This window comes from Vibrio sp. 99K-1, from assembly GCF_013114585.1.
In the GTDB taxonomy this organism is placed as follows: domain Bacteria; phylum Pseudomonadota; class Gammaproteobacteria; order Enterobacterales; family Vibrionaceae; genus Vibrio; species Vibrio chagasii_B.
Genome location: NZ_VTXF01000027.1, coordinates 1 through 109,961, shown reverse-complemented (window position 1 = coordinate 109,961; position 109,961 = coordinate 1). Strand labels below are relative to the sequence as shown.

Sequence of the window (109,961 nt, the reverse complement as noted above, 5' to 3'; positions counted from 1 at the left end):
CTTCAAGCTCGATTCTTGCTCAAGCGAAGCAAGCGCCGAACTCGGCACTTAGCCTACTAGGTTAATCGATTAAAAAGCCACGTTGACTATAAGTGTTGTTGAGATAAAGTGTTAACGTAAGGCCTCCACAAATTAGCTCGTGGTGAGAGATGAGCGCTAAACAAACCCAGCTTCGGCTGGGTTTTTGCTTTTCTACGAATCGCAAAAATGTGTAGGGGAATTGCTAAGTAAGGTGTGGATGACAAGCGAGATTCCCTATCACGGTCGTCCCTCCCTGTAGGGAATGACGGGTTAGTCTATCAATCTTCAGCATCATTCCGTCATCCCAGAATCGAGTAGAACGAGATATCAGGGATCTTAGTTGTCTTTTTTATTCAACCCCATGCTTATTAATCTAAGCAAACGGGAAACTTTAGCGCATATCGGTCGATTAATTGAATGGCGATCACACTTTTCTTTGTTATTGAAAATAATGCGAAAAAAAACACATTTTTTATTAAAGCTTCTAATTAAGGGGCCGTTAAAGGGATTGAGAGAAATGATATGTACCAATGTAAGGTGAGAGAGACAGTGGTGCGTAAACAAATTGATATGTATTTGTGTGAGGTGAGAGTCACATGGGTGCATTAAAAAATGCCTAAAGGAGATCAACTATGGCGATTAATGTAAGCACTAACGTGTCTGCAATGACGGCTCAGCGTTACCTAAATAACGCGGCTGAAGGTACTCAAAAATCAATGGAGCGTTTGTCTTCTGGCTATAAAATCAATAGCGCAAAAGATGATGCTGCAGGCTTACAAATCTCTAACCGCTTAACGTCGCAAAGCCGTGGCCTAGATATGGCTGTGAAAAACGCGAATGACGGTATCTCTATTGCACAAACAGCTGAAGGTGCGATGAATGAGTCAACCAACATTCTGCAACGTATGCGTGACCTTTCTCTTCAATCTGCAAACGGTTCAAACAGCAAGTCTGAGCGTGTTGCTATCCAAGAAGAAGTATCTGCTCTAAACACAGAACTTAACCGTATCGCTGAAACAACCTCTTTTGGTGGTAACAAGCTTCTTAACGGTACTTACGGTAGCCAATCTTTCCAAATCGGTGCTGACTCAGGTGAAGCGGTAATGCTTTCTATGAGCAACATGCGTACTGACACTCAAGACATGGGTGGTAAGAGCTACGGTGTTACTGAAGGTAAAGATGCATCTTGGCGTGTAGGCGCTGGCGCTGACCTGACTATCAAATACAACGATAAGTTCGGTGAAGCTCAAGAGTTATCTATCTCTGCTAAAGAAGGCAACGATATCGAAGAGCTAGCAACTTACATCAACGGTCAAAGCCAAGACGTTAAAGCGTCGGTAGGTGAAGGCGGTAAACTACAACTTTTCGCTTCTAGCCAAAAAGTTGAAGGTGATGTTGAGTTTGGTGGCAGCCTTGCAAGTGAGCTAGGTATTGGCGCAGGCAAAGATGTAACCGTAAATGACATCGACGTAACATCAGTTGCGGGTGCAAACGAAGCGGTATCTATTATCGATGGCGCTCTAAAATCTGTAGATAGCCAACGCGCATCTCTTGGTGCTTTCCAAAACCGTTTTGACCACGCAATCAGCAACTTAGAAAACATCAACGAAAACGTTAATGCGTCTAAGAGCCGTATCAAAGATACCGATTACGCGAAAGAAACAACAGCAATGACGAAGTCTCAAATCCTACAACAGGCGAGTACTTCTATCCTAGCTCAAGCAAAACAATCACCATCAGCAGCTTTAAGCTTATTGGGCTAAACTTACCTCGGTAAGTAGCGGTAAACTCCGCTTTACGTGGAGTTTTACCGTTGGCTCATGAAGGATGGAGGGAGAGTGTTATGGAAATACCATCTAACGCATCGAACATCCAGCCTTATGGCTCACCTAATGGCATTAAAATTGCAAGCGATGAAGGTAGTAGTGCGTCGAGCATTTCACGGCTGAAAGAAGCAACCTCTTATGGCAAGGTAGAGAAATCGAAAGAAGAAGCTACCGAAGCAGCGATTCAATTAGCTCAAGAGAGAAAAGAGCTAAATGATGAAGAGCGAGTCAAGATGGTGGAGAAGGTAAACGAGTTTATCTCCTCTCTTAACAAGGGGGTTGCCTTTAAGGTCGATGAAGAATCGGGAAGGGATGTGGTGACTATTTATGAAACCACAACCGGCGATATTATTCGTCAGATACCCGATGAAGAAATGCTTGAAATTCTAAGACGCCTAGCAGCCCAAAACTCGAATAGTAGAATATTTGAGGTGAAGGTCTAAGTCGTATTATTGAGGTGGTTTAATGAGTTTTGGCCCAATGGGGATTTCGTCTGGCATGGATATCAATTCCATGGTCAGCAAAATTGTGGATTCGGAGCGTGTACCTAAACAGCAACGAATCGACAATGAAAGAGCGCGAATCGATACCAGCATTAGTGCCTATGGAAGACTCAGAGAATCTCTCGATTCGATGAAAAACCTGATGACAAACTTTCGTCAGGAAAAAGCTTTCGCTGTACGTACAGTGGAAAGTACTGATGAAGCGCTTGTTTCTGCAACCGCGACTACTGAAGCGATCGCTGGCAAATATGCCATCGATGTGTTGCAGCTTGCCCAGAGTCATAAAGTAGCGTCTGATGTTCTATCTGATGACATGAAATTTGGCCCAGGTAAGCTGCAGGTTTCGCTTGGTGATGATAGCTTTGATGTGCAAGTTGGCGATAGATCAAAGCTAATCGATGTTGTTCGCAGCATCAACGGTGCAGATAGAAACCCAGGCGTTCGCGCGTCTATTATCAATGATGTCGAAGGCCCACGACTTATTGTCGCCTCCAACCAATCTGGTGCCGATCAACAAATTAGTATCAGTGTCGACTCTGATGCGTCAAATCCTCTAAAAAAACTCGAATACAAAACCCTTGAAGAACGTGTCGAAGCGCTAGAGAAAGCTCGTATTGCCGCTCAAGACGTACTTGGTCTTACACCTGCTGGAAAAGCCGTTGATCTTATCGATGAGGCTATCTCTGACGATGTCCCGAAAGCCGATGAAGCTGTCGACGAAGACGGCAATATCATTCCAGGTTCTCAAGCGGACTCAACGTCTCCTGCAGAAGATGGCTCTCAAAGCCTTAGCTTCGGTGAACAAGCCGCTGCAGATGGCCAAGCTGCCCTAGATGCAGCTCAGGCGGCAAAATCTGTCATGCCTGAAGACAATATCCCAGGTTGGACGGAAACGGCTTCTGGCACGCTGTTAGATTCTTATTACACACCAGAACTTGAGCTTGACGAAAAAGCGATCGAGAAGGCGCCTGATGTTCCTGGTTGGTCAAACACGGCCTCAGGTACCTTGACTGATTCATATGTGACACCGAAAGAAGCCCAGCAAAAGCTAGAGGCAGAGCAAGCACGTATCGAAGAGAAGATCGCTCAAGAAAAAGCGGATCTGGCCAAGAAAGTAGAAAACGGTGAATTGACCGCAGAGCAAGCAAAAAATATCGAGCGTGCCAAATTAGAGCCTGAAGAGCGAGAGCGCTTAGAGAAAGTCGACAAGGCGCAAGCTGATTTGGCGCTTGCTCAACAATCTTTTGATAGTTACAGCGGCATGACCGAAGTCCAAGCTGGTCAAGATTCAATGGTGGTACTGGATGGTGTCGCTCAGCTCTCTAGTAATAACAATGTGATTGAAGATGCCGTTGAAGGCATTGATATTACGGTGAAAGGAAAGACGCCAAAAGATAAGCCGCCAGCAGAAATTGGAGTTGAGTACGACCGAAATAGTGTTCGTCAAGACATCGAAGCCTTTGTGAATTCTTACAACCAGTTTTACCAAGTGTCTAAAAACTTGGCGGGTGTCGATCCTGCGACTGGACAAAAAGGCCCACTTTCTGGTGACAGCACGGTCCGTAACGCAGACTCACGATTGAAAGGGGTATTCTCTTCAAGCATCGAAGGGGCGCCAGAGAACCTTAAGTCTTTAACAGAGTTTGGTATCACGACCACTAGGCAAGGCTCGTTAGAGATCAACTACGACATGCTCGACCGACAGCTAAACAATAACTTTGATAAGCTGGGCGAGTTTTTTGGCGGCAACAATGGCTTTGCTAAAAAAGTCGAAGATGCGATTCAGGGTATCACTGGTATTACTGGTTCAATTCGTACTCGAGAAAAGAGTCTGGTTGAGCAAAACTACCGCTTAGCAGACGACCAAAACGCCTTAGATCGCCGTATGGACAGTCTTGAGAGTCGTACTCACTCTAAGTTCACCGCCATGCAAGATGCAACCAGTAAGATGCAGTCTCAGCTTGGTAGCATGATGAATGCGTTGGGTTAATAGATGACCAGTCAGCTTCAAGAGCTTTGTGAACTAGATCAATTAATTATCTCTAAGCTCGAATTTAGTGAAATTAATGCTGAAGAAATAGCGACGCTTGTCGATAACAGAGAACAGTTATTGCAAAACGTGCTTCAATTCATCGATTCACACCCTGACGTTAAGCAAAGTTCGGAGTGGTTTGAAGCCATTTCGAGAACAAGAAAATTAGTCGAATTGATGCAGTCTGAAACTGGACGGGTAGGGAAAACCCTGCACAAGTACCGACATGGTGCCAAGTCAGTTCAACAATACAAAAAGTTTTTATAGAAGAGGTTTACTATGCGCGGTTCTTTACAGGCATATAAAAAGGTATCAGTGGATAGTCAGCTAACGGCTGCCTCACCGCATAAGATTGTGCAAATGCTAATGGCCGGCGCTATCGAGCGTTTAATCCAAGGTAAAGCGGCAATGCAAGCGGGCAATATCCCGGTGAAAGGTGAGCGGCTAGGTAAGGCTCTAGACATCATTATTAGCCTTCGTAGCTGCCTTTCTATGGACGATGGTGGTGATATTGCGAAAAACCTAGATCAACTTTATGAGTTCATGATCACGCAAATTTCTGCGGCAAATCACAAAAATGACCCACAGCCTATTGATGATGTTATCGATATTATCCGCGAAATTAAGAGCGCTTGGGACCAAATTCCGAATGAATATCACAACTTGACGTCTGCTGAAGTCGGTATTTAAAGAAAAATTGCAGTTTTAACTAACCTTAGATCCGCTAATTGGTTGGTTGCCTTATTTTTTTAATCAAATAAAATAGAAGCCATTAGATAGCCTAATGGCTTTTTTTCGTTGCTGATTTCATAAATTTGTCCTCGTAAACCATAATCATAGATAGAATTCTTAATTTTATGGAATACGTTGCTCACCGTTTTTCCGCATCGCACCAAAATAAAGGCAATAATTCCTACTTATGCAAGGTTTGGCAAAACTGCTTGTGGTCGACGATAACGCTCAAGATCGTCACAATTTAAGCACAATATTAGAGTTTGTAGGAGAGAGCTGCGAAGTAATCAGCTCTGAACAAGCGCGCAAAGTCGACTGGTCACTACAGTGGGCTGGTTGCATTATTGGCTCAATAAAAGGTAAAGGCTTCAACGCATTACTGAATGATAAGCTTGTTCACGCGAATCACATCCCTCTACTTGTGATTGGCAAAAACAACCACCCGGTTGACGAGCTCACCAATTTTGTTGGTGAACTCGAGCTGCCTCTTAACTATCCTCAATTAAGTGATGCATTAAGACACTGTAAAGATTTCTTAGGACGCAAAGGTGTTCAGGTTGTCTCTTCAGCCCGTAAGAACACACTGTTTCGCAGTCTAGTGGGTCAAAGTGCTGGCATTCAAGAAGTTCGTCACTTGATTGAACAAGTTTCCTCTACCGAAGCCAACGTACTGATTCTCGGTGAATCTGGTACCGGTAAAGAGGTGGTTGCTCGTAACATTCATTACCATTCAAAACGTCGCACTGGTCCTTTTGTTCCAGTGAACTGTGGTGCAATCCCACCAGATTTGCTGGAGAGTGAACTTTTCGGTCATGAGAAGGGCGCATTCACAGGTGCAATTACGGCACGTAAAGGGCGTTTTGAGCTAGCTGAAGGTGGCACACTATTTCTTGATGAAATTGGCGATATGCCAATGGCGATGCAGGTTAAGTTGCTACGCGTACTACAAGAGCGATGCTTTGAACGTGTAGGTGGCAATTGCACTATCCAGGCGAATGTTCGAGTAATTGCGGCTACACACCGTAACCTTGAAGATATGATCGACGATGATTCATTCCGTGAAGATCTTTATTACCGCTTGAATGTATTCCCGATTGAAATGCCGGCATTACAAGAGCGTAAAGAAGATATCCCTCTACTACTTCAAGAGCTTATGACGAGAATGGAAGCGGAAGGTAGCATGCCTATCTGCTTTACGCCTCGCGCGATTAACTCTTTGATGGAGCACGATTGGCCAGGTAACGTACGTGAATTGGCGAACTTAGTGGAGCGCATGGTTATTCTCTATCCGAATAGCTTAGTGGACGTAAACCATCTGCCAACTAAGTATCGGTACAGTGACATCCCTGAATTCCAACCAGAGTTTAATAGCTTTGTGTCTGAGGAAGAGCAAGAGCGTGACGCTTTAGCTGACCTGTTCTCGGAAGATTTCAGCTTCGATCAGCAAGATGATATGACTGATAATGCGAATGCACCTCAGGAATTACCACCGGAAGGTGTGAACCTGAAAGAGCTGCTCGCTGATATGGAAGTGAATATGATCAATCAAGCCTTGGAAGCTCAAGGCGGTATTGTTGCTCGAGCGGCAGACATGTTAGGCATGCGCAGAACCACTCTGGTTGAGAAAATGCGTAAATACAATCTGCAGCGTTAGTGTTCTGCTTTTCGAAAAACGGAAAAACACACACGAAATTTTTAGCTAATCGTTCACTTTAGCTAAGCGATAAGATAAACCATAGTCGAGTTGTTGCTTGCTTAACTATGTGATAAATATAGCAAATAGCCTGACTCGTTTTGTGCGTGTCAGGCTGTTTTAGTATTTGAGGCAAATTTTTGACATGCACGTATCTAACGAACCAGAAAATCAATCACACCTAGATTCTGTTGAACAACAGGTTGAGCGCTACAAGCAAGTGCTCGATGTTATGCCTGCTGGTGTCATCTTGTTAGATACCCATGGTGAAGTAAGAGAAGCAAACCCAGAAGCGCACCGCATTCTTGGCGTCGAGTTGGTTGGAGAGAAGTGGTTTTCTGTTATCCAAAGTGCTTTTGATCCCAAAGACGATGATGGTCATGAGATCTCATTAAAGAATGGTCGAAAGGTACGTTTGGCGATTTCTGCTTCGACTACGGGTCAGCTGATTTTGATTACCGATCTGACCGAGACGCGTTTGCTGCAATCACGAGTTAGTGATCTCCAGCGTCTGTCGTCATTAGGTAGAATGGTGGCGTCACTTGCTCATCAGGTTCGTACACCGCTCTCTAGTGCAATGTTGTATGCGTCAAACCTTGCCGCACCGAATCTACCACCGGCAACGAAGACACGTTTTCAATCTAAGCTTATGGATAGACTTCATGACTTAGAGAAGCAAGTTAATGACATGCTGCTGTTTGCTAAGGGCGGCGATAATAAGGTGGTGAAACCTTTTACTGTGGCTGAATTGATCACAGAATTTCAGCCAATGGTCGAAGCAGCGTTGAAATCGAACCAAATTGATTACTGCCAAGAAGTGGAAGGCGAACAGACTCAAATGTTCGGCAATGCCAACGCGATTGCTTCTGCTTTAAGTAATCTGGTTTTGAACGCGGTTCAAATTGCCGGCAAAGAATCACAGATAGATGTATTTTTTAGGCCGGTAAACGGCGAGCTTAAGATATCAGTACAAGACAGTGGTCCCGGCGTACCGAAAGAGCTTCAAGGTAAAATCATGGAACCATTCTTTACCACTCGCTCGCAAGGGACAGGCTTAGGCTTGGCGGTTGTACAAATGGTATGTCGAGCACATGAAGGTCGACTGGAATTGATATCAGAAGAAGGTGATGGCGCATGCTTTACCATGTGCTTGCCACTAGAAAGAAGCGCTTCTACTGAAGACTAATAAGTTTTAACTGAATTTACACTGGAGAATCCTATGGCTCAAAGCAAAGTGTTAATCGTCGAAGATGATGAAGGTCTACGCGAGGCCCTTGTCGATACACTCGCGCTTGCTGGCTATGAATGGCTAGAAGCAGATTGCGCAGAAGATGCTCTGGTCAAACTAAAATCGAACTCCGTTGATATCGTTGTCTCTGACGTTCAGATGGCAGGCATGGGCGGCTTAGCGCTGTTAAGAAACATCAAGCAGCACTGGCCAAATCTCCCTGTATTGTTGATGACAGCTTATGCCAACATCGAAGACGCCGTCGCTGCAATGAAAGAGGGCGCTATCGACTATATGGCAAAGCCATTTGCGCCAGAAGTACTGCTAAACATGGTGAGCCGTTATGCTCCCGTAAAATCGGACGACAATGGTGATGCCATCGTTGCTGATGAAAAAAGCATCAAGCTAATGATGCTGGCCGATAAAGTGGCAAAAACGGACGCCAATGTCATGGTTTTGGGCCCGAGCGGCTCTGGTAAAGAGGTGATGTCGCGTTACATCCATAACGCCTCAAACCGTAAAGATGGTCCGTTCGTCGCGATTAATTGTGCGGCAATTCCTGACAATATGTTGGAAGCGACTCTATTTGGATATGAGAAAGGTGCATTTACTGGCGCTATTCAGGCGTGTCCAGGTAAGTTTGAACAAGCTCAAGGCGGTACAATTTTACTCGATGAGATCAGTGAAATGGATCTTGGCCTGCAAGCTAAGTTGTTGCGTGTGCTGCAAGAGCGTGAAGTTGAGCGTTTAGGTAGCCGTAAGAGCATTAAACTTGATGTTCGTGTACTCGCGACCAGTAACCGAGATCTAAAACAGTATGTGTCTGAGGGTAATTTCCGTGAAGACTTGTACTACCGTTTGAATGTTTTCCCAATTTCTTGGCCTCCACTGTGTGAACGTAAAGGTGATATTGAGCCTTTGGCGAAGCACTTAGTTGAGCGCCACTGTACCAAACTGGGTATGCCAGTTCCGGTCATGTCACCTCAAGCGATCAGCAAACTCGTCAATTATCCGTGGCCGGGTAATGTACGTGAACTTGATAATGTCGTGCAGCGCGCGTTGATTCTGAGCGAAGAAGAAAAAATTTCTGGTGAGCATATCCTACTTGAAGGGGTGGATTGGCAAGACGCTAGTGGCCTACAGCAGATTGTGGAAGGTAGCGATGTGGCAACACCAGATATCAAGCCTATTGCGGAAGCAAACCCAATCAACAAAATCGCTTCAAGCAGTGAAGGACTGGGGAATGAGCTTAGAGATCAAGAGTATGCGATCATCCTTGAAACTTTGATCGCATGTAACGGCCGACGTAAAGATATGGCTGAGAAACTCGGTATTAGCCCTCGCACATTGCGCTATAAGTTAGCAAAAATGCGCGATGCTGGAATAGATATCCCAAACTAAGCACAGATTAGTAGTGTCAGCTTTCTGACTAGTGTAATACGATATCTAGTCGTTTTTAGGTATGGCACGCTAATTGCTCTGTCAATAATACAGCAAAATAGATAGTCATAAATTTGACTCCTTGAGGTAGTAAATGAGAATAGATGGTTTACAAGGCGAAATGCAGGCAATGATGGTTGAAGCTGCGAGCGCGCGTCCTGCTGCGACAGGGCAAGCGGTTGGTGCAGACTTCGGCAACATGCTGACGCAAGCCATCAACAATGTGAACTCATTGCAAAAGACCTCAGGGGATCTTCAAACTCGTTTTGATAGCGGTGACCAAAGTGTGTCGCTGTCTGATGTGATGATTGCTCGTAATAAATCTAGTGTGGCCTTTGAAGCGACAATCCAAATTAGAAATAAGTTGGTTGAGTCGTACAAAGAGCTGATGAATATGCCGGTATAAGTTGGGTAGTTAAGTAGTGGCAGATAATAGTCAAACAACAGATTTAACCGTGAGCGATGGTAACGACCACGCACTCATTGCGGGTGCTGAGCTGGACGGAGAAGGGCAAAACCCGGATCTAGGTGAACGTAGTTCATCTAAATTTGATATGGCCGTAGGTGACCTCGATTTACTTCGTCAGGTCGTCTTAGTGCTGTCTATCTCAATCTGTGTCGCGCTTATTGTGATGCTGTTTTTCTGGGTTAAAGAGCCAGAAATGCGTCCATTAGGGGCTTATGAAACCGAAGAGTTGATCCCAGTTCTGGATTACTTAGATCAGCAAAAGATCGAGTACTCGCTTGAGGGTAATACCATCTCGGTGCCAGCAAGTGAATATAACTCCCTGAAGCTTAATATGGTTCGCGCTGGTTTGAACCAAGAGCGAAACGCAGGTGATGACATCCTCATGCAAGACATGGGTTTTGGTGTATCACAACGTTTAGAGCAAGAACGCCTCAAATTAAGCCGCGAAAGACAGCTTGCGAAAGCCATTGAGCAGATGAAGCAGGTGCGTAAAGCGCAGGTTTTATTGGCGCTGCCGAAGCAAAGTGTTTTTGTTCGTCATAATCAAGAAGCCTCTGCCTCTGTATTCCTAACCCTCAAAACGGGTACTAACCTTAAGCAGCAAGAGGTTGACTCTGTTGTCGATATGGTGGCGAGTGCCGTTCCGGGAATGAAAACGTCGCGTATTACCGTGACTGATCAACATGGCCGACTGCTGAGCTCCGGCTCTCAAGACCCTATGTCAGCGGCGCGCCGCAAAGAGCACGAGCTAGAGCGTAATCAAGAGCAAGCACTGCGTGAGAAAATTGACTCTATCCTTATTCCTATTCTTGGATTTGGAAACTACACGGCTCAGGTTGATATTCAGCTCGACTTCAGCGCAGTAGAACAAACCAGAAAACGTTTTGATCCGAACACTCCGGCAACGCGAAGCGAATACACCTTAGAAGATTACAATAACGGCAACACTGTCGCGGGTATTCCGGGTGCGCTGAGTAACCAGCCTCCATCAGATGCGTCTATCCCTCAGGATGTCGCTCAGATGAAAGATGGCGCGATGACAGGCCAGGGCTCGGTTCATAAAGAAGCAACTCGAAACTTCGAATTAGACACCACCATCAGTCATGAGCGTAAGCAGACTGGCACGGTGAACCGTCAAACGGTATCGGTCGCGATTAAAGATCGTCAATCCATCAACCCAGATACCGGTGAAGTGGTGCACACGCCAATTCCAGCCAGTGAAATCAACGCGATCCGCCAAGTGCTGATTGGTACGGTCGGTTTTGATGAAAGCCGCGGTGACTTATTGAATGTATTAAGCATGCAGTTCGCACCACAAATCACAGATGTGGTTCCTGATGTGCCTATCTGGGAGCACCCTAACTTCAATGATTGGGTACGTTGGTTTGCGAGCGCATTGGTTATTATTGTTGTGGTATTAGTCCTTGTTCGCCCAGCAATGAAGAAACTGCTTAACCCAGCTGCAGACAACGATGAACAGATGTACGGCCCTGATGGCATGCCAATTGGTGCCGATGGGGAGACCAGCCTAATTGGTGGTGATATTGAAGGTGGCGAGCTGTTTGAATTTGGTTCAAGCATCGACTTACCAAACCTTCATAAAGATGAAGACGTGCTGAAAGCAGTACGTGCACTTGTAGCGAATGAACCAGAGCTAGCAGCTCAAGTAGTTAAGAATTGGATGGCAGATGGCTAACGAAATTGTTCCACAACAAGCTGAAGGCGGTGAAGTGCTTGATGTCGCGAGTGTGGATATCGCCTCTATTTCAGGTGATGAGCGCGCAGCGATCTTGTTGTTGAGTTTAAACGAAGAAGATGCGGCGGGTATTATTCGCCACCTAGAACCTAAGCAGGTTCAACGTGTGGGTAGTGCCATGGCGCGTGCAACGGATTTATCACAAGAGAAGGTAGGCGCAGTGCACCGTGCTTTCTTGGATGATATTCAGAAGTACACCAACATCGGTATGGGCAGTGAAGACTTCATGCGTAATGCGCTGGTGGCTGCTCTGGGTGAAGACAAGGCTAATAACCTTGTTGACCAAATCCTTTTAGGAACAGGTTCAAAAGGCTTGGATTCTCTTAAGTGGATGGACCCTCGTCAGGTGGCAAGTATCATCATCAACGAGCACCCGCAGATTCAAACCATCGTGTTGTCTTACCTAGAAGCCGATCAGTCTGCTGAGATTTTGTCCCAGTTCCCTGAGCGTGTACGTCTAGATTTGATGATGCGTATTGCTAACCTTGAAGAAGTTCAACCTTCGGCGCTTGCTGAGCTGAACGAAATCATGGAGAAACAGTTCGCGGGTCAAGCTGGTGCGCAAGCGGCCAAAATTGGCGGCCTGAAAGCAGCGGCAGAGATCATGAACTACATGGACAACAACGTAGAAGGTGTCTTGATGGATCAAATCCGCGATCAAGACGAAGACATGGCAACGCAGATTCAAGATCTTATGTTTGTCTTTGAAAACCTTATTGAAGTGGATGACCAAGGCGTTCAGAAACTGTTACGTGACGTACCACAAGACGTTCTACAGAAAGCACTTAAAGGTGCTGATGAAGGCCTGCGTGAGAAGATCTTCAAGAACATGTCTAAACGTGCTGCCGATATGATGAGAGACGATATTGAGGCGATGCCGCCAGTGAAAGTCTCTGACGTAGAAGCGGCTCAGAAAGAAATTTTGGGTATTGCGAGGAAGATGGCCGACAGTGGCGAGATTATGCTGTCTGGTGGCGCCGACGAGTTCCTTTAATACAGAAACCTCAAAAGCCCCACACCGTTGGGGCTTTTCTTTGTCCAACCTCGAACCACAGATTAATTACAGTTTAGCTGTTTGAATTTAAAACAGTTGGACTCACTCATAGATAGGTACTGATATGTCAGGTGATAGAAAACGCGGCTTCCTTCGCCCTGAAGAAGATAATACGGTTGCCCAACCTCAGAAATGGGGGCTGCCTGACTACACCTCTGATGTGAGTAAACAAGCTAAAGAAACGGCGTTTAACTACGACCCAGGTTGGATGCCGACAGTTGAAGAAGCTATTGAAGATGAAGAGCTTGTTCTGACCGAAGAGCAAATCGAGCTGATCAAGCAAGGCGCTTACCAAGAAGGTCTGCATCAAGGTCAGGAAGCTGGCTTCAAGCAAGGTTATGAAAAAGGCAAAGAAGAAGGTTTTGCCGCAGGCCACGCAGAAGGCAATGAAGCTGGTAAGCTCGAAGGTGTCACCGCAGGTCAAGAATATATTCAACAACAAGTGGCTATTTTCATGGGGCTCGCGAACCAGTTTGCTCAACCTTTGGAGCTGATGAATGCTCAGGTTGAAAAGCAGCTGGTGGACATGGTGCTGACCATGGTTAAAGAAGTGGTGCACGTTGAAGTTCAGACCAATCCACAAATCATCCTAGATACCGTGAAAGAGTCAGTAGAGTCGCTGCCGATCTCTGGTCACGCTATTACCTTGAAGCTTAACCCGGAAGACGTCACGATCATTCGCTCTGCGTATGGTGATACGGAACTGGACTGCCGCAATTGGACATTGGTTTCAGAGCCTGCGCTCAACCGTGGCGATGTACAAATTGAAGCGGGTGAATCGAGTGTGAATTATCGAATGGAAGAGCGTGTGAAGAACGTTATCCAGAGCTTCTGTGGTGCTAACCGCCATCAAGGTCATGCGTAATGCTTGAGTTAGCGAATCGTCTCAGCCAATACAAAGTCGAAGGGCTAAAATCACGTCCCGTTGCCTCTGGTAAGTTGGTACGGGTAGTCGGACTAACCCTTGAAGCAACTGGCTGTAAAGCCCCAATTGGTAGCTTGTGCTTAGTTGAAACCATGTCTGGTCAGATGGAAGCTGAAGTCGTTGGCTTCTCTGGTGATAACTTATTTCTGATGCCGAGTGAACAAATCACAGGGATCTTACCAGGTGCTCGTGTCACCCCTATGACTTCTGAAAGCGGCATTCCTGTTGGGATGGAACTGCTTGGCCGTGTTATCGACGGTGTGGGCAACCCATTGGATGGGCTTGGTCCTATCTATACTGAGCAACGCGCATCATTCAGTGCCGAACCGATTAACCCTTTAGCTCGTAAGCCGATCTCTGAGCCGCTTGATGTTGGCTTAAAGGCGATTAACGGCCTACTGACGGTAGGTAAAGGGCAACGTATCGGTCTGTTCGCAGGTTCTGGTGTTGGTAAATCCGTAACACTAGGCATGATGACTCGAGGTACCACAGCGCAAGTGGTTGTGGTGGGCCTGATTGGTGAGCGTGGACGTGAAGTAAAAGAATTTATTGAAGAGATTCTTGGTGAGGACGGCCGTAAGCGATCGGTTGTGGTTGCTGCGCCTGCCGATTCATCACCATTAATGCGATTAAAAGGCTGTCAAACGGCGTTAACGGTAGCTGAATACTTCCGCGACCAAGGTTTAGATGTTCTGCTCCTGATGGACTCACTGACCCGTTTTGCACAGGCTCAGCGTGAAATCGCACTATCTGTTGGCGAGCCGCCAGCAACCAAAGGTTATCCGCCATCGGTATTTGCTAAGTTGCCAGCACTGGTTGAGCGTGCGGGTAACGGCAATGATGAGCAAGGTTCAATCACCGCTTTCTTTACCGTACTAACCGAAGGTGATGATCTACAAGACCCAATCGCCGATGCCTCACGAGCGATTCTCGATGGCCACGTTGTATTGTCACGTGAAATGGCCGATGCGGGTCATTATCCTGCGATTGACGTTGAGAAGTCCGTCAGCCGTGTGATGCCTCAAATCACCACCGAAGAACATGTGTTGATGTCGAAAGCGGTAAGACAAGTGCTTTCTATCTGCCGTAAGAACCAAGACTTGGTGTCGATTGGTGCTTACAAGCCGGGTACCGACCCTGCGATTGATAGCGCCTTCACCTTGAAGCCGAAGTTGGATGAGTACTTACAGCAGAAGATGAAAGAAACGGTTCCTTACGATATGTGCGTCAACATGTTGAAGCATGTGTTGGGTGGCTAACGGGTGATTAAGGTTAGTCATGGATAACGCATTAGAGTTTCTTCTCGACCAAGCAAAAGACCAAGAAAACCAAGCAGTATTAGCGCTCAACAAAGCTAATGCGGAGCTGCAAGGTTATTACGAACAGGTCGCACAGATTGAAAAGTATCGACTGGATTATTGCCAGCAACTTGTCGATAGAGGCAAGGCTGGATTAACGGCCAGCCAATATGGGCATTTGAATCGCTTTTTAACTCAATTGGATGAAACGCTTTCTAAACAGCGAGAAGCGGAGCATCACTTTAAAAATCAGGTCGATAACTGTCAGAACTACTGGATGGAACTGCGTAAGAAACGTAAATCCTATGAGTGGTTGATGGAGAAGAAGCAGAAAGAAAAAGCCAAATTGCAGGATCAAAGAGAACAAAAGCAGATGGATGAGTTTTCGACTTTGCTCTATAGCCGAAAGAAGATGTGATCCTGAGCCACGAATCCTATTGGCGCTGTTCATATGGTGATTAGCCGAGATTTCTAGGCATGTTTCTTGCTCTGTTTTATATAAAATTGCGCCTTGTGCCTGCCAAAGGTATGAAAAGCATCCGACTTTCTTTTTGTTACCTGTTTATGGTGACAAAGCTAGTAGATAGAGCTTGTATATATGAACGTTAGTCCTTCTTCAAATTCAGCGACCAACACAACGTCTTCGTTGTTGGACACCGGTTCTGCCGCTTCAAAGGTGGAGGAAAACGGAGACTCAAAAGGTTTCTTTGAATCTTTTAAAGAAGCGCTCGGCTTTGAAGAAAGTGGTAGCAAAGCAACGGTAAAAGACGCAGACAGCACTACAAAATCTGATGCTAAACAAGCCTCTACGGAAAGTGAAGCTTCAGATGAAGCAAAGAAAACGAACTCAACAGCTGAGACTACGGATGAGTCAAGCCAAGCTCAAAGTAAGCAAGTAGCTTCAGAAGTTGAAGGTGAGCAAGCCACAGACAAAACTCCTGTAGAGGTTGTCTCTAGTTCAGAATCACAACTCAAAGCGAATTCAACCGATGATGCTGCTATCGCAAACAAGGCGGGTGAGAAAGATGAGTTGGCTAACAACAACGGCTCTAAGGAACAGACAGCTCAACCTCAAGGCCAAGCTTCATCAGCGGTAAACGAATCGACCCAAGCATCGCAAGCGGCGGCTGTGATGAATGAAGGAAACAAGTTATTAGGTCAGTTGGATGAGGCAAATAAAACGCTGAATCAGACACCAAACGGCAAAGCCTTGCCACAACAGTCTCAGTTAGAACAGGCTCAGGTCGACCAAGCTCAAGGTAATACTCCAGGAGCTTCTGTTGCAGGTTTCTCTGCTGCAGGTGAAGCGGGTAAGCAACTCCAGCAAACCCACTCAGCGAATCAAGGTAGTACGCTAGAAGTGGACTCTGAAATTGCTGTGCTTACTGGCGGGAAAGGCGTCTCGCAACTGACAGATGATGAAATTCGCCAGTTGATGGATAAAGGCGTTACTCCCGAGCAGATTGAAGCAAGTATGAGCCGAGAGATCAGCCAGAAAAATGCGGCACAAGCAGAAGTTGCAGGGCAAAGCCAAGCACTGTCTCCAGCGGATATTGAGCTGGCAAAACAGGTAGATGCGCACACCAAAGCGCTCAATCAACTAAGTGCTCAGATTGAGTCAAAACAGTCCGTTGTTGATGGTTTACTGCAGAAGCAGCAAAGTGGCACTAAGTTGACAACTGATGAGCAAGCGATGTTGGCTAAAACGACCGCTGAGTTAGACGTTTTGGATAAACAACTCGCAAACGTTCAGCAACAAGCAACGGCTTTACTGAGTCAAGCTCCGGGCGCAAACAGCGCCTTAGTTGAGCCTGTTACGATTGATTGGGATAATACAGATTCAAATGAAGCCAAAGCCTTAGCAGCTGCAGCTTCAACAGCAGCGGTTGCGACGGCTGCGCAGCAAACTACGGCGCAAGCGGCAGCGCAATCGACGAGTAACGCGGCTGCCACTCATGCAGCGACGGATAAAGCGGCAATGCTGCACGCTAATAATACGCATATAGCCCAACAGGTAGCGGCTCAACAAGCTAATGTCGCAGCACAACAGCCACAAGCTGCGTTGGATCCTGCGTTAACCGCGCAAGGTGTGGCGCTGAATGCAGCACCTGCCGCGACGAAAGCGGGTTCAACAGATATGTTACTTAAGGCTGGTGCTGGTGCGGCTACTCTTTCTGGCCTCGGTAAAGCGGGTGCTAAGGAAGACTCGAAAGACACCACGTTTGCTCAGCAGATCGCTTCTGCGGCTGGTGTACAAGGTGCAGCGAACGCAGGCTCGGCACCAACACGCGCCGAGATTCAAGCCGCTCAACAGGCACCGTTGCAGCTGACTAAAGAGCTAGCAAACGAACAGGTCGCTGAAAAGGTACAAATGATGATGTCTAAAAACCTTAAGAACTTAGACATTCGACTTGACCCACCAGAGTTAGGTCAAATGAAGATCCGTATGACAATGAATAATGACGTGGCGAACGTGCACTTTACGGTGAATAGTCAACAGGCGAGGGATGTGATTGAACAAACCTTACCTCGATTGAGAGAGATGCTTGCTCAACAGGGTATGCAGCTTGCCGATTCATCCGTTCAACAGCAAAGCTCAGGTCAGGGACAAGACAGATACAACAGTGGTGAGCAACAATCAGGCTCTAACCGCACAAATGATACGCAAGGTGATGAAAACCTTGATAGTGGCAGCAATCTTGAATTGAATGTCGCATCAAAGCGTGATGGAATTAGTTATTATGCCTAATATCAGGCTGAGCACACTTAATTGATAGATAGAACCAGCTGATAGACAGAACCGTCAGTTAATCGAAAGAACAGGAAGTTAGAGTAAAATATGGCAGAAGTACAAGATGCACCTAAAGGAAAGAGTAAGCTCCTTATTATCATTATAGCGGTTGTTGTTTTACTGCTTGGTATTGGTGGTGCGCTGTTCTTTTTCTTAGGCTCCGATGATAGTGCCTCAGAATCTCAGTCTCAGCCAGCCACTGCTGTGGTTGCAGCAGAGCCTGTTATGTATGTGAACATCCCTCAGCCCTTCTTGTTCAATGTAACAGGTGATAAAAAAGATCGCCTAGTTCAGATAAAAGCACAACTGATGGTGCGTGGTAGCAAAAATGAAGACCTGGCACGTTACCACTCTCCACTAGTAGAGAGCACATTGCTCGCAACGTTCGCTTCGGCAACGGTTGACCAACTTCGCTCACCAACAGGGCGAGTGGAACTGCGTGATAAAGCGACAGAAGATATTAAAGCAAGTCTGGCTCAAGCTGTTGGCCAGCCTGTGATTGAAAAAGTGTTATTCACTGACTTCGTAATTCAATAGGTAATTTGTGACCGATTTATTAAGCCAAGACGAAATTGATGCGCTGTTACACGGCGTTGACGATGTTGAAGAAGTTGAAGATGTCTTAGAGACCGACAATGACAGTGCGGTCAATTTTGACTTCTCCTCTCAAGATCGAATCGTCCGTGGTCGAATGCCGACCCTTGAACTTATTAACGAGCGTTTCGCACGTCATATGCGAATTAGTTTGTTTAATATGTTGCGTAAAACGGCTGAAGTGTCGATCAACGGTGTACAGATGATGAAATTTGGTGAATACCAAAACACCCTGTACGTGCCAACCAGTTTAAACATGGTGCGTTTCCGTCCGCTTAAGGGTACGGCGCTGATCACCATGGAAGCACGTCTTGTTTTCATTCTTGTAGAAAACTTCTTTGGTGGCGATGGACGATTCCACGCCAAGATTGAAGGCCGTGAATTTACGCCAACGGAAAGACGTATTATCCAGCTACTGCTGAAGATTGTATTTGAAGATTACAAAGAAGCTTGGTCACCAGTAATGGGGGTTGAGTTTGAATATTTGGATTCTGAAGTGAACCCGAGTATGGCGAACATTGTGAGCCCAACCGAAGTGATCGTAGTGAGCTCATTCCATATTGAAGTGGATGGCGGCGGTGGTGACTTCCACGTGGTCATGCCTTACTCCATGGTTGAGCCGATCCGTGAGCTGCTTGATGCGGGTGTTCAATCTGACAAAATGGAAACCGATGTTCGTTGGAGCACAGCACTGCGTGATGAAATCATGGACGTGCCGGTTAACTTCCGCGTTAACCTTCTAGAGCAAGATATCTCACTACGTGACTTAATGGAGCTGCGCCCTGGTGATGTCATTCCAATGAACATGCCTGAGCACGCGACCATGTTCGTAGAAGAGCTACCGACCTACCGTGTAAAGATGGGTCGCTCGGGTGAAAAACTCGCGGTACAGATTTCTGAAAAAATTCAAAGACCTCATGTGGTCAAAACTGATCTCGCCTTTCTGGGTAAAGACTTAATGTCCGAACTAGAAAATAGCGATGATAACGAATAGCAAAATAGATAAAAGTATAGGAATTGGTAATGGAACCTAGTGAAGATCAAAAGCTAGCAGACGAATGGGCTGCAGCACTTGGTGAAGACCCTTCTGCACCGTCAATTGATGTTGATGACGTGTTGGCGGCACCACTTGATGAGCTAACTGATTCATCGTCTCCGATTTCTGAAGACGAGCGCCGTAAGCTGGATACCATTATGGATATCCCAGTCACGATTTCTATGGAAGTGGGTCGCTCTCAGATCAGCATTCGCAACCTTCTGCAATTGAACCAAGGTTCGGTTGTTGAGCTAGACCGTATTGCTGGTGAGTCACTGGATGTGATGGTTAATGGTACTCTGATTGCTCATGGCGAAGTTGTTGTGGTGAACGATAAGTTTGGTATTCGTTTGACCGATGTAATTAGCCAAACAGAACGTATTAAGAAGCTACGTTAATGCGCTTATCGTCTCTAAGGTTGACGAACTTTCCTCAAGGGTTGAAGAGCTTATCTCGAGCAATAGTCGGAATGGGGCTACTCTCAATTCCTTCTGTTGCCTTTGCTGCGACGCCGCCTTCTCTTGATTTAGCGACCACTTTTGGGTCGCTAATTTTCGTTATAGCCTTCATTTTATTTATTGCTTGGTTGCTTAAGCGCATGCAAGTGCCAGCGATGTCCAATCAACAAGGTTTGGCGATTGTTAGGCAAATCCCTGTTGGCACAAAAGAGCGTATCGCTATTGTGCAAGCGGGCGATGAACAGTTCTTGGTGGGCATTACCACCCAATCTATTCAGCTGATCTCTAAGCTTGATAAACCTCTTACTCAGGAGATGCTGGAAAAAAGTACATTCTCAAGTCAGCTTTCCCAGCTCATGAAAAAAGATGCAAACAAATAACGGACTTTTGAACTCATCTTACTTTTGCCAAGCCGGAGCTTTCCGAGCGGTGAAGGTGCTGCTGGTTCAGCTAACTCTTCTCTGTACCCTTTTGTTTAGTGTGTCGGTATTTGCACAGGCTGAAGACGGCACTGTTATTCCTGCCAACACTGCGGGTTCAGAGTCGGTCACCATCAGCACGATGGAACAAGACCAAGCCAAATCGACCACCATGACCACCGGCAGTTTGACTGGGAATGGGGGCGGCATTCCCGCTTTCACCATGACGACCAATGCTAACGGTGGTGAAGACTACTCGATAAACCTGCAAATTCTTGCGTTGATGACCATGCTTGGCTTCTTGCCGGCAATGGTTATTTTGATGACTTCGTTCACCCGTATTGTGGTGGTGATGTCTATCCTGCGTCAGGCAATGGGTCTGCAGCAAACACCATCGAACCAAGTTATCATCGGTATCGCGATATTCTTGACCTTCTTCATCATGTCACCGGTGATCAATCAGGTGAATGAGCAAGCGGTTCAACCTTATCTGAATGAACAGATCACGGCACGACAAGCATTTGATGTTGCTCAAGGGCCGATCAAATCATTCATGCTAAAACAGACTCGAATCAAAGATTTAGAGACTTTTGTTGAGATCTCCGGTTCGGAAGTGACCAACCCTGAAGACGTTTCAATGGCGGTGCTGATTCCTGCATTTATCACCTCCGAGCTCAAAACCGCCTTCCAGATTGGTTTTATGCTGTTCTTGCCGTTTTTGATCATCGACTTAGTGGTGGCGTCGGTATTGATGGCGATGGGTATGATGATGTTGTCACCAATGATTGTATCTTTGCCGTTCAAGTTAATGCTGTTTGTTCTTGTTGATGGTTGGAACTTGATACTCTCCACACTCGCCGGCAGTTTTGCCTTGTAGCTGGGGGAAATCATGAATCCTGAAATATTCGTAGAGTTGTTCCGAGATGCGCTTTGGATGGTGCTAATCATGGTTTGTGCCATCATTATTCCCAGCTTGCTGATCGGTTTGGTGGTGGCTATCTTCCAAGCAGCGACCTCGATCAACGAACAAACATTGAGTTTCCTGCCGCGTTTGATTGTGACCTTATTGGCCTTGATGCTGTTTGCGCACTGGATGACTCAGATGATGATGGAGTTCTTCTTTGAGCTCATCGAACGTTTACCTCAAGTTCTGTATTAAACCGATATGGAATACCCAACGAGCCTTGTACTAGAGTGGTTAGCCAATTATTTTTGGCCTTACACTCGCATCTCAGCAATGCTGATGGTGATGACGGTCACCGGTGCACGTTTTGTGTCGCCGCGTATTCGTTTGTATTTAGGTTTAGCAATCACCTTCGCAGTGATGCCTGCGATTCCCGCGGTTCCAAAAGAGATTGAACTGCTCTCTTTCCAAGGCTTCCTAACTGTCTTTGAGCAAATTGTGATTGGTGTGGCGATGGGTTTTGTCACTCAGTTCATGATTCAAACTTTTGTAATGCTCGGTCAAATCCTTGGTATGCAATCGAGCTTGGGTTTCGCCTCTATGGTCGACCCGGCAAACGGCCAGAACACGCCTGTATTGGGGCAGCTCTTCATGCTACTTGCGACCATGTTCTTCTTGGCGACCGATGGTCATTTGAAGATGTTGCAGCTGGTGGTATTCAGTTTTAAAACTCTGCCGATTGGCAGTGGATCTCTGACTTCGGTCGATTTTCGCGAGCTAGCATTATGGCTCGGCATTATGTTCAAAGCGGCATTGGCGATGTCGCTGTCGGGAATTATCGCGCTGCTGACGATAAACCTATCATTCGGTGTAATGACACGTGCTGCGCCTCAGCTAAATATCTTTTCTTTGGGTTTTGCATTTGCGCTACTCGTGGGTCTGTTACTTTGTTGGTACATCCTTGGCGGCTTGTATAGTCATTATGAGCTATTTTGGATGCAAGGCGAGCAACAGATATGTCGTCTAATCCGGTTAGATTGCTAGGAGACTGAAATGGCAGAGTCAGACGGTCAAGAACGCACAGAAGACGCCACGCCCAGACGCTTGCAACAGGCCAAAGAGAAAGGGCAGGTTGCAAGGTCAAAAGAGCTGGCGTCAGCATCGGTATTAATTGTCGGTGCCGTTGCACTAATGTGGTTTGGTGAATCGATGGCGAAGGCGCTGTTCGAGGCCATGCAACGCCTGTTCTCTTTGAGCCGCGACGAAATCTTTGATACCAACAAGCTGCTGGAAATCGCTGGCGGCTCGTTGGTGAACTTGCTGTTTCCACTGTTCTTAATCCTGGTCACCTTGTTTGTTGCTGCTGTTATTGGCGCGGCAGGGGTTGGTGGTATTAACTTTTCGATGCAAGCTGCGATGCCAAAGGCGTCAAAGCTCAATCCACTCAGTGGAATCAAGCGAATGTTTGGCCTACAAAGCTGGGTCGAACTGATTAAATCGATTTTGAAAGTTGCGCTGGTATCGGGGATGGCGGTTTATCTGATTCAAGCCTCTCAACATGACTTAATGCAGCTGAGCATGGATGTCTATCCGCAGAATATCTTTCACGCCTTGGATATCTTGCTTAACTTTATTCTCTTGATCAGTTGTTCTCTACTGATTGTGGTGGCCATTGATATACCATTCCAGATCTGGCAACACGCCGATCAATTAAAGATGACTAAGCAAGAAGTGAAAGACGAATTCAAAGACACCGAAGGTAAGCCTGAAGTGAAAGGTCGAATTCGTATGTTGCAAAGAGAAGCGGCTCAGCGTCGTATGATGGCAGATGTGCCTCAAGCGGATGTGATTGTCACCAACCCAGAGCACTTCTCGGTGGCTTTGCGCTATAAGCAAAATCAAGATAAAGCACCCATTGTGGTCGCCAAGGGTGTAGATCACATGGCGATGAAGATCCGTGAAATTGCCCGTGAAAATGATATCTATATTGTTCCAGCACCACCGTTGGCGAGGGCGCTTTATCACACTACAGAGCTTGAACAACAAATTCCTGACGGTCTGTTTACCGCCGTAGCTCAAGTGCTTGCATATGTGTTCCAGCTAAAACAGTATCGAAAACGCGGTGGCGAGAGGCCAAAACTGCAAGATTCTAATATGCCGATCCCACCTGATTTACGTCATTAGATCAATTACTTGAGCTCAGCCCTATGAAGCTTGATAATAGGGAGATTAATTAGCTTCTGTTAACCAACAAAGCGCTGATAATTTGACGTTAGATATTGGTACAGTGTTTGCTATATCAATCCCGAACATCATAAGCCGATCATGGTAAACCTGATCACTATAAACCTTGTTGCTAAAACGTTGGCAACATAGCTTAGCCCTGAGCCCGATTTACTTGGCGAGAGGCGACAACATAGCGAAACTATCTAGATTTATGAAATTCTCCCTGCCTTTTGCGGACAAGCTACCAAAAATCCCTAACCGTGCCATGCCTGCAATTGGTGCGCCCGTTATGGTACTTGCCACGCTGGCGATGGTGGTGTTGCCAATTCCTGCATTTTTGCTGGATATGTTCTTCACCTTCAATATCGCACTCGCTATGGTTGTGTTACTGGTGTCGGTTTACACACGAAGACCTTTAGACTTCGCCGCTTTCCCAACTGTCCTTCTGATTGCAACTCTGCTTCGATTAGCCTTGAACGTTGCTTCTACTCGTGTGGTTCTACTGCATGGTCACGAAGGTGGTGATGCGGCGGGTAACGTGATTGAGGCCTTCGGTAACGTGGTTATCGGTGGTAACTACGCGGTTGGTTTAGTGGTGTTTTTGATCCTGATGATCATCAACTTCATGGTTGTTACCAAAGGTGCAGGGCGTATCTCGGAAGTAAGTGCGCGTTTTACCTTGGATGCGTTACCGGGCAAACAAATGGCAATCGATGCCGATTTGAATGCGGGTTTGATCGATCAAGATCAGGCGCGTCTGCGACGTTTTGAAGTAACCAAAGAGGCCGATTTCTACGGTTCGATGGATGGTGCTTCGAAGTTCGTTAAAGGTGATGCGATAGCGGGTATTTTGATCCTGTTCATCAACATCATTGGTGGCTTGAGTATCGGTATGGCTCAATTTGGTTTGGGTTTCGGTGAGGCTATCGAAATCTACACCCTACTGACTATCGGTGATGGTCTGGTTGCACAAATTCCATCTTTATTACTGTCGATCGCTGCAGCGATGATGGTAACGCGTCAAAATACCGATGAAGACATGGGCCAGCAGCTCATCTTCCAGATGTTCGACAATCCAAAAGCCTTGATGATCACTGCGGCGATTCTCGGTGTGATGGGTATTGTTCCGGGCATGCCACACTTCTCGTTCTTGAGCCTGGCTGCAATTGCTGGTGGTGCGGCTTATTACATCGATAAGAAACAGAAGAAGAAGGCATTGGAGCCGAACCTCCCTGCGGCTGTTGAAGCCAGTGGCGAGACGGGTTCACAAAAAGAGCTCTCTTGGGATGACGTTCAACCTGTTGATATTATTGGCCTAGAAGTAGGCTACCGCTTGATTCCTCTGGTAGATAGGGACCAAGGCGGCGAACTACTAGAGCGCGTAAAAGGCGTGCGTAAGAAGTTGTCTCAAGATTTCGGCTTCTTGATCCCTGCAGTACACATTCGCGACAACCTAGAGCTGACACCAAACAGCTACCGAATCACCTTAATGGGTGTTGCGGTAGGTGAGGCTGAGATAAAGCCTGATATGGAACTCGCGATTAACCCGGGCCAAGTGTACGGGATGATCGACGGTGAGCCGACTATCGATCCGGCATTTGGTCTCGAAGCGGTATGGATTCGTGAAGAGCAACGTGAACACGCTCAGGCTCTTGGTTACACCGTAGTTGACTCGTCGACCGTACTAGCAACCCACCTCAGCCAACTGCTTACTAACAATGCGTCGCAGCTTATTGGTCATGAAGAGGTTCAGAATCTACTTGAGATGCTTAGCCGCTCAACACCTAAGTTGGTTGAAGGGTTTGTACCGGATCAACTGCAGCTTGGTGTGGTAGTGAAAGTGCTACAAAATCTGCTTAATGAAGCCATTCCAATCCGTGATATCCGAACCATAGTCCAAACTTTGTCGGAGTACTCGAGCAAGAGTCAAGAACCTGACATATTAACGGCGGCAGTTCGCATCTCATTGAAACGACTAATTGTTCAGGAAATCAATGGGATAGAGCCGGAATTGCCTGTAATAACCCTAATTCCTGAGCTGGAACAAATCTTGCATCAAACCATGCAGGCATCCGGCGGAGAATCTGCTGGTATTGAACCTGGTTTAGCGGAACGTTTACAGACCTCTCTTAGCCAAGCGACTCAAGAGCAAGAGCTGAAAGGGGAGCCAGCAGTGTTACTGACTTCAGGCGTGTTGCGTTCGACTCTAGCTAAATTCGTGAAGAACACGATCCCAAGCTTAAGAGTACTGTCATACCAAGAAATACCGGATGAAAAGCAGATACGTATAGTACAAGCTGTTGGTAATTAAGCCGCCTAATTAGAACGGACGATCGAATTGAAAATTAAACGATTTTTTGCAAAAGACATGCGGACTGCTCTGCTCCAAGTTAAAGAAGAACTTGGTTCGGACGCAGTGATCATGTCTAACAAAAAGGTCGCAGGTGGCGTGGAAATTGTTGCCGCTATTGATGGCGAATCTAGCCCGTCAGCAGCGAGCCCAAGACTCAACAAACCTCAGCAGCCTGCGCATAGCCAATACACGCAAATGGCCGCTCCCTCAGCTCCGGCAGGGCGTCGCGAATTAGATGATGACAAGGTAAGCCTTCAGTCAAACTCTGAAGGTGGACGCTCGATGACTAAGCGCTTTGCAAACATGCTCAAGCAATACAGTCATGGCGCAGACGATGAGCCGCAGCACCGCGCTGAAAACGAAGACTCCCTGTCAGCGTTACTCAATCGTCAATCTAGCAACAGTCACCTGTCGCAAAATAACCAGCCATCGAGTGGTAGCCTAGATTCAGCATTTGCTCGCGAAACTGGCCTCTCTAAATTGATTGCTGAAGATCGCCGAGTTGAACGCCCTGCACCTCGTTTGGATCCGACTCGTTACGATCGCGGTCGCGACAGTGGTCAATCCAAAGGTTCTGATACCGAAATGGAAACGATGCGTGAAGAGATGACCTCAATTCGTCGTCTGTTAGAGCATCAAGTTTCTGGGTTGATGTGGCAAGAAGTTGAGCGCCGTGAACCGCTGAGAGCCATGCTTATTAAACGTCTTGAACGCATGGGTGTGTCGGCAGAACTTGCAGATCAGATGGCTTGTTACATTCCTGAAGATACCAAACCAGCTCGTGCATGGAAGGCGTTGTTAGCCTTGGTTGCTGACCAGATCTCCGTGACACAGAAAGATATTTTAAAACGCGGCGGAATTGTGGCTCTACTTGGCCCAACCGGCGTGGGTAAAACGACGACGGTTGCAAAGCTTGCGGCTCGTGCTGCCATGGAATATGGCGCAGATAACGTAGCACTAGTGACAACGGACACATATCGTATAGGTGCACATGAGCAGTTATCGATTTATGGTCGCATTATGGGTTGTCCTGTAAGAGTTGCTAAAGATTCTAGCGAACTGGCCGATGTAATATATCAGTTACGTAATCGTCGCCTGATTCTGGTTGATACTGCGGGTATGGGACAACGAGATGTTCGCCTATCTGAGCAGTTAGACACATTGATGCAAGAGAGTGGTTCCGTTATCAATAGCTACCTTGTTTTGCCGGCTACAGCGCAACGCAAAGTACTACAAGAAACAATTGAACACTTTAGAAGAATCCCGTTGTCGGGATGCATCATGACTAAATTGGATGAATCTCTCAGTCTTGGTGAATTCATCAGTGTCGTAATACAAAATGCATTACCAGTTGCTTACATAGCAAATGGTCAACGAGTTCCTGAAGATATCGTTATAGCTCAACCAAAGTACATGATTGCTAAGGCAAATGAGTTATTAGAGAAATCTACAGAGAATGAACCTCATTACTGGAACAGCGATTCTGAAGGGCTCTAGGCGGCGGATAAATATGAATGAAAATATGATACACGATCAAGCTAGCGGCCTCCGTCGCTTAACCAAGCCTTCAATCACCAAAGTTATTGCGGTAACCGGTGGTAAAGGCGGCGTTGGTAAATCTAATGTGACGTTAGGTATGGCTATTTGTATGGCGCGCCAAGGTAAAAAAGTCATGGTGCTTGATGCCGACTTAGGTCTTGCGAACGTTGATATCATGCTAGGAATTCGCTCTAAGCGAAACCTTGGGCATGTGTTAGCGGGTGAATGTGAACTCAAAGATGCGATTGTTGAAGGTCCGCACGGAATTAAAATCATTCCTGCGACATCGGGCACGCAGAGCATGACAGAGCTATCACACGCACAACACGCTGGTTTGATTCGCGCATTTGGTACCCTTGAAGACGAGATGGACATCTTGCTAGTGGATACCGCGGCTGGAATCTCGGACATGGTGATCAGTTTCTCAAGAGCGGCGCAAGATGTGGTGGTCGTGGTTTGTGATGAACCTACTTCAATCACTGATGCATATGCGTTAATTAAGCTTCTGAGTAGAGAACACCAAGTTCAGCGATTTAAAGTTGTTGCAAATATGGTCAGAAGCTACCGTGAAGGCCGAGAATTATTTGCAAAATTGACTTTGGTCACAGAGCGCTTCTTGAATGTGAGCCTCGAACTCGTAGCATGTATTCCTTTAGATGATAAAGTACGTCAATCAGTCAAGAGACAGAAAATCGTAGTCGACGCGTTTCCTCGCTCTCCAGCTGCGTTGGCAATCAGCTCATTGGCAAATAAAGCATTGACCTGGCCAATACCAAAAACACCAAGTGGACACTTGGAGTTCTTTGTTGAAAGGCTGCTGAACCGTACTGAATTTGTAGAGGAACCATTTGGTGAATAAAGCGCTTACCTACGACCAACACGCTAATCACAATAGCCAACAGGCTTTTTTTGAGAAGTACTCTGTGTTGGTTAAACGTATCGCTCATCACTTGTTGGGGCGATTACCGCCTAATGTATTGGTTGATGACTTGATTCAAGCGGGCATGATCGGCTTGATTGAAGCGCAGCAAAACTATGATGGTACCAAAGGCGCAAGCTTTGAGACGTATGCCGGTATTCGAATCCGTGGTGCAATGTTGGATGACATTCGCCGTGGGGATTGGGTGCCGAGATCGGTTCATAAAAACAATCGAGAAATCAGCAGTGCAATTGCGGAACTAGAGAGTACTCTCAACCGCGACCCAAGCGATGCCGAAGTGGCAAAGCACATGGGACTCAGTTTAGAGCAGTATCATAGCGCTTTAACTGATATTAATTGCTCAAGATTGGTCGGGATCGAAGATTTAGGCGTCTCAGATGATGTAATATCTCCGAATGAAGACTCTCAAGATAACGCGCCTTTTCAAGGGGTTGCTGATGAGTCATTCCGCCAAGCTCTGATCGATTCGATAAAACAGCTTCCGGAAAGGGAAGGCTTAGTGCTTTCTCTTTATTACGACGAAGAACTCAATTTAAAAGAGATTGGGGAAGTATTAGGTGTCAGCGAATCTCGTGTCAGCCAAATATTGAGCCAATCTATGCAGCGTTTACGCACTAAGTTAAGTGCTTGGACACAGAACGACTAACAACACTGATTTTTATTCAGTGGAGGCTAATTTGAACAAAAACATGAAAATTCTCATTGTTGATGATTTTTCAACGATGCGCCGAATTGTTAAAAACCTACTTCGCGACCTAGGTTTCAACAACACACAAGAAGCAGACGATGGCTTGACCGCGTTACCTATGCTGAAAAAAGGCGAATTTGATTTCGTGGTAACTGACTGGAACATGCCGGGCATGCAAGGTATCGACCTGCTAAAACACATTCGTGCAGATGCTGAACTGAAGCACCTTCCAGTGCTAATGATCACAGCAGAAGCGAAGCGTGAGCAGATCATCGAAGCAGCGCAAGCGGGTGTAAATGGTTACATTGTGAAGCCTTTCACTGCCGCAACTCTTAAAGAAAAACTAGATAAGATTTTTGAGCGCTTATAAGCATTAAAAATAACCTGTTTTTAGGCGCTTCTAGAGAGACATTAACTTTTTAGTTTCCCGTTTTTCTCAAACGTTGAAGCGTCACAAATATGCGGAGTAAGGCCGAACTCAGGATGATTTCATTAGAACAAGCAAAAAAATTAGTAGAGCTGCTTGAAAACGATGAGCAGCAAGATGCTGATTCTCTTGTTAGAAGCATTTATGAAGACAACTTTAGTCTTCAAGACAATCCAATGCTTCAAGAAATAGGTAGTCTGACTCGCGACCTCCATGACTCTTTGACACAATTCAACTTTGACGAGCGCATTAGCGTTATCGCAAATGATGAAATCCCTGATGCAAGGGATCGCCTTCAGTATGTCATTGATAAAACGGAAGTTGCGGCAAATAAAACGATGGACGCTGTCGATCGCTGTATGCCAATCGCAGACAACCTACACGAGTGTTTACTTCAAGTAAGGCCTCAATGGAATGAACTGATGCATGGCCGCATTGAGCTGGCACAATTTAAAGCTTTATGTCACCGCATTGATGGATTGCTTGTCCAAGTAGAGGGCGATAGTACCGAACTACGTGGGCAACTGACTGAAATCTTGATGGCTCAGGATTTCCAAGATTTAACTGGGCAAATTATTAGCAAAGTTATTACCTTGGTTAATGAGGTTGAAGGGCGCTTAGTCGAGATTCTCACCGTATTTGGTGCGAATCAGGTTGAGCCAACTCCAACATCAGAGAAGAAAGCATCGATTGCTCCAGAAGGACCAATCATGAATCCAGAAGAGCGCGAAGACGCTGTTGCTTCTCAGGATGAAGTCGACGATTTGTTATCCAGTCTTGGATTTTAAAGGTAACGTATGAGCTACGATTTAGACGAAGATATTCTTCAGGACTTTTTAGTCGAAGCAGGAGAGATCCTTGAGCTTCTATCAGAGCAGCTGGTAGAACTTGAGAATAACCCTGACGACAAAGACCTATTAAATGCTATTTTCCGTGGTTTCCATACAGTAAAAGGTGGTGCTGGTTTCCTAGCATTAACTGAGCTGGTGGATACTTGTCATGGTGCCGAGAATGTGTTCGACATTCTACGCAACGGCCAACGCAGCGTAACATCAGGCTTGATGGATACCATGCTGCAGGCTCTAGACACTGTTAATACACAGTTCCAAGCCGTGCAAGATCAGGAACCTTTAGTGCCAGCAGATCAAGCATTATTGGATGAGCTTCACCGCCTCTGTAAACCAGAGTCAGCAGATGAAGTTGCACCAGTAGAAGCGCCTGCACCTGTTATCCCTGAGCCTATCGCTGTTGAACCTGAACCGGTTGTCGAAAGCCCGAGCATCAGCGCCTCTTCAGTAGACGATATCTCTGAAGATGAATTTGAACGTCTGCTCGATGAACTTCATGGTAAAGGTGGCTCACCAACGTCATCTGCGGCACCAACACCGCCGCCAGCACCAGCTGCACCACAACCTGTGGTTGATAGTGGTGATATCACTGACGACGAATTCGAAAAGTTATTGGACGAACTGCATGGTGCGGGTAATAGCCCGACAAGTGCTGGTTCAACGCCGCCTCCACCTGCTGCAGCACCAGTATCGGCGATGTCTGAGGGCGACGATCTGATGACTGATGAAGAGTTTGAGAAGCTACTTGATCAGTTACACGGCTCTGGCAATGGTCCATCAGTTGAAGAACTCGATGCCGCGACTAAGCCTGCTGAAAGTAAGCCAGTTGCACCTCAAGCTGCGCCTAAGCCGCAACCCGCAGCGCCAGTTGCTGTAAAAGCTGAACCTGCACCAAGTGCACCGGCAAAAGCGGAAGTGAAAGCGCCGGCTAAGAAGCAGCAAGCGGAAGCAACCGTTCGTGTTGATACCTCAACGCTGGATACCATTATGAACATGGTTGGCGAATTGGTATTGGTTCGTAACCGACTCGTTAGCCTTGGCTTGAACAGTAACGACGAAGAAATGTCGAAAGCTGTCTCTAACTTAGATGTTGTTACTGCAGACCTACAAGGTGCGGTAATGAAGACTCGTATGCAGCCGATCAAGAAAGTATTTGGTCGCTTCCCTCGAGTTGTCCGCGACCTTGCACGTAGCCTGAAAAAAGACATCGTTCTTGAGATGCGTGGTGAAGAAACGGATCTAGACAAAAACTTAGTAGAAGCACTTGCTGATCCACTGATTCACTTGGTTAGAAACTCAGTTGACCACGGTATTGAAATGCCTGAAGACCGAGTGATGGCGGGTAAATCAAGAACCGGTAAAGTGATTCTGTCTGCCTCTCAAGAGGGTGATCACATTGAGCTGGCTATCGTTGATGACGGTGGCGGTATGGACCCCGATAAGCTTCGTGCTATTGCGGTTAAACGTGGTCTGATGGATGAAGATGCTGCTTCTCGTTTATCAAACAAAGAGTGTTTCAACCTAATTTTCGCGCCAGGCTTCTCAAGTAAAGAGCAGATCTCTGATATCTCTGGTCGTGGTGTAGGTATGGACGTTGTGAAAACGGCGATCAACACACTGAATGGCTCAATTGATATCGATTCTGAGATGGGACAAGGCACCAAGATTACGATCAAGGTTCCACTGACACTAGCGATTCTACCTACCTTGATGGTTGGTGTTTCTGGTCACCCATTTGCGCTGCCTTTGGCTTCGGTTAACGAGATCTTCCACTTAGATCTAAGCCGTACCAACGTGGTTGATGGTCAGTTGACGATCATCGTTCGCGATAAATCGATTCCACTGTTCTACTTGCAAAACTGGCTTGCACCGAAAGCCGGTGATGTTGAGCTACGTAAAGGGCATGGTCATGTGGTTATCGTACAACTTGGCAGCCAACGTGTTGGTTTTGTTGTTGATACGCTTATCGGTCAAGAAGAAGTGGTGATTAAGCCGCTTGATAAATTGTTGCAAGGTACGCCTGGCATGGCAGGCGCAACAATTACGAGTGATGGTCACATTGCATTGATTTTAGATGTGCCGGACTTGTTGAAGCAGTACGCAGCTGCGTCAAGAATTTAATTTAAGGATAAATATGGCGATTAAAGTATTAGTCGTTGATGATTCGAGCTTTTTTCGTCGTCGAGTAAGCGAGATCATCAATTCAGAGGCTCGCCTAGAAGTCATCGATGTTGCGGTAAATGGTAAGGAAGCGGTAGAGAAAGCGAAACAGCTAAGACCTGACGTGATTACCATGGACATCGAAATGCCTGTCATGGACGGTATCACAGCCGTTCGTGAAATTATGGCGGCGTCTCCAACGCCTATTTTGATGTTTTCATCGCTAACGCATGACGGTGCTAAAGCGACATTAGATGCTCTAGATGCGGGTGCTTTAGACTTCCTACCTAAGAAGTTCGAAGACATTGCACGTAACCGCGATGATGCCGTTGCGTTACTTCAACAGCGTGTGATTCAGATTGCGGCTAAACGTGCTTTCATGCGCCGTGCACCAATTGCACCGAGGGCGACAGCAACGACTTCAACATCCACGTCATTGCGTCAACCGGTTTCTAATGCTACTCCAGCCGCTAGACCTGCGGTCGCATCCGCTGCGAAATTCAGAGCTTCGGGTAAGAAGTATCAGCTAACGGCAATTGGTACGTCGACTGGTGGTCCGGTTGCGCTGCAGAAGATTTTAACGCGTATCCCTGCGAACTACCCGCACCCTATTGTGCTAGTTCAACATATGCCTGCGACTTTCACAGCGGCTTTTGCTAGCCGCTTGAATACCTTGTGTAAGATCGAAGTTCGCGAAGCTCAAGACGGAGACGTGTTGAAGCCTGGCGTTGCTTATCTTGCTCCAGGCGGCAAGCAGATGATGGTTGATGGTCGTGCTGGATCGGCTCGCCTAAGAATCATCGATGGCGGCGATCGCATGAACTACAAACCTTGTGTGGATGTCACTTTCGGCTCTGCTGCGAAGATCTACGGCGACAAAGTGTTGTCTATGATACTGACAGGTATGGGTGCCGATGGTCGAGAAGGTTCACGCATGTTGAAAACCGCAGGCTCGACAATCTGGGCACAAGATGAAGATAGCTGTGTTGTATATGGTATGCCTCAAGCTGTAGCAAAAGCTGGCATTTCTACTGAAGACCTACCTCTGGACCGCATCGCGGAACGGATCTTGGTTGAAGTTGGGTTAGCTTAGGTAAATCGAGATGATTGTTTGGAGTGTTGCAAACCAAAAAGGTGGTGTTGGTAAAACAACCACGACAGTGACCATGGCAGGCCTGCTTGCTTTAAAAGGACACCGCGTGTTGTTGGTGGATACTGACCCACATGCATCACTGACCACCTATCTGGGTTACGACTCAGATACGGTGGAGTCGAGCTTGTTCGATCTGTTTCAGCTTCGTGAGTTTTCTGCGCAGGCGGTAAGACCGCTGACGTTGCAAACCGAAGTTGAAGGCATCGATATCATCCCAGCACACATGTCATTAGCAACACTTGACCGTGTGATGGGAAATCGAAGCGGTATGGGGTTGATCTTGAAGCGTGCTTTGGCGGCGTTGAAAGAAGATTACGACTACGTGTTGATCGACTGTCCGCCAATTCTTGGTGTGATGATGGTGAATGCATTGGCAGCGAGTGACCGTATTTTGATTCCGGTACAGACTGAGTTTCTGGCGATGAAGGGGCTAGAGCGTATGATTCGTACACTAACCATCATGCAGAAATCTCGCAAAACACCGTTTAAGGTGACGATTGTCCCTACCATGTACGACAAGCGAACCAAGGCATCACTGCAAACACTTACGCAGCTGAAAGAGGACTACCCAAACCAAGTTTGGACCTCAGCGGTACCAATTGATACCAAGTTTAGAGACGCAAGCTTAAAGCGCTTGCCTGCCTCTCACTTTGCATCGGGAAGCCGTGGTGTATTTGCTTATAAACAGCTGCTTATTTATCTCGAAAGGTTGGCGATAAATGAGCGAGAATAAAGATTCAACAATAGCGCGACCAGGCCTATCAAGTGAACAAGCACTGGATGACTATTTTACTGCGCTATTAGGTGATGAAGCCAGAGCCAGAGCCAGAGCCAGAGCCAGAGCCAGAGCCAGAGCCAGAGCGTCAATTAGCGAGTCATTACTCAAGCTACGCCGAAATACGTGCAGCTGAGTTTGAAGTACCTAACCTAGAGGACGTTCAGAAGCTACTGAGCCGATTAGAGGCAACCAATGTTGTTGAGGACCTGAATCTTGACGAACTGATGGACCAGAACACGCAGAAAATCGCTCAGCAAGCAGACATGCAAATGTTTGATGCTGCGGTTGAGTCGGTTCAAGTCTCGCTAGAGCCAGAGATTCAAGATTGGAACCTTCCTGAATCTGATTTATCGATGGCGGCAGAACCTCTGGTTGAACTGCAGCCAATTGAAGAATCAACAGTAGAAGCTGAGCTTCCAACGGTTGAGCAACCAGTCTCTGAGATCGAAGCCGATGTTCCTGACATTGAGTCCGCTATTGAGCCAGAAACACAAGCGGGTGGTGCAGGGCAGTTTACTTCTTGGGAAAGAACGGCTCGAACAGAAGACTTCCAAGTTTTGTATTTTGATGTCAATGGTGTGACCTTTGCAGTACCACTGGATGAACTGGGTGGTATCCACCGCCTTGAAGAGGTCAATCACATTATTGGCAAACCATCTTGGTATTTGGGGTTACAAACCAACCGAGACAGTCAGCTAGATGTGGTCGACACCGCAAAATGGGTGATGGCCGAGAAGTTAGCCAGTGACGAATACAAAGAAAACTATCAATATATAGTAATGCTTGGAGAAAGCTTATGGGGGCTTGCGAGCACAGAGCTTAAAGGCACCGAGCTGCTTAATACTGATAAAGTACGTTGGCGAGAAATGGCAGGAAAACGCCCATGGCTCGCTGGTATGGTAAAAGAAAAAATGTGTGCTTTGATCCATGTCGAAGCATTAATCGCCATGCTAAATGCAGGGCTAGATGTAAAAGCATTGAGCTAGTACCAAGATTGGTACAACAAAAGCATCAAGTTAATAATAGTGGTCGGTAACGACGGCAAGAGGATTATCTATGTCTCAAATGAGTGAAGTTGAAGTAAGAAAAGATCAAACGAATGACGAAGTACTTCAATGGGTAACATTCCAGCTAGAAGAAGAAACTTACGGCATCAATGTAATGCAAGTTCGTGAAGTACTGCGTTACAGTGAGATTGCTCCGGTACCAGGTGCTCCTGACTACGTTCTAGGTATTATTAACCTACGTGGTAACGTTGTTACTGTTATCGACACTCGTTCTCGCTTTGGTTTGATGCAAGGTGAAATCACGGATAACACTCGTATCATCGTTATTGAATCTGAGCGTCAAGTTATTGGCATCCTGGTTGATAGCGTTGCTGAAGTGGTTTACCTACGTTCTTCTGAAATCGATACAACACCAAGTGTTGGTACTGACGAAAGCGCGAAGTTCATCCAGGGCGTTAGCAACCGCGATGGCAAGCTGCTTATCTTAGTAGATCTAAACAAACTACTAAGCGAAGACGAATGGGATGAGATGGCTCACCTATAATGTTTGAAGCGCTTCCTTTAAGCCCTGCTGCACTGATTGCTGGAGTTGGGGTTTTTACGTTATTCATCTTGATTTTGATAAGCAAAGTAAAAAGTGCGATTCAAAAGCAACTGGATCAGTCACGCCTACAGGTTCGTAACTTGGATAAAGAGCTGCAAAAATCGAGCAAGCAATTGTTAGAAGTTCGCTCTGTTGTGGTTGGCCTTGGCCAGAAAGTGACTGAACAACAAGATCTTATCAAACATTTGAATGAACGTATTGTTGAGCTGGAACATGCGGATACCGATGGACGTTTGTACACGCGTGCAACGAAAATGGTTCAGCTTGGCGCTGGGATTAACGAGTTAATTGAAGAATGTGAATTACCCAAAGCAGAAGCTGAGCTGATGATGTCTCTGCAGAACAAGCTTGCTGGTAAAGAGAAAATTCCTTCATTACGAAGCGACCCTTCCTCGTTTGATGAGCATCCCACCGCCTCTCGTGATCGCAGGGATCCACCTCGACGTCGTTAAATTGAGCGCTATTCGTGGATAAACACGCATGTTTGTCGCACACCTTTTAAAAAGAAGCTTCGGCTTCTTTTTTTGTGCCTGTATAACTGTTTATAGAACGATGTTTATAAGTGCTTGTTACTACAGCAATATCTCATTTTTGGTCAAAATGTGTAAATTGTGATGCAGTAGTAACAGTTTCTTACCGACTTTGTTCTACTGAAAACGCCTAGTCCTGTTTTGTCACCATATTGGTGTGCTACTATAGCCCTCTCATTACTCGACTAAATTTACCTATGCTAGAAGTCTCAAATTTAACTGCTATTCGTGACGAAAGGGTTCTGTTTGAATCGTTGTCTTTTCAATTGAAACCAGGAGAGTTGGTTCAAGTTGAAGGGCGTAACGGTACAGGAAAAACGACACTCCTTAGGATCATCACTGGTTTAGGTGATCGTGACGAAGGCACTATCTCTTGGGATGGCGAATCTATCGAATCAAGTCGAGATGTGTATCATCAAAATTTGCTTTTTCTTGGCCACCAAACGGGTGTAAAGCGCGAGCTTAGTGCCTATGAGAACCTCAGTTTCTATCAGTCAATTCATTGTGGCGGAACCAATAAGGAAGAGCTTTACCATGCGCTTGCTCAGGTAGGGCTTGCAGGTCGAGAAGATGTGCCTGCTGGGCAGCTTTCTGCTGGTCAGCAGCGCCGTGTTGCCTTAGCTCGTCTTTGGTTGAGTAAGCAGATGTTGTGGATTCTCGACGAGCCACTGACTGCGATTGACAAGCAGGGTGTTAAAGTTCTTGAATCGCTTTTTTCTCAGCATGCGGATAACGGTGGTATTGTGCTACTCACAACGCACCAAGATATGTTTGCTGATAGCCCGAAACTAAGAAAAATAAAGTTGGGTGAGTAATATGATCTCTTCTATGACCACCATTATCCGACGTGAGCTACTTATCGCTTTTCGACGTCAGGCGGATATCTTTAACCCGTTGTGGTTCTTCATCATTGTTATCACGCTTTTCCCATTAAGTATCGGCCCTGAGCCAAACCTACTTGCACGCATTGCGGCGGGTATTGTTTGGGTTGCTGCTTTACTTTCTGCGTTACTGTCTCTTGAGCGTCTATTTCGCGATGATTTTCAAGATGGTGCCCTTGAACAGATGATGCTGATGCCCATCCCGTTGCAGTTGGTAGTATTGTCCAAGGTCATAGCACACTGGTTATTGACCGGGTTACCATTAATTTTAATTAGCCCATTGTTGGCTGTTTTGTTGTCATTGGATTTTGACACTTGGCTCTCTGTTGTGATGACTTTGCTTGTCGGAACGCCTGCCTTGAGCTTTATTGGGGCGATTGGTGTTGCTTTGACGGTTGGGTTGCAGAAGGGCGGGGTGTTACTGAGCCTGTTAATTTTGCCGCTATACATCCCTATTTTGATTTTCGCAACGTCAGCGATTGACGCTGCGGCGTTGGGCGTTGCCTACAATGGTCAACTAGCGATTCTCGGCGCCATGTTGATGGGCGCGATGACGCTAACGCCTTTTGCGATCAGTGCCGCACTTCGCGTGAGTGTGAACTGATAACGGTACCAGTCTCGTATAGCTAAAGTGAACCAAAGTGTTCGATGAGACTCATAGAGTCAGCAAAACAGAAAGCAGAACAAATATATTATTATAATTATAGCTTTAGTAGCTGTAAGCAATATGAAGTAAGAGTGAGATTACAACATGTGGAAATGGCTCCATCCCTATGCCAAAGCAGAAACGTCATACCAGCTTGCTGGTAAACTTCTGCCGTGGTTCTCAATCCTAGCGCTATTGTGTCTATCCGTTGGTACGGTGTGGGGCCTCGCGTTCGCACCTTCTGATTATCAACAGGGTGATAGTTTCCGAATTATCTACATTCACGTTCCTTCTGCCATTTGGTCGATGGGCGTATACATGTCGATGGCTATTGCCGCGTTTATCGGTTTGGTATGGCAGGTAAGGCTTTCTGATATGGCAGCACTGGCGATGGCGCCGATTGGTGCTGTATTTACTTTCATTGCTCTGCTAACAGGCGCAGTTTGGGGTAAGCCAATGTGGGGCGCTTGGTGGGTTTGGGATGCACGCCTAACCTCAGAGCTGATTCTTCTATTCTTATATCTAGGTGTAATTGCACTTCACCACGCTTTTGATGACCAAAAAACAGCAGCAAAAGCGGCGGGTATTTTGGCTATCGTCGGCGTGATTAACCTCCCTATTATTCACTTCTCGGTAGAGTGGTGGAACACACTTCATCAAGGCGCGACGATCACCAAGTTCGCAAAACCTTCGATTTCAAGTGACATGCTATGGCCGCTTCTTCTCAACATCTTCGGTTTCGCTTTCTTCTTTGGCGCTTTGACCATGATTCGTTTCCGCAACGAAATCATCAGCAAAGAAAGTCATCGTCCATGGGTTCGCAAGCTTGCGGCTGATAAAGCGTAGTAGGGTAGGTATTTATGTATTTTGAATCTTTGAGTGATTTCTTTGCCATGGGCGGTTACGCGTCATACGTATGGAGTGCATTTGGAATCACATTTCTCTCGATGATCATCTTACTGGTGGTAAGCGTTCGTCGTGGTAAGCAATTACTAACTGAAGTACAAGCTAAGGTTGATCGCCAAGCTCGTATCGATGCAGCAAAAAATATGGAGAACACTCTATGAACCCAAGACGCAAAAAGAGGCTGGGCATTGTCTTAGCGATCTTTTTTGGTATCAGTGCAACTGTTGGATTAATGGTTTACGCACTTAACCAGAACATGGATCTGTTCTACACACCAACTGAGCTGGTAAACGGTAAAGATGGTAAAAAACCTGAGGTTGGCCAACGCCTACGTATTGGTGGCATGGTTGTCGTAGGCTCTGTAAGCCGTGACAACGAATCACTACGAGTAAGCTTTGATTTGGCAGATGTAGGTCCTAAAGTAACAATTTTATACGATGGTATCCTTCCTGATCTTTTCCGTGAAGGCCAAGGTATTGTTGCTCAAGGTGTCCTTAAAGATGCGACGACAATCGAAGCGTTTGAGGTGTTGGCAAAGCACGATGAAGAGTACATGCCTTCTGAAGTTGCGGAAGCAATGAAGAAAACACATGAGCCTTTGCAATACACGACTGAACAAAAAGAAGGAAATGCTCAATGATAGCCGAGATCGGCCATTTTGCGATGATCCTGTCCTTGGGACTTGCATTGCTGTTAAGCGTGCTCCCATTGTATGGAGCCGCTCGAAATAACACATTATTGATGAACAGCGCACGACCGTTGTCGTGGGGTATGTTCGGATTCTTAGCGATTTCGTTCTTTATCTTGTGTTACGCGTTTTACACAAATGATTTTACGATTCAATACGTAGCAAGTAACTCAAACAGCCAACTACCTTGGTACTACCGAATTACGGCAGTTTGGGGTGCGCACGAAGGTTCATTACTGCTTTGGGTTCTCATCCAAGCGGGTTGGACGGTAGCAGTAGCGACATTCAGTCGTGGTATGCCTCAAGAGTCTGTGGCTCGCGTTTTGGCTATCATGGGTTTGATTACTGTCGGCTTCTTGCTGTTCATTATCGTGACGTCTAACCCGTTCTTACGTACATTGCCTTTCTTCCCTGTTGATGGCCGTGACCTGAACCCATTACTGCAAGATCCGGGTTTGATCATTCACCCACCTATGCTTTACATGGGTTATGTAGGTTTCTCTGTTGCATTCTCTTTCGCGATTGCTTCTCTAATGAGTGGTCGTCTTGATACGGCATGGGCTCGTTGGTCTCGTCCTTGGACAATTGCAGCTTGGTTATTCCTAACGGTAGGTATCGCACTAGGTTCATGGTGGGCATATTACGAACTTGGCTGGGGTGGCTGGTGGTTCTGGGATCCAGTAGAAAACGCTTCATTCATGCCTTGGTTGGCTGGTACTGCACTGATGCACTCACTAGCGGTAACCGAAAAGCGTGGCACATTTAAAGCTTGGACAGTATTGCTGGCTATCTCTGCGTTCTCATTAAGCTTGTTGGGCACTTTCTTAGTTCGTTCAGGCATTCTGGTCTCGGTTCACGCGTTCGCGTCTGATCCGGCTCGTGGTATGTTCATCCTAGGTTTCCTAGTTTTTGTTATTGGTGGCTCACTATTACTGTTCGCAGTGAAAGGTGCATCAGTTCGTGTTCGTGGTAACTTCGATCTAGTCTCTCGTGAAAATGCGCTACTTGGTAACAACGTTCTTCTGATTGCAGCGCTAGTTGTTGTGTTAGTAGGTACATTATTACCACTGGTTCACAAACAGTTAGGTCTGGGCTCGGTATCTATCGGTGCACCATTCTTCGACATGTTGTTCTTCTGGTTAATGATCCCGTTCTCGTTCCTATTGGGTATCGGTCCTCTTATCCGTTGGAAGCGTGACAATTTATCTAAGCTTGTTAAGCCAATGATTATTTCAGGCGTATTCTCGTTAGGCTTGAGTGCGCTAATGGTGACACTGCTAGCTGACCGCTTCAGTGGTACTGCGTTTGCAGGCTGGGTAATGGCATTCTGGATCATCTTCATGCACGGTTTTGAACTGCATGAGCGTGCGACTCACCGTCATAGCTTTATGAAAGGTCTAACCAAGCTACCTCGTAGCCACTGGGCGATGGTGTGTGGTCACATCGGTTTAGCCGTAACTGTAATTGGTATCGCAATGGTACAGAACTACAGTATTGAACGTGATGTTCGTCTGGCACCTGGCGAGAGCTACCAGCTTGAAGAGTACGACTTCCTATTCACAGGTGTTCGTGACAAAGATGGTCCAAACTACGATGGTTACATTGCTGATTTTGAAATCACAAAAGAAGGCAAGTACATCAATACGCTTCACGCAGAAAAACGCTTCTACACGACGGCTAAGTCTATGATGACAGAAGCGGCGATTGACCGTGGTGTAACGCGCGACCTTTACATCGCAATGGGTGAGCGTCTAGACGACAACAAATCTTGGGCTGTACGTATTTACTACAAACCATTTGTACGTTGGATCTGGGCCGGTTCTTTGATCATGTCTCTTGGTGGCGCTATCGCTATCAGTGACCGTCGTTACCGTTTCCGTAAGCCAACCAAAAAGTCGGCTCAAGAGCAGGAGGCTTAACTCGAATGAACAAAAAGATTTTATTCATTCCATTGATTGCGTTCATGGTTCTAGCGGGAATCTTTGCAACGCAATTGGTGCGTAACCAGTCGGGCGATGACCCGACTAAACTTGAATCGGTATTGATCGGTAAGCCAGTACCTGAGTTTGATCTCGAAGACTTAGAGCAACCTGGCAAGTTACATGACCAAGCGATCTTTAAAGGTGAGCCGCTGCTTCTTAACGTGTGGGCGACTTGGTGTCCTACTTGTTATGCAGAGCACTCCTACCTGAACAAGCTGGCTGACAAGGGCGTTAAGATTATTGGTCTTAACTACAAAGATGATCGCAACAAAGCGGTTGGCTGGTTAAAAGAGCTAGGTAACCCGTATCTAATCAGTCTTTTTGATGGCAACGGCATGTTAGGTCTAGACCTTGGTGTGTATGGTGCTCCAGAAACTTTCCTAATCGACGCTAATGGTGTAGTTCGCTATCGCCATGTGGGCGATGTAAATCCAACGAACTGGGCATCAACGCTTGAGCCGATGTACAACGACCTGTTGGAGGAAGCGAAATGATCAAGAAGGCACTGATTACTCTATTCGCTACGTTTGCAATATCAGCTTCGGTTTCTGCCGCGCCAATCGAATTTCATGAATTTGATACTGTAGATCAAGAGCAACAGTTTAAAGAGCTGAGCAATACGCTGCGTTGTCCTAAGTGTCAGAACAACACGATTGGTGATTCGAACGCAGAACTTGCGGTCGACCTGCGCCAAAAAGTGTATGAGATGACCAAAGATGGTAAGTCGAAGCAAGACATCATTGATTATATGATTGCTCGCTACGGTAACTTCGTTACTTACAATCCGCCATTAACACTTGCGACGTCGATCCTTTGGGTCGGCCCATTTGCAGTGGTTGTGTTTGGATTTGGTTTGATCATTTTACGAAGCAGAAAGTCAAAATCGAAAGCAGCAACAGAGTCAGATCAAGACTGGGATGCAGATAAAGAAGCACGTTTAAAAGCGTTACTCGATGAAGAGAACGACGGAGATAAACAGTAATGACTCTATTTTGGATTTCTACCATTATCCTTTCGCTAGCAGCAATCTTTTTGATTGTTTTGCCTTTCATTAATAAAAAGGCAAACAATGACGATGTGCTTCGTGATGAGCTGAATAAAGCATTCTATAAAGACCGTCTCGATGAGCTAGAAGTAGAAGCTGAAGAAGGCCTTGTTGATAACCAACAGGAGCTGATCGCTGATCTGAAACAGTCTCTACTTGATGACGTTCCGGCTAAGCAAGAGATGAAGAAAACTCACATCTCAACAGTGGGTGTTGTTGTACCCTCTATCATTCTTGTTGTGGCCGTTACTTACGGTATGTACTTCAAGTTTGGTGCGCTAGACAAAGTTCAACATTGGCAAGAAGTGAGCTCTAATCTTCCTGAGTTGTCTAAAAAGCTAATGTCTTCAGAAGGCGGCACGTTAACGGACGACGAACTAGAAGATTTGACGTTAGCACTGCGTACGCGCTTGCACTACCAACCTAAAGATTCAACGGGTTGGCTGCTGCTAGGTCGAATTGCTCTGGCTAATCGTGATGCACAAACCGCGATTGATGCGATGGAACGTGCTTATAAGCTAGAGCCTAAGGACGAAGATGTTCAACTTGGCTTTGCACAAGCACTGATGTTATCGCCAGATGAGGCAGAGCAAAACCAAGCTCGTCTACTTCTAAGCCGTTTGGTTCAAAACGATTACGTAGACCTTCGTGTGTTCTCACTACTTGCTTTTGATGCATTTGAGCGTCAAGACTACCCAAGTGCGGTTAAGTACTGGAGCATCATGCAACAGATGATCGGCCCACAAGACAGCCGTTATGAAATGCTTTCTCGCAGCATCGAAAGTGCTCAGAAGAAAATGGGTGACGCGATGGGTGTTGATCAAGGCAAGAGTGTTGCAGTAACGCTTGATCTAGCTGCTGATGTGAATGCTGACCCCAATTCTGTGTTGGTAGTTTCGGTACACCGAGCAGATGGTTCACCAATGCCAGTTGCTGCGGCACGCTACCCATTGGGTTCTTTCCCTCGTACTGTTGTACTTGATGACGGTAATAGCATGATGCAAGGTCAACAGTTGTCTAGTCTTGAAACTCTGATGGTTAGAGCTAGGCTTGATACAGATGGTAACGTTTCAACTCGCGATGGTGATTGGTACGGTGAGAGTGAAGTGGTTGAATTGGGTGAACCTGTGACCATTAATATCAATAAGCAATATTAATCATCATTTTGCATAGGTGTTAGCTATTCCGATTTATAAACAAACGGTATAGACTTACGCAAACAATTGAGGCCAGCGATTGCTGGCCTTTTTTATTATTCCTTATGGAAAAGGTGATATGTCTATCAGTGTTTTAAGACTCTCGAGTTTACTCTTTATCGCAAGCTTAACGGTGGGCTGTTCTAGCGCGCCAGATGATAGCAATAATGATAATCTCGAAACCTCTGAATACGTCGAAGAATCCCACCCGAATGATCCTTTTGAAGGTTTCAACCGTGCGATGTGGGATATCAACTACGAGTATTTAGATCCTTATTTGGTTCGCCCTGTTTCTCTCGCTTATGTTGACTACACCCCTGTGCCAGTGCGTTCTGGTATCTCCAACTTTTTAGCCAACTTAGACGAACCATCAAGCATGGTGAATAACCTCATCATGGGTAATGGTGAGAAAGCGCTCGACCACTTTAACCGGTTTTGGATTAACTCGACTTTTGGTCTGTTAGGCTTAATCGATATTGCCAGTGAAGCAGGAATCACCAAATACGATGACAAGTCTTTCTCTGATGCAATTGGTCATTACGGAGTAGGGAATGGTCCGTACTTTATGGTGCCAGGTTATGGTCCTTTAACGACACGTGAAGTGACTGAAACCGTTGATGGTCTGTATGTGCCTCTGTCTTTCTTGAACTTCTGGGCAAGCTTGGGCAAATGGGCATTCGAAGGCATGGAAACACGTGCTCAGTTAGTGTCACAAGAAGCGCTGCTGGACGATTCTCCAGACCCATACGCGCTAACACGTGATGTCTACATCCAACGTCGTGACTTTAAAGCTGAGATTGAACCTGAAGAAGTTGATCTTGATGAAGAAGACTTCATTGATGGCTATTTAGAAGATTACTAAATAAAAGCCCCGGAATAACAGGTAAAAGAAAGGCTCGATGTTGAAACAACATCGAGCCTTTTTAATGCTTATGACTTTAAATTAAGTCAAACAGATTAGAAGCGGTAGTTAGCTTGGATACCAACTAGCCAGATGCTACCTGTCACTTCACCTTCGAAGCTTCCACCGAAGAAGTCAGCCCCAGGTGCTTGTGCTGAACCTAGATCTGACTCGCGCATTTTTGCGTCTTTCGCTAGGATGTAAGTGAAGCCAGCATCGAGTGTAAGTTGCTCAGACCATTGGTAACCAGCACCGATACTTAACCAGGTGCGGTCAGTCTCAGGAATAGTTGCCGTACGGTGCTTTTCGCTTACTGCAGATGTGTCGTATGCGATACCAGAACGTAGAGCAATCTTAGGTGTCATTTGGTAAGTGGTACCAAGTGCAAAGCGGTAGTTGTCTTCCCAGTTTTCTTGTTTGATCTCTACGCTGTTTTCACCAGGAAAATCTGCAACAAGCTCTTTAAAGCTGCTCCAGTTTGTCCAGTTAATGCTAGCGTGAACCGCAACTTTATCGGTAAGTTGGTGGAAGCTAGCAAGTTCAGCTGTTGCTGGAAGAGCAAGGTCCATTGAACCGTTCTTGTGAGCATTTGGGTTTGCTTTATTGAAGCCTAATCCTTTAGCATAGCCTTCTAAAGTCAGGTCCACTTCCGATTTGTAGGTAAAGCCTAGGCGGTTATTTTCATTGATCTGCCAAGCTGTACCAACTTGCCATCCCCATGCAGTATCGTCACCTTCCATGTACTTTAGAGTGGTACCAGCTAATGGAGATTGAGGGCTAGCAACAGCACCAAAGCTACCTTCAGCCATGATATAGCGAACACCACCACCAATAGATACGCTTTCAAGTACTTGGTAAGCTGCGTTTAGGTTCAGCTCCATCGTAGTAACACTTGCTTCGTTACCATGGTTAGCGCCACCAAAGTCTTTACCTAGATCTGTTTCCATGCCGTAGTTAGTACCAGCAGCAAAACCTAGTGCGAATTTGTCGTTGTACTTATGGGAAACGTAAAAGTTTGGGATAACTGCACTGTGCGCGAAATCGCTAGAGTTAGATGGGGATTTAGCACCTGTAAAAGCAGAAGTTGATGTACCGTCGATATCAATGTTTGGATCAACGTAGATACCACCAACTGAAACTTGAGTGCCTTCTAGGTAAGTCAGCATTGCAGGGTTACGCCATTGTGCGTCTGCACCGTCAGCCATTGCTGCTTCACCTGCGTATGCACGGCCTAGGCCTGTTGCTGAGTATTCCGCTAGTTGAAAGCCCGCTGCTTGAGTCACAGTAGAAGTTGAAAGTAGTCCAACTGCCACTGCAGTAGATAGAAGAGTCTTATTCATTTTCATTATTATGTTCGCTGAATCATAAGTATTTAGTGGCGTGATTCTACTTTTAGAGTCATTACTTTAAAAATGAAATTCGAATAAAATAGTGTTTTAGGGATTAAATGATCAAATGTGACTGATTATTAGGTAAATAGTCTGAATGTTTCGACTGTGTTGCGAAGTTTGAGCGTACACTTGTAGCTATATATGTGCCGTGCAGGCTACAGTTGTAAGCTTAAATGGATGTTGGTCAGTAGTTTAGGCAATAAAAAAGGGTCGCATAAAGCGACCCTTTGGGATTTATAACCTAGCTTATATTAGAAGCTGCGGCTGTATTGTAGACCTAGTAGGATTGCATCAGCGTGTGTCGTTGCTGTTAGTGGAGTGCCTGAAGAAGTTTCAGTAACTTTCACATCATCACCTAGTAGGTATGTAAAGCCAAAGTCTACGTTAGATGCTGTATCGATGTGGTAAGTAAAACCAGCAGACAACCATTGACGGTCAGAATCAGGTACAGAGATTGACGTTAGGTCATCTTGGGCGCTTGTGTCATACATGTAACCAGTACGCAGTGTCCAAGTGTCGTTTAGGTAGTAAGTACCACCGATAGCGTAGTGCCAGCCATCTTGCCATTGGTACTCTTTATTGTAAGCACCTTGGATAGCACCTTGAGACAAGTTATCGAATTCGATTTGGTCAAAGTCACCCCAGCCAATCCACTGTACAGAGTAGTGAACTGCAAATTTAGTGTCTTCAATTTTGTGGAAACCAGAGAATTCAGCCATGTCTGGTAAAGGAAGAGTGATTTTCTGACCTTTATCATCTTTAGCTGTGATTTCTGGGCTGTAACGGTAAGAAAGGCCAAAGCGGTTGTTCTCGTCTAACTCGTAAACTGTACCAACGTTAAAGCCTACCGCCCAACCATCGGCTTCATCTACGTTTAGTAAAGGAGTTCCTGATGGTGGGATACCTAGAGAAGGTGCTCCTGGACCAAAACCAGCACCAGCTGTACGCTTCATTGTGCCTTGGCCATAGATAAGATCTAAACCAGCACCAAAGCTCCACTGATTATTAAGTCGGTATGAACCAGCTAGACCAAAGTTAATGCTTTTAACATCGGTCAAACCACCGTATTCAGCAGCTGGGTAGCTGTCTTCAAACTCTGTTTTTGTACCGAAGTTTGAGTAAGCGTTAACACCCCAAGCAAATTTTTCATTTACTGGAACGATTAAGTGAATGTTCGGAGCGATTGAAGTATCACCTACATCATCAGTATCAGCAACAGGTACTGCACCACCCATATAATTAACATCTTTAACTTCAATCATTGAAGTGATGCTTTCAAAACCAAGAGATAGCTCAGTTTTGTCAAACAGTGCCATTGCAGCAGGGTTACGTGCCATTACTGACGCGTTATCTGCGATTACTGCATCACCAGCGAAAGCACGGCCGATACCGGTTGCTGATTGTGCGTTAAGTTGGAAACCTGCTGCCATCGCTTGCGAAGACGCCAGTGTAATTGTTACTGCTAAAAGAGACTTTTTAAACAGACGCGTGTTGTTGGTAGTCATTCATTTATTCCTTTATATATCCGCCTCTACAGGGCGATTAATTTGAGCAATTGCTCAATGGTGGCTGATCCTATTCGCAAGTATACGATATACAAATCCGACCATTGAAAAATTTGAGTGGAAAATTATGGAAATGACGCCTATCTGGCACGAAAATGGTGCGAAATGCTGTTTTTTAGAGTTTTAACTCTAGAGTTATTGGATTTGTGAATGGATTGGTGTTTTATTTATAAATAAAGCCCAGCAATATCAAGAGTATATTGCTGGGCCTTTTATTGAGGGGCTTTGAGAACTGATTAGCTCATCGGTTTGATCATTTTCGTCAGCTTTTCTGAGATTTTAGACACATCCTCGCCATTCTCACCGACGAGTATCAAACTGCTGTTATCAATCGGCATTACCGAACCTGACATCCCTTTTTCGTCAAAGTCGACCGGTTTGTCTGTCGGGATGCTAGTTAGAAATAGCGTAACTTTACCTTTTTCACCCTGGAATACCATGTGCACTGCGTTAGACTTCCCAAAACCACAATGGTTCAGGTAATAGACGTGGTATGGGAAAGCTTCATCAAACTGAAAAGCAAATGGGTTCATTTTTGCATTGATTTGCTGTGATGTAACTTGTTCATCGATGGTGCTCACAAAGCTCTTTTCATCGATAACATGTTTCATCGCCGTATCAACCAAGCTTGCTTGCGCTGGAGACACTAATGCATTTCCCCAGTTTACTTGGCCAACTAATAGACCAGCAACAAATGCTACGGAAGCGGCCATTGCCATTGCACGTCTAGCAAACGTAGGGCGTACTACTTTGCTCTCTTCGCTTGAGGTTTGATTGAACAGAATGCGATCGGCAAGATCGTCTGGCACGTCTACATTCATTGCAGAGTGGATCTGTTTATCAAGCGATAGTACGTCATCTAAAAAGTTACTGTTGGCTTCGCTATTTGCTGTTGCATCAACAATATCTTGTGTACGCTGTTTAGGTTCCGACAATACACGACGACGAAATTCTAAATCATCCATTATGTTGCCCCCTCTCTGCTTCTTCTGTATCCAGCATCTCTTTCAATTGATTTCGAGCTCTGAATAAACGTGTCATCACCGTGTTTTTGTTGAGATCGAGAATGTCCGCGATCTCGTCACCACTAAAACCACCAATCACTTGTAAGAAGAGAGGTTCACGGTAATCAATTTCAAGTTTCATGATCTGGACTTGCAACCATTGGTGTTGATGGTGCGGGTCATCACTGACACTAGCATCATTACCATGATCGTCGATATCAACCAGATCAAACTGTTTGCGTTCAAAACGTCGAGCATTCTCGCGGCGTAAGATAGTAATCAGCCAAGATTTTGCGGCTTTTTCATCTTGTAGGCTATCGAGTGATTTCCAAGCGCGAAGGCAAGTTTCTTGCACTAAATCTTCGGCAATGCTTTTGTCTTTGCATAACCAATAGGCGTAGCGAAAGAGGTCACGGTGATAGGCACGTACGAGTGCTTCGTATTTTCTTTGTTTGTCCATATCAGAGTTGACCGGACGCTTGGCTTTTTTCTTTCCAAACATTTTTATTATTGACACACGAGCCTCCATAATTGCTCTGCGTATAGCTGTCCTCTATACGTTGTGCTTCGTTTATAGTCTGTTTCGTCTTTAGAGCGAACGGCGGCTGGAATTCGTAAAATCACATTAAAATTGATCTACTTCAAAATCTAAGACCCTGAAAAAGTTATAGTACACCTTGTCGTCTAGTTAGTCATTCGTGGCTAGCATGTTGAGCAAGACGACACTTCCTTTTGAAGGCTGACTTTACTTTCTCCTAATCAGGAAACTGATTATTTTCAATTGGCGTCAAGTTAATTGCTTTATACACATTCCGACCACACAGCTTTGTGTGGTTTTTTTTTGCCTCGAGAAAACCAATCTCCTACACCGCCATAACAGTCTTTGCTTACAATAGTTTAGTCTCTTACGACAACCTTTCACCCAAAAAGGTTCGCCTGAATGTGCAGTTATATTTTCAAACAGTGAGATACTCGTATCACGTTTATTTAAACGCTCGTTTGATTTAATTAACAACTTCTTTACAATGCTTCAGGTCAGACCTCTTAACTTTAAGGAGAAACCATGGGCAAACAGGAAGTCAAAACGCGTTCTGGAGAACGTGTTGCCGTTGTCGCTGGATTACGAACCCCATTCGCTCGTCAGAGCACAGAATTTAGCCAAGTGCCTGCGGTCGACTTAGGCAAAATGGTTGTGAGTGAAATGCTCGCAAGAACTGATGTCGATCCTGCGCTAATCGAACAAGTCGTGTTCGGCCAAGTTGTTCAGATGCCAGAAGCACCAAACATCGCGCGTGAAATCGTGTTGGGTACCGGTATGGATATCAATACCGATGCTTACAGTGTGACTCGAGCGTGTGCGACCAGCTTTCAAGCAGCAGTCAACGTGACCGAAAGCATTATGGCTGGCACGATTGATGTCGGTATTGCTGGTGGTGCGGATTCTTCTTCTGTATTGCCTATTGGCGTTTCCAAAAAGCTAGCTGCAAATTTATTAGCACTGAGCAAAACCAAAACCATGGGCCAAAAACTGAAAATTCTCAAAACACTTTCAGTAAAAGATTTGATGCCAGTACCGCCTGCCGTTGCTGAATATTCGACCGGTTTATCCATGGGACAAACTGCTGAGCAGATGGCGAAGACACACGGTATTACTCGTGAAGCTCAAGATGCACTTGCTCACCGTTCTCACTCTTTGGCTTCTCAAGCATGGAAAGAAGGCAAGATTAAAGACGAAGTAATGACGGCATTTCCGGCACCGTACAAAAAGTACCTAGCGGAAGATAATAATATTCGTCATGACTCTACGGTCGAAGGTTACGCCAAGCTTCGTCCTGCTTTCGATAGAAAATACGGCAGTGTGACCGCTGCGAATGCAACGCCGCTGACTGATGGCGGTGCAGCTGTGATGTTGATGCGCGAAGGCAAAGCGAAAGAGCTAGGCTTAGAAGTACTGGGTTATATTCGTGGCTATGCGTTCTCAGCGATTGGTGTTGAAACGGATATGCTGATGGGACCAACGTACGCGACCTCGCAAGTATTGAAAAATACTGGCTTAGAGCTATCGGACCTTACGCTTATCGAGATGCATGAAGCATTTGCAGCTCAAGTTCTAGCGAATGTGAAAATGTTTGCTAGTGATGAGTTCGCACAGAAGAACCTTGGCCGTGATAAAGCGATCGGTGAGATTGATATGGATAAGTTCAACGTGTTGGGCAGTTCAATTGCTTACGGTCACCCGTTCGCAGCAACTGGTGCGCGTATGATGACTCAAACATTACGTGAATTAAAACGTCGCGGTGGCGGCTTAGCACTGAATACAGCATGTGCTGCTGGTGGTTTAGGTGCAGCAATGATCTTGGAGGTAGAATAATGTCTACGACTCTTGATGCAACAACAGAAAAAGAAGCAGTCACTAACGCGGAGTCAACTCCAGTGACTGAAGCACCGAAAAAGAAAGCGACCGCATTCTCTCTTAACATCGACGACCAAGACATTGCTTGGCTAGCGATTGATGTACCAGGCGAGAAAATGAACACGCTCCAAGCGGCTTTTGCTGAAGAGATGAAAGCAATCTTTGAGCAGTTAAAAGAGAAGCAAAGCCGCGTTAAAGGGCTAATTGTTCATTCTCTTAAGCCTGATAACTTTATTGCAGGTGCTGATGTTCGAATGCTTGACGCGTGTAAAACCGCTGATGAAGCACAATCTCTAGCACGTCAAGGTCAAGAGATGTTCCAAGCGTTATCTGATCTTCCTTACCCAGTTGTTGCTGCGATTCATGGTCCATGTCTTGGTGGCGGTTTAGAGCTCGCATTAGCGTGTGACTACCGTGTGTGTACCGATTCAGATAAGACGCGCCTTGGTCTACCTGAAGTTCAACTAGGTTTACTACCAGGTTCTGGTGGCACACAACGCCTGCCTCGTTTAATTGGTTTGCTACCGTCACTCGACCTCATTCTTACTGGTAAGCAGCTGCGTGCTAAAAAAGCGAAATCGCTTGGTGTTGTGGATGCTTGTGTCCCAGATACCATTTTGCTTGAAGTAGCGAAAAGCTATGTTGAAAAGAATACGGGTAGCAAAAAAGGTAAGCGCCTTGCTTCTAAAAGCCAAGCATCGACGAAAGAGAAGCTCATCTCTCGCAACAGCCTTGGTCGTAAAGTGATTTTTGAACAAGCTGCGAAGAAGACCAATCAGAAAACTCGTGGTAACTACCCAGCAGCTGACGCGATTCTCGATGTCATTCGTTATGGTCTAGAAAATGGCTTTGAAAAAGGTCTTCAGTACGAAGCGAAGCGTTTCTCTGAGTTAGTAATGACTTCTGAGTCAAAAGCACTTCGCTCTATCTTCTTTGCAACCACAGAAATGAAGAAAGAACACGGCGCAGATGCAGAACCAAAAGCGGTTAAGCGTGTTGGTGTGTTAGGCGGCGGACTTATGGGCGCAGGTATTAGCCATGTGAGTGTAGCTAAAGCAAAAGTACCGGTTCGTATTAAAGATGTATCAAATGATGGTGTCCTAAACGCGCTTAACTACAACTACAAGTTATTCGATAAGCAGCGCAAACGTCGTATTCTGAGCCGTGCAGGTCTTGAAAGTAAGATGCTTCAGCTTTCTGGTGGTATCGACTTTACAAGCTTCAACCACACAGACGTTGTGATCGAAGCGGTGTTTGAAGATCTTGACCTTAAGCAGTCAATGGTTGCAGACATTGAACAAAATGCGAAGCCAGAGACTATCTTCGCGACGAATACTTCATCACTGCCAATCCATAAGATTGCAGAGAAGGCGCAGCGTCCAGAAAACGTGGTCGGTCTTCACTACTTTAGCCCTGCAGAAAAAATGCCGCTAGTTGAGGTTATCCCTCATGAAACAACGTCAGAAGAGACTATCTCGACGGTAGTAGCATTAGCGAAGAAACAAGGCAAAACACCGATTGTTGTAAAAGACACGGCAGGTTTCTATGTGAACCGTATTCTTGCTCCATACATGAATGAAGCGGCACATCTGCTACTCGCGAATGAGCCGATTGAAAAACTGGATAGTGCTTTATTGGATTTCGGCTTCCCAGTTGGCCCAATTACCTTGCTAGATGAGGTGGGTGTGGATATCGGTGCTAAGATCATCCCGATCCTAGTCAATGAATTAGGTGACCGTTTCCAAGGCCCTGATGTGTTCGATATTCTTCTGAATGACAATCGCAAAGGTCGTAAGAGTGGTAAAGGCTTCTACACCTACAAAGGTAAGAAGAAGGAAGTCGATAAGTCAGTTTATAAGCTGCTTAAGTTACAACCTGAGCCTAAGCTAAGTGATAACGACATCGCAATGCGTTGCGTGTTACCTATGCTGAACGAAGCGGTTCGTTGTCTAGATGATGGCATTATCCGTAGTCCTCGTGATGGTGATATTGGTGCTATTTTCGGTATCGGTTTCCCTCCATTCCTGGGCGGTCCGTTCCGTTACATGGACCAAATTGGTATCAAGTCACTGGTTGAGATGATGAATGATTTTGCTGTGAAGTACGGTGACCGTTTCGCACCATGTGATGGCCTACTAACACGAGCTGGTTTGGATGAGTCTTTTTACAAGTAACTCTCTAATTCATTGATTAAGAAGCCCGCATCAAGCGATTGATGCGGGCTTTATTTTTATGCAGACAGATTAGAGGTATGAGACTCCCGACTCGGTCGCTCTTCCCTCTCGGGAATGACGGAGAGTGATGTGTTGTGTCAGGTAGTGTTGGTCGGTGTGGGAGATTCTCGATTCAGTTGTTTCTCCTTCTTGGGAACTAGAAATGAGAGGTTGAGAGTAAGCTATTGGTGTTCATTGGATAAACGTGCCTCAATCAAAACTAACGTCATCTCCTAAAGCGACGAAGGAGCGTAATAGGAGATCTGCTTTTGACTTTGCCCAATAAAAAAGGTTGATGCCTTCACACCAACCTTTTAATTTTCTAATACGCTTATTAGCCAAGCTCGGTATCTTTCGGGCGCAACTGGAACTCATCAATAGAACCAATCTCGACACCTGCAGATAGCTTATCTTCCTCGCTATGAGCGTTGCCGTGAGCGTGCATAATCAGTCGGTTAGCAGTACGTGGCTTAAGCTGACTAACCACAAAACGCATCATGTCTGAACGAGTGAGCCCTTTGAGCTCTTCTAGTACTCGCTCTCTCTGATTGAACTCCAAGTCCTTATTGCCTATCGCGACCCATAAGCGCTGAGCACGTCCTCGCAAAGTAGTATCTGGTGTTGATATTTGATTCCAAAGACCTCGTTTACTGCTGTGCCATTGGTAATCGTTCAGCTCCAACAACACCATGTAAAAGGCGTTGAGAAACTCATCGATTGAGACCAGTAAATCAGCTGGTGCAGCATTCGGCGATTGCACATAAAGCACAATGCCAGGGTGTCGATTCAGAGGCATGTTACCAGTGCCGACCATATAGCCCAGTTGTTGCTTGGTGCGTATCTCATGGAAGAACGTCGCCGACATCAAATGGTTGGCTAACGAATACAGTGCGATATTCTTAGGTGAAATATCAGGGCATTGATAGTAAACCACTATTGCCGAATCATCTTGATTACATACCACTTCACGCTGGAAGCTACCGTTTTCACCCAACATGATTAGCGGGCGCAGTGACTCTTCATAAGCTTGGTCTTTAACTCGTAGGGCATCCTTGAGTGTTTCAGCCATCTTGTGTGCATCAGCTTGTCGCCAGTCGCCATACACAAACATTTCAACATGAAGCTCGGCTAAAATAGATTGAACAAATGAAGAGAGTTCATCGACTTCAATCGTTTCTAGCGCTTCAATGAGCACCGCATATGGTGGGTTGTTGGGCTGTAAAATACCCGTCATTGCGTTAAACAGTTGCGAAATTGGACGATCTTGCGACGCGTTATTCCAGTTTCTGAGAAGTTGATGCTTAATGGTTTCAAAGCGTGTTGGACTAAAGTCGCGTGCCTGAAAGCGCTCTAGGATCATATTGAGCAGTTGTGGCTGTTTTTCGCTGAATCCAGAGAGAGTCAGTGTCACGCCACCTTGATGGGTGTACATGTTGTAACCCATGCCCGCGATTTCAGCCTGATAGGTCTCTTTTTCAAGAGAATCTAAGAACATCTCGACACATAAGCGTGTTTTTACGATGTTTCTTGGGCTAGCTACCGAGTGTGGGCTATCGATGGCGATATACACCACACCCTTAGGAACTCTAAACTGGTGATCCTGCAGATGCCATAACTTAAAACCATCTAGCTCTTGCAATAGCTGTGGATATTCAGCGTCACCTTCAAGTTCTGCGGGGTCTAAGTCGTAGCAAATAAACGGGTTTTTACCGGGTAGCTCAAACTGCCAACCGGGATTAATACAGGTGAAGCGTTGAACTTGCTCAGACGTAAAAGGAGTAACCGAGTAGGGCGTAAAGTACCATTTTGCCTCTCTGTCATACTCAAAGCCTTTGGCAATAATGGTGGCACGCATATTGTCGACGGTTAAGTAAGGAAGCAGTGAACGTTGCAGATCTTCGTCGAAATGCGACATTTTATAGTCGCCATACACCACATCTTGCTCTTGATAGTGCTGCATGTTGATAACCAAATGGCTGACGACATCAAGCGGTCTTGCGGGCTCTTGAAAACGGAAAGCGGATTCTAAAACGGCACGTTTTTCAAGGTAACGCCACTCTTCAATCCCTTGTTGTTCAATCAACTTGATATATTGAAATACCGCTTGGATGATGTGGTCTGTTTTGGCTAGGCCTTCGATAGTTAGTGAGCAACTCACCGTGAAATCGCGGTAGTTACTGCCGCTTGCGCCACCGCCAGCAGAGAGTGATGTTATCCAGCCTTTCTCTTTGAGCTGCATCATCAAACTTCCTTCTCCTTCGTAACCTAATAGGTGTGCGAAGAATGACAGCGGTTTGACACCGTAGTGTTCATCCATGCTCGGCATAGGAAAGGTTAAGGTAAGTTTGCGGACATCCTTAATCGGTTCTACATGTACCTGAACTCCAGTACTCAATTCGCCAACAATGGGCACCTCGACCTTTTTGCCCTGAAGGTTGTGATTGGGGATTGAGCTGAAGCGCTCCTCAACCCAGCTTTGCATCTCATCTAATGATTGATTGCCGGACAGTGTCAGGGTCATTAGGTCGGCGGAGTACTGTTGCTGATGGAATGTGAGAATTTCTTCGCGAATAGTAACGCCATTTCTGTCACCTAACGTATCGATATTACCGACAGAAAACTTCGAGAATGGGTGGTTGTGATTAACCAACTCTTTGGTAACTTGGTATAGGCGTCGCGCATCATCGTTGAGTTTCATCTTGTACTCAGAATCAACGGCTTGGCGCTCTTTATCTAGTGCTTCTTCGTTAAATAGAGGGGCGGTAAAGAACTGGCTAAAGCGATCTAGAGCGGACTCGAAGGCATTCAATTCGACGTCAAAAAAGAAGCAGGTGTGCTCTGTTCCGGTCCAAGCATTGTTACTGCCACCATGTTGGCTGATAAAACTCTGAAACTCTCCGACCTTTGGATACTTTTCAGTTCCTAGAAATAGCATATGCTCTAGGTAATGCGCTAAACCTTCTCGGTCGGCAGGATCATCAAAGTGCCCGACATTAACGGCGAGTGCAGCTGCAGCTTTTTGAGCACAATGGTCTTGAACCAAAAGTACTCGCAATCCGTTACGTAAGGTGAGGTAACGGTATTGATGTTCATCGTTGGGGCTTAAATGCACTGGAGCATCTCCAAAGAAGGTGGTTTTTAAATTATGTACCCGATGGTTCGGCGTGCAAACCTCGTGATCATATTTTGGGATATGAAGTGCTTTTTTGGCGACTTCAACATCACTTTTATCGATTTTTATCAGTGATTTATTTTCTTTTAACAAGATTGTTAAGAAAGTCGAACTCTTTAGCAAGTGACTTGATATAATTATTTATATAGACTGCGGCTCCCTCTGGATTGAGGGCCAAACGCTAAGTAGCGTATCGCTGATATGGGATATATCGACTTTCGAAATGTTACGTAGACAGGACAGAACATGAAAATATTCATAATGCGTCACGGTGAAGCAGAGCATTTTGCTAACTCGGATGCAGAACGAGCGTTAACTAAGCGCGGTAAAATGGCTTCTCTTGCGGTGGCTCAAGCTGCAAATGAGCAGGGCATTAGCCAGTTTGATAAAGTGCTTGTGAGCCCATACTTGAGGGCGCAAGAAACGTGGTTAGAGATATCTCAGGCGTTTTCTGGAAAGAAAGTGGAAACCTGTGATGACATCACGCCTTATGGAATGTCTGACGATGTGTTTGATTTGACCGTGGCAATGGCTGAAGTAGAAAAACTAGAGACCATTTTATTTGTTTCTCATTTACCTCTAGTGGGCTACTTAACTGCTGAATTCGCAACCGGTATGGCGCCACCGATGTTCCCAACATCAGGTTTAGCGTGTATTGAATTCGATCTTGAGACACAAAAAGGCGAGCTGCTTTGGAACATCAACCCATAACTTAGGGTTTGATAGGACATAGTGCGACAGCTAGAATAGAAAAGGGCACCTCAGTAATTGAGGTGCCCTTTATTATTTGCTGTGATGTGATCACGACTCGTTCTATTTCTCTGGAATAGAGAGCAACACTAACAGTGCACCATTGCCGCCAAACTCGAGAGGCGCTTGGTGAAAAGCCATCACATCTGGATGCTGAGCCAACCACAAAGGCACTTTCTCTTTTAAGATGTGCTTACCGATGCCGTGCTGAACACAGGCACACGCGACACCTTCTTTGACACAGTGTGCGATCATGGCACCAAGCTCGCGTTTGGCTTCTTGTTGAGTCATGCCATGCATGTCTAGATAGACATCTGGAACATAGACACCACGACGAAGTCGTTTCACTTCATACTTGGAGACATCGTCCCGCGCATAGCGTGTTGGACCCTCTTCGCTAAGGTGCGGAATGAACTCATCTGAGAAATAAAACTCGCTGTCACTGGCTTGTCTTGCCGTTCGAGTAATTTCTTTTTGTTTGGCATTTCTTTTTGGCTGCTGGATTATGGTATCCTGTTGCAACTTTTTAACGCCCTTTACTGCATCGCTGAACAGGGCGAAATCGCCATCGAAATCGGTGTCTTTTTTGCTCATCAGGTTATGAATTCTAATTTGAAACGTAATTAGCAGTATTGTAGCGCTTTTCGGAGACAATTTTGGATAAGATTTTTGTAGAAGAAGCGGTATCAGAACTACACACGCTTCAAGATGTGATTCGTTGGACTGTTAGCCGCTTCAATGCAGCGGGCCTATTTTATGGTCACGGCACTGATAATGCGTGGGATGAGGCGGTACAACTTATTTTACCAACTCTTTATCTGCCGATTGATGTTCCTTCACATGTATTGAACTCTCGTCTAACGAGCAGCGAGCGTCTACGCATTGTTGAGCGTGTAATCAAGCGTATCAATGATCGTACACCAACGGCTTACCTAACGAACAAAGCTTGGTTCTGTGGTCTTGAGTTCTTCGTTGATGAGCGTGTTCTTGTGCCTCGTTCTCCAATTGGTGAGCTTATTGAAGCTCAATTCCAACCTTGGTTAACTGAAGAGCCGACTCGCATCATGGACCTTTGTACGGGCAGTGGCTGTATTGCTATCGCTTGTGCACACGCATTCCCTGAAGCAGAAGTTGACGCAATTGACATCTCTACTGATGCATTGCAAGTTGCAGAGCAGAACGTTCAAGATCACGGCATGGAGCAACAAGTGTTCCCAATCCGTTCTGATCTGTTCCGTGATCTGCCAAAAGAGAAATACAACCTGATCGTATCTAACCCACCATACGTGGATGAGGAAGATATGAACAGCCTGCCAGATGAGTTCACTCACGAGCCAGAACTTGGTCTAGCTGCGGGTACTGACGGCCTGAAACTGGTTCGCCGTATCCTAGCTAACGCGCCAGACTACCTAACTGATGACGGTATTCTTATCTGTGAAGTAGGTAACTCAATGGTTCATATGATGGATCAGTACCCAGAGATTCCATTCACTTGGATTGAATTCTCTAATGGTGGTCACGGTGTATTCATGATCACTCGAGAGCAGCTTGTTGCTTGCGCTGATGAGTTCTCTATCTACAAAGACTAGTTGGTAACTATTAAGCGAATGATCCGGTCATAGGGCTGTAAGCTTAGAACCTGAAATCTAGTAAGACGTTCGATTTGAAACGTTTTGTTTAAACGCCATGCATTGCTGCATGGCGTTTTTTATTGCCTAGATTAAAGATGTTTGTATTCATATCGAAGACGTTAAGTGCAATATTTAGTTGATTAATATGAGGGCTTATTACATATTGGTGTTTAATATTTAGTCGTTTTAGTGAGTTAAGGAGAATTCACGATGAGCTTTGATACATGGATCTACTATCTGTTAGCCGTGCTGATTTTGACGGCATCCCCAGGCCCAAGTTCTTTATTGTGCATGACCAAAGGTGTGCAATCGGGCTTCAAATTATCGATATTTACTGCTTTAGGTAGCCTAACGGCGATTACCGGAATTCTCACGCTATCGTTTACGGGACTCGGAGTCATTATTGCCTCTTCTGAAGTGGTATTTAATGTCATTAAATGGACGGGGGCGGCTTATCTTATCTTCCTCGGATGGAAATCGTTGCGCTCGAGTCAGCAAGATTATGACCAACTACCGAGTCAGCAATCAGACTCTAAAGTCGTTAAAGAGAGTATCGTTTCTCACTACGTAAGTGGCTTTATCGTCGGTGCCAGTAATCCTAAAGCGATTCTGTTTTTTACCGCACTTTTCCCGCAGTTTATTGACCCATCACTCGCGCTATTACCGCAGTTTGCTGTGTTTGCTTTAACCTTTGCTGTGATGGAGTTGTCTTGGTTATTGGTCTACGCGTATTTAGGCGCAAAGTCGTCGAACTGGTTGTTCGCGAAAGGCCGAGCTAAGGTTTTCAATCGTGTGACAGGGGGCGTGTTTATTGGAGCTGGAGCGCTGCTTTCAACGACAAGTCGAGCTTAACTCTATGATTTATCAAAGGGGTGAATAGTTGCAGAAACTTCTTGGTGCTGTCATAAAAGGTTAACATTAATATGCTTGCTGCTTTTAACAAAAAGCCGATATATTGTAGTTACACCATCACGTTCTCAAGGAGAGGCATATGCAGCATCAAGAAATGATTCAACACAGTAACTTTGGCGTTATCAGCCGTACTTGGATTTTCTCTACCCTTTCTCTAGTGGGTATTCTTGCTCTAATGTAGTCAGCTAAATGGCTCTATATTTCCAGTTTTCATTATGAACATACTTGTAAAAAAGTTTTCAAAGTTAGAACTCTTCCTCCTATAAATGTGGCTTTTCTCACCAGCTTAGCCACTTAACCTTTTCCTAAACGCGTCCTTCTTCTTAGTAAAAATTACATTTCATAGGGCAACAAAGCCAACTTTCGCACAAAGCTAATCGTGTAACCTGATCTGAAGTTGTTACTAAACTGTGATAATCTTAAATTATCTTTTATTTACAGTGTATCTCTCATGTCTGTCTGGGATTCTATTTCATTTAACAATCGATTTACTGCATTACCTCGACTGTTCTATACCCCAATCCAACCAACTCCGTTAAGCAATGTCCAATGGCTCGCCTGGAATCAAAGCCTTGCGACTGAACTCGGCTTTCCGTCATTTGAGAGCGCTTCAGAAGAATTGCTAGATACCTTGTCTGGCAATGTGGAACCAAAGCAATTTTCTCCATTAGCGATGAAATACGCAGGCCATCAGTTTGGTGCTTATAACCCTGATTTGGGCGACGGAAGAGGATTGTTGTTAGCTCAAGTTGTCGCTAAAAGTGGCGAAACGTTCGACTTACACCTAAAAGGTGCGGGGAAAACACCGTATTCGCGCATGGGTGACGGGCGCGCGGTTATCCGTTCGACTGTGCGCGAGTATTTGTGCAGTGAAGCTATGGCGGGGCTCAATATCCCAACGACTCGTGCATTGGCAATGATGACCAGTGACACGCCGGTTTACCGAGAGAAGCAAGAATGGGGTGCACTACTGGTGCGTGCTTCTGAATCACATATCCGTTTTGGTCATTTTGAGCACTTGTTTTACACAAATCAGTTGGTTGAACATAAGTTGTTGGCCGACAAAATCATCGAGTGGCACTTCCCTGAGTGCTTAGATGAAGAAAAGCCATACGCTGCTATGTTTAATCAAATTGTTGACCGCACCGCAGAGATGATTGCGTTGTGGCAAGCAAATGGCTTTGCTCACGGGGTGATGAACACGGATAACATGTCGATCATTGGACAAACCTTCGATTACGGTCCATTTGCATTCCTAGATGAATATGACCCGAGATTGATTTGCAATCACTCCGACTATCAAGGGCGTTATGCGTTCAATCAGCAACCAAGAATCGGGATGTGGAATTTATCGGCATTGGCACACTCGTTGTCACCGCTGGTGGAAAGGGCTGATTTAGAGGCGGCATTGGAACAATACGAGCCACAAATGAACGGTTATTTCAGCCAACTGATGCGCCGAAAGCTTGGTCTGCTTTCCAAGCAAGAAGGCGACAGCCGCTTGTTTGAGTCTATGTTCGAATTGATGTCGCAAAACAAAGTCGATTACCCAAGGTTCTTTAGAACTCTGTCGAACCTAGACACTTTGCCTGCTCAGGAAGTCATTGACTTGGTCATCGATCGTGATGCAGCGAAGCTATGGTTGGATAACTACTTGCAACGTTGTGAACTTGAGGAGAGTTCAGCTACAGAGCGCTGCGAAAAGATGAGGCAGGTAAATCCTAAATACATTCTTAGAAACTATTTGGCTCAACTTGCGATTGAAAAGGCCGAACGTGGTGATAGCAGCGATGTTGATGCTCTGATGGTAGTACTCGCAGACCCATATGCGGAGCACCCTGATTACGAATACTTAGCTGCTTTACCACCGGAATGGGGTAAAGGGATGGAGATTAGCTGCTCGTCTTAAATCGGCTTATCAGTATAAAACCAACAGATAGCGGTCGCTTAGTTGTGATCTCTATCTGTTTGTTCTTCTAATTTTACAAACATATCAATAATCAAATACTCGACCTGCCTATACACTATGTGAATAAGTTGTAAATTTTATAGGTTTGGGCGATGCCAACAAATACTCGAATTCTCGTGGTGGATGATGATCAAGAAATCCGCGAGTTGCTGGAAGAGTACCTTACAAAATCGGGTTTCGATGTCTCTTCGGTTGGAGATGGGGTTGAACTAGAAACTCACCTACAGAGCCAAGGTTACCCTGACCTGATCCTTCTTGACGTGATGCTTCCCGGTGATGATGGTTTTACCCTGTGTCAGCGCGTCCGTAGAAACTCCAATGTGCCCATCATTATGCTGACTGCAGTGTCCGATGAAACCGATCAGATCATTGGCTTGGAAATTGGTGCCGATGACTATATCGCTAAGCCGTTTAGTCCCCGCCAATTAATGGCACGAATCAAAGCCTTGTTACGACGTGTTCAAGTGGTCGATGACAAGCCGAGTGATGCATTGCCTAAACAGATCATCTTTGGTGATTGGACGCTCGATACCCTTGCACACCGAATCTCTCACAATGACAGCGCCGAAGAGATGGATTTGTCGGGCAGTGATTTTTCACTGTTAATGCTGTTCCTAACGCGCCCAAACGAAGTACTAGACCGAGATACTATTTCTTTTGCGACCAGAGGACGTGAAGCACTGCCTTTTGAGCGTGGTATTGATGTTCAGTTAAGCCGTTTGAGAAGCAGGTTAGGAGATAGCGCTAAATACCCGCACTACATCAAAACCATGCGTGGTAACGGCTATATCTTGGCTGTACCTGTGCATTATGAGCACTGAGTAAGAAGTCCGTATGAAGTGGTTGAGAAGTTTAAAGCCAAACTCGTTAGTTGCTAGAACCTTGCTTTTGACCTTGCTAGCCGTCGTCATCGCTCAGGGTATTGCAACCTCGATTTGGTATGGCGAATCCAAACAAAAAGAACTAGAGGGTATTCGCTCCGCTTCATCGAGCATGGCGAACATGTTTGCCTCAACAGTGACTTTCTTCCAGTCTCTGCCCGTCAAATATCGCCATATCGTGTTAGACCAAATTCGAAACATGGGTGGTACACGTTTCTTCGTCTCTTTCAATAAAGAGGCTTTGATTGTTGAACCGATCCCTGATACCCGCTTAAAAACCGCATCGATAGAAGCCATAGAAAGCGTGTTGAGTAACAAGCTTAATAAAGTGGAATCGGTACGCGTTGATTTCTCTCGGCCAGAGCATCTTCGTTTGCTTAAAAATGACATCTACTTGAGCGATCTCCCGCGATCGTGGGCGCATCATACCTTAACCTTAGAGCCTCTTAATCCGCCGATTTTGGTTGTTCAGATTGAGTTAGCCAGCCATGAGTGGGTTTACATTGCAGCACTGTTACCTGCACCCTATGTAAAACTTGATGACACCATTCTCGGTCGTGAGCAGGTGATCTTCTTACTCTCTTCAACGTTGATTCTGCTGGTGTTGACCTACTTAATGATTCGCCGCCAAGTGCGCCCGCTTAAAAAGCTCGCGAGGGCCGCAAATGAGATGAGTATGGATATTCAGCAGCCGCCACTTAACGAGGAGGGGGCGACTGAGCTAGTCACCGCGACTCGAGCATTTAATCGCATGCAGCAGCGCATTCGTCGCTATGTGGCCGATAGAGAACACCTTTTCTCTGCTATTTCTCATGATTTAAAAACACCGATCACTCGGCTTAGGCTAAGAGCTGAATTGTTGGAAAGCGAAGTTAAGAAAGAGAAGTTCAACAAGGATTTAGATGAGCTAGAGATGATGGTCAAAGGTGCTCTGCAAGCAGTAAGAGACACAGACCTTCACGAAAACAACGCCATTATCGACCTTAATGACATGGTTGCTTCGGTTATTGAATCGCATAACCAGCATCAAACTTTAGTAGAGTTTGAACCTATTGTGGTTGAGCCTCTAGTCGCTAAGCCATTAGCGATTAAACGTGTTTTGACTAACCTTATCGACAATGCGGTGAAATACGGAACATCCGCTAAAGTTGATATCAATAGCGACTCTGTGTGGGTTATCGTAACGATTCAGGACTACGGAAAAGGAATCCCAGAAGACAAACTTGAACTGGTGTTTGAACCTTACTTTAGGCTTGCGACTGACGACCAAGGACACGGTTTAGGGCTGGGAATCTGTCGAAATATCCTACACGGACACGGCGGAGATCTCATTATTCGTAACTCCCCTCAAGGCGGCTTAGAAGCCAAAGTCTATATCCCACGCGGTCTAGAAGTTTAATGTAACAATTGTGTTACATTGGGCTTACCTTTTGTTTCAATCTTATAAATCAGAATAAGTAGACTCTTTATTGAACCGGGCGTCGAGTCCGCTAAACATGGAAGATTATAATGAAAATCAATAAAACCCTACTTACTCTATCTCTTCTTGCTGCCTCAACATTTTCTCAAGCTGGTGAAGTGGAAGTGCTTCACTGGTGGACTGCTGGTGGTGAAGCAAAATCCGCTGCAGTACTTAAAGAGATGATTGAAGAACAAGGTCATACTTGGAAAGATTTTGCTGTTGCTGGTGGCGGCGGTGAAAGTGCGATGACCGTTTTAAAAACACGAGCAGTATCTGGTAATCCACCATCTGCTGCGCAGATCAAAGGTCATGATATTCAGGAGTGGGGTGGTTTAGGTTTTCTAACGTCTCTCGATGCAACCGCGAAACAAGAAAAGTGGGATGACTTACTACCCGCTGTTGTTACCAAAGTGATGAAATGGGACGGCGAGTACGTAGCGGTTCCTGTGAACGTTCACCGTGTTAACTGGCTTTGGGCAAACCCAGAAGTGCTCGAAAAGTCGGGTGTGACGGTTCCAACCACATTAGATGAGTTCTTTGCTGCTGCAGATAAGATCAAAGCTGCAGGTTTCATTCCTCTAGCGCACGGCGGTCAACCTTGGCAAGACGCAACAGTCTTCGAAGCCGTGGCACTTGATGTACTTGGTAGTGAAGACTACAACAAAGCGTTCGTTGATCTAGATATGGACGTGTTATCTGGCGATAAAATGGTCGAAGTGTTCACCAAGTTCAAAAAGATGCGTGACTACATCGACAGCAACTCTCCAGGTCGTGACTGGAACGTAGCAACCTCAATGGTTATCAATGGTGAAGCGGCAATGCAAATCATGGGTGACTGGGCGAAGGGCGAGTTTACAGCGGCAGGTAAAGTGCCAGGTAAAGACTACATCTGTGCACCAGCTCCGGGCACTGACGGCCAATTTACCTTCAATATCGATAGCTTTGCCTTCTTCGAGCTAGGCGATAAAGAGAATCAAAAAGCGCAACAAGATCTTGCGAAAACCATTCTTACTAAAGACTTCCAAGAGGTCTTCAACCTAAACAAAGGCTCGATTCCAGTGCGCCTCGATATGGACATGTCTAAGTTCGACCAATGTGCGTTGGATTCAATGGCAACCTTCAAAGCAAGTGCGGAATCTGGCGACCTTGTACCGAGTATGGCTCACGGCCTAGCAACGACAAGCTACGCTCAAGGCGCTATCTATGACGTTGTGACCAACTTCTTCAATGAGAAAGATGCTGATCCTAAAGAGGCAGCAGCTAAGTTAGCGAAAGCAGTAAAAGCCGCTATCTAATCTCATTTGGTCTAGTACCAAACCCCCAGGGTGGGTAGGTTCGTAGGGAGCCTATCCGCTCTTCACCTCAATTCTGATATGCGTGATGCTGATGTGGTGCCGAGAGGTAAGCCATTGGCTTAATTGTGCAACAAGGAAAAGTTATGGAGCATGTTTTGACTGAGTCGACTCCAAAACCGACAAGGAGCCAGCCTGCACCAAAGCCCAGTTTTGCTGACAGGTTACAACATTGGTTACCTAAGATTGTGTTGGCACCGACCGCGTTGGTGACCGTGGTATGTATCTACGGCTACATATTCTGGACGGCAGCGCTGTCGTTTACTAATTCTCGATTTCTACCGAGCTTCAATTTTGTTGGCTTTACTCAATATGAAAAGCTGATGGAGAACGATCGCTGGATCACCTCAATCACCAACCTCGGTGTGTTCGGGATCCTATTCATGGTGATTGCTATCGTATTGGGTGTCGGTTTGGCGATTTTGCTTGACCAAAACATCCGTCAAGAAGGCGCGATTCGTACCATCTATTTATATCCAATGGCGCTGTCATTCATCGTGACGGGTACCGCTTGGAAGTGGATTTTGAATCCGGGCCTAGGTATTGAGAAATTGATGCAAGATTGGGGCTTTAGCGACTTTAAATTTGACTGGTTGGTGGACTCTGAAATGGCGGTCTACACCTTAGTGATTGCCGCGCTTTGGCAGTCGTCAGGCTTTGTGATGGCGATGTTCTTAGCTGGCCTACGTGGTATCGATTCCTCCATCATTAAAGCCGCACAAATTGATGGGGCAAGCTTACCCACTATTTATCTCAAAATCATTTTACCTTGCTTGCGACCTGTGGTTTTCAGCGCGGTGATCATAACTTCTCACATTGCGATTAAGAGCTTCGACCTTGTGACGGCGATGACAGCAGGTGGACCAGGGTATTCCTCGGATCTTCCGGCGCTATTTATGTATGCACACTCATTTACACGTGGACAAATCGGCCTCGGTGCCGCCAGTGCGATGATGATGCTTGCCGGTATTTTAGCGATTCTGGTGCCTTATCTTTACTCAGAGCTTAGGGAGAAAAAGTCATGATGAACAACATCAACTTTGCTCGAATGTTTATCTATTCGGCGCTGCTTTTCTTCTGCTTGGTTTACCTAATGCCGCTGTTCGTAATGGTACTAACCTCATTCAAAACCTTGCCAGATATTAAGGCTGGTAACTTGATGAGTTTACCCAAAGAGTGGGTGTTCGATGCTTGGTACAAAGCGTGGGACAGCGCGTGTACTGGCGTGAAATGTGAAGGGGTGAAAGGCTATTTCTGGAACTCATTCCAAATGGTGATTCCTGCGGTCGCTATCTCAACACTACTAGGCGCATTCAATGGCTATGTGGTCACTAAGTGGCAGTTCCGTGGTTCAAACCTGTTCTTTAGTTTACTGCTATTCGGTTGCTTCATTCCATTCCAAGTGGTGCTGTTACCGATGGCGACGGTACTGGGCAAAATGGGTTTAGCAAACACTACAGTTGGTCTGGTACTTGTGCACGTTATCTACGGCATGGCATTTACGACTCTGTTTTTCCGGAACTTCTACATCTCGATTCCTGATGAATTGATCAAAGCGGCAAAGCTTGATGGCGCTGGCTTCTTTACCATCTTCTTCAAGATCTTATTACCGATCTCCACGCCGATCATTATGGTGACGGTGATCTGGCAGTTTACTGCTATTTGGAATGACTTCTTGTTTGGAGTGGTCTATTCCGGCTCAGAAACTCAGCCGATTACCGTGGCATTAAATAACTTGGTGAACACCAGCACTGGCGTTAAAGAATACAACGTCGATATGGCAGCTGCGATCATCGCCGCACTGCCAACGCTGTTGGTGTATGTCTTCGCAGGAAAATATTTTGTTCGTGGCCTAACGGCAGGATCAGTAAAAGGATAATTACCCATGGCAACATTAGATTTAAAACAGATCCGTAAAACCTATCGCAACGCGGACAACGAAACGTTAAAGGGCATCGACATTAGTATCGATTCGGGGGAGTTCTTGATACTTGTCGGCCCTTCGGGGTGTGGAAAATCCACCCTAATGAATACCATTGCTGGGCTAGAAAACATTAGTTCAGGTGAAATCGTGATTGATGGTGTCGACGTGGCTCAGGTTGAGCCCAAAGACCGCGACATCGCGATGGTGTTCCAGTCGTACGCACTTTACCCAAACATGACGGTACGTGGCAATATCGCCTTCGGCTTGAAGATCCGTAAGATGCCTCAAGACGAGATCGATGCTGAGGTGAATCGAGTCGCTGAAATGTTGCAAATCGAACAACTGCTGGACCGCAAACCATCACAGCTATCGGGTGGTCAGCGTCAACGTGTCGCGATGGGGCGTGCTTTAGCGCGTCGTCCTAAGCTGTACTTGTTTGATGAGCCACTTTCTAACTTGGATGCCAAGCTACGTGTGGAAATGCGCCATCAGATTAAGCGTCTGCATCAAAAGCTCAGCACCACGATTGTTTATGTAACCCATGACCAAATCGAGGCAATGACGCTGGCTGATCGTATCGCAGTAATGAAAGATGGTGAGCTGCAACAGTTAGGCACACCACAAGAGATCTACACTAAGCCAAGCAACATGTTTGTGGCAGGCTTTATGGGTTCACCATCAATGAATTTCATCAAGACTATGGTGGATCTCGACGAAGAGCAGAACCCGATCATCAAGGTTATTGGTACGGCTGATCAGGAGCACCATATTCGTCTGCCACAAAGCATGCGTGAACAAGACGGCAAAGAAGTTGTGATTGGCCTGCGTCCAGAGCACATTACTGAGCAACAAGGCGATGATCTGTCGGCAACCACTAAACTGGACTTACAGTTGGAAGTGCTAGAACCGACAGGGCCAGATACGATTGCGATGGTGAAGGTGAACGACCAAGAAGTGGCGTGTCGCTTATCACCGGAATTTGAAGTGTCGGTAGGGCAGATGGCACCGCTGCATTTTGACCTGTCGAAAGCGGTATTCTTTGATGCACAGACTGAAGCGAGAATTGATTTCTAGTTTTTGAGTCAGTAGTCCAATGAGAGGCTAAGCTTGAACAAAGGCAGTATCACTAACTTATAATGAGTAACGTGATGCTGTCTTTTTTGTTGTTTTAGCTTGTTTTATTTCCTCGTGAAAACAGAGGGATAAACGAGATAATCAGATTAACTGAAATAATATCGCCAATTAGTCACGGTTAGCTCTATAAAGCGGACTGAGAACAGCGTAGGATCGCGCTACTTTAGACCCAATACTAGGTGCACTTTTGTGCATAGACAGAATAAAACATGAAACTAACAGCAAAACCCTCCGCTAGTAACGCTCTACTTATCTCTATTACGACACCTGACTTTAAAGGTGACGAAGCAAAAGAGTCTCTTGCTGAACTTGCTCGATTAGTGACAACCCTAGGGTTTAAAGTGGTCGGTACTCAGTCACAACACCACAGTTCCACCCAACGACAAAACGTATTGGGTGCCGGTAAGCTTGCAGAAATTGCTCACCTAACCGGTTACCAAGGCTCGATTCAAGAAGTGGAAGACGAAGACTTCATTGATGAGTCTTTTGATTTTCATGCTGGTATTGATGAACTCGATTTTGATGACCTGCCATCTGAAGAGGTGGAGTTTGGTACTGCTGATGTTGTGGTATTTGACTGTGATTTGAGCCCATCTCAACTACGCAATGTTGAGGCTCACTTAGGTGTCGAAGTGTTTGACCGTACCGGTATCATCATCGAAATTTTCAGTCGCCACGCTCGTACTCGTACCGCACGTCTGCAAGTAGAAATTGCTCGCCTAAACTACTTAGTACCTCGACTTCGTGAAACAGCAGACGGTGACAAAGAACGTCAAATGGGTCAGGGTGCTGGTGAAACCTCACTAGAGCTTGACCGTCGTAAAGTACGTGACCAAATTGCTGCGCTTAAGCGTGAGCTGGTAAGCGTACAAGATGAAATGAAGAACCGACGCACAAAGCGTTCGGAACTTTTCACTGTTGCTCTAGTTGGTTACACCAACGCGGGTAAATCTTCGATGATGCGTGCAATGACCGCAACCGAAGTGAGTGGTGAAGACAAGCTGTTCGCAACCCTAGATACCACGGTTCGTGCACTTCAGCCGATCACTCAGCCGCGTATCTTAGTGTCAGATACGGTTGGTTTTATCAAGAAGCTGCCACATGATCTGGTTGCTTCATTCCACTCAACGCTTGCAGAAGCACACGACGCGTCACTACTGCTTTATGTGGTTGATGCTTCTGACGTTTCATTCCGAGCACAGCTTGATGTGGTACATGAAGTATTAGCGCAAGTGGGTGTTGAAGGTAGCGAAAAACTATTGGTACTGAACAAGTGCGATAGATTGAGCGAAGAAGAGCAGTTAGAGCTGATTGAAGAGTTCCCAGATGCAATGCTGACGTCAACTCGCGACCCACTGGATATAACCAAGCTTCATAAGTACATCGTGGGTGTGGCTGAGCAAGGAATGATCGAAGAAGAGATCACCATTCCTTATTCTGGGCAAGGCATCATCGGTGAGATCCGCTCTAATATGAGTGTAGTGAAGGAAGAGTACGACTACGAGTGCATTAAGCTGACAGTACGTTCAAGTGCTATTGATTTAGCAAGACTTAAAAAGCGTATGCAGAACTCGTAATCATCTGTTTCAGATAATATTTCAATATCCTATTAAGATAACCAGCTCTAAAGAATCTCTATATAAGGCTGCCATTTTGTTTACCGAAGTGGTGGCCTTTATTTTTCCTCCTAACCTTTATTTCATCATTGGTAGTTTGGTCAACTCTCACCCATTTATAAATATTCTATGGGTCATTTCCCACCCATTAATATTATTGGCTGAGCTCCCTGATGAGCGGCTTGATATTACCAAGCCTTATGGTTAAAGGATTGTTAATGGTTTGTGTCAATATGGCGCGTTAATTGCCTTAGTGAAAGCACGCAGTTCCCATTGAAGGGCTGCTTTGTTTACTAAGGAGAATAATAATGTTTAAGCCTCTTACTCTGCTGTCTGTATCTGCTCTGGCACTCACCAGTTTTAATGCTGCTGCAAACTGTGATCCAGGTGAAATCGTGATTAAATTCAGTCATGTAACCAATACGGATAAGCACCCGAAAGGCATCGCTGCTTCTCTACTTGAAGAGCGAGTAAACACGGAAATGAATGGTAAAGCTTGTATGCAAGTTTTCCCTAACTCGACGCTTTACGATGATAACAAGGTACTGGAAGCCCTGTTAAATGGTGATGTTCAAATGGCGGCACCTTCGTTGTCTAAATTTGAGAAGTTCACTAAGAAATACCGCATTTTTGACCTTCCGTTCCTGTTTGAAGATGTAGAAGCCGTTGACCGTTTCCAAAACTCAGAATCTGGTGAAAAGCTGAAGAACGCAATGAAGCGTCGTGGTCTTCAAGGTTTGGCATTCTGGCACAATGGCATGAAGCAGATGTCTGCGAACAAGCCACTACTAACCCCTGCAGATGCAGAAGGTTTGAAGTTCCGTGTTCAAGCGTCAGACGTATTGGTAGCTCAGTTTGAGCAGTTAGGTGCTAACCCTCAGAAAATGTCGTTCAAAGAAGTATATGGCGGCCTGCAAACTAAGGTTATCGATGGTCAAGAGAACACTTGGTCAAACATCTACGGTAAGAAGTTCTTCGAAGTACAAGACGGCGTGACTGAAACCAATCACGGCATTTTGGATTACCTAGTGGTAACGTCAAACGACTTCTGGAAAGACCTACCTGAAGATGTACGTACACAGCTTGGCACCATCGTCCAAGAAGTCTCTGAAACTCGTAACGCTGAATCTTCAAAAGTTAACCTAGCGAACAAAAACAACATCATCGAAGCTGGTGGTGAGGTTCGTACGTTGACGCCTGAACAGCGTCAAGCATGGGTAACAGCACTTCAACCAGTATGGAAGAAGTTTGAAAAAGACATCGGTTCAGATCTTATCGATGCAGCATTAGCTTCAAACCAATAACACCGCTATAGGGCGGCGGCTCCCTACCGCTGCCCTTTATTAAAACAATTATAAGCGGAGCATTTTATGGAACAGTCTCAAATGGAACAGTCTTTATTTTCCAAAGTCGGAAGAGTCACCGATTTAATTGAAGAGTCTTTAATAGCCTTCTTTCTGGGTGCAATGACCCTACTAACTTTTGCGAACGTGGTCTTTCGATACGCGTTCAATGACAACATTTTATGGGCATTGGAACTGACGGTATTCATGTTTGCATGGATGGTACTGGTTGGCGCTTCTTACGGCGTTAAAAAGCACTTTCACATTGGCGTTGATGTCATCATCAACCTTGCCCCTGAAAAGCTACGCAAAGTGTACGCGTTAATTGCCGTCACTAGCTGTCTTGCCTTTTCAATCTTACTTCTCATCGGTTCATGGAATTATTGGTACCCATTCGCGATTGATCGCGCATGGTATGAAACTGATGATATCCCAATGCCAGAGATGCTGCAGTTCTTAGCTGACTGGCTGAATGAAGGTGAGCGATACGAGAAACTACCACGCTTTATCCCTTACATGGCGTTGCCGATTGGTATGGCATTACTAACGTTCCGATTCATTCAAGTTGCTTACCAAGTTGTGACGGGCAAACTCGACCGCATGATTGCAGGTCATGAAGCCGAAGAAGAGTTGGATGCGTTGAAAGCGGATGTACTTGCGGGTTCTGACGAAGACGCGACTGCAGTATTGGATTCGACTACGAACAACAAGACCAGCGCGTCGGGTACAAAGCCTAACGGTAAGGAAGACTAATCATGGCAATGTTATTTCTATTTTTGATGGTAATTGCTTTTATGTTGGTCGGTGTGCCAATTGCGATTTCCTTAGGTTTATCAAGCATCCTGTTTTTGTTGATGCATTCAGATGCGTCATTGGCATCGGTCGCACAAACTCTGTTTAACGCCTTTGCTGGCCACTACACATTGTTAGCGATTCCTTTCTTTATTTTGGCCTCGAGCTTTATGTCTACTGGTGGCGTGGCGAAACGAATTATCCGCTTTGCTATCGCGATGGTTGGCTGGTTCCGCGGTGGCTTGGCGATGGCGTCGGTTGTGGCATGTATGATGTTCGCAGCGTTGTCTGGCTCTTCACCTGCGACGGTAGTAGCGATTGGTAGTATCGTTATCGCAGGTATGATCAAAAACGGTTATTCGAAAGAGTTTGCTGCAGGGGTTATCTGTAATGCAGGCACTTTGGGTATTTTGATCCCGCCATCGATCGTAATGGTGGTATACGCGGCGGCAACCGATGTATCGGTAGGTCGTATGTTCCTTGGTGGCGTGATTCCGGGTTTGTTGGCTGGTGTGATGTTGATGATCGCTATCTACATTGCAGCACGCATTAAGAAGATTCCAGCGCAACCATTTGTGGGTTGGGGTGAGATGTTCGCAGCCGCTAAAGACGCAAGCTGGGGTTTGCTACTGATCGTCATCATTCTTGGTGGTATCTACGGTGGTATCTTTACCCCGACAGAAGCAGCTGCAGTAGCGGCGGTGTATGCCTTCTTTATTGCCAACTTTATCTATAAAGACATGGGGCCGTTTGCGGATAAGAGCAACACCAAGCCAGCGCTGGTTAAAGTGTTCCAAACCTTCTTTCATAAAGATACCAAAGACACACTCTATGATGCGGGTAAGCTGACGATCATGCTGCTGTTTATCATTGCTAATGCTCTGATTTTGAAGCACGTGCTGACAGAAGAACGTATTCCTCAGATGATTACCGAATCTATGCTCTCTGCGGGCTTAGGGCCGATCACCTTCTTGATTGTGGTGAACGTACTGCTCTTGATTGGTGGTCAGTTCATGGAGCCATCAGGCCTTCTGATCATCGTTGCTCCGCTAGTATTCCCAATTGCTATCGCGCTTGGTATTGACCCAATTCACCTTGGTATCATGATGGTGGTGAACATGGAAATAGGGATGATAACACCGCCAGTGGGACTCAACTTGTTTGTAACTGCAGGGGTTGCCAAGATGTCGATGATGAATGTGGTCAAAGCGGCACTGCCTTGGGTTGGCGTAATGTTCCTGTTCTTGATAATCGTAACTTACGTGCCTTGGGTATCGACATGGTTACCAACCACCTTGATGGGACCGGAGATCATAACCAAGTAGTTGCTTGAACGTTTCATTGACATGGCATTCAATTCATAAAAAATGAGGAGGTCTTTAGACCTCCTCATCTATGTGTCTTCCTCGCTTAACATGAGGATTGATCTGTTCGTATAGCGCTCTTTTCGCTTCCAATTCCGGCGTGTTTAAGTCGAGATGTTCATCGGTATAGTAAATGCCATCTATCTCGAAAGTGTCGCTAATCGAAGGAACTCTAGTTTTCTCACCCATAGCCATATCCTTATTATATTTATTGCATAACATCCTGTTATTGAAATAAGTATAGGTGATCTTGCTCGCAAATCTAATTTAGTTTGGTTCCGCCTTAAATGACTCTTTAGATAGCTGATGTTTTTGCATCTTATCGTAGAGTGTTTTTCTTGGTAGCTGCAGCCTTTCCATTGTCTCTTTGATACTACCGTTACATTCGATAAGCACTTGCTTTAACGTGTTTTTTTCAAATTCTGATACTAACTCGGCCAAAGACATTTGTTGGGCGGTTGTATTAGCGTTATCTGATAGGTGAGAAAGCTTACCTAAAAGGACAAAACGTTCTGCAGTGTTACGTAATTCACGCACATTTCCCGGCCAATCATGCGCTAAAAGGGCGTGTAATTCACTTTGTGGTAGAGCTGGGGCGGTTTTGCCATAGCGAGCGGCAGCGACCAACAAGAAGTGGTGGAACAGGGCTGGGATGTCTTCTTGTCTGCTTCTCAACGGTGGTAAATCTAAGGTCACAACGTTAAGTCGATAATAGAGATCCTGGCGGAAAGTACCTTCTTCAGCAGCCTTCTTTAGGTCGACTTTAGTGGCCGCAATCACGCGGATATCCAGAGGCACTAATCCGTTTGAGCCCACCCTTTCGATAACGCGTTCTTGCAATACTCGTAGCAGGCGTATCTGTGCTTGCATCGGCATGGACTCTATTTCATCCAAGAACAGGGTTCCGCCCTGAGCAAACTCAAACTTACCCACACGTTTACTCTCGGCGCCTGTGAATGCGCCTTTTTCATGACCGTAGAGCTCACTCTCAATTAGGTTTTCAGGAACGGCACCACAGTTTACAGCGACAAAGTTTTGTTCTCTGCGGCTGCTTTGCTCATGTAGGGACCGCGCGACCAGTTCTTTACCTGTGCCTGTCTCTCCAAATAACAAGATATCGGCGTTGGTGTCGGCGACATGGGTAATCACAGAGCGAAGCTCAGTCATGGTCTGAGTATCACCAATGATTCTCGGCCCAAGAGTTTTACTGGCTTTGAGTGAGCGTTTGAGTTCAAGGTTTTCCAAAGTCAGCTGGCGCTTTTCAATGGCGCGTTTGGTTGTCTCGATTAAGCGCTCATTGGCAAAAGGCTTCTCGATAAAATCGTAGGCGCCGTCTTGAATCGCTTGTACCGCCATCGAGATGTCACCGTGTCCTGTGATCATGATGACGGGAATCTCTTTGTCTTTATGCATGACAGTGTTGAGCAAGTCATGGCCAGAGATACCGGGTAGACAGATATCGGTAATGATCACATGAGGTAACCCGTTCTCTTGAATCGCGAGCAAAGCTGATTCCGCATCGGGAAAGAATTCGGCGTCAATATCCGCGAGCTCAAAGCTCTGCTCAATCGCTATTCTTAGGTCAGATTCATCATCAATGAAGTAGACGTGACACATAGTTATTCCTTTAATTTTCCATAACTGATTATCGCTGAGTTCATATGCTAGGCCGTAAATCTGCGGGTTAGCCTCAGTCTGTTGTTTTTGTCTTTGCAGTTCTTGCTCTTACTGTTGCTCAATAACGGGTAACTCAATGCTAAATCGAGCACCACCTTGTGGACTGGTTCCCGTCGTGAGCTTGCCGTTGATCCCACTGATTATTTGCTGAGATATCGATAAGCCTAACCCAAGCCCGTTCTTCTTGGTGGTATGGAAAGGCTCGAAAAAGTTACCGCTTGATGAAGACGTAAAGCCAGGCCCGTTGTCATCGATGTGAATCAGTAGCGTGTTATCTTGAGCCTCATCCGTTTCTTTGATTTCTAACAAGATGGCTAATTGCTTATCGTCTTGCTCTTCCATTGCCTGAACAGCATTAGTGAGTAGGTTGATGATGACTTGTTCCAGTTGAATGGCGTTAGCGAGTACACAGACATCGAAGGTTTCGGGCAGCTCATTAAGCTTAACTCGCTCGCTTTTGAACTGTGGCTTCATCAGTTCTTTAGATGAGTGAAGAATGGGCAGTATTTGTAAGGTGTGCAGCTCTTCGGCGGTCGATTTTTTAGCAAAGGAGCGAAGCTGGTGGCTGATTTTCGCCATACGATCGGTGAGTGCTGAAATACGCGATAAGTTGTCATCGACTCGATCTATTTTCTCTTTGGCCAGAAACAGTCGCCCATTGTCGGCGTAGCTGCGAATGGCCGCGAGAGGGTTGTTCAACTCATGACTAATACTGGCTGACATCTGACCTAATACCGCTAGCTTGGCTGCTTGAATGAGCTCGTCTTGGGTGTGTCTCAATACTCGCTCGGTTTCGATACGTTGCTTGATCTCTCCATGCAACTCAGAGGTTCTTTCGAGTACTTGAAACTCTAGTTTCTGATTCGCTTCAGACTGTAATCTGTCGATCTGAGCGCGTCGGTGTTGGCGATGAAGGTTAAGCTGAATGACCAGATAAATGATCGCGAATACTAAGCTTAATACCACCATGTAGGCTACCAAATCCCACCAAACCAAGTGTGTAGGAGAGAAGACCCTGACCGTTAATCCAGGGTCAGGTAGAAAGCGTGAAGAGGTAAAAAACTTTTCTCTAACTAAAGGATGAGATGAACGAATGCTGCTGGTCGCGCCCTCTAGATCGCCAGAGAAGTGAAGGCTTTCAATCTGGGTATCGAGATATTGCTGATTCTCCCGAATGCGAGCTTGTTGTGCATTATCGAGAGGCTGAAGACTTTTGAATAGCCATTCAGGATTGCTAGACATAAAGATAATCTGGTCTTTATCATCCGCGACAAAAAAGCTCTGTTTGCCTTGCCAGCTTGCTTCTATCGAAGATAAATCCATTTTTACCACAATTACACCAATGATTTCAGCAGCATAAGAGACCGGGTAAGAGTAATAGTAGCCTCTCTTTCCTGAAGTCGAACCTAAAGCAAAGTACTGCTTTTCATGTCCTTGAATGGCTTGTTGGTAATAAGGGCGAAAGGCAAAGTTACGCCCAACAAAAGAATGTTTTAGATTCCAGTTACTGGCTGCGATAGTGGTACCGATGCTATCCAATAAATAGGTGTCAGACGCCTGAATAACAGTGTTGACGTGCTCTAGATAGCGATTGGTGAGTTCAATTTGAGCAGTGTTGCTTGGTGAGTGCAGGGCATCAACCAGCTCTTTATCCTTCGAAAGTAGCTCAGGGATATGGGCAAACTTATCCAATTGGCTGGCAATGTGGACGGAAAAGCGGTCTAAGTTAGATTGGTGATCATTTAACAAACTTTGATGGCTCGTATTCCATACCCAGTGACCACCAAGGATCATCAAGACGCTGTAGGCGATCAATAACAGGATACGAATTCTCGAAGCTTGAAACATGTTGGTTCTCCGCTAAATCGGGGCGACAATATAAAGCCTGCTTTCTCTCATTCATTACAGCAATTAGCGGTAGTTTTTGCTGAAAATAGAGAGCTAGTAGATGGAGTTAGGTTAAGGCTTTGTAACGGAGATTGTTGAAAAAGTTATCGACTCTGAGGGGTAAAACAAGAGCAAGATCTCTTTTTAAGGTTTTTAGCAAAAAAAGCCCTCGATTCCCTTGAAAAAGTCGCTATTGTCCCCATTTCTGTTGTGCTAAGTGATGTTCTGAACGTTTTTGTATCATTTAGTTGGACGAATTTAGAGCATTCATCATCAAGCAGAGGTGAACGGCTCGACAGAGATTAAACAGATCGCTAGAATGTCGCGTCTAAAATTTCTGTCCTGAGGCTAATCGGAGATACCTTTCTTGTTTCCGAAAACAAGCTTCGCAGCTTTTTAATAGCGAGTGAATACTGAGCTATTAACAAGTATGTGAAGATGAAGATATCGCTGATTAGTCTGGTGTTTGGTTGAATGATCAATTCAAACATCAATGCTCGATTTTAAATTAGGTGTTCGGATAGAGCACTACACAAGGATGCAGCCAACAACGTCGGCTTTTGAATTAAAGCTAAGTTACGGCTCATATGCTCAGATTACTGAGCCAGTTTTGAGGTTTATATAATGCAAGTTACTGTTGAAACGCTAGAAGGCCTAGAGCGCCGTCTTAATATTACTGTTCCTGCTGCTAACATCGAAGATGCAGTTACAGCTGAACTACGCAACATCGCGAAAAACCGTCGTTTCGATGGTTTCCGTAAAGGCAAAGTGCCAATGAAGATGGTTGCTAAAATGTACGGCAAAGCAGTACGTCAAGACGTGATGGGCGAAGTAATGCAACGTCACTTCATCGAAGCGATCGTTAAAGAGAAAATCAACCCAGCTGGCGCACCAACTTTCGCACCAGTTGAAAACAACGAAGGCGCTGACCTAGTATTCAACGCAACTTTTGAAGTTTACCCAGAAGTTGAGCTGAAAGGTCTAGAAAACATCACTGTTGAGAAACCAGCAGTAGAAGTTAAAGACGCAGACGTTGAAGAGATGATCGAAACTCTACGTAAGCAACAAGCAACTTGGACTGAAGTTGACACTGCAGCTGACGCTGGTTCTCGTGCAACTATCGACTTCGTTGGTTCTATCGACGGTGAAGAGTTCGAAGGCGGTAAAGCTGAGAACTTCCCACTAGAGATGGGCGCTGGTCGCATGATCCCTGGTTTTGAAGACGGTATCGTTGGTAAAACAGCAGGTATGGAATTCGAAATCGACGTAAACTTCCCAGAAGATTACCACGCTGAAAACCTAAAAGGTAAAGCAGCTAAGTTTGCAATCAAAGTAAACAAAGTTGAAGCTCGTGAACTTCCAGAACTAAACGAAGAATTCGTTGCTAAGTTCGGCGCAACTGACGGCGTTGAAGGTCTTAAAGCTGAAGTTCGTAAGAACATGGAGCGTGAGCTTAAGCAAGCTGTTAAGAACCGCATCAAAGAGCAAGCTATCGACGGTCTAGTTAACGAAAACAACATCGACGTACCTTCTGCTCTAATCGATCAAGAGATCGGTGTTCTACGTCAACAAGCTGCTCAACGTTTCGGTGGCAACACTGAAGCTGCTGACCAACTTCCACGTGAGCTGTTCGAAGAGCAAGCTAAACGTCGCGTAGTTGTAGGTCTTCTACTTGGTGAAGTAATCAAGACTGAAGAGCTAAAAGCTGACGACGAGAAAGTTAAAGCTATCATCGAAGAGATGGCTACAGCATACGAAGATCCATCTGAAGTTATTGCTTACTACGAGCAAAACGAGCAAATGATGAACAACATGCGCAACGTTGCTCTAGAAGAGCAAGCTATTGATGCAATCATCGCTAAAGCTCAAGTTTCTGATAAAGAAGTTAGCTTCAACGAGCTAATGAATCAGCAACCTGCTTAATATAGTAATATCTGACGTAGAAGGTTGACGTACGGTCAACAATTCTGCTAACAATGGTCCGTATGATTTTATCATTCGGGCCATTTATTTTAGGGACATAAGAATATGAGCTACCAAGAAAAAAATACAATGCCATCGATTATGGACGCACTAGTTCCTATGGTGGTTGAACAGACTTCCCGTGGTGAACGTTCTTACGATATTTATTCTCGTCTATTAAAAGAACGAATCATTTTCTTAACAGGTCAAGTGGAAGACCACATGGCAAATCTTGTCGTGGCTCAACTGCTTTTCTTGGAATCTGAAAACCCAGACAAAGATATCTACCTTTACATCAACTCGCCGGGCGGCAGCGTAACAGCAGGTATGTCAATCTACGACACAATGCAGTTCATCAAGCCAAACGTGAGCACAGTATGTATGGGTCAAGCTTGTTCTATGGGTGCATTCTTACTAGCGGGTGGTACTCCAGGTAAGCGTCACGTGCTTCCAAACTCACGCGTAATGATTCACCAGCCACTTGGCGGCTTCCAAGGCCAAGCATCTGATATTCAGATTCACGCGCAAGAGATCCTAACGATCAAACAAAAGCTAAACAAACTATTGGCAGAGCACACTGGTCAGCCTCTAGAAGTTGTTGAGCGTGATACAGATCGTGACAATTTCATGTCTGCTGATCAAGCAGTAGAATACGGTTTAGTGGATTCAGTTCTTAATCACCGCGGTCAATAATTGCAGGGCAATTGTTTGACGCAAAGTGATGCAAATTGATATACACTCAAACCATAGAGAGTAAAGGCTAAGAGGTTAGCGAATGACAGATAAAAGCAAAGAGGGTGGTAGCGGTAAACTGCTTTACTGCTCTTTCTGTGGCAAAAGCCAGCACGAAGTTCGCAAGTTAATCGCAGGTCCTTCTGTTTACATTTGTGATGAATGTGTCGATCTTTGTAACGACATTATTCGTGAAGAAATCAAAGATGTTCTTCCTAAGAAAGAATCTGAATCGCTGCCAACGCCGCGTGAGATTCGTGAGCACCTTGATGACTATGTAATCGGTCAAGAATACGCGAAAAAAGTGCTAGCAGTTGCAGTATATAACCACTACAAGCGTTTACGTAATGGTGATACGACAGCTGAAGGCGTAGAACTAGGTAAGAGTAACATTCTTCTTATCGGTCCTACCGGTAGTGGTAAAACGCTACTGGCTGAAACACTGGCTCGTTTCCTAGACGTTCCTTTCACAATGGCAGACGCAACTACACTAACCGAAGCGGGTTACGTGGGTGAAGATGTTGAAAACATCATCCAGAAGTTGCTTCAGAAATGTGATTACGACGTAGCGAAAGCGGAACGCGGCATTGTTTACATCGATGAAATCGACAAGATTTCTCGTAAAGCTGAAAACCCATCAATCACGCGTGACGTGTCTGGTGAAGGTGTACAGCAAGCTCTACTAAAACTTGTTGAAGGTACAGTTGCTTCTGTTCCACCACAAGGTGGTCGTAAGCATCCACAGCAAGAGTTCTTGCAAGTGGACACGTCTAAGATTCTATTTATCTGTGGTGGTGCATTTGCCGGCCTAGATAAAGTGATTGAACAACGTGTAGAGACAGGTTCTGGTATCGGCTTTGGCGCTGAAGTGCGTTCAAAAGACGAAACCAAAACTATTGGTGAACTGTTCACTCAAGTAGAACCTGAAGATCTAGTGAAGTACGGTCTAATTCCAGAATTCATTGGTCGCCTACCTGTTACGACAACACTGACAGAGCTTGATGAAGAAGCGCTAATCCAAATCCTTTGTGAGCCAAAGAATGCACTTACTAAACAGTACGCAGCATTATTTGAGCTAGAGGATACAGAGCTTGAGTTCCGCGAAGACGCGTTACGTGCGATTGCTAAGAAAGCGATGAGCCGTAAAACGGGTGCTCGTGGTCTACGTTCTATTTTGGAAGGTGTTCTGCTAGAAACGATGTACGAACTGCCATCTTCAACTGATGTAAGCAAGGTTGTGATTGATGAGTCGGTAATCAATGGTGAGTCAGAACCACTATTGATTTACAGCAACTCAGATAACCAAGCAGCTGTTGCAGAGTAGGTCTTTTTTAGACAAGTCACTCAAATTGAAAAAGGAGGTAAGCAATTACCTCCTTTTTTTTATTCTTCCATTGAATCCAGTCGTTTAAGCCCCATATACTGCTTTATAAGTTAAAGCGGAAGAGAGAAATATATGAACTTGGAACGTTCCGAGCGTATCGAAATCCCCGTGCTACCTCTACGTGATGTAGTGGTTTACCCACACATGGTTATTCCATTGTTTGTTGGTCGTGAAAAATCGATTACTTGCCTAGAGTCGGCAATGGAAGCTAACAAACAAGTACTACTTGTTGCGCAGAAAGAAGCGGACACTGATGAGCCTTCAATTGACGACCTATTTAAAGTAGGTACCGTCGCTACCATTCTTCAGTTACTTAAGCTCCCTGATGGTACAGTTAAAGTACTTGTCGAAGGTCAGCAGCGTGCAAAAATTCACCAATTCAAAGAGAGTGAGTTTTTCCTAGCGGATGCCGAATACGTTGTTACCTCAGAACTTGACGAAAAAGAACAAGAAGTGGTTGTTCGCAGTGCGATCAATCAATTCGAAGGCTTTATTAAGCTAAACAAAAAGATTCCACCAGAGGTTCTAACCTCTCTGAATGGGATTGATGAAGCTGCTCGTCTTGCAGATACCATCGCAGCACACATGCCACTTAAACTTGTAGACAAACAGCACGTACTAGAAATTCTAGATGTGACTGAGCGTCTAGAGTTCCTGATGGGCCAAATGGAATCAGAAATTGATATCCTGCAGGTTGAAAAACGCATCCGTGGCCGTGTTAAGAAGCAGATGGAAAAATCTCAGCGTGAGTACTACCTGAATGAGCAAATGAAAGCGATTCAGAAAGAACTTGGCGAGATGGATGACGCTCCAGACGAATTCGAGACTCTGAAGAAGAAGATCGAAGAGTCAAAAATGCCTCAAGAAGCTCGTGAAAAAACCGAGCAAGAACTGCAAAAACTGAAAATGATGTCGCCTATGTCTGCTGAAGCAACAGTAGTACGTAGCTACATCGATTGGATGGTTGGCGTTCCTTGGGCTAAACGCTCAAAAGTTAAGAAGAATCTAGCGAAAGCGGAAGAGATCTTAAACGAAGATCACTACGGCTTAGAGCGTGTTAAAGAACGTATTCTTGAGTACTTGGCGGTACAGAACCGTATCAATAAGCTGAAAGGTCCAATCCTTTGTCTTGTTGGTCCTCCTGGTGTGGGTAAAACGTCATTAGGTCGCTCTATCGCGGCTGCTACAGGTCGTAAGTACACGCGTATGGCACTAGGTGGCGTTCGTGATGAGGCTGAGATTCGTGGTCACCGTCGTACCTACATTGGTTCTCTTCCGGGTAAATTAATCCAGAAGATGTCTAAAGTTGGTGTTAAGAACCCACTGTTCCTATTGGATGAGATCGATAAGATGTCTTCTGATATGCGTGGCGACCCATCTTCAGCACTTCTTGAAGTACTGGATCCAGAACAAAACAACGCGTTTAACGATCACTACCTAGAAGTAGATTACGATCTGTCAGACGTTATGTTCGTGGCAACATCGAACTCGATGGACATCCCTGGCCCACTATTGGACCGTATGGAAGTGATTCGTCTGTCTGGTTACACAGAAGATGAAAAGCTGAATATTGCTAAGAGCCACCTGCTAGATAAGCAAGTTAAGCGCAACGGTCTAAAACCTCATGAGATTGAGATTGAAGACTCTGCAATCATCGGCATTATTCGTTACTACACGCGTGAAGCGGGTGTACGTAGCCTAGAGCGTGAAATCTCTAAGATCTGCCGTAAAGCAGTGAAGAACATCCTGCTAGACAGCGATCTTAAGTCTGTAACGGTTAACATGGATAACCTGAAAGAGTACTTAGGCGTTCAACGTCACGACTTCGGTAAAGCGGATGAGAGCAACCGTATTGGTCAAGTAACAGGCCTAGCGTGGACTCAAGTTGGTGGTGACTTGCTGACTATCGAAACCGAAGCAATGCCGGGTAAAGGTAAGCTAACGCAAACCGGTTCTCTTGGCGATGTGATGAAAGAGTCTATCCAAGCTGCGATGACGGTAGTTCGTTCTCGTGCAGAAAAACTGGGTATTAACTCAGATTTCTATGAGAAACGCGACATTCACGTTCACGTACCTGAAGGTGCAACACCGAAAGATGGTCCAAGTGCGGGTATCGCAATGTGTACTGCGCTTGTTTCTAGCTTAACGGGTAATCCTGTGAAAGCTGAGGTCGGTATGACAGGTGAAATTACCCTTCGTGGTGAAGTTTTACCTATCGGTGGCTTGAAAGAGAAACTGCTTGCAGCACACCGCGGCGGCATCAAAACGGTACTGATTCCGAAAGACAATGAGCGTGATTTGGAAGAGATTCCAGACAACGTAATCGCTGACTTGAAGGTGATCCCAGTTCAGTGGATTGACGAAGTACTGAAAGTAGCGCTAGAACGAGATCCGTCAGGGGTCGAGTTTGACGTGAAAAAATAGTGATGCATAGCAAAAATAAGTAAAGAATTACGCTGATAGGCCCGAAAAGGCTTGTCAGCGTTTTTTTTGGACGCTAAGTTATTGATCAAAGCGGCAGCCCTTTTGCAATAAGGGTTGCGGCTAAATTAAAACCAAAATGGAACGTACAGTCATCGAGAAGTAGTCACAGATGACACATAGGGGAAAAACAGTGAATAAAACACAACTAGTAGAATCAATCGCAGAAAACGCAGACATCTCTAAAGCTTCAGCTGGTCGCGCTCTAGACGCTTTCATCGAAGCAGTTGGCACAACGCTACAATCAGGTGACCAAGTTGCACTTGTTGGCTTTGGTACTTTCAGTGTTCGTACTCGTGCTGCTCGTACAGGTCGTAACCCAAAAACTGGTGAAGAGATCCAAATCGCAGAAGCTAAAGTACCTGGCTTCAAAGCGGGTAAAGCACTTAAAGACGCATGTAACTAATTTCTACTGCTGAAACCTCGATTTTAAAGAGGGGAAGGCAGTAAAATGCGTTTACTGTTTGAAAAATGATGTTTCATTCTTAAACAGTATATGTGCGAAGCACATTGAACTAATTTAAATTATGCGCATCCTACTGATGCGCATTTCTTTTTCTGATAATATCGCGTGAATAGATTTTTATTTTGAAGCCAATGCTTCATATCCGGAGAGCACTTAAATTATGATGGATCGATTACGCGAAGGCGTGAATAGCATCGCGGTAAAAATTATCCTTGGGTTGATTATCCTGTCATTCGTATTCGCAGGTGTAGGCAGCTACATCACCGGTGGCGGTAACAACGCAGCAGCTAAAGTTGGCAATACAGAAATCGGTCGTGGTGAGTTCGAACAAGCTTACCAAAACGAACGTAATCGCATGCAATCTCAACTTGGCGATTACTTCGCTCAAATGCTTGCAGACCCTGCGTACGTAGAGTCTTTCCGTAAATCAGTACTTGATCGCATGATCAACGACGTTCTACTTGAGCAGCAAGCAGAGTCTCTAGGCCTACGAATCAGCGATTCTCAAATCCGTACAATGATTCTAGAAATGCCTCAGTTCCAAACTGCGGGTCAATTCGACCAAGAAGTTTACCAAGCAGCACTACGCCGTGCAGGTTTCAGCGCAGAAAGCTTCGCTGAATACATGCGTCGTGACCTAATGCGCAACCAGCTTGTGACAGCACTTCAAGGCAGTGAATTCGTTCTTCAAGGCGAAATCGACACACAAAGCAAGCTAATCGCTCAAACTCGTGACATTCGCACAGTGACTCTTTCTGTTGCTGACCTTGCTAAAGACGTTGAGCTAACTGATGAGCAGATCGAACAGTACTACACTGAAAACCCTCTAGCGTACACTCGTCCAGAGCAAGCTAAAGTGTCTTACATTGAACTTTCTGCTGAAGCACTTAAGTCACAGCTAGAAGTGAGCGACGAAGAAGCACAAAAATACTACCAAGAACACTTAGACAAGTACTCAACGGCAGAGCAACGTAAAGTGAGCCACATTCTTGTTGAAGGCGACGACGAAGCAAAAGCTCAGTCAATCCTAGACGAGCTAAATGCAGGCGCTGACTTTGCTACGTTAGCAGAAGAGAAATCTGACGACTTCGGCAGTGCAGATGTTGGCGGTGACTTAGGTTGGATCGAACGTGATGTGATGGACCCAGCTTTCGAAGACGCAGCTTTCGCTCTTCAGAATGTTGGTGATACAACTGGCCTAGTTAAGTCTGACTTCGGTTACCACATCATCAAGCTAGACGAACTAAAAGCGCCTGAATCTCAGCCATACGCAGAAGTAGCGGCAGAGATTAAGCAAGAACTTCTAGACCAACACGCAGTAGACCAGTTCTACGAAATGCAAACTGAGCTAGAAAAAGTAGCGTTTGAATTCCCAGACTCGCTAGACGATTCTGCAGAAGCTATCAATGCTAAGATCACAACAACTGATTTCATCTCTCAAGCTGATGCTCCAGAAGTTCTGATGACGCCTGCAGTTATGCAAGCTATCTTGAGCCCTGAAGTGAAAGAAGATGGCCTAAACTCTGAAGTTATCGAAGTGGCTCCTGAGCACGTCATTGTTGTACGTGTTGAAGAGACTCGTGACGAGACGGTTCTTCCTCTTGAAGAAGTGAAAGATCAAGTTGTGGCTGCGCTGTCTGCTGTAAAAGCGGAAGAGCAAGCTGTTGAGCTAGGTGTTTCTCTAGTCAACGAGCTTAAAGCTGGTAACGAAGCAGTACTAGCGGACAACAACCTTGAGTTCACAGAACTTGAGACGATTGACCGCAACTCTCCACTAGCGGCTTCTGTATTTGCTCTAGCTAAGCCAGAAGAAGGCCAAGTGGTATTCGGTCAATCTAAAGACCAAGAAGGCAACATCGTTGTTGTAGAGCTGTCTAAAGTAACAGCTGAAATCAACCCAGCTTACAGCACTCAAATTAGTGCTCAGTTGGAGCGTGTTGGTAACCAGCAAGATCTAACTAACGTATTAAACGTACTACGCAAAAACGCAGACGTTGAATACTACGTAGTCGGTCAAGGTCAGTAATCATCAATTGTCTTGCTAGTTATCCACAAATCATATTTGTGAGCCAACAAGCAAGCTGATGAAAATAAGATGTATAACAAAGCGGGTCACTTAGGTGACCCGCTTTATTTTTATCTGGCGATTATGTTATCTCTTGCTGCAAACGCATAAGTTACCTTTTTTCACAAAGGAATGGATTATGCGCACTTTATATTCAACACTACTTCTTTCACTTCTGATGTTTTTAAGCCCTACAGCACTCGCAGACAGCCCAACTAAGGCCGAACTTTATGATGGCATTGAGGTTACGGTAAACATTAATACCGCGACCGCAGAAGAGCTATCAGCGTTACTGGTAGGTGTGGGTGATAAGAAAGCCAAAGATATTGTCGACTATAGAACTGAGAACGGAGCGTTTGCTAGTGCTGACGACTTGGTGAGTGTCAAAGGGATTGGTGAAGCAACGGTTGAGAAGAATCGCGAAAGAATACAGCTTTAGTTTGTTTTTTTGCTCATTACCAATGAAATGATAGCTAGGAAGCCGCCTGCCAGTGCACCTGCTAGGTGGGCTTCAATAGCCACTCTCGCGTTAATTAGCTCACCAGTCGTGCTGGAAGGGCCTACAAATTGCTCCCAAGCGATTTTAGCGACTAATCCTGATACCAACAGCCAACTAGATTTCCTGCCGTTTAAAGCCTCTCTGAGCGCGAATAAGCCAAACAATCCATGCAGTGTTCCCGATAAGCCTACATAAATCTGAATGCTTGAAAGCAACAAAGCCAATCCAGTGATTAAACTGATCATAGCTAACGCAGAGATAAGTTGTTTTCGTGTGGGTTGAAACAGATAACTGATGATCCACAAGCCTGCTAGATTCATTAGCAGATGTGAGTAGTTGGTATGTGAAAAGTTTCCTGTTAGGATCCGCCACCATTGTCCATCGACAATCGCACTTTTATCCCAAACGACCCAAGCCTGCACTGGCTCTAGTTGGAATATGACGCATAAAAGTGAAGTGAAAATTAAAACAGGGTACACATTACATCCATGTCTCGTTATTGCCCCCAATGCAACAAGGCGTTGAAAGCTTGTATTTGTCAGTGGGTTACACCACTAGAGTCGAACGTTGAGCTTATCATTCTTCAGCACCCATCAGAAGAGCATCGTCCGATGGGAACCGCGCGTATCCTCTCGTTATCTTTAAAAAATAGTGTGACGATCGTCGGTGAAGATTTTTCAGATAATGAGCAACTGAATGCCATGCTGGCTGATACGCAATATCAGCACGTGATTTTGTACCCGAGTGAACACTCTGCGCCAGTTGAATCTGTAACACGGCCTAATAAAAAGCTACGTGTGATTTTATTGGATGGGACGTGGAAGAAAGCATTCAAGATGTGGCAAGTGTCGAGTAACTTGCATGCGTTGAACACGGTCCACTTACCAAAAGATCTCAAGGGTAATTACCGAATCCGTAAAGCGCCAAGTGAAAATAGCTTGTCGACTGTAGAAGCTGGGTACCATTTACTGAGCTTGTTAGAAGATGGCCGAGATTTCAGTCCGCTGCTAACGGCATTTGACCAAATGATTCAGTTTCAAATCAATCAAATGCCGCCGGGCGTATTTGAGAAAAACTACTTAGCGTAATCTCATTAATACTTGTCTAAGTTCGCTGAGTCTAAGTACTGCGAGTAAGTCTAGAACTCTGTATGTGCTGAAAACAACTGTTGGTGCATCTTCTGAGCCAGGTCATCGGTCATTGATGAGATGTAATCGGCGATCACGCGCATCTTTCTGGATGCATCTTGATGTTGTAGCCATTGCTTCTTGATGGGCAGTGGCAACAGGCGTTCAGGATCGGCGCTGAAGGCTTCAAACATATCCATGATGATCTGCTGGCCTTTGTACTCAATAACTTGAACCTGCGGCACTTGAATCACGAATTCGCTGACGAAGTGTTTCAGCTTGTCGAGGGTAGCATCCATGCTTGGCTCCAATACGGCATTGTAGGCAAGCAGTGCGTTCTCAAAACTTTCATCAACAGGCTTAATCGAGATACTCGTCAGCAGCGCGTTAACAATCCCACCAATGGCATCTTTTCTGCGGTACTGCTCGCCAGAAAACAACATCTCTGTGATCGAATCTAGGTGTTCACAGATCCACGGGTCCGCCATCTCTTTTAACTGCGGATAAGCCGATTCAACCCACTGCGCTTTAGTCACTGAACCAAGCACAATCGCATCTTCCAGATCATGTACGCCATAAGCGATGTCGTCGGCAAGCTCCATGATGGAACAGTCGAGTGACTTATACTTAGTCTTGTTATGTTCTAGTGGCTCTGTGTGCGACTTTCTTTTCTGTTTGAGAAGCTGTTGGTCGTTCGCTGAGAGTGGTTCAAGTACCCAGTTGAATAACTCTTCGTCATGATCGTAGATACCTTTCGCGGGCATCCAGTCTTTGGCACGAAGTTGTCGCTGGTGCTTAACGGGTTCTGGTTGTTCTTTTGCCTTCACTTCACTGAGTAGTGAAGGGTACTTGATTAGCCCTAACAGGGTACGTCGAGACAGGTTCATCCCGTGGTGCTCTGTGTAAGGTTCTAGCTGGGTGACAATGCGAAAGGTTTGCGCATTGCCTTCAAAGCCGCCGTGTTCGCGCATCATATAGTTGAGTGCAACTTCACCGCCATGCCCGTATGGCGGGTGGCCGATATCGTGAGCCAAACATAAAGAATCAATTAGGCTATCTGAAGGCAGAAGGTCTCGAAACTCAGGTTGCTTTTTCTTCAGTTGAGCAACGATACCTGTGCCAAGCTGCGCTGCTTCTAGCGAATGAGTTAAGCGCGTGCGGTGAAAGTCATTAACCGTGGTGCCGTGCACTTGAGTTTTAGCTTGTAGGCGACGGAAAGCGGCAGAGTGAAGTACGCGTGCTCGGTCTCGCTGATAGGGGCTGCGGTGATCATCACGTCTTATTTTGTGTTCATCGTCATTTCGATGTTGCCACTCTTGTTCGAGTACAAAAGAGGATTCGAGTTGAGAATTCAAAATATCACCTATCAAATTGATTTTATTTAATTACAAGCAACTTATACCTGGCTAGCTTATCTCGTCTAGTGATAATTCAAAGCTTGGGGCAAAGGTGGTGAGAAAGTAGTCCATTTCCGGGCTTTTTCGCTGTTCGAGAGTCTCTTCTAGCCGACGTTTGGCTTGTTCATACTCATGGTTGCCAGCGCTGAGCTCTTCTAAACATTTTAGATACGCACAGATAGTATCGGCTTGTTTTACGATGTTCTGCTCTTCTTTACTGGCAGTGCCGGAGATTAAGAAGGGGGCGAAATCATCTTGAAACTCTTCTGGCAGCATCGAAAGTAGCCTTTGCTCTGCAGCTGCTTCTATCTTCTTATACTCTTGAGCAATATCTGGGTTGTAGTATTTGACGGGTGTAGGCAGATCACCAGTCAGTACTTCACTGGTGTCATGATACATCCCGATTAGGGCAATGTGTTCTGGGTTGAGTTTGCCATCAAACTTTTTGTTTTTGATAAGCGCCAAGGCATGGGCGACGAAAGCGACCTGTAGGCTGTGTTCTGAAATGTTCTCGCTTGAGACGGAGCGCATCAGAGGCCAGCGTTGGATAAGCTTCATGCGTGCGAGATGGGCGAAGAAATGGCTCTGTTTCATAAATGTCCTATCTAGAGAGTGCTCCACTCGTACTTTTTGTTTGCCACAAACTGCACGAGACAGCGGATACAAAAAAGGCTCCTAAACTGGAGCCTTTTAAGCATAGAAGTGAATGAATACAAGTTAAAGTCTTTTAAAACAGCAAATTGTAGCCATCTTTCTTGTGCTCATTAACCTTCGATGAGGTCGTCTTGATTGTAAGTCTGCAAGAAGCGCTCTAGGCGACCAATTGCCACTTCAAGGTCTTCAATATGTGGCAAAGTCACAATACGGAAGTGGTCAGGCTTAGGCCAGTTGAAGCCAGTACCTTGTACTAACAGTACTTTTTCTTGCTTAAGGAAATCGAGTACGAACTTCTGATCGTCTTTAATGTTGTACATCTCGGTGTCGATCTTCGGGAACAGGTACATCGCGCCCTTTGGCTTCACACAAGACACGCCAGGGATCTTGTTAATCAGTTCCCATGCTCGGTCACGTTGCTCAAGCAGGCGGCCGCCTGGCAGAATCAGTTCATTGATACTCTGATAGCCACCCAATGCCGTTTGGATAGCGTGCTGCATTGGTACGTTGGCACACAAACGCATAGAGGCAAGCATTTCTAAACCTTCAACATAACCTTTGGCTAAGTGTTTAGGGCCCGTTAGGAACATCCAACCACCACGGAAACCACAAACACGGTAAGCTTTAGATAGGCCGTTGAACGTTACCATCAGTACGTCTTCAGCCAGCGTTGCAACAGAGGTATGCACAGCACCGTCGTAAAGGACTTTGTCGTAAATCTCATCAGCGAAGATGATTAGGCCGTGTTCACGTGCAATCTCGACAACTTGCAGTAGGAAATCACGGCTGTAAACCGCACCTGTAGGGTTGTTCGGGTTGATAAGAACGATGCCGCGAGTCTTCGGTGAGATCTTTGCGCGCATATCATCCAGATCTGGGTACCAGTCTGCATCTTCATCACACATGTAGTGAACCGGAGTACCACCAGAAAGTGCAACAGACGCTGTCCATAGTGGGTAGTCTGGAGCGGGAACTAAGATTTCATCACCATTATCCAGTAGCGCTTGCATAGACATAACGATAAGCTCTGAAGCACCGTTACCAATGTAAACGTCTTCTACGTCAAGATTGCGTAGGCCTTTTTTCTGGTAGTGTTGAACAACCGCTTTACGGGCTGAATAGATACCTTTTGAGTCACAGTAACCTTGAGATGTCGGCAGGTTACGGATTACGTCAACAAGGATTTCATCAGGGGCGTCAAAACCAAATGGGGCGGGGTTACCAATATTAAGCTTTAGTATTTTATGCCCTTCTTCTTCCATGCGCTTAGCATGTTTGAGTACAGGCCCCCTGATTTCGTAGCATACGCTGTTGAGTTTTGACGACATCCCGATATTTTGCATTGCCGATTTCCTGAAATTAATTTAAATACTTTATTAAAGTACCGCAAAATGGCGTTTGATAGAATAAAAATCTGATGAATGTCGCATTTCAGTGTCACGTTTGGTCTTTTTGTTGTCACCCTTTTCTAAGTTTTAATTCATCGCTTTTATGGTTATTGTCTAAAATGATAGAGGGGCTCGCTTAAAGTCACAGGAATGTTGAAAAGATATCGGACATTCTTGATCTAAGTGGGTGCTACCCATAAAGTATCAAACTAATATAATAAGAATTTAGATGTGAACGAGGTCGATTTGTCACATTTCCAGCAAACTATCTCCGCTTTGATTGAGCGAGTACAAAATGCCCAAGCAAGCGAAGTTCGTTGTGTTGAAGTTCTCACGCAAAAACCATCGTTTGCATTTATCGAATGGCTTCATGCTCAACCGCTTTTTCCTAAGTTCTACTGGCAGTCACGCGACACTCGTGAAGAGGTGGTTGCGCTTGGTCAGTTACACACATTTTCAGATCCAGCACCCGCGTATGCGATTCTAGGTGAAGACCAACGAATCTGGGGTGGACGTTCATTTGACGGGCACACTGAAAAAAATCGCCGCTGCATGGAATCTTTCTTCTTTCTACCTCAGATTGAATTGATCCGCTTTGACGACACTTGGTCGCTGGCGGTTAACTTGTCCCCTGATCGTGTTGTTTCTATTAATGCTTTGAATAAGCTATCCGTAGAAGCCGCGATATTGGCGCCTTTGTCTGCCCATATTGAACAGATAAACCACGTTCCAGAAAGAGAACAGTGGGGCGGGTTAGTTGAGAAAGTACTGAAAGGCATTAGCGACGAAGAGTACAAGAAAGTGGTTTTAGCGCGAAAAACCACGCTACAACTTGATGCACCTATTTGTGCGGCTCAACTCCTTAAGGCTAGTTACCTGCAAAACCACCATAGCTTTCACTTTATGTTGGTGTTGGATTCTAAACACAGTTTCATTGGTTCGACACCTGAGCGCTTATACAGCCGTCATGGCACCGAGCTTGATACCGAAGCGCTCGCTGGCACCATTGGTCGTGGCGAGAACGCTACCGAAGATATGGAGCTAGCAAATTGGCTTTCACAAGACACCAAGAACCTTAATGAAAACCAATATGTCGTCGACGACATCATTGAGCGTCTCACGCCTCATTCACAATCCGTGCACGTAGAGAAAGAAGCGCGCCTTGTTCGTTTGCGTAAGGTACAGCACCTAAAACGTAATATTCACGCGCAGCTTAATAACGGCGTTAATGGCGTTCAGTTACTTGCGGCTTTACAACCAACCGCAGCCGTAGCCGGTTTACCGCGCAAAGAAGCGATGGACTTCATTCTAGAACACGAACCGTTTGCGAGAGGCTGGTATGCCGGCTCTGTCGGTTATATCAGTCATCAACGAGCAGAATTCTGTGTGGCGATTCGAAGTGCATTGGTTGTAAACGATCAAGTACAACTGTTTGCGGGCGCGGGGATCGTACCAGGATCGGTGGCTGAACATGAGTGGCAAGAGTTGAACAAGAAGATGTCGACCTTGTTGAGCCTAATTTCAGATCACCCACCACTGGGTGTCGCATCATGAATCACGACCAAGCCGTATTAAATAGAGTTTGGTGTCACACGTTACTTGAAGAGCTTACACGCAGCGGTGTTGAACATGTTTGCATCGCACCGGGCTCTCGTTCAACACCATTAACACTCGAAGCCGAAGCTAACTCTAAGCTAACCTTACATACGCACTTTGATGAGCGCGGGCTTGGCTTTCTTGCTCTAGGCTTAGCTAAAGCGAGCAACAAGCCAGTTGCGGTGATTGTTACTTCCGGTACTGCCGTCGCTAACCTTCTACCAGCGACCGCTGAGTCTGGATTAACGCGAGAAAAGTTAATCTTGCTGACCTCTGATCGACCGATTGATTTAGTCGATTGTGGTGCAAACCAAGCGATTCAACAGCAGGGTATCTTTTCGTCTCACGTTGAAACGGCGCTTAACCTTCCAAGCCCTACGACACAAGTTTCTTTGAATTGGCTTTTGACATCGGTTGATACTGCACTGGCGAAACAACGCAGTGTCGGTGGGGCTATTCATATCAACTGTCCGTTCCCAGAACCTCTTTATTCCGCTAATAGCGCTGAGATGTATGCGGATTATACAAAGAGCGTGGCAGCTTGGAGAGCTTCAACCAGCCTTTACTCGAACACTTATTTGCCGAGCCATTTAAACGCTCAGCCTGTTTCAGCAAGTGATTATGTCGCTCGTAAAGGCGCGGTGATTATTGGTTCTATCGAGAATGAAGCTGCAATTAAAGCCAAGCAGTTTGCGTCAGCTTTGGGCTGGCCAGTTCTCTGTGACCCTCAATCGGGTGTCAGCAGTGACTGGAAACACTATGATTTATGGATGCAAAGTGACGCAGCCAAAGCACAGCTTAGCCAGTGTGACTTTATTATCCAGTTTGGTGAGCGCATCGTTTCTAAGCGTCTTAACCAATGGGTAAAAGGGCAAGCTGCTACATTTTGTTCATCGCAGTACATCGTTGTTTCACCAGATGCGCATCGTATTAATCAAGATCATCTGCCTCAAACTCACATCGTCGCTGATATCGAATATTGGTTATCAGAGCAGCATCTACCAACGCTGTTGGGAGAACATGCTGGTTGGGCGGCACCTTTGGCGGAAGTCGCGAACACAGTTCAACAATTGGCATTGGCACAAATCTCTAATAATGATCAACTTACAGAGTTGAGCGTCGCCGTTGACTTGTCGTCTAGACTTAAAGGCAGAGAGTTATTTGTGGGAAATAGCTTGATGGTAAGGCTGGTGGATATGTTGTCATCAATATCTGCGACTCAAGTTTATAGCAACCGTGGTGCATCGGGCATTGATGGCTTGGTGGCGACGGCTGCAGGCGTGATAAAAGCTAACCAAACCCCTTTGATGATGCTGATTGGTGATACCTCTTTGTTGTACGACCTCAATTCGCTAGCGCTGCTCACTCATAGCACAACGCCAATGGTTATTGTGGTCACCAATAATGATGGTGGGGCGATCTTTGATTTATTGCCGGTTCCTGAACAGCAAAAACAGTCGCTTTATCAGATGCCTCATGGCTTCAGCTTTGAACATGCCGCCGCGCAGTTCAAGCTCGATTATGCCGCGCCTGAAACTCTAAACTGTTATCAAACGCTCATCGAAAAACATTTCGAACAAGGTCAGGGTACCTTGCTCGTAGAAGTTAAGACGCCTCCCGAACAAGCGTCTACTTTGCTGAAGCAATTCAGCTCAATGCTCACTGAGGCATTAGCCTAAGGACTTTACATGCTTTACTCCAATTATTACCCAGCAGTACAAGAATCTTCTGAAAAACCTTTGCTTGTTTTTTTACATGGTTTACTCGGAAGCGGGGATGATTGGAGTGCATGTCACCCCTTCCTCGAGGATTTTCCTCGTCTTTGCATAGATTTGCCCGGACACGGACAAAGCCGTTTTATCGACCCGGTAGGCTTTGAACACTGCTGCACCAAGATCGTTCAGTGCATCACTTCTCAGTTGGAGGAGAACGATCTTCCTGCAGATTATCCTATCGTGGTGATTGGCTACTCAATGGGAGGAAGGCTCGCTATGTATGGGGTGACAAGCCCTTGCTTTGAAACACTCAACCTTGAAAAAGTCATCATCGAAGGTGGTAACTTTGGCTTGGAGTGTGACGAAGAAAGAGCACAAAGGTTAGTACATGATACGCAATGGGCCGTTCGCTTCGCGCAGCAGTCGATTGAAGATGTTTTAGACGATTGGTATCAACAAAGCGTCTTTTCTTCACTAAATCATGAGCAAAGACAAACTTTGGTCATAAAGCGTAGTGGTAACCTTGGAGTATCCGTAGCAAATATGTTGTTATCTACTTCGTTAGCGAAGCAACCTGATTTACGTGCTACATTAAAATCTCATGAGCATCTTTTGCACTATGTATGTGGTGAAAAAGATCGTAAATTCATGGAGCTAGCTGAGAATAGTGGCTTTGAATATAGTCAGGTTGATTACGCTGGTCATAATGTTCATTTTGAACAACCAGAGATGTTTTCAAACTTGATTATCCAATGTATCGCCAGTCGTTGATGAACTGACTGAGCGTGTCTCTCGTATCAAGCGCTATGACAAGCAGAGCAACACCGTCGCGACTCTACACTAGTCGCGCTCTCTAATAGAACAATGGGAATCACCATGGCTAAAACAGTAGGCATCACAGAAGAAGAACTTTACGCAGCCGTTAACTGGCGCGATGAAAGCAGTCAATATGAAGATATTCAATACCACAAGTCTGAAGACGGTATTGCGAAAATCACGATTGCTCGCCCTCAAGTACACAATGCGTTCCGTCCACAAACCGTAAATGAGATGATTAATGCTCTGGCTGACGCTCGTTACGACGAGAAAGTTGGCGTAATCATTTTGACTGGTCTTGGTGAGAAGGCGTTCTGTTCTGGTGGTGACCAAAGTATTCGTGGTGACTACGGCGGCTATCAAGATGATTCAGGTACACACCACCTGAACGTACTTGATTTCCAACGTCAAATTCGTACTTGTCCTAAGCCAGTAATCGCAGCGGTATCGGGTTGGGCAGTCGGTGGCGGTCATGTACTTCACATGATGGCAGACCTTACTATTGCCGCTGAAAATGCCCAGTTCGGTCAGACGGGTCCTAAAGTGGGTTCATTCGATGGCGGTTGGGGTGCTTCTTACATGGCTCGCATTGTTGGCCAGAAGAAAGCGCGTGAAATCTGGTTCCTATGTCGTTTCTACGATGCTCAAGAAGCACTGGACATGGGCCTTGTAAACACCGTTGTTCCTGTCGCTGACCTAGAAAAAGAGACAGTTCGTTGGTGCCGTGAAGTGCTTCAACACAGCCCGATGGCACTGCGTTGCTTGAAAGCGGCTCTGAATGCCGACTGTGATGGTCAAGCCGGTCTACAAGAATTGGCTGGTAACGCAACCATGATGTTCTACATGACAGAGGAAGGCCAAGAAGGCCGCAACGCATTCAACGAGAAACGTCGACCAGACTTCGACAAGTTCCCGCGTAATCCATAGTATTTCTCCTCTTCAAAATGAGTCGCTAATAGCGGCTCGTTTTGTTTTGATGTTCCCCGTTTTTTAGGAAACTTTATGAACTCAGTGAATTCTCAGCGTCACGCTAAACTTTACCGTTATCAATTACCTATGGATAGTGGCGTGGTTCTTCGTGACAATAAGTTGAACGAACGCGTTGGCTATATCATCCAACTTGAGTGTGATGGTAAAACTGGTCTTGGCGAAGTTGCGCCTTTGCCCGGTTTTAGCCAAGAAGATGCCGAACAAGCTGGCATTCAGCTTCAACACGAATTAGAGCTTTGGAGCCACAATAAACCTCAAACGCCTTTCGACGAGCTGTATCCTTCTGTCGCGTTTGGCTTTTCAATGGCGATGATGGAATTGCGAGGCGATCTTAACGCTCAAGGTAACTACCAAGCGGCGCCTTTGTGTACAGGCGATCCAGATGAACTGATCCCTGTATTGAATGAGATGGTAGGCGAGAAGGTCGCGAAAGTGAAAGTCGGCCTCTACGAAGCGATCCGTGATGGCATGCTGGTTAGCTTATTTCTTGAGTCGATCCCTGATTTAACGCTAAGACTTGATGCCAACCGCGCGTGGAAGCCAGAGAAAGCGAAGCAGTTCATTAAGTACATTTCGCCGTCACTGCGTCAGCGTATTAGCTTTATTGAAGAACCTTGCCAAAAGCCAGAAGACAGCTTGGCCTTTGCCATCGACCACGGCGTAGCAATTGCTTGGGACGAGACACTGCAAGAAGCGGTGCGTAACCCTGAGTTTGATTTAAGTGACTTAACTGGCGTTAAGGCTGTGGTAATTAAGCCAACCTTAATCGGCTCGGTAGAGCGCTGTGTGGCAATCATTGAACGTGCACAACAACTTGGCATTAAGCCTGTTTTAAGCTCAAGTATTGAGTCGAGCCTTGGCTTAACTCAGATTGCGCGATTGGCACAGCAGTACTTGCCTAATGAAGTGCCGGGGCTTGATACGATTGGTTTGTATCAACAACAGCTAGAATTGCCATGGCCAGGTTGCCAACTTCCTGTTGCGACGCTTGAACAGCAGCAGCTGATTTGGTCTTCATAAGCCGATTGTTCGGTTGACTCAATCAGTTTTCAATCTTTAACTTGGTTATCTTATGATGCGCCTACAATCTAATCATCACCCGCTCTGGGTACAGTGGGCGCAGCACAACCCACATCAAACAGCATTCGTCACACCCAACCGTGCTTACACTTGGCTGCAAGTTGTGGCGTTAGTGAGTGATTACCAACAACAGCTATCAGAACAAGGTCTCTCAGAAGGAGATGTGTTGACTATTGTTGGTAAGAACCAAGCCGAAGTGATCCCCGTTTATCTCGCGGCACTTAATTTAGGTGTACTTTGTGCGTTCACCATGCCCCAACCTTCAGCTCGCTTAACGCAAAAGCTTGAATCGCTTTATAGGCCGTCGGATAGACGTTACTTATGGCTGTTAGAGAGCAGTGGTTTAAATCAACCAGACCTTGCTGAACCAAACACTCAGTTACTTACATTGCCTTGTTTGAGTGATTTGAATGTTAATAAAAAACTGAATGTTGATGACAAACCAGCAGCAACGTCAGAACTTTCCTGTTTCAGTCCTCAAAACCTCGCGAGTATCGTATTTACTTCAGGTTCTACCGGAAACCCTAAAGCGGTGGCTCACACACTTGAGCAGCACCTGTATTCAGCTGCCGGGTTACTGGACGCCTTCCAATTTAAAGACAGTGATACTTGGCTGCTGAGTTTGCCTATGTACCATGTGTCAGGGCTGGCGATTGTTCATCGTTGGCTAGTTTCTGGTGGCTGTATAAAAATGGGTATTGGTCAGCTTGAATCCGATATCAAGGGCTGTAGTCATGCTTCGTTGGTCGCTACTCAGCTACATAGGCTATTAAAGAGTAAGCAAGCACTTACTTTAACTCATGTGCTGTTAGGTGGCAGCCATATTCCAGAAGCGCTTGGCCTTGAAGCTCAGCAAATGGGGATTGAGACTTGGCTTGGTTATGGCATGACGGAAGCGGCCTCAACGGTGACAGCAAAGCTTGTTGATGCGAGCAGCACTGCCGGTTTTGTGCTTAATCATCGCCAATTGAAAATAGAAAACCAACGTATCTATATTGGAGGTAATACCCTCGCTTCTGGTTACTACTATCAAGGTACTTTAACCCCTTTAGTGGATGAGAATGGCTGGTTTGATAGTAAAGATCTTGGTCAATGGCATGGCGAGCAAGTGTCGATTATTGGCAGAGCCGATAATCAGTTTATTTCTGGCGGTGAGAATATTCACTGTGAAGAAATTGAGAGGGCACTTGGTCAACTTCCTGAGGTTAAGCAAGCCTTTATTATACCCGTTGAAGACAGTGAATTTGGCTTTAGACCCGTTGCGATTATTGACTGTGATGAAATGCCAACCAAAGTGTGGTTTGCCGAACAGCTACAAGGAAGCCTAGAGCGATTTAAGTTCCCTATCGACTACTACCGCATGCCAGAGCAAGAACAATTAGGCATCAAGGTATCGAGAGCGGGATTGGCGCAGTGGTTACAAGAGGTTCGTTCTAAATAAAACGAAGCGCAATACACGGTGACTAGTCGTAATTGCGCTTCAGGGGGGTGTGATGGTGGTGAAGCCATCACAAATTCTTATTGTTTTATCTTGTCATCAAAAGGTGCCGTGTTAAGCGAGAGCCTTTTTCATTTGTTCTGCGACCTTATCCACTTTTCCTAAGCCAATGATAACTTGCAGTCCACCTTTACCCACCGGAACCACACCTGCTGCTCCTAGTTTCTTCAGTTTGTCACTGTCGGCGATTGAAGAGTCTTTTACCGTTAGGCGTAGGCGAGTGATGCAGTTGTCAACTTCAAGGATGTTGTCTGCACCGCCAATCGCTTCAATGTAGTTGTTAGTTAGGTTCACGAGTGCTTCAGGAGATGCAGTCTCGCCTTCAGCTTCCATCTCTTCACCACGACCTGGAGTACGTAGGTTGAATTTGATGATAGCGAAGCGGAAGATGCAGTAGTACAGCGCGAAGAACACAACACCTTGCACCAATAGCATGTACCAGTTCACTGCTAGTGGGTTTTGGCTAGACAGTACCAGGTCAACAAATCCTGCTGAGAATCCGAAGCCTGCCATCCATTCCATGCTTGCCGCAATGTAAAGTGATAGACCTGTTAATACTGCGTGCAGTAGGAACAGTACAGGAGCAAGGAACATGAAGCTGAATTCTAGTGGCTCTGTGATACCCGTGAAGAATGAAGCCATAGCTGCCGCAAGCATGATAGCGAATACTTGGTTCTTATTTTTCGCATCAGAACAGTGATACATCGCCAATGCTGCTGCTGGTAGGCCAAACATCATGATAGGGAAGAAGCCCGCTTGGTACATGCCAGTTTTACCTGGAATACCCGTACCGTTAGCGATAGATTGCGCGCCGCCTAGGAAGTTTGGAATGTCGTTAATACCGACAACGTCGAACCAGAACACAGGGTAAAGAGCGTGGTGCATACCAACTGATAGGAACAAACGGTTGAAGAAACCAAACAGACCAGCACCGACTGCGCCCATGCTTTCTAGTTTAATACCCAGAACGATCAGAGCGTCGTAAACAGCTGGCCAGATGTAAAGAAGAGCAAATGAAAGCGCCATACCTGCAACCGAAGTTAGGATAGGAACTAAGCGTTTACCACTGAAGAATGCGAGAGCTTGAGGCAATTCAACGGTCGAGTAGCGGTTGTAGATCTCAGCTGAGATGATACCCACGATGATACCGACAAACTGGTTGCTGATTTTTCCAAAAGCCGCTGGCACTTCACTTGCCTCAACATTAAGCAACTGTGCAACTGAGCCTGGGTTTAGCAAAGTGGTTACGACAAGGAACATCACGAAACCAGATAGCGCCGCAGAGCCATTTTTGTCTCGGCTTAAGCCAAATGCAACACCGACTGCAAAGAGAACGGCCATATTATCAATGATCGCACCGCCAGATTTGATCAAGAATGCGGCCAAAATACTTTCCGAACCCCATCCAACAGGATCCAACCAGTAGCCAATACCCATAAGGATTGCTGCAGCTGGCAGTGTGGCTACGGGAACCATCAATGCCTTACCTACTTTTTGCATATACCCAAGTATATTCATACGTGCCCCTAAATTTTGAAATTAATTTTTTTAATGTTTCTGCTCACCACTATTTGCAACCAAATATTGATCAATGCAGTATTTTAAGTAACTGCGGCTATTAGAAACTTATTTCTTAATGCAAACAAACGAAACGGGTAGTACCATGAATTAAAATTTTTAATGCATGAGCGCTTATGGCAAACCATCAGTCTTTACTTAGAAATCTTCATACCTTTAATGTTGCTGCAGAGAAAATGAGCTTTACGCTGGCTGCTAAAAAGCTTCATTTAACACAAGGAGCGGTGAGTCATCGCATTAAGGTGTTAGAAGGTGAGCTTGGCTTTAACTTGTTTGTACGAGGCACACGTAAGCTTGAGTTGACCGAAGAAGGTCAGCGATTTCAACGAACTTTGTCTAAGTCGTTAAGCTCGATTTTTGGTGAGATTGAAGACATTACTAACACCGATCTCTATGGGCAGATCAATATTGGTACTAGCCCAGCGTTTGCTAATAGCTGGTTGCTGCCTAGGCTCGCAGACTTTAAGAAAAGATACCCTAAGTTTAATCTCAATATCTTCTCGCAAGAGGAACAAGACTTTCACCAAAATCACCTTGATATAGCGATCTATTACGGTGCGGAAGATCTTAAAGACATGCACCGACAACGCCTTTTTGGTGAAAAGTACATTCCGGTTTGTACGCCGAGTTATGCCGCAGAACACAAGATCTTTGATGATGGTTTGGATTCGCTTCATAGGATTAACTTTATTCATGCATTAGGCTCCGACGTTTGGCAGCGCTGGATTAAGCACAATAATTTGGATGTGAATCTGTTCGAGCAGTTTTATTGTGTGAGTCACCGAGATATGGGCGTTAAGAGTGCTTTGTTCAATATTGGCGTTGCGATGGGGCGTTATCACTTCGTGAAGCAATACATTGAGACGGGAGAGCTGATTACGCCTTACCCAAGTATGGAGACAGATAAAGGCTATGATCTTATCTGCCCGCTCGGTACCGAAAAGCGGCCTAAAGTCAGAACCTTTATCAAGTGGTTAGAAGGTCAGTTGAACTAGGTTAGTTAATTTAGCAATTAGATAGTTCAAAACAGAATTTATTATCTTTATAACCATCCATCATAATAAGCCATATAAATAACGGATTATAGAATAAGGTCTTATTATGAAAATTGCCCTCATCATTGCAGTGCTACTGCAGATAGGCCAAGCTATCACATCGTCGGGGTTGACGCGTTCGTTAGCTGAACTTACTGCATTTGTGTTAGTTGTGGTATTGGTTTTGATGAAAAGAGAGAGCAAGAAGAGTGATAAGCCCCTGTTTGAATAGCGATTTGGTTAAAAGGTTTCAAAAACGATAAAGGCAAAGCCCATATGAGCTTTGCCTTTTTGTTTCGATATTCGAGCTTCGTTATTTTGTTAGAGATTTAGCTCCGTAGGGTTTATGCGAGGGTCAACCACGCTAATGAACCTGTAGAAATCATCACCCACATCGTAATACCAAACATCAATGGCTTTGGTCCCGCCGCTTTCAGTTTCTCTACAGAGATCCCGCAGCCAATCAAGAATAGACACACAACTAATGCACGCTTAGACACGTCAAAGATGCCTTGGTATACCACTTCAAACTGTGGCAATAAGTCGCTGACTGCGATAGCTGCGCAGTAGAAGAAAATGAAGTAAGGCACGGTAATCTTCTTTTGATCACTCTTGAAGATCATTGCGCTGACCAACGCGATTGGGATGATCCACAGTGCACGAGCGAGCTTAAGTGTTGTTGCGGTAGTCAGTGCTTCTTCACCATATGCAGAGGCAGCACCAACAACTGAAGAAGTATCGTGAATTGCGATCGCTGCCCAGGTACCGAACGTTTGTTGGCTCAATTCAAGTGCATGACCAATCATCGGGAATAAGAACAGTGCTACAGAGTTCAATACAAAGACGGTAGCCAAAGCTAAACCAATCTGTTCGTCTTCTGCTTTGATTGCCGGAGCGACCGCTGCAATCGCGCTACCACCACAAATGGCGGTACCAGAAGAAATCAGGTAACCCGTAGTACGGTCCAGCCCCATGCGTTTTGCTAAGAACCAGCCAATAACCAGCGTGCCGATAATTGTGGTAATGATCAAACCAATACCGTCACCAGTCACCGCTAGTGCTTTCTCAAACTGAATGCCAAAGCCCAAGCCGACAATTGAGTAGGCCAGTAGTTTCTTAGTCAGTTTGCCGACTTCTACGTTTTCTGGCACTAAACCTAAGCTCGCAAGCAGGAAACCGATAACCAGCGCAGTAGGGGAGCTTACCCATGGGGTTAAGCAAAATAGAGCAGCAAGATAAAATGGAATGGATTTATTCATTTTCATTATATTATTTTTATCGTTTCTGGTTATGGCAGCGTAGCGAAGACTATACGCTTAACTTGATGATAAGTAAGTCTAAATGAATTGAACAAACGTTAAGAAAAACTAAACGTCTGTTCAGGAGGGACATTTGGACTTATTTTAAGCTAATTATCTTTGAGAGCCACGTAGATCAGCAACAGCCTGATGCAGAGTTTCACAAGATGCATCGGCCGGTGAAATTGGCTCACCTGTTTCGATCTCTAGCTTTGTCCAGAAACGAGTTGGCAACCCTTTGCATGCTCGGCCTTTATAGCGACTGAAGTAGCTGCCCCATAACCCTTTGAGAGCCATTGGAATGACTGGTACGGGAGAACGTCGGATAATCAGCTCCATACCACGCATGAATTCTGCAACCTCGCCATCTGAGGTGAGTTTACCTTCCGGGAAGATACACACGATATGACCTTCATGCAGTGCTTGTTCAACCTCGTTGAAAGCGTTGCGAATCGAGCGGCGGTTGGTGGATGAGATAGGAATCACTCCAGCTCTTTTCAAGAAGCGTCTTAATGGCGGAAGCTTGGCATAGTCTTCTTCCATGACAAAACGAATCAGGCGAGGGCATACCGCGCTGAGTAGCAGTGCATCCATATAGCTGACGTGGTTACAAACAATCAACGCTCCACCGTTTTCAGGTAGGTTATGCAGATTCTTGTGCTTAACACGGTACATGGTATGCGTGACGACCCAAGTGAAGAAGCGGAAGGCGTAAATGGGTACCTGATAGAACAGGTAAAGCATCACGAAGGTATTCAACAGAGCCAGTAGTACAAACAGCTGTGGAATGGACAATTCAAGCACGCTTAAGCATACGATGCCCATCACAGCGCTACCTACCATGAACAGCGAGTTGTAGATATTTAGCCCTGCAATCACTTGAGCACGCTCGTCTGGTTTCGCGCGTAGCTGCATCAGTGAATAAAGCGGCACAATAAAGATACCACCAGAGATACCAAGTAGCAGTAGATAAGCAAACAGCGGCCATAGCTTGGAGTAAGTCACAAATTGCTGGAAAGAGCTAAACTCGGGCAAAGACTCAGGGGTGGATGTCGCCATCAGCAAGCCAAAAATTGAAATTCCTAAACTGCCCATTGGCACAATGCCGATCTCAATTCGGTGATTGGAAAGCTTGTCACAGGCTAGAGAGCCAATGGCAATGCCTACAGAGAATAGCGCCAGCAAAAAGGCAACAGAGCTCTCAGTGCCATTCAAATGCAGCTTAGTGAAGTTTGGGAATTGGGTTAAGTAGGTCGCGCCAAGGAACCAAAACCAGCTGATAGACATTAAAGCCTGGAAGGTTGGTCGGTCTTTTTTTGCAATCGCGAGTGTTGCTTTGGTCAGCTTGATTGGCTGCCATTTCACTTTAAGATCCGGCGCATTGCTTGGTGCTTCAGGAATAAAGCAGCTTGATACGTAGCCAAGCACAGCAAATGACACAATACAAATTGCTGCAACCAGCTTAGCGCTCTCTTCCGATGCAATAATACCGGCACCCAAAGTACCAATCAGAATGGCTAGAAATGTGCCTGTCTCAACTAATGCGTTACCTGAAACGAGTTCTTTTGTTTCTAGTTGCTGAGGGAGTAGCGCGTATTTTACCGGTCCAAAGAAGGCACTCTGCGTTCCCATTAGAAACAGAAGTAGAAGTAAAATCCCGTAGCTTTCGTAGATAAAACCAATCGCACCCAGCGACATGATCACCACTTCAAGCAGCTTCACTTTACGGATAAACCAAGATTTTTCGTATTTGTCTGCAAGTACACCAGCCAAAGCAGAGAACAGGAAGAAGGGCAGAATAAATAGGCCAGCCGCCAAATTTATGAATAGGTTGCTGGAGATAGGTAGTGTGTCTACGCTTGCGAAAGCAACAAACAGCAACAGAACATTTTTGAATATGTTGTCGTTAAAGGCTCCCAGAAACTGGGTAATAAAGTAGGGTAGGAACCTTTTTTGCGTTAACAGCGAAGATTGGCTGCTGTTGTTCATTGTCTTTCCTTGAATGCTTACCAGTTGGTTAAGTAGTTTGAGACTAGGTTATTAATCAACTCTTTACCATCGATAGGCTCAGATGCGAAAAACTTATCGTCAACACTCAGAAGTGTAATTCCGTGCACGCCAGACCATAATACACGGCTCGCTTTAACGACTTCGCTTTCCGTATGTTCAGGTGCAATTGCGATTAACAATTGCTCTAGCATGCCAGTCATCTTATCGATACGGTTGGATTGCCATTCAGGTAGGTTTTCACCGTGCATGTTGTGCTCAAAGATAAGCTGCCAACGGTGTGGGTGCTTTTGCGCAAAGTCGTGGTAGCAGTATGCAAGATTAAATAATGCTTGCTGTGCATTGCTTGATTGTTCAACGGCAGCTGCAGATTCAGCCGCGAGCTCATCCAGGGTTTTAGCTACAACATGAAGAAGCAAAAGATTGTAGTTACCGAACACATTTACCAGGGTACTCGGTACATAACCAATCATGTTCGCGATTTTTCGTAGGCTCAACTCGTGATAGGAGTGCTGCTCTAAAAAGTCTGTCACTGTATTTAAAGTCAGCTGGATCAATTGTTCTCGAGTGTGGTCGTTTCTGCGTGCCATGAGTAGTTTCTAGTAAATGAACATCGTTCAATATTTTAATGCTGCCCCTGAGTGCCGTCAATCCCTTCGCTAGTTTAGTAATTAACTAATCGCCGCAATATTATGAAACATGTGTAAACACAGTGAATATTTCATTGTGCTTTGTTAACGAGTATGATTAAGGTGTCGAAAGATAAAGAAACCTATAAAGGATAATAATGAAACGATTTTTCTCACTAGTCGCGATTCTGATGGTATCAGTCGCGGTGACACCAATCGCGGAAGCGAAAAAGTTTGGTGGTGGTAAGTCTTTTGGTAAGAGTTTCAAAACGGCTCCTGCACCCAAACAGCAACAACAGAACACGAATTCAATCCGACAAGATCAAGCCGGTAAGAACACAGCGGCTAACTCTAGCAAGAAAGGCCTTATGGGCGGTCTGCTAGGCGGTTTACTTGCAGGTGGTCTACTAGCAGCATTCTTCGGTGGCGCATTTGAAGGTATCCAGTTCATGGATATTCTGATTATGGGTCTGATTGCTTTCCTAGCGTTTAAGTTCCTACGTGGCATGCTTGGCGCGAAGCAGGGTTCTATGAACCAGCAGAATGCACGAGGCCAACAGCCAGCATTCGGCGGTATGGGACAAAACAAGTTTGAACAACCAACGCAACAGCCAAATGTTCATAACTTCGAGCAAGCACAACCTCAATCACAAGGCACTGCTGGTGGCTTTGGTTTTGGTGCGCAAAGTGATGTTCCACATAACTACCCACCGGGTTTTGATCAAGCGGCATTCATCAACGGCTCTCGTGAGCACTACCGTACACTGCAAGGTGCATGGAACCACAACGAGCTAAGCACGATTGAAGAATACGTGTCTCCAAGCCTTTTCGAAGACCTAAAAGCTGAGCGTAGCAAGCTAGACGGTGATCAGCACACAGATGTAATGTACGTTGATGCTGAAATCGTTCGTGCAGACCATGACGGCAGCAAAGCACAGCTAAGCCTACAGTTTAGCGGTCGCTACCGTGATTCTGCGGAAGGTATCGAAGAAGACATCACTGATATCTGGCACTTAGAGCGTGACCTAACAACCGACAACGCACCTTGGTTGATTGTTGGTATTCAAGGTTAATTCCACGACTTAGTTAAACATCAATATGTGTAGTTAATCGGAATAACACCTAATAATTGAAAGCCCCTACAGAGAGATCTGCAGGGGCTTTTGTGTTTTTAGGATAACCAGTAAGTAATGTCTGGGTCCTTAGAACAATGAGTGCCATGGTTTTGCTAGAGATGATTCAAATTTGAGAGGCAGTACTTTGAAAGCGGACATTTGTCCTCAATGCTTTGTACCATTGCTTCTTATGATTGCGCCAACAAAACAAATAAGGAAACATTATGACTGCACATATTGCTGGCACTGCTGAGGATTTCGCATCTACGGTAATTATGCCGGGTGATCCACTACGAGCGAAATACATTGCTGAAACCTACTTAGAAGACGCAAAGCTTGTGACTGATATTCGTAACATGCTTGGATATACAGGCTATTACAAAGGGCAACGTATCTCAGTAATGGGTCATGGCATGGGTGTACCTTCAATGGTTCTCTATGGTCATGAACTGATTAATGACTTTGGTGTGAAGCGCATTATTCGTATCGGTAGTGTTGGGGCAACGCAGAAAAATGTGATGATGCGTGATGTGATTTTGGCACAAGCCGCCGGTACAGACTCTCCAACGAATGCCAAGCGCAGCAGTGGCTATCACATGGCGACCTCGGCAACGTTTGAGCTTTTACATAATGCTTACCTTTCAGCAAAAGAGAAGAATATAGACGTAAAAGTTGGCAACGTGTTCACTGGCGACCTTTATTACGATCCTGATGAAGACCTCATTCCTGCGCTGGAGCGTTTTGGGGTGCTTGGTATCGATATGGAAGTTGCAGGCTTATACGGGCTAGCGCAACAATTTGGTATTGAGTCATTAGCGATCCTGACGGTATCTGATCATTGTATCACGGGTGAGGAGACGACAGCAGAAGAGCGTCAGCTTTCATTCAACAACATGATTGAAATTGCTTTAGAAACGGCAATCAAAGCTTAAGCCTGTGTGGAGGGCTTAAAGTTAAGCTCTCCCAAATTAAAACATCTAACCTACGAGCCCTTGGAGTGAACAATGAAAAATAAAATGACACTCACTGCTATCAGTTTCCTCGCTAATTTCGTTATGGCGGGCTTTGCGACACAATTTGGTATGTTGGTCGAGCCAATAGCCAATGCATTTAACGCGAATGTAAATGAAGTAGCATCAATATTTTCTTTATTAAATGGTGGAGCACTAGCCGGTACAATTGCGGCTTTCTTCTTAATTGAAAAAGTCGGTATTAAACGTATGACGGTACTGTGCTACGGGATTATCGCACTGTCCTCATTAGGCCTTTACATAGCACCTTTGTTATCGATTGTGATGCTATGTATGGCTATCATTGGTTTTTGTGGCGGTGTTGGTCTGTGTATCGCTGGTACTATTGTCGTTTCACTATGGAAAGACAAAATTCAGAGCACAATGTTAGTAGTACAAGACGCGACATTTAACATTGCAGGTGTTGTATTCCCAATGATCACCACTTACGCACTTACTAATGCAATGAATTGGAGCATCAGTTACTTAAGTGTTGGCGTGGTTGCATTGGTAACAATGTTTATCGCTTTGCTGACTAACTTCAATCAATGTGGTGATGAAAGCACAGCACAAACTGAATCAAAGTCTGAATGGAACTTCGGCATTATTAGTGGTGGTATCGGATTATTTTTAGGAATGCTTGCCCTTTATACCTTCTTAACTTGGGCTCCAATGTTTGTGAAAGAGAAGTTCGATATTCCATTTGAACAAGCGGGTAGCATTATTACTCAGTATTGGTCAGCAGCGTTGGTTGGTGCTTTAGTTTCGACTGTCATTGTGTCGCGTATGAAGATTCAGTCTTTCTTATTGACGATCATTACACTTGCAATGGTAATAACGAGTGTCATCGTTACGACAAACAAACTAGAATGGCTCTCTTACCTGACTTATGGTTACGGATTTGCTTGTGCCGCACTTTATAATGCTTTCATTGCTTATGGTGTGTCATTTGTTCGCAATGCATCAAGTAAGAATGTTTCTTATATATTGGTTAGTGGCAGTGCTGGTGCAATGTTTAGTCCTGCGATTAGCTCTATGATGGAAAGTATTGTTGGCTTACAAACGGTTATGTATGCCATCCCTGCTATCTATGCTGTTGTGTTGGTGATGCTTATTGCATCTTCAAAGTACAAAGCAAGCCAAGCCAATCAAGCTCAAACTGCATAAATAGTTACCGTTTTAAGTGACCCCGAAAAGGTCTGCATTTGCGCAGGCCTTTATTGTTCCGCAAACTTTCTGAGTCCTTCTAGATCAAGAATCCTTAAGCCTTTCTTTTCTTTCGCAATAAAACCTTTGCTCTCAAGCTCTTTCACTGCGCGGCGGTAGACTCTATCTGTCGTAGCAAAACGTTCTGCTTCAAGGTAATTTTTTTGAAAGCCATCGACGGGTAAGTCATTCAAATATTGATGATAAATGTCGTAGGCAACATTGTAAGTGATCGGATACAGAAGACGCCTTGTTAGGATCTCGACGGTGTCTTGATAGTCAATAGCGATAGCACTGGCGAAATAAAGAGAGAGCTTAGGTTGCTCTAACAAATATTTCTTTAGTTTTTGTGCATCAATGATAGATACGCTCACAGGCTCGATGGGCATAATATCCATCTGGCAGCGGTATCCGGTAAAGAACTCCATCTCTCCGAAAACTTGTTGCTCACACTCGAGAGTACCTAGCAAAAATGTTTTACCGTTTCGAGCCGTCATCCCCATAGAAACCCTTCCTGAATCGACAAGGTATAGGTTCTCTACATGCTCTCCTTGAGTTAATAACTTCTCATTTTCCTCAAATATTCTGCTCGTACAAATACAATCACGAATGGTTTGTTCGATTAGTTGCTTGTCTTCGGTCCACTCAGTTTCGAAGCGACCTTTTCCTAGGGTTTGTAGCTGCATATTTGGTTTTAATTCAGTTGTTGAGATAAGTTTCTTAACTTGGATGATAGATTATCAAGAGCGTTGAGCGAGAAAGGTAACAGGTACAGTGAAAATATTATACACAGAAACGAAAAAAGCCAACTCAATGAGTTGGCTTTTCGATTTTCCAATTAAGGAGAATATGGTGGAGGGAGACGGATTCGAACCATCGAAGGCAGTGCCGGCAGATTTACAGTCTGCTCCCTTTGGCCACTCGGGAACCCCTCCAGGCTGTGTCTTACTCTTCACAAAGTAAGCCTAAATTGATGTTTTCCCATAAGCCCATCAACTAGATTGTTCTCTTAACTCTCAAAAGAGGTAAGAAGAATATGGTGGAGGGAGACGGATTCGAACCATCGAAGGCAGTGCCGGCAGATTTACAGTCTGCTCCCTTTGGC

97 protein-coding genes, 1 tRNA gene and 2 pseudogenes are annotated in these 109,961 nt (G+C 45.5%); 81 read left to right on the top strand and 19 right to left on the bottom strand.

Annotation, left to right across the window (positions count from 1 at the left end):
• The first annotated feature begins 653 nt into the window (after positions 1 to 653).
• The 45 genes and pseudogenes from F0228_RS19830 to F0228_RS19610 all read left to right on the top strand — a co-directional run bounded on the left by F0228_RS19830 (position 654) and on the right by F0228_RS19610 (position 44,638).
• A complete protein-coding gene (locus F0228_RS19830) occupies positions 654 to 1,784 on the top strand; it encodes a flagellin (RefSeq protein ID WP_061033702.1) in 1,131 nt (376 codons plus the stop codon).
• 80 nt (positions 1,785 to 1,864) lie between these two features.
• Positions 1,865 to 2,290 carry a flagellar protein FlaG gene (gene flaG / locus F0228_RS19825; protein WP_008218257.1) on the top strand — a complete coding sequence of 142 codons (426 nt, stop codon included), beginning with the start codon at positions 1,865 to 1,867 and terminating at the stop codon, positions 2,288 to 2,290.
• A 22-nt stretch (positions 2,291 to 2,312) separates the two neighbouring features.
• Positions 2,313 to 4,340 (top strand): flagellar filament capping protein FliD, encoded by a 2,028-nt coding sequence (gene fliD, locus F0228_RS19820; protein WP_061033701.1) that lies wholly within the window; start codon positions 2,313 to 2,315, stop codon positions 4,338 to 4,340.
• A 3-nt stretch (positions 4,341 to 4,343) separates the two neighbouring features.
• Positions 4,344 to 4,649: a flagellar protein FliT gene (locus tag F0228_RS19815; protein WP_004739828.1), complete on the top strand. Its 306-nt coding sequence runs from the start codon at positions 4,344 to 4,346 to the stop codon at positions 4,647 to 4,649.
• A 12-nt stretch (positions 4,650 to 4,661) separates the two neighbouring features.
• The gene (fliS, locus tag F0228_RS19810; protein WP_008218262.1) at positions 4,662 to 5,072 is read left to right on the top strand and encodes a flagellar export chaperone FliS; all 411 of its coding nucleotides are present in this window, start codon (positions 4,662 to 4,664) and stop codon (positions 5,070 to 5,072) included.
• Positions 5,073 to 5,301: 229 nt separating this feature from the next.
• On the top strand, positions 5,302 to 6,768 hold the full coding sequence (locus F0228_RS19805; RefSeq protein ID WP_008218264.1) for a sigma-54 dependent transcriptional regulator: 1,467 nt from the start codon (positions 5,302 to 5,304) through the stop codon (positions 6,766 to 6,768).
• 184 nt (positions 6,769 to 6,952) lie between these two features.
• On the top strand, positions 6,953 to 7,993 hold the full coding sequence (locus F0228_RS19800; protein ID WP_004739832.1) for an ATP-binding protein: 1,041 nt from the start codon (positions 6,953 to 6,955) through the stop codon (positions 7,991 to 7,993).
• 33 nt (positions 7,994 to 8,026) lie between these two features.
• Positions 8,027 to 9,436: a sigma-54 dependent transcriptional regulator gene (locus F0228_RS19795; RefSeq protein ID WP_105059164.1), complete on the top strand. Its 1,410-nt coding sequence runs from the start codon at positions 8,027 to 8,029 to the stop codon at positions 9,434 to 9,436.
• Positions 9,437 to 9,569: 133 nt separating this feature from the next.
• Complete coding sequence (fliE, locus tag F0228_RS19790; RefSeq protein ID WP_008218270.1) at positions 9,570 to 9,881, top strand: flagellar hook-basal body complex protein FliE; 312 nt, start codon at positions 9,570 to 9,572, stop codon at positions 9,879 to 9,881.
• 16 nt (positions 9,882 to 9,897) lie between these two features.
• Positions 9,898 to 11,640, top strand: a complete 1,743-nt coding sequence (fliF, locus tag F0228_RS19785) for a flagellar basal-body MS-ring/collar protein FliF (protein WP_061033697.1) — start codon at positions 9,898 to 9,900, stop codon at positions 11,638 to 11,640.
• Positions 11,633 to 12,694, top strand: coding sequence for a flagellar motor switch protein FliG (fliG, locus tag F0228_RS19780; protein ID WP_008218275.1), 1,062 nt, complete (start codon positions 11,633 to 11,635; stop codon positions 12,692 to 12,694). Before fliF ends, fliG begins: the two co-directional genes overlap by 8 nt.
• 124 nt (positions 12,695 to 12,818) lie before the next feature.
• Positions 12,819 to 13,619 (top strand): flagellar assembly protein FliH, encoded by an 801-nt coding sequence (gene fliH, locus F0228_RS19775; RefSeq protein ID WP_061033696.1) that lies wholly within the window; start codon positions 12,819 to 12,821, stop codon positions 13,617 to 13,619.
• Positions 13,619 to 14,938, top strand: a complete 1,320-nt coding sequence (fliI, locus tag F0228_RS19770) for a flagellar protein export ATPase FliI (RefSeq protein ID WP_061033695.1) — start codon at positions 13,619 to 13,621, stop codon at positions 14,936 to 14,938. The genes fliH and fliI overlap by 1 nt, the downstream gene beginning before the upstream one ends.
• Before the next feature lie 19 nt (positions 14,939 to 14,957).
• Positions 14,958 to 15,395, top strand: a complete 438-nt coding sequence (gene fliJ, locus F0228_RS19765; protein ID WP_008218280.1) for a flagellar export protein FliJ — start codon at positions 14,958 to 14,960, stop codon at positions 15,393 to 15,395.
• A gap of 180 nt (positions 15,396 to 15,575) precedes the next feature.
• Positions 15,576 to 17,726 (top strand): flagellar hook-length control protein FliK, encoded by a 2,151-nt coding sequence (locus F0228_RS19760; protein WP_171730071.1) that lies wholly within the window; start codon positions 15,576 to 15,578, stop codon positions 17,724 to 17,726.
• A gap of 90 nt (positions 17,727 to 17,816) precedes the next feature.
• Positions 17,817 to 18,305 carry a flagellar basal body-associated protein FliL gene (gene fliL, locus F0228_RS19755; RefSeq protein WP_004739848.1) on the top strand — a complete coding sequence of 163 codons (489 nt, stop codon included), beginning with the start codon at positions 17,817 to 17,819 and terminating at the stop codon, positions 18,303 to 18,305.
• 7 nt (positions 18,306 to 18,312) lie between these two features.
• Complete coding sequence (gene fliM, locus F0228_RS19750; RefSeq protein WP_004739850.1) at positions 18,313 to 19,356, top strand: flagellar motor switch protein FliM; 1,044 nt, start codon at positions 18,313 to 18,315, stop codon at positions 19,354 to 19,356.
• A 29-nt stretch (positions 19,357 to 19,385) separates the two neighbouring features.
• Positions 19,386 to 19,796, top strand: coding sequence for a flagellar motor switch protein FliN (fliN, locus tag F0228_RS19745; protein WP_004739851.1), 411 nt, complete (start codon positions 19,386 to 19,388; stop codon positions 19,794 to 19,796).
• A complete protein-coding gene (fliO, locus tag F0228_RS19740; RefSeq protein WP_171730072.1) occupies positions 19,796 to 20,236 on the top strand; it encodes a flagellar biosynthetic protein FliO in 441 nt (146 codons plus the stop codon). The genes fliN and fliO overlap by 1 nt, the downstream gene beginning before the upstream one ends.
• The gene (gene fliP / locus F0228_RS19735) at positions 20,223 to 21,152 is read left to right on the top strand and encodes a flagellar type III secretion system pore protein FliP (protein ID WP_171730073.1); all 930 of its coding nucleotides are present in this window, start codon (positions 20,223 to 20,225) and stop codon (positions 21,150 to 21,152) included. Before fliO ends, fliP begins: the two co-directional genes overlap by 14 nt.
• A gap of 12 nt (positions 21,153 to 21,164) precedes the next feature.
• The gene (gene fliQ, locus F0228_RS19730; protein WP_004739854.1) at positions 21,165 to 21,434 is read left to right on the top strand and encodes a flagellar biosynthesis protein FliQ; all 270 of its coding nucleotides are present in this window, start codon (positions 21,165 to 21,167) and stop codon (positions 21,432 to 21,434) included.
• 6 nt (positions 21,435 to 21,440) lie between these two features.
• Complete coding sequence (gene fliR, locus F0228_RS19725; protein ID WP_004739855.1) at positions 21,441 to 22,223, top strand: flagellar biosynthetic protein FliR; 783 nt, start codon at positions 21,441 to 21,443, stop codon at positions 22,221 to 22,223.
• A 9-nt stretch (positions 22,224 to 22,232) separates the two neighbouring features.
• Positions 22,233 to 23,363, top strand: coding sequence for a flagellar biosynthesis protein FlhB (flhB, locus tag F0228_RS19720; RefSeq protein ID WP_061033691.1), 1,131 nt, complete (start codon positions 22,233 to 22,235; stop codon positions 23,361 to 23,363).
• Positions 23,364 to 23,616: 253 nt separating this feature from the next.
• Positions 23,617 to 25,716, top strand: coding sequence for a flagellar biosynthesis protein FlhA (gene flhA / locus F0228_RS19715; protein WP_061033690.1), 2,100 nt, complete (start codon positions 23,617 to 23,619; stop codon positions 25,714 to 25,716).
• A gap of 27 nt (positions 25,717 to 25,743) precedes the next feature.
• Entirely contained in the window at positions 25,744 to 27,255 is a 1,512-nt protein-coding gene (flhF, locus tag F0228_RS19710) for a flagellar biosynthesis protein FlhF (RefSeq protein WP_105059167.1), read from the top strand.
• A 13-nt stretch (positions 27,256 to 27,268) separates the two neighbouring features.
• Positions 27,269 to 28,156 carry a MinD/ParA family protein gene (locus tag F0228_RS19705; RefSeq protein ID WP_008218303.1) on the top strand — a complete coding sequence of 296 codons (888 nt, stop codon included), beginning with the start codon at positions 27,269 to 27,271 and terminating at the stop codon, positions 28,154 to 28,156.
• On the top strand, positions 28,149 to 28,883 hold the full coding sequence (locus F0228_RS19700) for an RNA polymerase sigma factor FliA (protein WP_004739861.1): 735 nt from the start codon (positions 28,149 to 28,151) through the stop codon (positions 28,881 to 28,883). The genes F0228_RS19705 and F0228_RS19700 overlap by 8 nt, the downstream gene beginning before the upstream one ends.
• Before the next feature lie 43 nt (positions 28,884 to 28,926).
• Entirely contained in the window at positions 28,927 to 29,295 is a 369-nt protein-coding gene (cheY, locus tag F0228_RS19695; protein ID WP_008218307.1) for a chemotaxis response regulator CheY, read from the top strand.
• Positions 29,296 to 29,408: 113 nt separating this feature from the next.
• The gene (locus tag F0228_RS19690; protein ID WP_008218308.1) at positions 29,409 to 30,140 is read left to right on the top strand and encodes a protein phosphatase CheZ; all 732 of its coding nucleotides are present in this window, start codon (positions 29,409 to 29,411) and stop codon (positions 30,138 to 30,140) included.
• 9 nt (positions 30,141 to 30,149) lie between these two features.
• Positions 30,150 to 32,321 carry a chemotaxis protein CheA gene (locus tag F0228_RS19685; protein ID WP_171730074.1) on the top strand — a complete coding sequence of 724 codons (2,172 nt, stop codon included), beginning with the start codon at positions 30,150 to 30,152 and terminating at the stop codon, positions 32,319 to 32,321.
• Between the two features lie 13 nt (positions 32,322 to 32,334).
• Positions 32,335 to 33,453, top strand: a complete 1,119-nt coding sequence (locus F0228_RS19680) for a chemotaxis response regulator protein-glutamate methylesterase (protein ID WP_171730075.1) — start codon at positions 32,335 to 32,337, stop codon at positions 33,451 to 33,453.
• 10 nt (positions 33,454 to 33,463) lie between these two features.
• Positions 33,464 to 34,246 carry a ParA family protein gene (locus tag F0228_RS19675; RefSeq protein ID WP_008218313.1) on the top strand — a complete coding sequence of 261 codons (783 nt, stop codon included), beginning with the start codon at positions 33,464 to 33,466 and terminating at the stop codon, positions 34,244 to 34,246.
• Positions 34,233 to 35,277: pseudogene (locus F0228_RS19670) on the top strand (chemotaxis protein CheW). Before F0228_RS19675 ends, F0228_RS19670 begins: the two are co-directional and overlap by 14 nt.
• A gap of 70 nt (positions 35,278 to 35,347) precedes the next feature.
• Positions 35,348 to 35,842, top strand: a complete 495-nt coding sequence (locus tag F0228_RS19665; protein ID WP_004739873.1) for a chemotaxis protein CheW — start codon at positions 35,348 to 35,350, stop codon at positions 35,840 to 35,842.
• On the top strand, positions 35,842 to 36,354 hold the full coding sequence (locus F0228_RS19660) for a DUF2802 domain-containing protein (RefSeq protein WP_008218316.1): 513 nt from the start codon (positions 35,842 to 35,844) through the stop codon (positions 36,352 to 36,354). The genes F0228_RS19665 and F0228_RS19660 overlap by 1 nt, the downstream gene beginning before the upstream one ends.
• Positions 36,355 to 36,629: 275 nt before the next feature.
• Complete coding sequence (gene ccmA, locus F0228_RS19655; RefSeq protein WP_102424046.1) at positions 36,630 to 37,247, top strand: cytochrome c biogenesis heme-transporting ATPase CcmA; 618 nt, start codon at positions 36,630 to 36,632, stop codon at positions 37,245 to 37,247.
• 1 nt (position 37,248) lies between these two features.
• On the top strand, positions 37,249 to 37,917 hold the full coding sequence (ccmB, locus tag F0228_RS19650) for a heme exporter protein CcmB (protein ID WP_004739878.1): 669 nt from the start codon (positions 37,249 to 37,251) through the stop codon (positions 37,915 to 37,917).
• Between the two features lie 147 nt (positions 37,918 to 38,064).
• Complete coding sequence (locus F0228_RS19645) at positions 38,065 to 38,805, top strand: heme ABC transporter permease (RefSeq protein WP_004739880.1); 741 nt, start codon at positions 38,065 to 38,067, stop codon at positions 38,803 to 38,805.
• A gap of 14 nt (positions 38,806 to 38,819) precedes the next feature.
• Positions 38,820 to 39,026 (top strand): heme exporter protein CcmD, encoded by a 207-nt coding sequence (ccmD, locus tag F0228_RS19640; RefSeq protein WP_008218322.1) that lies wholly within the window; start codon positions 38,820 to 38,822, stop codon positions 39,024 to 39,026.
• Positions 39,023 to 39,505: a cytochrome c maturation protein CcmE gene (ccmE, locus tag F0228_RS19635; RefSeq protein ID WP_008218324.1), complete on the top strand. Its 483-nt coding sequence runs from the start codon at positions 39,023 to 39,025 to the stop codon at positions 39,503 to 39,505. Before ccmD ends, ccmE begins: the two co-directional genes overlap by 4 nt.
• Positions 39,502 to 41,472: a heme lyase CcmF/NrfE family subunit gene (locus F0228_RS19630; RefSeq protein WP_008218325.1), complete on the top strand. Its 1,971-nt coding sequence runs from the start codon at positions 39,502 to 39,504 to the stop codon at positions 41,470 to 41,472. Before ccmE ends, F0228_RS19630 begins: the two co-directional genes overlap by 4 nt.
• A gap of 5 nt (positions 41,473 to 41,477) precedes the next feature.
• Entirely contained in the window at positions 41,478 to 42,029 is a 552-nt protein-coding gene (locus F0228_RS19625) for a DsbE family thiol:disulfide interchange protein (RefSeq protein ID WP_008218327.1), read from the top strand.
• Positions 42,026 to 42,517, top strand: coding sequence for a cytochrome c-type biogenesis protein (locus F0228_RS19620; RefSeq protein ID WP_171762674.1), 492 nt, complete (start codon positions 42,026 to 42,028; stop codon positions 42,515 to 42,517). The genes F0228_RS19625 and F0228_RS19620 overlap by 4 nt, the downstream gene beginning before the upstream one ends.
• Positions 42,517 to 43,737 carry a c-type cytochrome biogenesis protein CcmI gene (gene ccmI / locus F0228_RS19615; RefSeq protein ID WP_105059173.1) on the top strand — a complete coding sequence of 407 codons (1,221 nt, stop codon included), beginning with the start codon at positions 42,517 to 42,519 and terminating at the stop codon, positions 43,735 to 43,737. The genes F0228_RS19620 and ccmI overlap by 1 nt, the downstream gene beginning before the upstream one ends.
• 118 nt (positions 43,738 to 43,855) lie before the next feature.
• The gene (locus F0228_RS19610; protein ID WP_171762673.1) at positions 43,856 to 44,638 is read left to right on the top strand and encodes a VacJ family lipoprotein; all 783 of its coding nucleotides are present in this window, start codon (positions 43,856 to 43,858) and stop codon (positions 44,636 to 44,638) included.
• Between the two features lie 95 nt (positions 44,639 to 44,733).
• On the opposite strand, the gene F0228_RS19605 is transcribed toward F0228_RS19610, so the two are convergent.
• The 4 genes from F0228_RS19605 to F0228_RS19590 all read right to left on the bottom strand — a co-directional run bounded on the left by F0228_RS19605 (position 44,734) and on the right by F0228_RS19590 (position 49,139).
• Complete coding sequence (locus F0228_RS19605) at positions 44,734 to 46,023, bottom strand: outer membrane protein transport protein (protein ID WP_171762672.1); 1,290 nt, start codon at positions 46,021 to 46,023, stop codon at positions 44,734 to 44,736.
• Positions 46,024 to 46,319: 296 nt separating this feature from the next.
• Positions 46,320 to 47,573, bottom strand: a complete 1,254-nt coding sequence (locus F0228_RS19600) for an outer membrane protein transport protein (RefSeq protein WP_105059176.1) — start codon at positions 47,571 to 47,573, stop codon at positions 46,320 to 46,322.
• Positions 47,574 to 47,869: 296 nt separating this feature from the next.
• Entirely contained in the window at positions 47,870 to 48,598 is a 729-nt protein-coding gene (locus F0228_RS19595) for a DUF3379 domain-containing protein (protein ID WP_061033678.1), read from the bottom strand.
• A complete protein-coding gene (locus F0228_RS19590; protein ID WP_004739895.1) occupies positions 48,591 to 49,139 on the bottom strand; it encodes a sigma-70 family RNA polymerase sigma factor in 549 nt (182 codons plus the stop codon). The genes F0228_RS19595 and F0228_RS19590 overlap by 8 nt, the downstream gene beginning before the upstream one ends.
• 561 nt (positions 49,140 to 49,700) lie before the next feature.
• Here F0228_RS19590 and fadI point away from each other — a divergent pair.
• The gene (fadI, locus tag F0228_RS19585) at positions 49,701 to 51,008 is read left to right on the top strand and encodes an acetyl-CoA C-acyltransferase FadI (protein WP_019824831.1); all 1,308 of its coding nucleotides are present in this window, start codon (positions 49,701 to 49,703) and stop codon (positions 51,006 to 51,008) included.
• Entirely contained in the window at positions 51,008 to 53,224 is a 2,217-nt protein-coding gene (gene fadJ / locus F0228_RS19580; protein ID WP_171750951.1) for a fatty acid oxidation complex subunit alpha FadJ, read from the top strand. The genes fadI and fadJ overlap by 1 nt, the downstream gene beginning before the upstream one ends.
• Before the next feature lie 373 nt (positions 53,225 to 53,597).
• On the opposite strand, the gene F0228_RS19575 is transcribed toward fadJ, so the two are convergent.
• Entirely contained in the window at positions 53,598 to 56,375 is a 2,778-nt protein-coding gene (locus tag F0228_RS19575; protein ID WP_171762671.1) for an insulinase family protein, read from the bottom strand.
• Between the two features lie 306 nt (positions 56,376 to 56,681).
• On the opposite strand from F0228_RS19575, the gene sixA reads away from it, so the two are divergent.
• Positions 56,682 to 57,146: a phosphohistidine phosphatase SixA gene (sixA, locus tag F0228_RS19570; protein ID WP_004739901.1), complete on the top strand. Its 465-nt coding sequence runs from the start codon at positions 56,682 to 56,684 to the stop codon at positions 57,144 to 57,146.
• A gap of 102 nt (positions 57,147 to 57,248) precedes the next feature.
• Here the strand turns inward: sixA and smrB are convergent, their stop codons facing one another.
• On the bottom strand, positions 57,249 to 57,779 hold the full coding sequence (gene smrB / locus F0228_RS19565) for an endonuclease SmrB (protein WP_171762670.1): 531 nt from the start codon (positions 57,777 to 57,779) through the stop codon (positions 57,249 to 57,251).
• Positions 57,780 to 57,841: 62 nt separating this feature from the next.
• On the opposite strand from smrB, the gene prmB reads away from it, so the two are divergent.
• The 13 genes from prmB to F0228_RS19500 all read left to right on the top strand — a co-directional run bounded on the left by prmB (position 57,842) and on the right by F0228_RS19500 (position 73,526).
• A complete protein-coding gene (prmB, locus tag F0228_RS19560; protein WP_008218350.1) occupies positions 57,842 to 58,774 on the top strand; it encodes a 50S ribosomal protein L3 N(5)-glutamine methyltransferase in 933 nt (310 codons plus the stop codon).
• A gap of 252 nt (positions 58,775 to 59,026) precedes the next feature.
• Positions 59,027 to 59,668, top strand: a complete 642-nt coding sequence (locus tag F0228_RS19555) for a LysE family translocator (RefSeq protein ID WP_061033673.1) — start codon at positions 59,027 to 59,029, stop codon at positions 59,666 to 59,668.
• Positions 59,669 to 60,179: 511 nt separating this feature from the next.
• Positions 60,180 to 61,637, top strand: a complete 1,458-nt coding sequence (locus tag F0228_RS19550; RefSeq protein WP_171762669.1) for a YdiU family protein — start codon at positions 60,180 to 60,182, stop codon at positions 61,635 to 61,637.
• A 152-nt stretch (positions 61,638 to 61,789) separates the two neighbouring features.
• A complete protein-coding gene (locus tag F0228_RS19545) occupies positions 61,790 to 62,518 on the top strand; it encodes a response regulator (protein WP_171762668.1) in 729 nt (242 codons plus the stop codon).
• A gap of 13 nt (positions 62,519 to 62,531) precedes the next feature.
• On the top strand, positions 62,532 to 63,977 hold the full coding sequence (locus tag F0228_RS19540) for an ATP-binding protein (protein WP_171762667.1): 1,446 nt from the start codon (positions 62,532 to 62,534) through the stop codon (positions 63,975 to 63,977).
• 110 nt (positions 63,978 to 64,087) lie between these two features.
• Entirely contained in the window at positions 64,088 to 65,335 is a 1,248-nt protein-coding gene (locus F0228_RS19535) for an ABC transporter substrate-binding protein (protein WP_105059180.1), read from the top strand.
• 143 nt (positions 65,336 to 65,478) lie between these two features.
• Positions 65,479 to 66,417, top strand: coding sequence for a sugar ABC transporter permease (locus F0228_RS19530; RefSeq protein ID WP_171762666.1), 939 nt, complete (start codon positions 65,479 to 65,481; stop codon positions 66,415 to 66,417).
• Positions 66,414 to 67,271 carry a carbohydrate ABC transporter permease gene (locus tag F0228_RS19525; protein WP_008218366.1) on the top strand — a complete coding sequence of 286 codons (858 nt, stop codon included), beginning with the start codon at positions 66,414 to 66,416 and terminating at the stop codon, positions 67,269 to 67,271. Before F0228_RS19530 ends, F0228_RS19525 begins: the two co-directional genes overlap by 4 nt.
• Positions 67,272 to 67,277: 6 nt before the next feature.
• Positions 67,278 to 68,390, top strand: a complete 1,113-nt coding sequence (gene ugpC / locus F0228_RS19520) for a sn-glycerol-3-phosphate ABC transporter ATP-binding protein UgpC (RefSeq protein ID WP_061033667.1) — start codon at positions 67,278 to 67,280, stop codon at positions 68,388 to 68,390.
• 269 nt (positions 68,391 to 68,659) lie between these two features.
• The gene (gene hflX / locus F0228_RS19515) at positions 68,660 to 70,027 is read left to right on the top strand and encodes a GTPase HflX (protein ID WP_171762665.1); all 1,368 of its coding nucleotides are present in this window, start codon (positions 68,660 to 68,662) and stop codon (positions 70,025 to 70,027) included.
• Between the two features lie 347 nt (positions 70,028 to 70,374).
• Positions 70,375 to 71,370, top strand: a complete 996-nt coding sequence (locus F0228_RS19510; protein ID WP_061033666.1) for a TRAP transporter substrate-binding protein — start codon at positions 70,375 to 70,377, stop codon at positions 71,368 to 71,370.
• Positions 71,371 to 71,436: 66 nt separating this feature from the next.
• The gene (locus F0228_RS19505) at positions 71,437 to 72,162 is read left to right on the top strand and encodes a TRAP transporter small permease (RefSeq protein ID WP_171762664.1); all 726 of its coding nucleotides are present in this window, start codon (positions 71,437 to 71,439) and stop codon (positions 72,160 to 72,162) included.
• A gap of 2 nt (positions 72,163 to 72,164) precedes the next feature.
• On the top strand, positions 72,165 to 73,526 hold the full coding sequence (locus F0228_RS19500) for a TRAP transporter large permease (RefSeq protein WP_008218377.1): 1,362 nt from the start codon (positions 72,165 to 72,167) through the stop codon (positions 73,524 to 73,526).
• Between the two features lie 54 nt (positions 73,527 to 73,580).
• On the opposite strand, the gene F0228_RS19495 is transcribed toward F0228_RS19500, so the two are convergent.
• The 3 genes from F0228_RS19495 to F0228_RS19485 form a co-directional block, all read right to left on the bottom strand.
• Complete coding sequence (locus F0228_RS19495) at positions 73,581 to 73,754, bottom strand: hypothetical protein (protein WP_008218379.1); 174 nt, start codon at positions 73,752 to 73,754, stop codon at positions 73,581 to 73,583.
• A gap of 78 nt (positions 73,755 to 73,832) precedes the next feature.
• Positions 73,833 to 75,182: a sigma-54 dependent transcriptional regulator gene (locus tag F0228_RS19490; RefSeq protein WP_061033663.1), complete on the bottom strand. Its 1,350-nt coding sequence runs from the start codon at positions 75,180 to 75,182 to the stop codon at positions 73,833 to 73,835.
• A gap of 108 nt (positions 75,183 to 75,290) precedes the next feature.
• On the bottom strand, positions 75,291 to 77,090 hold the full coding sequence (locus tag F0228_RS19485; protein ID WP_171730088.1) for an ATP-binding protein: 1,800 nt from the start codon (positions 77,088 to 77,090) through the stop codon (positions 75,291 to 75,293).
• Positions 77,091 to 77,252: 162 nt separating this feature from the next.
• Between F0228_RS19485 and F0228_RS26005 the strand changes: the two are divergent.
• The 8 genes and pseudogenes from F0228_RS26005 to F0228_RS19450 all read left to right on the top strand — a co-directional run.
• A pseudogene (locus F0228_RS26005) lies at positions 77,253 to 77,435 on the top strand (hypothetical protein); the annotation flags it as partial.
• A 318-nt stretch (positions 77,436 to 77,753) separates the two neighbouring features.
• On the top strand, positions 77,754 to 79,052 hold the full coding sequence (gene tig / locus F0228_RS19480) for a trigger factor (protein ID WP_004739926.1): 1,299 nt from the start codon (positions 77,754 to 77,756) through the stop codon (positions 79,050 to 79,052).
• Positions 79,053 to 79,157: 105 nt separating this feature from the next.
• Complete coding sequence (gene clpP / locus F0228_RS19475) at positions 79,158 to 79,784, top strand: ATP-dependent Clp endopeptidase proteolytic subunit ClpP (RefSeq protein ID WP_004736080.1); 627 nt, start codon at positions 79,158 to 79,160, stop codon at positions 79,782 to 79,784.
• 82 nt (positions 79,785 to 79,866) lie between these two features.
• Entirely contained in the window at positions 79,867 to 81,147 is a 1,281-nt protein-coding gene (clpX, locus tag F0228_RS19470) for an ATP-dependent protease ATP-binding subunit ClpX (protein WP_008220631.1), read from the top strand.
• Positions 81,148 to 81,279: 132 nt separating this feature from the next.
• Positions 81,280 to 83,631 (top strand): endopeptidase La, encoded by a 2,352-nt coding sequence (gene lon, locus F0228_RS19465; protein WP_102425398.1) that lies wholly within the window; start codon positions 81,280 to 81,282, stop codon positions 83,629 to 83,631.
• Between the two features lie 169 nt (positions 83,632 to 83,800).
• On the top strand, positions 83,801 to 84,094 hold the full coding sequence (locus F0228_RS19460; RefSeq protein WP_012604504.1) for an HU family DNA-binding protein: 294 nt from the start codon (positions 83,801 to 83,803) through the stop codon (positions 84,092 to 84,094).
• Between the two features lie 220 nt (positions 84,095 to 84,314).
• Positions 84,315 to 86,180 carry a peptidylprolyl isomerase gene (gene ppiD, locus F0228_RS19455; protein ID WP_171762663.1) on the top strand — a complete coding sequence of 622 codons (1,866 nt, stop codon included), beginning with the start codon at positions 84,315 to 84,317 and terminating at the stop codon, positions 86,178 to 86,180.
• Between the two features lie 178 nt (positions 86,181 to 86,358).
• The gene (locus F0228_RS19450; protein WP_171762662.1) at positions 86,359 to 86,658 is read left to right on the top strand and encodes a helix-hairpin-helix domain-containing protein; all 300 of its coding nucleotides are present in this window, start codon (positions 86,359 to 86,361) and stop codon (positions 86,656 to 86,658) included.
• Here the strand turns inward: F0228_RS19450 and rrtA are convergent.
• Complete coding sequence (rrtA, locus tag F0228_RS19445) at positions 86,655 to 87,197, bottom strand: rhombosortase (protein WP_061033658.1); 543 nt, start codon at positions 87,195 to 87,197, stop codon at positions 86,655 to 86,657. The genes F0228_RS19450 and rrtA overlap by 4 nt on opposite strands.
• Positions 87,198 to 87,206: 9 nt before the next feature.
• Between rrtA and F0228_RS19440 the strand changes: the two genes are divergently transcribed.
• Positions 87,207 to 87,806, top strand: a complete 600-nt coding sequence (locus F0228_RS19440) for a DTW domain-containing protein (protein WP_171762661.1) — start codon at positions 87,207 to 87,209, stop codon at positions 87,804 to 87,806.
• A gap of 50 nt (positions 87,807 to 87,856) precedes the next feature.
• On the opposite strand, the gene F0228_RS19435 is transcribed toward F0228_RS19440, so the two are convergent.
• The 3 genes from F0228_RS19435 to F0228_RS19425 all read right to left on the bottom strand — a co-directional run bounded on the left by F0228_RS19435 (position 87,857) and on the right by F0228_RS19425 (position 91,239).
• On the bottom strand, positions 87,857 to 89,200 hold the full coding sequence (locus F0228_RS19435; RefSeq protein ID WP_171762660.1) for an anti-phage deoxyguanosine triphosphatase: 1,344 nt from the start codon (positions 89,198 to 89,200) through the stop codon (positions 87,857 to 87,859).
• A gap of 51 nt (positions 89,201 to 89,251) precedes the next feature.
• Positions 89,252 to 89,836, bottom strand: coding sequence for a 5'-deoxynucleotidase (gene yfbR / locus F0228_RS19430; protein ID WP_004739934.1), 585 nt, complete (start codon positions 89,834 to 89,836; stop codon positions 89,252 to 89,254).
• A 170-nt stretch (positions 89,837 to 90,006) separates the two neighbouring features.
• Complete coding sequence (locus F0228_RS19425; protein WP_004739935.1) at positions 90,007 to 91,239, bottom strand: pyridoxal phosphate-dependent aminotransferase; 1,233 nt, start codon at positions 91,237 to 91,239, stop codon at positions 90,007 to 90,009.
• Between the two features lie 291 nt (positions 91,240 to 91,530).
• Between F0228_RS19425 and F0228_RS19420 the strand changes: the two genes are divergently transcribed.
• From F0228_RS19420 to menE, 6 genes are all read left to right on the top strand, one after another.
• Positions 91,531 to 92,838 (top strand): isochorismate synthase MenF, encoded by a 1,308-nt coding sequence (locus tag F0228_RS19420; RefSeq protein ID WP_171762675.1) that lies wholly within the window; start codon positions 91,531 to 91,533, stop codon positions 92,836 to 92,838.
• Positions 92,835 to 94,559, top strand: coding sequence for a 2-succinyl-5-enolpyruvyl-6-hydroxy-3-cyclohexene-1-carboxylic-acid synthase (menD, locus tag F0228_RS19415; protein WP_116870209.1), 1,725 nt, complete (start codon positions 92,835 to 92,837; stop codon positions 94,557 to 94,559). Before F0228_RS19420 ends, menD begins: the two co-directional genes overlap by 4 nt.
• A 9-nt stretch (positions 94,560 to 94,568) precedes the next feature.
• Complete coding sequence (menH, locus tag F0228_RS19410; RefSeq protein WP_171762659.1) at positions 94,569 to 95,366, top strand: 2-succinyl-6-hydroxy-2,4-cyclohexadiene-1-carboxylate synthase; 798 nt, start codon at positions 94,569 to 94,571, stop codon at positions 95,364 to 95,366.
• 105 nt (positions 95,367 to 95,471) lie between these two features.
• On the top strand, positions 95,472 to 96,338 hold the full coding sequence (gene menB, locus F0228_RS19405; RefSeq protein ID WP_105059188.1) for a 1,4-dihydroxy-2-naphthoyl-CoA synthase: 867 nt from the start codon (positions 95,472 to 95,474) through the stop codon (positions 96,336 to 96,338).
• Between the two features lie 75 nt (positions 96,339 to 96,413).
• Positions 96,414 to 97,421, top strand: a complete 1,008-nt coding sequence (menC, locus tag F0228_RS19400; protein ID WP_171762658.1) for an o-succinylbenzoate synthase — start codon at positions 96,414 to 96,416, stop codon at positions 97,419 to 97,421.
• A 52-nt stretch (positions 97,422 to 97,473) separates the two neighbouring features.
• Positions 97,474 to 98,922: an o-succinylbenzoate--CoA ligase gene (gene menE, locus F0228_RS19395; RefSeq protein WP_171762657.1), complete on the top strand. Its 1,449-nt coding sequence runs from the start codon at positions 97,474 to 97,476 to the stop codon at positions 98,920 to 98,922.
• Positions 98,923 to 99,033: 111 nt separating this feature from the next.
• On the opposite strand, the gene nagE is transcribed toward menE, so the two are convergent.
• The gene (nagE, locus tag F0228_RS19390) at positions 99,034 to 100,479 is read right to left on the bottom strand and encodes an N-acetylglucosamine-specific PTS transporter subunit IIBC (RefSeq protein WP_171368420.1); all 1,446 of its coding nucleotides are present in this window, start codon (positions 100,477 to 100,479) and stop codon (positions 99,034 to 99,036) included.
• A 194-nt stretch (positions 100,480 to 100,673) separates the two neighbouring features.
• Here nagE and F0228_RS19385 point away from each other — a divergent pair, with 194 nt between their 5' ends.
• Positions 100,674 to 101,552 carry a LysR substrate-binding domain-containing protein gene (locus F0228_RS19385; RefSeq protein ID WP_102423828.1) on the top strand — a complete coding sequence of 293 codons (879 nt, stop codon included), beginning with the start codon at positions 100,674 to 100,676 and terminating at the stop codon, positions 101,550 to 101,552.
• Positions 101,553 to 101,658: 106 nt separating this feature from the next.
• A complete protein-coding gene (locus F0228_RS19380; protein WP_008220662.1) occupies positions 101,659 to 101,823 on the top strand; it encodes a hypothetical protein in 165 nt (54 codons plus the stop codon).
• Between the two features lie 112 nt (positions 101,824 to 101,935).
• On the opposite strand, the gene F0228_RS19375 is transcribed toward F0228_RS19380, so the two are convergent.
• The 3 genes from F0228_RS19375 to F0228_RS19365 all read right to left on the bottom strand — a co-directional run bounded on the left by F0228_RS19375 (position 101,936) and on the right by F0228_RS19365 (position 105,486).
• Positions 101,936 to 102,856 carry a putative sulfate exporter family transporter gene (locus tag F0228_RS19375; RefSeq protein WP_061033648.1) on the bottom strand — a complete coding sequence of 307 codons (921 nt, stop codon included), beginning with the start codon at positions 102,854 to 102,856 and terminating at the stop codon, positions 101,936 to 101,938.
• Between the two features lie 147 nt (positions 102,857 to 103,003).
• Positions 103,004 to 104,878, bottom strand: a complete 1,875-nt coding sequence (locus tag F0228_RS19370) for an MFS transporter (RefSeq protein ID WP_171762656.1) — start codon at positions 104,876 to 104,878, stop codon at positions 103,004 to 103,006.
• 17 nt (positions 104,879 to 104,895) lie between these two features.
• Positions 104,896 to 105,486, bottom strand: coding sequence for a TetR-like C-terminal domain-containing protein (locus tag F0228_RS19365; RefSeq protein ID WP_171762655.1), 591 nt, complete (start codon positions 105,484 to 105,486; stop codon positions 104,896 to 104,898).
• Between the two features lie 197 nt (positions 105,487 to 105,683).
• Here F0228_RS19365 and F0228_RS19360 point away from each other — a divergent pair, with 197 nt between their 5' ends.
• The 3 genes from F0228_RS19360 to tsgA all read left to right on the top strand — a co-directional run bounded on the left by F0228_RS19360 (position 105,684) and on the right by tsgA (position 108,817).
• Positions 105,684 to 106,598 (top strand): TIM44-like domain-containing protein, encoded by a 915-nt coding sequence (locus tag F0228_RS19360; RefSeq protein ID WP_008220669.1) that lies wholly within the window; start codon positions 105,684 to 105,686, stop codon positions 106,596 to 106,598.
• 266 nt (positions 106,599 to 106,864) lie between these two features.
• Positions 106,865 to 107,572, top strand: coding sequence for a purine-nucleoside phosphorylase (gene deoD / locus F0228_RS19355; protein WP_061033645.1), 708 nt, complete (start codon positions 106,865 to 106,867; stop codon positions 107,570 to 107,572).
• A 72-nt stretch (positions 107,573 to 107,644) separates the two neighbouring features.
• Positions 107,645 to 108,817, top strand: a complete 1,173-nt coding sequence (gene tsgA / locus F0228_RS19350; RefSeq protein ID WP_171762654.1) for an MFS transporter TsgA — start codon at positions 107,645 to 107,647, stop codon at positions 108,815 to 108,817.
• 50 nt (positions 108,818 to 108,867) lie between these two features.
• On the opposite strand, the gene F0228_RS19345 is transcribed toward tsgA, so the two are convergent.
• Together F0228_RS19345 and F0228_RS19340 are read right to left on the bottom strand one after the other, a co-directional pair.
• The gene (locus F0228_RS19345) at positions 108,868 to 109,542 is read right to left on the bottom strand and encodes a Crp/Fnr family transcriptional regulator (protein ID WP_061033643.1); all 675 of its coding nucleotides are present in this window, start codon (positions 109,540 to 109,542) and stop codon (positions 108,868 to 108,870) included.
• A 164-nt stretch (positions 109,543 to 109,706) separates the two neighbouring features.
• A tRNA-Tyr gene (locus tag F0228_RS19340) sits at positions 109,707 to 109,791 on the bottom strand.
• Positions 109,792 to 109,961: the final 170 nt, after the last annotated feature.

Bases quoted from the DNA above. Each gene is read 5' to 3' on its own strand.
- F0228_RS19830 (WP_061033702.1), top strand. From the start codon at position 654: ATGGCGATTAATGTAAGCACTAACGTGTCTGCAATGACGGCTCAGCGT.
- flaG (WP_008218257.1), top strand. From the start codon at position 1,865: ATGGAAATACCATCTAACGCATCGAACATCCAGCCTTATGGCTCACCT.
- fliD (WP_061033701.1), top strand. From the start codon at position 2,313: ATGAGTTTTGGCCCAATGGGGATTTCGTCTGGCATGGATATCAATTCC.
- F0228_RS19815 (WP_004739828.1), top strand. From the start codon at position 4,344: ATGACCAGTCAGCTTCAAGAGCTTTGTGAACTAGATCAATTAATTATC.
- fliS (WP_008218262.1), top strand. From the start codon at position 4,662: ATGCGCGGTTCTTTACAGGCATATAAAAAGGTATCAGTGGATAGTCAG.
- F0228_RS19805 (WP_008218264.1), top strand. From the start codon at position 5,302: ATGCAAGGTTTGGCAAAACTGCTTGTGGTCGACGATAACGCTCAAGAT.
- F0228_RS19800 (WP_004739832.1), top strand. From the start codon at position 6,953: ATGCACGTATCTAACGAACCAGAAAATCAATCACACCTAGATTCTGTT.
- F0228_RS19795 (WP_105059164.1), top strand. From the start codon at position 8,027: ATGGCTCAAAGCAAAGTGTTAATCGTCGAAGATGATGAAGGTCTACGC.
- fliE (WP_008218270.1), top strand. From the start codon at position 9,570: ATGAGAATAGATGGTTTACAAGGCGAAATGCAGGCAATGATGGTTGAA.
- fliG (WP_008218275.1), top strand. From the start codon at position 11,633: ATGGCTAACGAAATTGTTCCACAACAAGCTGAAGGCGGTGAAGTGCTT.
- fliH (WP_061033696.1), top strand. From the start codon at position 12,819: ATGTCAGGTGATAGAAAACGCGGCTTCCTTCGCCCTGAAGAAGATAAT.
- fliI (WP_061033695.1), top strand. From the start codon at position 13,619: ATGCTTGAGTTAGCGAATCGTCTCAGCCAATACAAAGTCGAAGGGCTA.
- fliJ (WP_008218280.1), top strand. From the start codon at position 14,958: ATGGATAACGCATTAGAGTTTCTTCTCGACCAAGCAAAAGACCAAGAA.
- F0228_RS19760 (WP_171730071.1), top strand. From the start codon at position 15,576: ATGAACGTTAGTCCTTCTTCAAATTCAGCGACCAACACAACGTCTTCG.
- fliL (WP_004739848.1), top strand. From the start codon at position 17,817: ATGGCAGAAGTACAAGATGCACCTAAAGGAAAGAGTAAGCTCCTTATT.
- fliN (WP_004739851.1), top strand. From the start codon at position 19,386: ATGGAACCTAGTGAAGATCAAAAGCTAGCAGACGAATGGGCTGCAGCA.
- fliO (WP_171730072.1), top strand. From the start codon at position 19,796: ATGCGCTTATCGTCTCTAAGGTTGACGAACTTTCCTCAAGGGTTGAAG.
- fliP (WP_171730073.1), top strand. From the start codon at position 20,223: ATGCAAACAAATAACGGACTTTTGAACTCATCTTACTTTTGCCAAGCC.
- fliQ (WP_004739854.1), top strand. From the start codon at position 21,165: ATGAATCCTGAAATATTCGTAGAGTTGTTCCGAGATGCGCTTTGGATG.
- fliR (WP_004739855.1), top strand. From the start codon at position 21,441: ATGGAATACCCAACGAGCCTTGTACTAGAGTGGTTAGCCAATTATTTT.
- flhB (WP_061033691.1), top strand. From the start codon at position 22,233: ATGGCAGAGTCAGACGGTCAAGAACGCACAGAAGACGCCACGCCCAGA.
- flhA (WP_061033690.1), top strand. From the start codon at position 23,617: ATGAAATTCTCCCTGCCTTTTGCGGACAAGCTACCAAAAATCCCTAAC.
- F0228_RS19705 (WP_008218303.1), top strand. From the start codon at position 27,269: ATGAATGAAAATATGATACACGATCAAGCTAGCGGCCTCCGTCGCTTA.
- cheY (WP_008218307.1), top strand. From the start codon at position 28,927: ATGAAAATTCTCATTGTTGATGATTTTTCAACGATGCGCCGAATTGTT.
- F0228_RS19690 (WP_008218308.1), top strand. From the start codon at position 29,409: ATGATTTCATTAGAACAAGCAAAAAAATTAGTAGAGCTGCTTGAAAAC.
- F0228_RS19685 (WP_171730074.1), top strand. From the start codon at position 30,150: ATGAGCTACGATTTAGACGAAGATATTCTTCAGGACTTTTTAGTCGAA.
- F0228_RS19680 (WP_171730075.1), top strand. From the start codon at position 32,335: ATGGCGATTAAAGTATTAGTCGTTGATGATTCGAGCTTTTTTCGTCGT.
- F0228_RS19675 (WP_008218313.1), top strand. From the start codon at position 33,464: ATGATTGTTTGGAGTGTTGCAAACCAAAAAGGTGGTGTTGGTAAAACA.
- F0228_RS19665 (WP_004739873.1), top strand. From the start codon at position 35,348: ATGTCTCAAATGAGTGAAGTTGAAGTAAGAAAAGATCAAACGAATGAC.
- F0228_RS19660 (WP_008218316.1), top strand. From the start codon at position 35,842: ATGTTTGAAGCGCTTCCTTTAAGCCCTGCTGCACTGATTGCTGGAGTT.
- ccmA (WP_102424046.1), top strand. From the start codon at position 36,630: ATGCTAGAAGTCTCAAATTTAACTGCTATTCGTGACGAAAGGGTTCTG.
- ccmB (WP_004739878.1), top strand. From the start codon at position 37,249: ATGATCTCTTCTATGACCACCATTATCCGACGTGAGCTACTTATCGCT.
- F0228_RS19645 (WP_004739880.1), top strand. From the start codon at position 38,065: ATGTGGAAATGGCTCCATCCCTATGCCAAAGCAGAAACGTCATACCAG.
- ccmD (WP_008218322.1), top strand. From the start codon at position 38,820: ATGTATTTTGAATCTTTGAGTGATTTCTTTGCCATGGGCGGTTACGCG.
- ccmE (WP_008218324.1), top strand. From the start codon at position 39,023: ATGAACCCAAGACGCAAAAAGAGGCTGGGCATTGTCTTAGCGATCTTT.
- F0228_RS19630 (WP_008218325.1), top strand. From the start codon at position 39,502: ATGATAGCCGAGATCGGCCATTTTGCGATGATCCTGTCCTTGGGACTT.
- F0228_RS19625 (WP_008218327.1), top strand. From the start codon at position 41,478: ATGAACAAAAAGATTTTATTCATTCCATTGATTGCGTTCATGGTTCTA.
- F0228_RS19620 (WP_171762674.1), top strand. From the start codon at position 42,026: ATGATCAAGAAGGCACTGATTACTCTATTCGCTACGTTTGCAATATCA.
- ccmI (WP_105059173.1), top strand. From the start codon at position 42,517: ATGACTCTATTTTGGATTTCTACCATTATCCTTTCGCTAGCAGCAATC.
- F0228_RS19610 (WP_171762673.1), top strand. From the start codon at position 43,856: ATGTCTATCAGTGTTTTAAGACTCTCGAGTTTACTCTTTATCGCAAGC.
- F0228_RS19605 (WP_171762672.1), bottom strand. From the start codon at position 46,023: ATGAAAATGAATAAGACTCTTCTATCTACTGCAGTGGCAGTTGGACTA.
- F0228_RS19600 (WP_105059176.1), bottom strand. From the start codon at position 47,573: ATGACTACCAACAACACGCGTCTGTTTAAAAAGTCTCTTTTAGCAGTA.
- F0228_RS19595 (WP_061033678.1), bottom strand. From the start codon at position 48,598: ATGGATGATTTAGAATTTCGTCGTCGTGTATTGTCGGAACCTAAACAG.
- F0228_RS19590 (WP_004739895.1), bottom strand. From the start codon at position 49,139: ATGTTTGGAAAGAAAAAAGCCAAGCGTCCGGTCAACTCTGATATGGAC.
- fadI (WP_019824831.1), top strand. From the start codon at position 49,701: ATGGGCAAACAGGAAGTCAAAACGCGTTCTGGAGAACGTGTTGCCGTT.
- fadJ (WP_171750951.1), top strand. From the start codon at position 51,008: ATGTCTACGACTCTTGATGCAACAACAGAAAAAGAAGCAGTCACTAAC.
- sixA (WP_004739901.1), top strand. From the start codon at position 56,682: ATGAAAATATTCATAATGCGTCACGGTGAAGCAGAGCATTTTGCTAAC.
- smrB (WP_171762670.1), bottom strand. From the start codon at position 57,779: ATGAGCAAAAAAGACACCGATTTCGATGGCGATTTCGCCCTGTTCAGC.
- F0228_RS19555 (WP_061033673.1), top strand. From the start codon at position 59,027: ATGAGCTTTGATACATGGATCTACTATCTGTTAGCCGTGCTGATTTTG.
- F0228_RS19550 (WP_171762669.1), top strand. From the start codon at position 60,180: ATGTCTGTCTGGGATTCTATTTCATTTAACAATCGATTTACTGCATTA.
- F0228_RS19545 (WP_171762668.1), top strand. From the start codon at position 61,790: ATGCCAACAAATACTCGAATTCTCGTGGTGGATGATGATCAAGAAATC.
- F0228_RS19540 (WP_171762667.1), top strand. From the start codon at position 62,532: ATGAAGTGGTTGAGAAGTTTAAAGCCAAACTCGTTAGTTGCTAGAACC.
- F0228_RS19535 (WP_105059180.1), top strand. From the start codon at position 64,088: ATGAAAATCAATAAAACCCTACTTACTCTATCTCTTCTTGCTGCCTCA.
- F0228_RS19530 (WP_171762666.1), top strand. From the start codon at position 65,479: ATGGAGCATGTTTTGACTGAGTCGACTCCAAAACCGACAAGGAGCCAG.
- F0228_RS19525 (WP_008218366.1), top strand. From the start codon at position 66,414: ATGATGAACAACATCAACTTTGCTCGAATGTTTATCTATTCGGCGCTG.
- ugpC (WP_061033667.1), top strand. From the start codon at position 67,278: ATGGCAACATTAGATTTAAAACAGATCCGTAAAACCTATCGCAACGCG.
- hflX (WP_171762665.1), top strand. From the start codon at position 68,660: ATGAAACTAACAGCAAAACCCTCCGCTAGTAACGCTCTACTTATCTCT.
- F0228_RS19510 (WP_061033666.1), top strand. From the start codon at position 70,375: ATGTTTAAGCCTCTTACTCTGCTGTCTGTATCTGCTCTGGCACTCACC.
- F0228_RS19505 (WP_171762664.1), top strand. From the start codon at position 71,437: ATGGAACAGTCTCAAATGGAACAGTCTTTATTTTCCAAAGTCGGAAGA.
- F0228_RS19500 (WP_008218377.1), top strand. From the start codon at position 72,165: ATGGCAATGTTATTTCTATTTTTGATGGTAATTGCTTTTATGTTGGTC.
- F0228_RS19495 (WP_008218379.1), bottom strand. From the start codon at position 73,754: ATGGGTGAGAAAACTAGAGTTCCTTCGATTAGCGACACTTTCGAGATA.
- F0228_RS19490 (WP_061033663.1), bottom strand. From the start codon at position 75,182: ATGTGTCACGTCTACTTCATTGATGATGAATCTGACCTAAGAATAGCG.
- F0228_RS19485 (WP_171730088.1), bottom strand. From the start codon at position 77,090: ATGTTTCAAGCTTCGAGAATTCGTATCCTGTTATTGATCGCCTACAGC.
- tig (WP_004739926.1), top strand. From the start codon at position 77,754: ATGCAAGTTACTGTTGAAACGCTAGAAGGCCTAGAGCGCCGTCTTAAT.
- clpP (WP_004736080.1), top strand. From the start codon at position 79,158: ATGAGCTACCAAGAAAAAAATACAATGCCATCGATTATGGACGCACTA.
- clpX (WP_008220631.1), top strand. From the start codon at position 79,867: ATGACAGATAAAAGCAAAGAGGGTGGTAGCGGTAAACTGCTTTACTGC.
- lon (WP_102425398.1), top strand. From the start codon at position 81,280: ATGAACTTGGAACGTTCCGAGCGTATCGAAATCCCCGTGCTACCTCTA.
- F0228_RS19460 (WP_012604504.1), top strand. From the start codon at position 83,801: ATGACACATAGGGGAAAAACAGTGAATAAAACACAACTAGTAGAATCA.
- ppiD (WP_171762663.1), top strand. From the start codon at position 84,315: ATGATGGATCGATTACGCGAAGGCGTGAATAGCATCGCGGTAAAAATT.
- F0228_RS19450 (WP_171762662.1), top strand. From the start codon at position 86,359: ATGCGCACTTTATATTCAACACTACTTCTTTCACTTCTGATGTTTTTA.
- F0228_RS19440 (WP_171762661.1), top strand. From the start codon at position 87,207: ATGTCTCGTTATTGCCCCCAATGCAACAAGGCGTTGAAAGCTTGTATT.
- yfbR (WP_004739934.1), bottom strand. From the start codon at position 89,836: ATGAAACAGAGCCATTTCTTCGCCCATCTCGCACGCATGAAGCTTATC.
- F0228_RS19425 (WP_004739935.1), bottom strand. From the start codon at position 91,239: ATGCAAAATATCGGGATGTCGTCAAAACTCAACAGCGTATGCTACGAA.
- menD (WP_116870209.1), top strand. From the start codon at position 92,835: ATGAATCACGACCAAGCCGTATTAAATAGAGTTTGGTGTCACACGTTA.
- menH (WP_171762659.1), top strand. From the start codon at position 94,569: ATGCTTTACTCCAATTATTACCCAGCAGTACAAGAATCTTCTGAAAAA.
- menB (WP_105059188.1), top strand. From the start codon at position 95,472: ATGGCTAAAACAGTAGGCATCACAGAAGAAGAACTTTACGCAGCCGTT.
- menC (WP_171762658.1), top strand. From the start codon at position 96,414: ATGAACTCAGTGAATTCTCAGCGTCACGCTAAACTTTACCGTTATCAA.
- menE (WP_171762657.1), top strand. From the start codon at position 97,474: ATGATGCGCCTACAATCTAATCATCACCCGCTCTGGGTACAGTGGGCG.
- nagE (WP_171368420.1), bottom strand. From the start codon at position 100,479: ATGCAAAAAGTAGGTAAGGCATTGATGGTTCCCGTAGCCACACTGCCA.
- F0228_RS19385 (WP_102423828.1), top strand. From the start codon at position 100,674: ATGGCAAACCATCAGTCTTTACTTAGAAATCTTCATACCTTTAATGTT.
- F0228_RS19380 (WP_008220662.1), top strand. From the start codon at position 101,659: ATGAAAATTGCCCTCATCATTGCAGTGCTACTGCAGATAGGCCAAGCT.
- F0228_RS19375 (WP_061033648.1), bottom strand. From the start codon at position 102,856: ATGAAAATGAATAAATCCATTCCATTTTATCTTGCTGCTCTATTTTGC.
- F0228_RS19370 (WP_171762656.1), bottom strand. From the start codon at position 104,878: ATGAACAACAGCAGCCAATCTTCGCTGTTAACGCAAAAAAGGTTCCTA.
- F0228_RS19365 (WP_171762655.1), bottom strand. From the start codon at position 105,486: ATGGCACGCAGAAACGACCACACTCGAGAACAATTGATCCAGCTGACT.
- F0228_RS19360 (WP_008220669.1), top strand. From the start codon at position 105,684: ATGAAACGATTTTTCTCACTAGTCGCGATTCTGATGGTATCAGTCGCG.
- deoD (WP_061033645.1), top strand. From the start codon at position 106,865: ATGACTGCACATATTGCTGGCACTGCTGAGGATTTCGCATCTACGGTA.
- tsgA (WP_171762654.1), top strand. From the start codon at position 107,645: ATGAAAAATAAAATGACACTCACTGCTATCAGTTTCCTCGCTAATTTC.
- F0228_RS19345 (WP_061033643.1), bottom strand. From the start codon at position 109,542: ATGCAGCTACAAACCCTAGGAAAAGGTCGCTTCGAAACTGAGTGGACC.